General features: G+C 39.6%; 125 protein-coding genes, 9 tRNA genes, 1 other RNA gene and 2 pseudogenes (1 of these 137 running past the window's edge). 39 read left to right on the forward strand and 98 right to left on the reverse strand.

The genetic code is table 11. The features are described 5' to 3' along the window. The 4 genes from PGH07_RS09685 to PGH07_RS09695 form a co-directional block, all read right to left on the reverse strand. A partial coding sequence (locus tag PGH07_RS09685) for a beta-helix domain-containing protein (RefSeq protein WP_289414266.1) occupies positions 1-1,341 on the reverse strand: 1,341 nt, incomplete at its 3' end. 14 nt (positions 1,342-1,355) lie between these two features. After that, a complete protein-coding gene (locus tag PGH07_RS11455; protein WP_353049839.1) occupies positions 1,356-1,886 on the reverse strand; it encodes an immunoglobulin-like domain-containing protein in 531 nt (176 codons plus the stop codon). 66 nt (positions 1,887-1,952) lie between these two features. Then, the gene (locus PGH07_RS09690; RefSeq protein ID WP_289414267.1) at positions 1,953-3,224 is read right to left on the reverse strand and encodes a DUF5011 domain-containing protein; all 1,272 of its coding nucleotides are present in this window, start codon (positions 3,222-3,224) and stop codon (positions 1,953-1,955) included. Between the two features lie 206 nt (positions 3,225-3,430). Beyond that, positions 3,431-3,964, reverse strand: a complete 534-nt coding sequence (locus tag PGH07_RS09695; protein WP_289414268.1) for an ankyrin repeat domain-containing protein — start codon at positions 3,962-3,964, stop codon at positions 3,431-3,433. A gap of 95 nt (positions 3,965-4,059) precedes the next feature. Here PGH07_RS09695 and PGH07_RS09700 point away from each other — a divergent pair, with 95 nt between their 5' ends. After that, a complete protein-coding gene (locus tag PGH07_RS09700) occupies positions 4,060-4,188 on the forward strand; it encodes a hypothetical protein (protein ID WP_289414269.1) in 129 nt (42 codons plus the stop codon). Positions 4,189-4,193: 5 nt separating this feature from the next. On the opposite strand, the gene PGH07_RS09705 is transcribed toward PGH07_RS09700, so the two are convergent. From PGH07_RS09705 to PGH07_RS09715, 3 genes are all read right to left on the reverse strand, one after another. Further along, positions 4,194-4,508 (reverse strand): YbaB/EbfC family nucleoid-associated protein, encoded by a 315-nt coding sequence (locus PGH07_RS09705; protein ID WP_289414271.1) that lies wholly within the window; start codon positions 4,506-4,508, stop codon positions 4,194-4,196. Continuing rightward, complete coding sequence (panD, locus tag PGH07_RS09710) at positions 4,509-4,877, reverse strand: aspartate 1-decarboxylase (protein ID WP_289414272.1); 369 nt, start codon at positions 4,875-4,877, stop codon at positions 4,509-4,511. Between the two features lie 132 nt (positions 4,878-5,009). Further along, positions 5,010-5,387, reverse strand: a complete 378-nt coding sequence (locus PGH07_RS09715) for a (2Fe-2S) ferredoxin domain-containing protein (protein ID WP_289414273.1) — start codon at positions 5,385-5,387, stop codon at positions 5,010-5,012. Positions 5,388-5,712: 325 nt separating this feature from the next. Here PGH07_RS09715 and PGH07_RS09720 point away from each other — a divergent pair, with 325 nt between their 5' ends. From PGH07_RS09720 to PGH07_RS09745, 6 genes are all read left to right on the forward strand, one after another. Continuing rightward, positions 5,713-6,069 (forward strand): hypothetical protein, encoded by a 357-nt coding sequence (locus PGH07_RS09720; protein WP_289414274.1) that lies wholly within the window; start codon positions 5,713-5,715, stop codon positions 6,067-6,069. Next, positions 6,069-6,902, forward strand: a complete 834-nt coding sequence (locus PGH07_RS09725) for a hypothetical protein (protein WP_289414275.1) — start codon at positions 6,069-6,071, stop codon at positions 6,900-6,902. Before PGH07_RS09720 ends, PGH07_RS09725 begins: the two co-directional genes overlap by 1 nt. Then, a complete protein-coding gene (locus PGH07_RS09730; RefSeq protein WP_289414277.1) occupies positions 6,895-7,524 on the forward strand; it encodes a response regulator transcription factor in 630 nt (209 codons plus the stop codon). Before PGH07_RS09725 ends, PGH07_RS09730 begins: the two co-directional genes overlap by 8 nt. Before the next feature lie 124 nt (positions 7,525-7,648). Further along, positions 7,649-8,536 carry a sensor histidine kinase gene (locus tag PGH07_RS09735; protein ID WP_289414279.1) on the forward strand — a complete coding sequence of 296 codons (888 nt, stop codon included), beginning with the start codon at positions 7,649-7,651 and terminating at the stop codon, positions 8,534-8,536. Positions 8,537-8,668: 132 nt separating this feature from the next. Continuing rightward, positions 8,669-9,859, forward strand: a complete 1,191-nt coding sequence (locus tag PGH07_RS09740) for a DUF2202 domain-containing protein (RefSeq protein WP_289414281.1) — start codon at positions 8,669-8,671, stop codon at positions 9,857-9,859. A 172-nt stretch (positions 9,860-10,031) separates the two neighbouring features. After that, the gene (locus PGH07_RS09745) at positions 10,032-10,553 is read left to right on the forward strand and encodes a nitrous oxide reductase accessory protein NosL (RefSeq protein ID WP_289414282.1); all 522 of its coding nucleotides are present in this window, start codon (positions 10,032-10,034) and stop codon (positions 10,551-10,553) included. 3 nt (positions 10,554-10,556) lie between these two features. On the opposite strand, the gene PGH07_RS09750 is transcribed toward PGH07_RS09745, so the two are convergent. From PGH07_RS09750 to rpsJ, 32 genes are all read right to left on the reverse strand, one after another. Further along, positions 10,557-11,852, reverse strand: coding sequence for a UDP-N-acetylmuramoyl-L-alanyl-D-glutamate--2,6-diaminopimelate ligase (locus PGH07_RS09750; protein ID WP_289414283.1), 1,296 nt, complete (start codon positions 11,850-11,852; stop codon positions 10,557-10,559). After that, positions 11,852-12,430, reverse strand: coding sequence for a hypothetical protein (locus PGH07_RS09755; RefSeq protein WP_289414284.1), 579 nt, complete (start codon positions 12,428-12,430; stop codon positions 11,852-11,854). The genes PGH07_RS09750 and PGH07_RS09755 overlap by 1 nt, the downstream gene beginning before the upstream one ends. A 1-nt stretch (position 12,431) precedes the next feature. Beyond that, the gene (locus PGH07_RS09760; protein WP_289414285.1) at positions 12,432-12,710 is read right to left on the reverse strand and encodes a NifU family protein; all 279 of its coding nucleotides are present in this window, start codon (positions 12,708-12,710) and stop codon (positions 12,432-12,434) included. A gap of 183 nt (positions 12,711-12,893) precedes the next feature. Continuing rightward, positions 12,894-13,244 carry a 50S ribosomal protein L17 gene (gene rplQ / locus PGH07_RS09765; protein WP_289414287.1) on the reverse strand — a complete coding sequence of 117 codons (351 nt, stop codon included), beginning with the start codon at positions 13,242-13,244 and terminating at the stop codon, positions 12,894-12,896. Positions 13,245-13,253: 9 nt separating this feature from the next. Continuing rightward, positions 13,254-14,255 (reverse strand): DNA-directed RNA polymerase subunit alpha, encoded by a 1,002-nt coding sequence (locus PGH07_RS09770; RefSeq protein ID WP_289414288.1) that lies wholly within the window; start codon positions 14,253-14,255, stop codon positions 13,254-13,256. Positions 14,256-14,274: 19 nt separating this feature from the next. Continuing rightward, positions 14,275-14,901, reverse strand: a complete 627-nt coding sequence (gene rpsD, locus PGH07_RS09775; RefSeq protein WP_289414289.1) for a 30S ribosomal protein S4 — start codon at positions 14,899-14,901, stop codon at positions 14,275-14,277. Positions 14,902-14,912: 11 nt separating this feature from the next. Further along, positions 14,913-15,287: a 30S ribosomal protein S11 gene (gene rpsK, locus PGH07_RS09780; protein ID WP_229937037.1), complete on the reverse strand. Its 375-nt coding sequence runs from the start codon at positions 15,285-15,287 to the stop codon at positions 14,913-14,915. Between the two features lie 13 nt (positions 15,288-15,300). Continuing rightward, on the reverse strand, positions 15,301-15,663 hold the full coding sequence (gene rpsM / locus PGH07_RS09785; RefSeq protein ID WP_289414290.1) for a 30S ribosomal protein S13: 363 nt from the start codon (positions 15,661-15,663) through the stop codon (positions 15,301-15,303). Positions 15,664-15,665: 2 nt separating this feature from the next. Continuing rightward, the gene (rpmJ, locus tag PGH07_RS09790) at positions 15,666-15,779 is read right to left on the reverse strand and encodes a 50S ribosomal protein L36 (RefSeq protein WP_008244830.1); all 114 of its coding nucleotides are present in this window, start codon (positions 15,777-15,779) and stop codon (positions 15,666-15,668) included. A gap of 312 nt (positions 15,780-16,091) precedes the next feature. Beyond that, positions 16,092-16,310 (reverse strand): translation initiation factor IF-1, encoded by a 219-nt coding sequence (gene infA, locus PGH07_RS09795; RefSeq protein ID WP_229937040.1) that lies wholly within the window; start codon positions 16,308-16,310, stop codon positions 16,092-16,094. Positions 16,311-16,348: 38 nt separating this feature from the next. Beyond that, entirely contained in the window at positions 16,349-17,104 is a 756-nt protein-coding gene (gene map / locus PGH07_RS09800) for a type I methionyl aminopeptidase (protein WP_289414291.1), read from the reverse strand. Further along, positions 17,104-18,366, reverse strand: coding sequence for a preprotein translocase subunit SecY (gene secY, locus PGH07_RS09805; RefSeq protein WP_289414292.1), 1,263 nt, complete (start codon positions 18,364-18,366; stop codon positions 17,104-17,106). Before secY ends, map begins: the two co-directional genes overlap by 1 nt. 2 nt (positions 18,367-18,368) lie before the next feature. After that, positions 18,369-18,767, reverse strand: a complete 399-nt coding sequence (gene rplO, locus PGH07_RS09810; protein ID WP_289414293.1) for a 50S ribosomal protein L15 — start codon at positions 18,765-18,767, stop codon at positions 18,369-18,371. Positions 18,768-18,777: 10 nt separating this feature from the next. Further along, complete coding sequence (gene rpsE / locus PGH07_RS09815) at positions 18,778-19,224, reverse strand: 30S ribosomal protein S5 (RefSeq protein WP_229937044.1); 447 nt, start codon at positions 19,222-19,224, stop codon at positions 18,778-18,780. Positions 19,225-19,233: 9 nt separating this feature from the next. Beyond that, positions 19,234-19,590, reverse strand: a complete 357-nt coding sequence (gene rplR, locus PGH07_RS09820) for a 50S ribosomal protein L18 (RefSeq protein WP_289414294.1) — start codon at positions 19,588-19,590, stop codon at positions 19,234-19,236. A gap of 10 nt (positions 19,591-19,600) precedes the next feature. Beyond that, positions 19,601-20,137, reverse strand: a complete 537-nt coding sequence (gene rplF / locus PGH07_RS09825) for a 50S ribosomal protein L6 (protein ID WP_289414295.1) — start codon at positions 20,135-20,137, stop codon at positions 19,601-19,603. Between the two features lie 9 nt (positions 20,138-20,146). Continuing rightward, positions 20,147-20,542, reverse strand: a complete 396-nt coding sequence (rpsH, locus tag PGH07_RS09830) for a 30S ribosomal protein S8 (RefSeq protein WP_289414296.1) — start codon at positions 20,540-20,542, stop codon at positions 20,147-20,149. Between the two features lie 12 nt (positions 20,543-20,554). Next, entirely contained in the window at positions 20,555-20,740 is a 186-nt protein-coding gene (locus tag PGH07_RS09835) for a type Z 30S ribosomal protein S14 (protein ID WP_289414298.1), read from the reverse strand. Next, a complete protein-coding gene (gene rplE, locus PGH07_RS09840) occupies positions 20,740-21,285 on the reverse strand; it encodes a 50S ribosomal protein L5 (protein WP_289414299.1) in 546 nt (181 codons plus the stop codon). The genes PGH07_RS09835 and rplE overlap by 1 nt, the downstream gene beginning before the upstream one ends. A 4-nt stretch (positions 21,286-21,289) precedes the next feature. Further along, entirely contained in the window at positions 21,290-21,523 is a 234-nt protein-coding gene (gene rplX / locus PGH07_RS09845) for a 50S ribosomal protein L24 (protein WP_289414300.1), read from the reverse strand. After that, positions 21,523-21,891 carry a 50S ribosomal protein L14 gene (rplN, locus tag PGH07_RS09850; RefSeq protein ID WP_289414301.1) on the reverse strand — a complete coding sequence of 123 codons (369 nt, stop codon included), beginning with the start codon at positions 21,889-21,891 and terminating at the stop codon, positions 21,523-21,525. The genes rplX and rplN overlap by 1 nt, the downstream gene beginning before the upstream one ends. Next, positions 21,888-22,139, reverse strand: a complete 252-nt coding sequence (gene rpsQ / locus PGH07_RS09855; RefSeq protein ID WP_289414302.1) for a 30S ribosomal protein S17 — start codon at positions 22,137-22,139, stop codon at positions 21,888-21,890. The genes rplN and rpsQ overlap by 4 nt, the downstream gene beginning before the upstream one ends. 9 nt (positions 22,140-22,148) lie before the next feature. Continuing rightward, the gene (gene rpmC, locus PGH07_RS09860) at positions 22,149-22,340 is read right to left on the reverse strand and encodes a 50S ribosomal protein L29 (protein WP_289414304.1); all 192 of its coding nucleotides are present in this window, start codon (positions 22,338-22,340) and stop codon (positions 22,149-22,151) included. Next, complete coding sequence (rplP, locus tag PGH07_RS09865) at positions 22,327-22,752, reverse strand: 50S ribosomal protein L16 (RefSeq protein WP_289414306.1); 426 nt, start codon at positions 22,750-22,752, stop codon at positions 22,327-22,329. Before rplP ends, rpmC begins: the two co-directional genes overlap by 14 nt. Positions 22,753-22,754: 2 nt before the next feature. Beyond that, the gene (gene rpsC, locus PGH07_RS09870) at positions 22,755-23,453 is read right to left on the reverse strand and encodes a 30S ribosomal protein S3 (RefSeq protein WP_289414307.1); all 699 of its coding nucleotides are present in this window, start codon (positions 23,451-23,453) and stop codon (positions 22,755-22,757) included. Between the two features lies 1 nt (position 23,454). Continuing rightward, a complete protein-coding gene (gene rplV / locus PGH07_RS09875; protein ID WP_289414309.1) occupies positions 23,455-23,790 on the reverse strand; it encodes a 50S ribosomal protein L22 in 336 nt (111 codons plus the stop codon). Position 23,791: 1 nt separating this feature from the next. Continuing rightward, positions 23,792-24,070 (reverse strand): 30S ribosomal protein S19, encoded by a 279-nt coding sequence (gene rpsS, locus PGH07_RS09880; RefSeq protein ID WP_008244855.1) that lies wholly within the window; start codon positions 24,068-24,070, stop codon positions 23,792-23,794. An 11-nt stretch (positions 24,071-24,081) separates the two neighbouring features. Further along, complete coding sequence (gene rplB / locus PGH07_RS09885) at positions 24,082-24,909, reverse strand: 50S ribosomal protein L2 (RefSeq protein ID WP_289414310.1); 828 nt, start codon at positions 24,907-24,909, stop codon at positions 24,082-24,084. Between the two features lie 10 nt (positions 24,910-24,919). Further along, entirely contained in the window at positions 24,920-25,201 is a 282-nt protein-coding gene (locus PGH07_RS09890; RefSeq protein ID WP_289414312.1) for a 50S ribosomal protein L23, read from the reverse strand. A 1-nt stretch (position 25,202) separates the two neighbouring features. Beyond that, the gene (gene rplD / locus PGH07_RS09895; protein WP_289414313.1) at positions 25,203-25,793 is read right to left on the reverse strand and encodes a 50S ribosomal protein L4; all 591 of its coding nucleotides are present in this window, start codon (positions 25,791-25,793) and stop codon (positions 25,203-25,205) included. Beyond that, entirely contained in the window at positions 25,793-26,374 is a 582-nt protein-coding gene (gene rplC, locus PGH07_RS09900; protein WP_289414314.1) for a 50S ribosomal protein L3, read from the reverse strand. Before rplC ends, rplD begins: the two co-directional genes overlap by 1 nt. 12 nt (positions 26,375-26,386) lie before the next feature. Then, complete coding sequence (gene rpsJ / locus PGH07_RS09905) at positions 26,387-26,698, reverse strand: 30S ribosomal protein S10 (protein WP_229937061.1); 312 nt, start codon at positions 26,696-26,698, stop codon at positions 26,387-26,389. A gap of 194 nt (positions 26,699-26,892) precedes the next feature. On the opposite strand from rpsJ, the gene PGH07_RS09910 reads away from it, so the two are divergent. The 3 genes from PGH07_RS09910 to PGH07_RS09920 all read left to right on the forward strand — a co-directional run bounded on the left by PGH07_RS09910 (position 26,893) and on the right by PGH07_RS09920 (position 28,297). Next, positions 26,893-27,972 carry an ATP-binding protein gene (locus tag PGH07_RS09910; RefSeq protein WP_289414315.1) on the forward strand — a complete coding sequence of 360 codons (1,080 nt, stop codon included), beginning with the start codon at positions 26,893-26,895 and terminating at the stop codon, positions 27,970-27,972. A 72-nt stretch (positions 27,973-28,044) separates the two neighbouring features. Next, an RNA gene (ffs, locus tag PGH07_RS09915) (signal recognition particle sRNA small type) lies at positions 28,045-28,142 on the forward strand. A gap of 67 nt (positions 28,143-28,209) precedes the next feature. Next, a tRNA-Ser gene (locus PGH07_RS09920) sits at positions 28,210-28,297 on the forward strand. 418 nt (positions 28,298-28,715) lie between these two features. Here PGH07_RS09920 and PGH07_RS09925 read toward each other — a convergent pair. After that, the gene (locus tag PGH07_RS09925; protein ID WP_289414316.1) at positions 28,716-28,922 is read right to left on the reverse strand and encodes a hypothetical protein; all 207 of its coding nucleotides are present in this window, start codon (positions 28,920-28,922) and stop codon (positions 28,716-28,718) included. 247 nt (positions 28,923-29,169) lie between these two features. Here PGH07_RS09925 and PGH07_RS09930 point away from each other — a divergent pair, with 247 nt between their 5' ends. Next, positions 29,170-29,538, forward strand: a complete 369-nt coding sequence (locus PGH07_RS09930; protein WP_289414317.1) for a hypothetical protein — start codon at positions 29,170-29,172, stop codon at positions 29,536-29,538. Positions 29,539-29,762: 224 nt separating this feature from the next. Here PGH07_RS09930 and PGH07_RS09935 read toward each other — a convergent pair whose 3' ends face one another. The 4 genes from PGH07_RS09935 to PGH07_RS09950 all read right to left on the reverse strand — a co-directional run bounded on the left by PGH07_RS09935 (position 29,763) and on the right by PGH07_RS09950 (position 32,963). Continuing rightward, the gene (locus tag PGH07_RS09935; RefSeq protein WP_289414318.1) at positions 29,763-30,629 is read right to left on the reverse strand and encodes an SGNH/GDSL hydrolase family protein; all 867 of its coding nucleotides are present in this window, start codon (positions 30,627-30,629) and stop codon (positions 29,763-29,765) included. Positions 30,630-30,637: 8 nt separating this feature from the next. Next, the gene (locus PGH07_RS09940) at positions 30,638-32,098 is read right to left on the reverse strand and encodes an MBOAT family O-acyltransferase (RefSeq protein ID WP_289414319.1); all 1,461 of its coding nucleotides are present in this window, start codon (positions 32,096-32,098) and stop codon (positions 30,638-30,640) included. Between the two features lie 233 nt (positions 32,099-32,331). Next, positions 32,332-32,628 (reverse strand): hypothetical protein, encoded by a 297-nt coding sequence (locus tag PGH07_RS09945; protein ID WP_289414320.1) that lies wholly within the window; start codon positions 32,626-32,628, stop codon positions 32,332-32,334. A 26-nt stretch (positions 32,629-32,654) separates the two neighbouring features. Beyond that, positions 32,655-32,963 carry a hypothetical protein gene (locus PGH07_RS09950; protein WP_289414321.1) on the reverse strand — a complete coding sequence of 103 codons (309 nt, stop codon included), beginning with the start codon at positions 32,961-32,963 and terminating at the stop codon, positions 32,655-32,657. Positions 32,964-33,131: 168 nt separating this feature from the next. Between PGH07_RS09950 and PGH07_RS09955 the strand changes: the two genes are divergently transcribed. Beyond that, entirely contained in the window at positions 33,132-33,851 is a 720-nt protein-coding gene (locus PGH07_RS09955) for a hypothetical protein (RefSeq protein WP_289414322.1), read from the forward strand. Here the strand turns inward: PGH07_RS09955 and PGH07_RS09960 are convergent, their stop codons facing one another. Genes PGH07_RS09960 through PGH07_RS09975 form a run of 4 tightly spaced genes read right to left on the reverse strand, consistent with a single transcriptional unit; the run spans position 33,852 to position 40,429 of the window. Next, positions 33,852-34,127 (reverse strand): DUF503 family protein, encoded by a 276-nt coding sequence (locus PGH07_RS09960; RefSeq protein ID WP_289414324.1) that lies wholly within the window; start codon positions 34,125-34,127, stop codon positions 33,852-33,854. A 3-nt stretch (positions 34,128-34,130) separates the two neighbouring features. Then, a complete protein-coding gene (locus tag PGH07_RS09965) occupies positions 34,131-35,252 on the reverse strand; it encodes a metallophosphoesterase (RefSeq protein WP_289414325.1) in 1,122 nt (373 codons plus the stop codon). A gap of 48 nt (positions 35,253-35,300) precedes the next feature. Continuing rightward, on the reverse strand, positions 35,301-37,313 hold the full coding sequence (locus PGH07_RS09970; RefSeq protein WP_289414326.1) for a translocation/assembly module TamB domain-containing protein: 2,013 nt from the start codon (positions 37,311-37,313) through the stop codon (positions 35,301-35,303). A 23-nt stretch (positions 37,314-37,336) separates the two neighbouring features. Continuing rightward, positions 37,337-40,429, reverse strand: a complete 3,093-nt coding sequence (locus tag PGH07_RS09975) for an efflux RND transporter permease subunit (protein WP_289414327.1) — start codon at positions 40,427-40,429, stop codon at positions 37,337-37,339. A gap of 175 nt (positions 40,430-40,604) precedes the next feature. Here PGH07_RS09975 and PGH07_RS09980 point away from each other — a divergent pair, with 175 nt between their 5' ends. The 4 genes from PGH07_RS09980 to PGH07_RS09995 all read left to right on the forward strand — a co-directional run bounded on the left by PGH07_RS09980 (position 40,605) and on the right by PGH07_RS09995 (position 42,547). Continuing rightward, positions 40,605-41,075, forward strand: a complete 471-nt coding sequence (locus PGH07_RS09980; protein WP_289414328.1) for a toxin-antitoxin system YwqK family antitoxin — start codon at positions 40,605-40,607, stop codon at positions 41,073-41,075. Between the two features lie 6 nt (positions 41,076-41,081). Next, on the forward strand, positions 41,082-41,753 hold the full coding sequence (locus PGH07_RS09985) for a M48 family metallopeptidase (protein WP_289414329.1): 672 nt from the start codon (positions 41,082-41,084) through the stop codon (positions 41,751-41,753). A 10-nt stretch (positions 41,754-41,763) separates the two neighbouring features. Continuing rightward, complete coding sequence (locus PGH07_RS09990; RefSeq protein ID WP_289414330.1) at positions 41,764-42,021, forward strand: hypothetical protein; 258 nt, start codon at positions 41,764-41,766, stop codon at positions 42,019-42,021. Between the two features lie 61 nt (positions 42,022-42,082). Then, positions 42,083-42,547, forward strand: coding sequence for a globin domain-containing protein (locus tag PGH07_RS09995; RefSeq protein ID WP_289414331.1), 465 nt, complete (start codon positions 42,083-42,085; stop codon positions 42,545-42,547). Here PGH07_RS09995 and PGH07_RS10000 read toward each other — a convergent pair. From PGH07_RS10000 to PGH07_RS10020, 5 genes are all read right to left on the reverse strand, one after another. Next, positions 42,544-43,488 carry a bifunctional methionine sulfoxide reductase B/A protein gene (locus PGH07_RS10000; protein ID WP_289414332.1) on the reverse strand — a complete coding sequence of 315 codons (945 nt, stop codon included), beginning with the start codon at positions 43,486-43,488 and terminating at the stop codon, positions 42,544-42,546. The genes PGH07_RS09995 and PGH07_RS10000 overlap by 4 nt on opposite strands. 182 nt (positions 43,489-43,670) lie before the next feature. Continuing rightward, the gene (locus PGH07_RS10005) at positions 43,671-44,369 is read right to left on the reverse strand and encodes a porin family protein (RefSeq protein ID WP_289414333.1); all 699 of its coding nucleotides are present in this window, start codon (positions 44,367-44,369) and stop codon (positions 43,671-43,673) included. Positions 44,370-44,383: 14 nt separating this feature from the next. Then, entirely contained in the window at positions 44,384-47,695 is a 3,312-nt protein-coding gene (locus PGH07_RS10010; protein WP_289414335.1) for an SdrD B-like domain-containing protein, read from the reverse strand. A gap of 248 nt (positions 47,696-47,943) precedes the next feature. Next, on the reverse strand, positions 47,944-48,327 hold the full coding sequence (locus PGH07_RS10015) for a DoxX family protein (RefSeq protein WP_289414337.1): 384 nt from the start codon (positions 48,325-48,327) through the stop codon (positions 47,944-47,946). A gap of 2 nt (positions 48,328-48,329) precedes the next feature. After that, positions 48,330-48,866, reverse strand: coding sequence for an MOSC domain-containing protein (locus tag PGH07_RS10020; RefSeq protein ID WP_289414338.1), 537 nt, complete (start codon positions 48,864-48,866; stop codon positions 48,330-48,332). Between the two features lie 65 nt (positions 48,867-48,931). Between PGH07_RS10020 and PGH07_RS10025 the strand changes: the two genes are divergently transcribed. The 4 genes from PGH07_RS10025 to PGH07_RS10040 are packed head-to-tail and all read left to right on the forward strand — an operon-like array spanning position 48,932 to position 54,690. After that, a complete protein-coding gene (locus PGH07_RS10025; RefSeq protein ID WP_289414339.1) occupies positions 48,932-50,125 on the forward strand; it encodes a TolC family protein in 1,194 nt (397 codons plus the stop codon). Then, positions 50,126-51,181, forward strand: a complete 1,056-nt coding sequence (locus PGH07_RS10030; protein ID WP_289414340.1) for an efflux RND transporter periplasmic adaptor subunit — start codon at positions 50,126-50,128, stop codon at positions 51,179-51,181. A gap of 9 nt (positions 51,182-51,190) precedes the next feature. Next, positions 51,191-54,313: an efflux RND transporter permease subunit gene (locus PGH07_RS10035; RefSeq protein WP_289414341.1), complete on the forward strand. Its 3,123-nt coding sequence runs from the start codon at positions 51,191-51,193 to the stop codon at positions 54,311-54,313. Between the two features lie 2 nt (positions 54,314-54,315). Then, on the forward strand, positions 54,316-54,690 hold the full coding sequence (locus PGH07_RS10040) for a hypothetical protein (protein WP_289414342.1): 375 nt from the start codon (positions 54,316-54,318) through the stop codon (positions 54,688-54,690). A 106-nt stretch (positions 54,691-54,796) separates the two neighbouring features. Here PGH07_RS10040 and PGH07_RS10045 read toward each other — a convergent pair. The 4 genes from PGH07_RS10045 to PGH07_RS10060 all read right to left on the reverse strand — a co-directional run bounded on the left by PGH07_RS10045 (position 54,797) and on the right by PGH07_RS10060 (position 55,257). Beyond that, positions 54,797-54,884: transfer RNA gene (locus PGH07_RS10045), tRNA-Ser, on the reverse strand. A gap of 84 nt (positions 54,885-54,968) precedes the next feature. Continuing rightward, positions 54,969-55,042, reverse strand: a tRNA-Cys gene (locus tag PGH07_RS10050). A 20-nt stretch (positions 55,043-55,062) separates the two neighbouring features. Then, positions 55,063-55,150, reverse strand: a tRNA-Leu gene (locus tag PGH07_RS10055). A gap of 32 nt (positions 55,151-55,182) precedes the next feature. Beyond that, positions 55,183-55,257: transfer RNA gene (locus tag PGH07_RS10060), tRNA-Gly, on the reverse strand. Positions 55,258-55,516: 259 nt separating this feature from the next. On the opposite strand from PGH07_RS10060, the gene ilvD reads away from it, so the two are divergent. Then, on the forward strand, positions 55,517-57,205 hold the full coding sequence (ilvD, locus tag PGH07_RS10065; protein WP_289414465.1) for a dihydroxy-acid dehydratase: 1,689 nt from the start codon (positions 55,517-55,519) through the stop codon (positions 57,203-57,205). 218 nt (positions 57,206-57,423) lie between these two features. Here ilvD and PGH07_RS10070 read toward each other — a convergent pair whose 3' ends face one another. From PGH07_RS10070 to PGH07_RS10080, 3 genes are all read right to left on the reverse strand, one after another. Next, complete coding sequence (locus tag PGH07_RS10070; protein ID WP_289414343.1) at positions 57,424-58,329, reverse strand: C40 family peptidase; 906 nt, start codon at positions 58,327-58,329, stop codon at positions 57,424-57,426. A 99-nt stretch (positions 58,330-58,428) separates the two neighbouring features. Further along, positions 58,429-60,105 (reverse strand): GMC family oxidoreductase, encoded by a 1,677-nt coding sequence (locus PGH07_RS10075; protein WP_289414344.1) that lies wholly within the window; start codon positions 60,103-60,105, stop codon positions 58,429-58,431. Further along, positions 60,102-60,602, reverse strand: coding sequence for a gluconate 2-dehydrogenase subunit 3 family protein (locus PGH07_RS10080; protein WP_289414345.1), 501 nt, complete (start codon positions 60,600-60,602; stop codon positions 60,102-60,104). Before PGH07_RS10080 ends, PGH07_RS10075 begins: the two co-directional genes overlap by 4 nt. A 138-nt stretch (positions 60,603-60,740) precedes the next feature. Between PGH07_RS10080 and PGH07_RS10085 the strand changes: the two genes are divergently transcribed. From PGH07_RS10085 to PGH07_RS10105, 5 genes are all read left to right on the forward strand, one after another. After that, the gene (locus PGH07_RS10085) at positions 60,741-60,908 is read left to right on the forward strand and encodes a hypothetical protein (RefSeq protein ID WP_289414347.1); all 168 of its coding nucleotides are present in this window, start codon (positions 60,741-60,743) and stop codon (positions 60,906-60,908) included. Between the two features lie 58 nt (positions 60,909-60,966). Further along, positions 60,967-61,404: an HvfX family Cu-binding RiPP maturation protein gene (locus PGH07_RS10090; protein WP_289414348.1), complete on the forward strand. Its 438-nt coding sequence runs from the start codon at positions 60,967-60,969 to the stop codon at positions 61,402-61,404. A gap of 17 nt (positions 61,405-61,421) precedes the next feature. Further along, positions 61,422-61,634, forward strand: a complete 213-nt coding sequence (locus PGH07_RS10095; protein ID WP_289414349.1) for a hypothetical protein — start codon at positions 61,422-61,424, stop codon at positions 61,632-61,634. A gap of 132 nt (positions 61,635-61,766) precedes the next feature. Further along, positions 61,767-62,198, forward strand: a complete 432-nt coding sequence (locus tag PGH07_RS10100; RefSeq protein ID WP_289414350.1) for a hypothetical protein — start codon at positions 61,767-61,769, stop codon at positions 62,196-62,198. A gap of 9 nt (positions 62,199-62,207) precedes the next feature. After that, a complete protein-coding gene (locus tag PGH07_RS10105; RefSeq protein WP_289414351.1) occupies positions 62,208-62,948 on the forward strand; it encodes a ferredoxin-thioredoxin reductase catalytic domain-containing protein in 741 nt (246 codons plus the stop codon). A 135-nt stretch (positions 62,949-63,083) separates the two neighbouring features. On the opposite strand, the gene rplT is transcribed toward PGH07_RS10105, so the two are convergent. Further along, complete coding sequence (gene rplT, locus PGH07_RS10110) at positions 63,084-63,440, reverse strand: 50S ribosomal protein L20 (RefSeq protein WP_289414352.1); 357 nt, start codon at positions 63,438-63,440, stop codon at positions 63,084-63,086. Between the two features lie 111 nt (positions 63,441-63,551). Next, entirely contained in the window at positions 63,552-63,743 is a 192-nt protein-coding gene (gene rpmI / locus PGH07_RS10115) for a 50S ribosomal protein L35 (protein WP_289414353.1), read from the reverse strand. A 173-nt stretch (positions 63,744-63,916) separates the two neighbouring features. Between rpmI and PGH07_RS10120 the strand changes: the two genes are divergently transcribed. After that, a complete protein-coding gene (locus PGH07_RS10120; protein WP_289414354.1) occupies positions 63,917-66,847 on the forward strand; it encodes a MutS-related protein in 2,931 nt (976 codons plus the stop codon). Positions 66,848-67,329: 482 nt separating this feature from the next. Here PGH07_RS10120 and infC read toward each other — a convergent pair whose 3' ends face one another. The 3 genes from infC to PGH07_RS10135 all read right to left on the reverse strand — a co-directional run bounded on the left by infC (position 67,330) and on the right by PGH07_RS10135 (position 70,845). Next, on the reverse strand, positions 67,330-67,875 hold the full coding sequence (gene infC / locus PGH07_RS10125) for a translation initiation factor IF-3 (protein ID WP_289414355.1): 546 nt from the start codon (positions 67,873-67,875) through the stop codon (positions 67,330-67,332). Further along, the gene (thrS, locus tag PGH07_RS10130) at positions 67,872-69,686 is read right to left on the reverse strand and encodes a threonine--tRNA ligase (protein ID WP_289414356.1); all 1,815 of its coding nucleotides are present in this window, start codon (positions 69,684-69,686) and stop codon (positions 67,872-67,874) included. Before thrS ends, infC begins: the two co-directional genes overlap by 4 nt. A gap of 88 nt (positions 69,687-69,774) precedes the next feature. Continuing rightward, positions 69,775-70,845 (reverse strand): GGDEF domain-containing protein, encoded by a 1,071-nt coding sequence (locus PGH07_RS10135; protein WP_289414357.1) that lies wholly within the window; start codon positions 70,843-70,845, stop codon positions 69,775-69,777. Positions 70,846-71,032: 187 nt separating this feature from the next. Here PGH07_RS10135 and PGH07_RS10140 point away from each other — a divergent pair, with 187 nt between their 5' ends. The 3 genes from PGH07_RS10140 to PGH07_RS10150 are packed head-to-tail and all read left to right on the forward strand — an operon-like array spanning position 71,033 to position 74,899. Next, on the forward strand, positions 71,033-72,502 hold the full coding sequence (locus tag PGH07_RS10140) for an MBOAT family O-acyltransferase (RefSeq protein WP_289414358.1): 1,470 nt from the start codon (positions 71,033-71,035) through the stop codon (positions 72,500-72,502). A gap of 9 nt (positions 72,503-72,511) precedes the next feature. Beyond that, positions 72,512-73,663 carry a hypothetical protein gene (locus tag PGH07_RS10145; RefSeq protein ID WP_289414359.1) on the forward strand — a complete coding sequence of 384 codons (1,152 nt, stop codon included), beginning with the start codon at positions 72,512-72,514 and terminating at the stop codon, positions 73,661-73,663. 36 nt (positions 73,664-73,699) lie between these two features. Continuing rightward, entirely contained in the window at positions 73,700-74,899 is a 1,200-nt protein-coding gene (locus PGH07_RS10150; RefSeq protein ID WP_289414360.1) for a nucleotidyltransferase domain-containing protein, read from the forward strand. Here PGH07_RS10150 and PGH07_RS10155 read toward each other — a convergent pair. The 24 genes and pseudogenes from PGH07_RS10155 to PGH07_RS10270 all read right to left on the reverse strand — a co-directional run bounded on the left by PGH07_RS10155 (position 74,896) and on the right by PGH07_RS10270 (position 97,562). Further along, the gene (locus PGH07_RS10155; RefSeq protein WP_289414361.1) at positions 74,896-75,738 is read right to left on the reverse strand and encodes a glycosyltransferase family 2 protein; all 843 of its coding nucleotides are present in this window, start codon (positions 75,736-75,738) and stop codon (positions 74,896-74,898) included. The genes PGH07_RS10150 and PGH07_RS10155 overlap by 4 nt on opposite strands. A gap of 16 nt (positions 75,739-75,754) precedes the next feature. Next, a complete protein-coding gene (locus tag PGH07_RS10160) occupies positions 75,755-76,492 on the reverse strand; it encodes a WecB/TagA/CpsF family glycosyltransferase (protein WP_289414362.1) in 738 nt (245 codons plus the stop codon). After that, a complete protein-coding gene (locus PGH07_RS10165; protein ID WP_289414363.1) occupies positions 76,485-77,603 on the reverse strand; it encodes a glycosyltransferase family 4 protein in 1,119 nt (372 codons plus the stop codon). The genes PGH07_RS10160 and PGH07_RS10165 overlap by 8 nt, the downstream gene beginning before the upstream one ends. A gap of 2 nt (positions 77,604-77,605) precedes the next feature. Then, positions 77,606-78,652, reverse strand: coding sequence for an acyltransferase family protein (locus tag PGH07_RS10170; RefSeq protein WP_289414364.1), 1,047 nt, complete (start codon positions 78,650-78,652; stop codon positions 77,606-77,608). A gap of 14 nt (positions 78,653-78,666) precedes the next feature. Further along, positions 78,667-79,572 carry a glycosyltransferase gene (locus tag PGH07_RS10175; protein ID WP_289414365.1) on the reverse strand — a complete coding sequence of 302 codons (906 nt, stop codon included), beginning with the start codon at positions 79,570-79,572 and terminating at the stop codon, positions 78,667-78,669. Then, the gene (locus PGH07_RS10180) at positions 79,572-80,540 is read right to left on the reverse strand and encodes a glycosyltransferase family 2 protein (protein WP_289414366.1); all 969 of its coding nucleotides are present in this window, start codon (positions 80,538-80,540) and stop codon (positions 79,572-79,574) included. The genes PGH07_RS10175 and PGH07_RS10180 overlap by 1 nt, the downstream gene beginning before the upstream one ends. Before the next feature lies 1 nt (position 80,541). Then, positions 80,542-81,849, reverse strand: a complete 1,308-nt coding sequence (locus PGH07_RS10185; protein WP_289414367.1) for an O-antigen ligase family protein — start codon at positions 81,847-81,849, stop codon at positions 80,542-80,544. Continuing rightward, positions 81,850-83,001, reverse strand: coding sequence for a glycosyltransferase family 4 protein (locus PGH07_RS10190; RefSeq protein WP_289414368.1), 1,152 nt, complete (start codon positions 82,999-83,001; stop codon positions 81,850-81,852). Then, positions 82,979-84,136, reverse strand: a complete 1,158-nt coding sequence (locus tag PGH07_RS10195) for a glycosyltransferase family 4 protein (RefSeq protein ID WP_289414369.1) — start codon at positions 84,134-84,136, stop codon at positions 82,979-82,981. The genes PGH07_RS10190 and PGH07_RS10195 overlap by 23 nt, the downstream gene beginning before the upstream one ends. Next, positions 84,129-85,196, reverse strand: coding sequence for a glycosyltransferase family 4 protein (locus tag PGH07_RS10200; protein WP_289414370.1), 1,068 nt, complete (start codon positions 85,194-85,196; stop codon positions 84,129-84,131). Before PGH07_RS10200 ends, PGH07_RS10195 begins: the two co-directional genes overlap by 8 nt. Further along, positions 85,193-85,753: an acyltransferase gene (locus PGH07_RS10205; protein ID WP_289414372.1), complete on the reverse strand. Its 561-nt coding sequence runs from the start codon at positions 85,751-85,753 to the stop codon at positions 85,193-85,195. The genes PGH07_RS10200 and PGH07_RS10205 overlap by 4 nt, the downstream gene beginning before the upstream one ends. Then, the gene (locus PGH07_RS10210) at positions 85,750-87,093 is read right to left on the reverse strand and encodes a flippase (RefSeq protein ID WP_289414374.1); all 1,344 of its coding nucleotides are present in this window, start codon (positions 87,091-87,093) and stop codon (positions 85,750-85,752) included. Before PGH07_RS10210 ends, PGH07_RS10205 begins: the two co-directional genes overlap by 4 nt. Then, positions 87,090-87,941: pseudogene (locus PGH07_RS10215) on the reverse strand (NAD-dependent epimerase/dehydratase family protein); the annotation flags it as partial. The pseudogene PGH07_RS10215 and the gene PGH07_RS10210, both read right to left, overlap by 4 nt. A 35-nt stretch (positions 87,942-87,976) precedes the next feature. After that, a pseudogene (locus tag PGH07_RS10220) lies at positions 87,977-88,396 on the reverse strand (NAD-dependent epimerase/dehydratase family protein); the annotation flags it as partial. A gap of 8 nt (positions 88,397-88,404) precedes the next feature. Then, the gene (gene gmd, locus PGH07_RS10225; RefSeq protein WP_289414376.1) at positions 88,405-89,526 is read right to left on the reverse strand and encodes a GDP-mannose 4,6-dehydratase; all 1,122 of its coding nucleotides are present in this window, start codon (positions 89,524-89,526) and stop codon (positions 88,405-88,407) included. Continuing rightward, on the reverse strand, positions 89,527-90,900 hold the full coding sequence (locus tag PGH07_RS10230) for a mannose-1-phosphate guanylyltransferase/mannose-6-phosphate isomerase (RefSeq protein WP_289414377.1): 1,374 nt from the start codon (positions 90,898-90,900) through the stop codon (positions 89,527-89,529). It abuts the gene before it with no gap. A 150-nt stretch (positions 90,901-91,050) separates the two neighbouring features. Next, a tRNA-Val gene (locus PGH07_RS10235) sits at positions 91,051-91,126 on the reverse strand. A 94-nt stretch (positions 91,127-91,220) separates the two neighbouring features. Next, positions 91,221-91,970, reverse strand: coding sequence for a diaminopimelate epimerase (gene dapF, locus PGH07_RS10240; protein ID WP_289414378.1), 750 nt, complete (start codon positions 91,968-91,970; stop codon positions 91,221-91,223). Then, positions 91,957-92,565: a dephospho-CoA kinase gene (coaE, locus tag PGH07_RS10245; protein WP_289414379.1), complete on the reverse strand. Its 609-nt coding sequence runs from the start codon at positions 92,563-92,565 to the stop codon at positions 91,957-91,959. The genes dapF and coaE overlap by 14 nt, the downstream gene beginning before the upstream one ends. Positions 92,566-92,573: 8 nt before the next feature. Next, positions 92,574-94,247 (reverse strand): L,D-transpeptidase family protein, encoded by a 1,674-nt coding sequence (locus PGH07_RS10250; RefSeq protein ID WP_289414380.1) that lies wholly within the window; start codon positions 94,245-94,247, stop codon positions 92,574-92,576. A 60-nt stretch (positions 94,248-94,307) separates the two neighbouring features. After that, a complete protein-coding gene (locus PGH07_RS10255) occupies positions 94,308-94,976 on the reverse strand; it encodes a DUF3972 domain-containing protein (protein ID WP_289414381.1) in 669 nt (222 codons plus the stop codon). A gap of 118 nt (positions 94,977-95,094) precedes the next feature. Continuing rightward, a complete protein-coding gene (locus PGH07_RS10260) occupies positions 95,095-95,730 on the reverse strand; it encodes a protein-L-isoaspartate(D-aspartate) O-methyltransferase (RefSeq protein WP_289414382.1) in 636 nt (211 codons plus the stop codon). A 69-nt stretch (positions 95,731-95,799) separates the two neighbouring features. Continuing rightward, a complete protein-coding gene (locus tag PGH07_RS10265) occupies positions 95,800-96,531 on the reverse strand; it encodes a carbon-nitrogen hydrolase family protein (RefSeq protein WP_289414383.1) in 732 nt (243 codons plus the stop codon). Between the two features lie 11 nt (positions 96,532-96,542). Next, on the reverse strand, positions 96,543-97,562 hold the full coding sequence (locus tag PGH07_RS10270) for a ribonucleotide-diphosphate reductase subunit beta (RefSeq protein ID WP_289414384.1): 1,020 nt from the start codon (positions 97,560-97,562) through the stop codon (positions 96,543-96,545). Positions 97,563-97,725: 163 nt separating this feature from the next. Here PGH07_RS10270 and PGH07_RS10275 point away from each other — a divergent pair, with 163 nt between their 5' ends. Further along, positions 97,726-98,247, forward strand: a complete 522-nt coding sequence (locus tag PGH07_RS10275) for a hypothetical protein (RefSeq protein WP_289414385.1) — start codon at positions 97,726-97,728, stop codon at positions 98,245-98,247. A 640-nt stretch (positions 98,248-98,887) separates the two neighbouring features. Here PGH07_RS10275 and PGH07_RS10280 read toward each other — a convergent pair. Next, on the reverse strand, positions 98,888-101,257 hold the full coding sequence (locus tag PGH07_RS10280; RefSeq protein WP_289414386.1) for a ribonucleoside-diphosphate reductase subunit alpha: 2,370 nt from the start codon (positions 101,255-101,257) through the stop codon (positions 98,888-98,890). Between the two features lie 384 nt (positions 101,258-101,641). Then, entirely contained in the window at positions 101,642-102,973 is a 1,332-nt protein-coding gene (gene purB / locus PGH07_RS10285; RefSeq protein ID WP_289414387.1) for an adenylosuccinate lyase, read from the reverse strand. A gap of 188 nt (positions 102,974-103,161) precedes the next feature. On the opposite strand from purB, the gene PGH07_RS10290 reads away from it, so the two are divergent. Beyond that, positions 103,162-104,091 carry an RluA family pseudouridine synthase gene (locus PGH07_RS10290; RefSeq protein WP_289414388.1) on the forward strand — a complete coding sequence of 310 codons (930 nt, stop codon included), beginning with the start codon at positions 103,162-103,164 and terminating at the stop codon, positions 104,089-104,091. A 126-nt stretch (positions 104,092-104,217) separates the two neighbouring features. Here the strand turns inward: PGH07_RS10290 and rlmN are convergent, their stop codons facing one another. Genes rlmN through hisF form a run of 3 tightly spaced genes read right to left on the reverse strand, consistent with a single transcriptional unit; the run spans position 104,218 to position 106,600 of the window. Continuing rightward, positions 104,218-105,294 (reverse strand): dual-specificity RNA methyltransferase RlmN, encoded by a 1,077-nt coding sequence (rlmN, locus tag PGH07_RS10295; protein ID WP_289414389.1) that lies wholly within the window; start codon positions 105,292-105,294, stop codon positions 104,218-104,220. A gap of 2 nt (positions 105,295-105,296) precedes the next feature. Beyond that, a complete protein-coding gene (locus PGH07_RS10300) occupies positions 105,297-105,836 on the reverse strand; it encodes a phosphorylase family protein (RefSeq protein ID WP_289414390.1) in 540 nt (179 codons plus the stop codon). Beyond that, entirely contained in the window at positions 105,836-106,600 is a 765-nt protein-coding gene (gene hisF, locus PGH07_RS10305; RefSeq protein WP_289414391.1) for an imidazole glycerol phosphate synthase subunit HisF, read from the reverse strand. The genes PGH07_RS10300 and hisF overlap by 1 nt, the downstream gene beginning before the upstream one ends. A 128-nt stretch (positions 106,601-106,728) precedes the next feature. On the opposite strand from hisF, the gene rsmA reads away from it, so the two are divergent. The 7 genes from rsmA (at position 106,729) to PGH07_RS10340 (ending at position 113,925) form a co-directional block, all read left to right on the forward strand. Next, a complete protein-coding gene (rsmA, locus tag PGH07_RS10310) occupies positions 106,729-107,589 on the forward strand; it encodes a 16S rRNA (adenine(1518)-N(6)/adenine(1519)-N(6))-dimethyltransferase RsmA (RefSeq protein ID WP_289414392.1) in 861 nt (286 codons plus the stop codon). Beyond that, positions 107,522-109,603 carry a ribonuclease J gene (locus tag PGH07_RS10315; protein WP_289414393.1) on the forward strand — a complete coding sequence of 694 codons (2,082 nt, stop codon included), beginning with the start codon at positions 107,522-107,524 and terminating at the stop codon, positions 109,601-109,603. Before rsmA ends, PGH07_RS10315 begins: the two co-directional genes overlap by 68 nt. 67 nt (positions 109,604-109,670) lie before the next feature. Next, positions 109,671-110,639 carry a KpsF/GutQ family sugar-phosphate isomerase gene (locus tag PGH07_RS10320; RefSeq protein WP_289414394.1) on the forward strand — a complete coding sequence of 323 codons (969 nt, stop codon included), beginning with the start codon at positions 109,671-109,673 and terminating at the stop codon, positions 110,637-110,639. A 123-nt stretch (positions 110,640-110,762) separates the two neighbouring features. After that, on the forward strand, positions 110,763-111,662 hold the full coding sequence (locus PGH07_RS10325) for a pseudouridine synthase (RefSeq protein WP_289414395.1): 900 nt from the start codon (positions 110,763-110,765) through the stop codon (positions 111,660-111,662). Then, complete coding sequence (locus PGH07_RS10330) at positions 111,662-112,849, forward strand: replication-associated recombination protein A (protein ID WP_289414396.1); 1,188 nt, start codon at positions 111,662-111,664, stop codon at positions 112,847-112,849. The genes PGH07_RS10325 and PGH07_RS10330 overlap by 1 nt, the downstream gene beginning before the upstream one ends. Before the next feature lie 64 nt (positions 112,850-112,913). Then, positions 112,914-113,192 carry a YMGG-like glycine zipper-containing protein gene (locus tag PGH07_RS10335; protein WP_289414397.1) on the forward strand — a complete coding sequence of 93 codons (279 nt, stop codon included), beginning with the start codon at positions 112,914-112,916 and terminating at the stop codon, positions 113,190-113,192. A 22-nt stretch (positions 113,193-113,214) separates the two neighbouring features. Continuing rightward, positions 113,215-113,925: an OmpA family protein gene (locus PGH07_RS10340; RefSeq protein WP_289414398.1), complete on the forward strand. Its 711-nt coding sequence runs from the start codon at positions 113,215-113,217 to the stop codon at positions 113,923-113,925. 11 nt (positions 113,926-113,936) lie between these two features. Here PGH07_RS10340 and PGH07_RS10345 read toward each other — a convergent pair whose 3' ends face one another. The 4 genes from PGH07_RS10345 to PGH07_RS10360 all read right to left on the reverse strand — a co-directional run. After that, on the reverse strand, positions 113,937-114,350 hold the full coding sequence (locus PGH07_RS10345) for a hypothetical protein (protein ID WP_289414399.1): 414 nt from the start codon (positions 114,348-114,350) through the stop codon (positions 113,937-113,939). 744 nt (positions 114,351-115,094) lie between these two features. After that, positions 115,095-115,179 (reverse strand) — tRNA-Leu (locus tag PGH07_RS10350). 10 nt (positions 115,180-115,189) lie between these two features. Continuing rightward, positions 115,190-115,266: transfer RNA gene (locus PGH07_RS10355), tRNA-Arg, on the reverse strand. A gap of 48 nt (positions 115,267-115,314) precedes the next feature. Next, positions 115,315-115,343: transfer RNA gene (locus tag PGH07_RS10360), tRNA-Arg, on the reverse strand (it continues 48 nt past the right edge of the window).

The raw sequence follows: 115,343 nt of genomic DNA on the forward strand, positions 1-115,343 counted from the left end.
AAGGAAGTGTCCACCGATACCGTCTTTCTTGAAGTAGATGCCACCCTCTTTAGCTGAAACATTCTGTACAATGTTGAATCCGTCAAATGTCGCGTGAGTTGTTCCTGACATCTCGATCCCTGCATTACCTGATGTTGTAGAGATATTAAGATTTCTTACCGTTCCTGAGAAACCGTCATCGATATCGAAGTGGTCATCTGTACATCCTGTAGCGGTAACGTTAGTAACGTTTACTGTACCACCCCATGCTTCCACACAGTCATCGTCTGAAAGGTCAACTCTGATGTCCTCTACTACTGTACCTGAACCTACACCTACCATTGAAAGACCGTTGATCTCTTTATCTACATCCATTGTGATACCTGAGTTAAGGATCTTCACATGTCTAAGGATACCTGAATTGTCTGCAAGATCTGTATCTCCAGGAACGAATGAAGGATCTACCTCATATGGAAGAACTTGCGGGTTACCTGCATTACCGATGATTGTTAGACCACCCCATTGTCCTACTGCCGGTGCTGCACCGTCAATCGCAACTTTTGTTGAAGTGAATGTAATAGGCTCTGCTGCTGTACCGTCTGCGATGATCTTACCGCCTTTATCTACGATCATATATGATGTCTGAGCACCTGTACCGTCAAATGCTGCAAGTGTAGTTCCCGGCTCGATTGTCAATGTCGCACCACTCTCTACAACTACAAGACCGTCGATCAACCATAGTGTATCTTTTGTAAGTGTCACATTACCTGTAATACTGTTTGATAGTGTCTGTTGTGGTAATGATGCAGTGTCAACACCCAAAATCGCCGTACCGGTAGCATGGTCAAAAGTATAGTGTGTATAATCATCACCTGTAATACTGTTAGCATTATTGATTGTAGCACCGTCTTTTACTACTTGGAATGAACCAGGGTTTCCAGCAAGACCTTCATACACTTTATCACCTGTATCATAGTAAAGCATAAATGCGGCACCTTCAGGGATGATTGCTTTTTGAGTATAGTAGAAGTTTACATCATAACAGTTTCCTGCCATTGTTGATGCACCCCCATTACCAGTTGCACCGTCTTTAAGTACAGGGAAACAGAGTTCTCCATTGTTGTATGTAGGGAAACTACTGAACTGGTCATCAATTTGTGTAAGGTCAGCTGCTTGAATCTGTCCTGCTTTATGTGTATATACTTTTGCTACTGATGGCATTACCAATGCATATTGTGTTGCATCTGCACTATCATATGCTACATAAAAACTTGTATTTGTATAGTCTGTTGCATAAAGTGAACCACTTAATGCACATACCGCTGCAATTGAACTTGCTAATGACTTTGGTCTAAAAAACATTTCTATCTCCTTATTTATAAAATAACGTCTTCACATTGACCCGTGATAGGGTTAACGTTCTGACACTGTGCCGCTTCTACGATAACTGTTCTGCTTGCGCTACCTGTATTTCCTGCGTTGTCCGTTGCTGTCCATGTGATCGTATATGTACCAGCAGTTGAAGTATCTACACTTCCTGACTGTACCGGAGTAAGTGTACCGTCTACATTGTCTGTTGCTGTCGCACCGGCATCGCTATAGCTTGAACCTACTGTGATCGTTACTGTAGCACTACCGTTTAATGTTACAACCGGTGCAGTTGTATCAACAACTACATCTTCACATTGACCCGTGATAGGGTTAACGTTCTGACACTGTGCCGCTTCTACGATAACTGTTCTGCTTGCGCTACCTGTATTTCCTGCGTTGTCCGTTGCTGTCCATGTGATCGTATATGTACCAGCAGTTGAAGTATCTACACTTCCTGACTGTACCGGAGTAAGTGTACCGTCTACATTGTCTGTTGCTGTCGCACCGGCATCGCTATAGCTTGAACCTACTGTGATCGTTACTGTAGCACTACCGTTTAATGTTACAACCGGTGCAGTTGTATCAGATGCAACTACGTCTTCTCATTGACCCGTGATAGGGTTAACGTTCTGACACTGTGCCGCTTCTACGATAACTGTTCTGCTTGCGCTACCTGTATTTCCTGCGTTGTCCGTTGCTGTCCATGTAATCGTATAGGTACCAGCAGTTGAAGTATCTACACTTCCTGACTGTACCGGAGTAAGTACACCATCAACATTATCCACTGCTGTCGCACCGGCATCAATATAGCTAGAACCTACTGTGATCGTTACTGTAGCACTACCGTTTAGTGTTACAACAGGTGGTGTTGTATCTACTGTTGTATCCTCAACTACGATCACTGTTCTGCTTGCACTGCCAACATTACCTGCGTTGTCTGTCGCTGTCCATGTGATTGTATAACTACCAGGAGTTGATGTATCCACGCTTCCTGACTGTACTGGAGTAAGTACTCCATCTACATCATCTACTGCTGTCGCACCAGCATCAGTGTAACTCTCACCAACCTTGATCGTCACTGTAGCACTACCATTTAGTGTTACAACTGGTGCTGCAGTATCTGCAACAACAATAACTGTTCTACTTATAGTACCAGTGTTACCTGCCTGGTCTGTTGCTTTATATGTGATTATATATGTACCTGCTACTGCTGTATTAACAGTTCCTGTTTTTACCGGGTCCATTTTTCCATCGAACTCATCGTAAGCAGTTGCACCAGCGTCCATGTATACATCACCAACGCTAATCGTAACTTGAGCATCACCCTGAAGTGTTACTACAGGTGATGATGTATCTTGTGCAGCAAGGTGTGCTTTTGCTGTTGTTCTGTCTACCAGCGTAACATTTACATTATCAAGTAGTGCCTGTGCAAGACTTTCAAAAGTAGAAAGTGTTGGATCCAAGTCCTCAGTAATTGCATTTGCATATGATTCTACGATAGTAATTCTTTCACTGATATCACCATCATCATCCAAACTTTGTATCAACTGTGCAAGTCTTACTGCAGCAGTAGCGTCAGTTGGATAAAGCTTATATGGTGTGATAACCATATCCTCTACAAAGTCAACCGGTCCGATTGTCATCGCACCTATTTGAAAAGATACTACATCGCCATAGTTACAATTAAATTGACCATTTGCATCAGTTACACCACTCTTACCTGATGTATCACATGAGTATCTTAGGTTTTCTACAGGTGCATCGATAAATGTACCAGTAGCACTGACTGTAGTACCACCACTTCCTCCACATGCGGAAAGGAGGAAAGCTGCAGATACAGAACACAGGGATAAAGCTATCTTTGAGTATTTCATTGACATTCCTTATTAAATTTGTGCCGTATCATAGATGAAATTAATAACAGTTTGGTAACATTCATTAGTCATTTGATTACCATTTGATAACGTAGTGAAATCTAGTGTTGAAATATCGTGATAAATTGATAAGAAAAGCACATATCAAAAGATATGCATATATATTATGTAGTTATTTTGAAAATATAAAAATGAGACGAAGAGGGTTACTCCTCTTCAGGGTAGACGTTAAACTTCGCTCCATGTTCTGAGAGAAACTCAACCATCTTTTTTTGTCCTAGTTTTTTTGCATAATCTTTAGGTGCCATACCCGCTTTGTCAGAAGCATTGATATCAGCTCCGTTATCGATAAGTAGTTTCATCATATCAAGGTCAGAGAAACATGCTGCAAGCATTACAGGGGTAATACCGCTTCTTCTAGTCGTTATATTGAGGTCAAAGCCTTTATCGATACAGAACTGGATCACATCTTTGCGTTTAAACTTAATAGCCACATCAAGTGCTGAAATACCGTCGCTATCTCTTTCAAAAAGATCTGTACCGTTTTCAAGCAGTAATTCGATGAGCTCCAATGATGCATACTTTCTTATCGCATAAAAAAGCGGACTGATCTCATCATAATCCTCCAGCTCATACTCTTCACCGATAATAATAGGCTTTGTGATATCCGTACCGCCTTTTATCAATGATTTTAATTTAGCGATAGAATCATTCTCTATAGCTTGTGTTACTTCATTCATATCATCTATCCTTGTTTGTTATCATCTGGTAACTTTATTCATATATTATTGCAGAATCTCAACTAGATAAATCCAATTCATAAAAAGGAAAAGAGATGAAAATAAGTAAAACACTTAAAAAAGTAATTAAAACTGAAGGAAAAAGTTCACCAGTATCAAGAAAGATCATTGCGCTTAGATCATCTAAAGAGTTCAACTATCTTATCGATACCGTAAAGCCCTAATCAACTTACTTTGAACCAAAAGGGTTCATTCCACCCATTATCCCCATTGCTTGGGATTTCTTGTTATCTTCCACCATCTTATTGACATCGTTTATTGCCGATATCAACAATATCTGTAAAGACTCTTTATCTTCTAACAGAGAATCATCAATCGTAATATCTATGATCTCACCTGCACCATTGGCAGTCACTGTAAGCATACCACCACCTGCTTTTGCAGTGAACTCAACGTTCTTTGCCTGTTCCTGGATCTCTTTGGCCTTTTCCTGGATCTGCTCCATCATTTTGCCCATATCACCGAAGTTTAAACCCTCAAACATTTATTCAAGTCCTTCAAACTCTTGAGCGATACTGTTATCATCTTCCAAGATTACAATCTTTGGTTTAAATGTATCCGCTTCTTCTTCTGTCATTGTTGCATAAGCAATAATGATGATCTTGTCACCTTTTTGTACTTTTCTTGCTGCTGCACCGTTCAGACAGATATCTCTTTCCCCTCTTTCGCCAGGGATGATATACGTTGAGAAACGCTCTCCGTTATTATTGTTCACGATATCGACCTTCTGACCGACACGCATATTGGCCGCTTCCAAAAGATCACGGTCGATTGTAATAGAACCTACATAGTTCAGATTCGCATCAGTTACCGTTGCTCTGTGAATCTTACTGTAAAACATTGTAATGTTCATACGCTTTCCTATTTAACTATAAAAATTGTTGGAATTATACCAAAATACTTCATCGCTTTCTATTATACTGAAAATTGTGAGGAAATAATGAGGCATCGCAGACAGAGTGTCCGCGAAACAAATTTAAAAGATTTATCTAGCGACTGCTGCTGGTGAGATCGGCTCTCCCCACATCGCTTCATCGATCACATACTCAGATACTACATTGCCTCCGATGATATGCTCATCAATGATTCTTTCGATCTTCTCTTTAGTCAAACCTACATACATTGTATGTCCTGGTTCTACAAGCATTACAGGACCTTGTTGACAACGGTTTAGACAACCAGTCTGGATCGGTTGCACTGTTGCGATAATTCCCTTTTGCATCAATGTTTGAGCAAGATGCTGAAAAAGCTGTTGAGACTCAGGGTCATTTTGTTTTACACAACTTGGTTTTGGCATTCCCGGAGGTGCAGATTGCTGACATTTAAACATATAAAACGCTGGTTGTGGTATACCTGGCATCATAATTCATCCTTTAATGATTTTATTTAAGAGTATTTTACTCCTATTTACTTAATTCAAGATTAGATGTTTCCCAAAAAGTAAAATATTACATATACTTCGTTCAACTTACAGCTAGATGCATAAAAGGTTCCAATGAGAATTTTTCTCTCTATATTTTCGCTATTTTTTCATAGAATGTACAACTAAATCTGAATCAATGTCTCAAAAAACCTATACGTGTTTTCAGACTATTGTTTAGATAAAATACTTAATTGCATCCTATCTAGAAAGTGGAAGTAACACTTGATTAACAAAACTTTTATATAGTTATGCATAAGGAGCACTGATGCAATATATTTTTATTTCTTTAATCATACTTTTTTTCTCTAGCCATACACTTTTTGCAGAGGAGGCACCACAGCCATCAACGGATATCCAAAAACTGGTTTCCCAGATCAAAAAGGCCCCGCCTTCCGAAAAAAGGGCATTGATGAATCAACTTAAAATTAAACTAAGAAAGATGAATGAAAAAACCCGAAAAGAGGTGATGTCTAATCTGAAAAGTTCTTTTGCCCATAACGGCCAAAGTGTGCAAACACCTCAGGGTGCACAAAGTACTTCTCCAACGCAAGGAACACAGATGATGCAAAGTACTCCGCCAAGGCCAATGCCACAAATGCAGCAACCGGGTGGAGCTCGATAATGTTCATTAAACTGTTAAGTACTCTTTTTTTATTTTCCTCCCTTTCATTTGCCTACCAAGATAGTGACATTGATGGGGTTGAGGATAAAGATGACAAGTGTCCTAATTCTTCATTTGAAGAAGTTGTAGATGAAAAAGGGTGTGCTCCCAGCCAACATTACCTTGGAGCTTTGACACTTATAGTGGGGAGCGATATCAGTGTTGACAAACAGTCACATACAACAAGCAATTTTAACTTTTTTGCAAATTACAGGTACAACAACTGGGATATCAGCCTTTCCAATGCAAACAATGCAGCCTCTACCTCATCCAATAATATCTCTACTGATTATGGAGATATCTATCTAAGTACCGGTTATTATCTTGAAAATACAAAATTTATAGCAAAGCTAAGTTTAGGAACAAAACTTGCCACTGCCAATGAAGATACAAATACAGGATTAAAATACGGTAATGCCTATGAAGATACAGACACAGGCGAAAATGATCTCTTTACGTCGCTCTACTTAAACTATAGAATCACACAAAGACAAAATCTCTATCTAGACTATAGGTATACGATCAGTGGAGACAGTCAAGATATGAGCTATAAGGATTTTATTACCTATTCTATTGGCAGTGGATATGCACTCACTCCGAAATGGTACAGTGCATTCTCTTATGATTATTCCGGATCACCCTATCCCAATACCCAGCCTTACAAAGCAATTTCATGGTTTAACAGCTATACATTGACAAAACATTTGTTTGCTATAATAAACTACGCCCATGGGTTAAATGATATTTCTCCAAATCATACGGTATCCGTAAAACTAGGAGTACATTTTGAATAAAATACTACTTCTTGAAGATGACCCGAATCTTGCTAAATCCCTCATAAGGTTCCTTACGCATGAGAACTACTCCGTTGACTGGGCAAAAGACGGGGAAGAAGCACTTGATCTGACGTATGAAAACAAATACAGTCTTTACCTCTTAGATATCAATGTCCCGCTTATCAATGGAGTTGACCTACTCACCTCTCTAAGAGAAGCTGAAGATTTTACACCAACAATCATTATCAGTGCTTTGATAGATGTGAACTCAGTTACCAAAGGCTTTATAGCCGGAGCAGATGATTATGTTAAAAAACCTTTTGATCCCGACGAACTGCTGGTACGGATCAAAGCAAAAACTGCATCCCTCAGAGAAAAACTAAAGGTTGGTGACCTGGAAGCTGATCTTGTTACAGAAGAACTCTTTAATCATTCCCAACCTTTATATTTAGGAGATGTACAAAAAAATATTCTGCTTTCTCTGATGAAAAACCATCCAAATCCAGTTACCAAAGAGGAGTTGATGCTATTTTTGGAAAAACCAAACGATCTTGCCTTGAGAGTCAACATAACAAAACTTAAAAAAAATCTTGGAATAAATATTCAAAATATTAGAGGAGTCGGTTATAAAGTTATCTGAAAAAGAATCACTTATCAAGAGTTTCACACTCTTTTTCATTGTCATTGAGCTCTTTTTGACAGTTATTTTTTATAATTACTACAAAGTGGAAGAAGAGCACCTAAGTGAACATATTTTTTTGGAGATGAAAAATTACAGTTTCTTTTTCGAAGATAACCGTTTTGATATTGACATCGTTCCTCAGACTAAAGCACATAAGTTTTATGAACTGAATTTTGATAAAGATACACTTTACATTTTAGTACCCCTTTTAGAGGATAAAGAAAATGTTTTAAAGATCTTTTATCCATTGCGATCCTATAAAATCCTTTTACAAGAAACCAAACAAACGATATTGTGGCAGTTTTTATTTCTGACATTAATTGCATTTTTTATCTCACTGCTTTTTTCTTACTACTCAATTAACCCTCTACGCAAATCTTTAACGATCCTAGAAGAGTTCATTAAAGATATTATTCACGACCTCAATACCCCCATTACCTCTATTCTCATTAATCTTAAAATGATGGATTCCAAAGATGAAGAGGTAGAAAGTATTGCACAAAGTGCAAAAGCTATCTCCATGCTTCATAAAAATCTGGATAGCTACTTAAAAGATATGCAATTTCAAAAAAATAGATTTTCGCTCAAAGAAGTAATTGATGAACAAACCGCTTTTTTTTCATCTATCTATAACTATCTTGATTGGAAGGTTGATGTAGAAGATACTACTATCTACTCGGACAAACATGCATTCAGCAGGATTATCTATAATCTACTCAGTAATGCCTGTAAATATAATACTTCCCACGGCTTTGTGAAGATCATTGCTCAAGAACATCAACTGAGTATTTCAAACAGCAGTCACGGTATTCATAATCCATCTAAGATTTTTGACAGGTTTTATAAAGAAAGTGATCGTGGGCTTGGTATAGGACTTCATATTGTAGATAAACTCTGTAAAGAGCTTGGGATAGAAAAAAAACTTGAGGTTGACCATAACAATACAGTGACCATTCATCTGTATTTTTAACTGTAGTGACATTTAATCAAATATCCATTAATACTCTTACCTGTCAAGTAACATAGAAGTAACAAACCTGATCTATACTGCTGTATCACAAAAGTTCGAAAGAATTTTTAAAATGATGCAAAAGGAAAAGTCATGTTAAAACAATCATTCATAATCTCAACATTAGCTGCACTGGTCTTGGCAGGATGTAGCGGTACATCTTCAACTGATACAGTATCAAGCAGCGTAACTGATATTACGGTGGAGAGAGGTCCGGTAGATGGAGCAGCCGTTACGGATGCAAATGGAAAACTTGCACAGTATATGGGCCAAGCTAGATACCGATTCACCTCTGCACCTACTTATCCTATCAGTGCAGAAGGCGGATATATCGATATCAATAGAAACGGTTCAATAGAAGCAGGAGAAGTGAAGCTACAATATAAACTTGAAGCAAAACAAGGTGATGTGATCACTGTAGTAACTACCCTCGCTAGTAACACTCAAGTAAGGGTAATGCTCCAAGAAGAGTTTGGATTGAGCGATGAGGAGATCGATACAGCAACCCCGGGGACAAATAAAACAATTGCTGCTATCTCCGATGAAGCCTATGCTTACTGTTTAGAAAACAACCTCTCCACAATGAATCTCTCGGAGGAACAAGCACTTCAGATACAAGAACGTATTCATGCAAGAATTGCTATGTATACGGAGAGCAACCAAAGTGTCAGCGAATTTGAAAACGCCTTGATGAATGAGCTTAGAATAGAAAGAATCACGGAATCCGAACTACCAGGTATTCAACAAGAACTAAGAGAAGCGCAAGATACTGATATGAATACTAGCGAACATAATCAGACTCTTGAGCAGCTTCAGACAATGATTAATGATATTCCTGATGCTAATCTTACAGACCTGCAAAAAGAAGGCCTGATTTACATGGCAGAAGAAGAAAAACTGGCACGTGATGTCTATGAGTATCTTTATGCCGCATGGGGAGATGATATCTTTACAAATATCGCATCTTCTGAACAACAACATATGGAAGCAGTGCTTCTACTATTGGAAAAATATGAACTGAATGTCCCTGCTACACTTGAGTCCAGAGGAGTTTTTGAGAATAATGAACTGCAATCACTCTATGATCAGCTGATTGCAAAGGGTGTACTTTCACTTACAGATGCATTGGAAGTAGGTGTAACGATTGAAGAGGTAGATATCGCTGACTTGAACGTACGTCTAGAAACGGATCTACCTGAAGATCTTGAATTGGTTTATGAGCATTTGTTGTATGGAAGTTATAATCATCTTGAAGCTTTTAATTCCCAATTAGCTATACAATAATAGTCCAATCTTCACTTATTTGTAAAGGGATTCCTCTCTTTACAGATAATATATTTATCTTCCTACACTTTAAGACTACTCTACAATGAACATTCACATTATTTAGGTTATACTTTTTCATCTTATTCACTATTTATTATATATAAACTCGCCATGAGAACAAGGGATTTTTTTGAAAATAATATATATCATTTTGGCGCTTTTAGGCATTTTTCTTTTTAATGCCTGTACAGGAACCGTACAGCAGCAAACACCACAAAAAACATACACCCGTTTTCAAAGTGTACCCCTATCACAAGCTATTTTGCTTCAACATGGAAACAAAAAGGAGGATTGTATCATTTGCGGTATGCATCTTCCTACATTTTATAAAACCAACCATGCCGCTACAACAAAAGATCACCAAATAAGACAGTACTGTTCACTGCACTGTGTCGTTCACGACAATGAAATTAATAAAACGGATCTCTATGATGTCAAGGTTGTGGATGTCACTACATTAAAGTTTATCTCTGCACAGAGTGCTTACTATGTGGTCGGAAGTATGCGAGAGGGGACAATGAGTCATTTCAGCAAATATGCTTTTGCAAAACGAAAGAATGCCGATGCTTTTGTGAAAAAGTATGGCGGTCATGTCATGAACTTCTATGATGCCTACACTATAGCAATGCAGGATTTTATGACAGAAGAATAAGCGCTAGGCTTCTATCCCTAGCAACTCTCTGACTACTTCGCGGTCATCGAACGGGTATTTCACCCCTTTGATCTCCTGATAATCTTCATCTCCTTTACCAAGGATCAAGAGTACTTCATCACCTTCTAGTTCATCCAGTGCCATTTTAATTGCTAAACGTCTATCCGGTGTAGCTACTACATGATCTTTCCCATGTAGTCCTACTAGAATATCTTCAAGTATCTGCTCAGGGACTTCATCTCGTGGATTATCACTGGTCACATAGATCTTCTTGGCAAACTTACCTGCTACAGCACCCATACGCGGACGCTTCATTTTATCTCGGTTGCCACCTGCGCCGAATACAACTGAGATATCCCTATCTTTGATAGAATCTAGCACTTGATACATCCCGTCATCAGTATGTGCAAAATCTACGATCACTAAAGGATCACGGCTTACCACTTCCATTCGCCCCGCTACACCTGCGAAATGTTCAACCACATCACATACCTCTTGGATAGGCTTTTGGGTCAGCATCTGTACGGCCCCTATGGCTGCCATCAAGTTAAACAGGTTAAATAGACCTACCATTGGTGAGTGAAAGGTTGCTTCCTGCTGCAAATGCTTGATACCGGCTGTAATGCCGTGAAGCAATGAAAAAGCCTGTACCTTGAAAGTTGCAGGCTCATCTACACCATAACTCTGAGCATTCATAGGGTTATAGGTGATAGCATTGATATCATCTTTATTGAGCAGCTTCGGCGTCTCATCTGCAAAAAACAGACTCTTAACGCGTCGATACTCTTCTACTGTACCATGGTAATCCAGATGGTCACTTGTAACATTTGTATGTACTTTGAGGGCAAACTTTATCCCTTCGATACGTTTTTGATGGATTGCATGAGAACTGACTTCCATAATAAAGTAGTTACATCCCAGGTCAAGTACCTGTTTCATATTATGGAGAGTTTCAAAGATAGAAGGGGTGGTCATACTCTTCTCTTCAATGCGTCTATCCCCGGCAAAAAGTCCTCGCGTTCCCTGCAGAGCTGGTTGTTCACCGAGATCCAGTAAGAATGAGTAGATTGCTGCAGTTGTTGTTGTCTTCCCGTTAGTACCGGTTACACCTACTACTCTTAGTTTTTCCAGCTCCCATAAGCCAATAAGCTCTTCCACACTGATAGCTTCCGGTTTTGACTCCAATGCCTCATAGTATGGTAAGTTTTGCGCTGTTGTTAAAAACAATGTAGTATTATCTAACGCGTTGGTATCATCACTTAGGAAGGAATACCCCTTCAAATCACATGCAATTTTCACTACTTATGACCTGCGACCAATGTATAAAGCGTCAGAATATCCTGATCATTACCGAAAAGACTGCTTGATGCATCAAGATAAGAGAATGCCATCTCATCAAATCCTTCAGCTGTTAATTTTTTAACAAAATCAATAAACTCATCTTTATTGGTGATTATTACTTTGGTAGAGAACATTATGTCTTCAAATGTCTTTTTAAAGGACCCTCTCTGCTTCACCAGTTCTAAAAAATCACTATAGCGAATACCGTCACTATACTCGATTTGTTCCTGGATAGGATCAACAAGTAATTTTTTCAGGGCATCTTTAGAGCTATCCAGTGAACGGATCAGGCTGTCTATGATCTCTGCTGCATTCTCTTTTTCATCTTTGATCGCCTGGTAATAATCAAACAGTGCAAGTGCCTCTTCACTGCTATCTATACCCAGATCACTGAGATAAACGCCTACTTTTGCTTCATCCAGTGTTGGGTAATCTTTCAGTAAAAGGCCATAATCCCTTAATGCACTGCTGAACTCACCATTCAGGAATTCACCTTCAGCACGCTGCAATAATAGATTTTTATTCAATTTAGCCATGTTATGTCAATTGCTCCAATTTATCTTCATATCCGAAAGGAACGTTCACTACTATCATCTCAGGATGAATCAATGTCTTCATCTGCTTTTCTACACCAAATTTCAATGTTGTACCGCTGCTTGAACAACCGACACAAGCTCCTTGCAATTGTACATATACTTTACCGTCTTTAATCGCGATCAGTTTGATATCCCCACCATCCATCTGAATAGAAGGTCTAACTTTTTCTATCACATTCATTACTGCCGGTTCTAACTCTTCATCCGTAAAAGGGATCAATTTCTTTCCTTTACTCTATATAGTATTCATAATATTATAACAAAATGATTAACCATTGTGTTTACCTTGAGTGTTATACACTAAAAGATTGAATATGTCAATGAGTTTGTTATATTTTTTGGGAATATGTAAGAATGGTAACACTCAAGGCAATGCCTTGATATGTTGTAGTACAGTAAACGATTATACGAGTTCGATAATCGCCATAGGTGCTGCATCACCTCTTCTTGTACGAGTTTTGATAATACGTGTGTAACCACCGTTTCTCTCTTTATACTCTGGAGCAATCTCCGTTACAAGCTTGTTAGTTGCTTCTTTATCTTGAAGCATTGCAAATACTGCTCTGTGTGCATTAAAATCACCAGCAGAAGCTTTCGTGATCAATTTTTCATAGTAACTTCTAAGCTCTTTTGCTTTTGGAAGTGTCGTCTCAATACGACCTTCTCTTGTCAAAGCAATAGAAAGATTCTTAAGAAGTGCCGCTCTGTGTGCAGATGTTCTGCTTAGTTTACGGTAACCATGCTTATGTCTCATGGGAATCCTTTATTGTTTTAATTGTTCTAATTTTTTAACAAGATGTGCTCTTGTAACATCTGAAAGATCGAAATCTTCACCAAATCCATGCTCAACTAGACACTCATTGATCTCATCAAGAGACTTTTTACCAAGGTTTTTGATGTTTTTGATCTCATTTTCACTCATTAGTACAAGTTCACCAAGGTATTTGATACCCGCTCTATCAAGTGAGTTGAACGATCTTGCACTTAGCCCCAACGAATCAACTGTTTGAAGGAAAGGCTTCAGTTCACTCTCATCACTGCTCTTTTTGATCGGAGCTGTTGAGATATCTACATCAAGTACACCATTAAAGATCGATAGTTGCTTGTTCATTACTTCAAGTGCATTAGTAAATGCTTCAACTGGACCGATTTGAGCATCTGTCACGATATCAAATGTGATCTTCTCAAAACTTGGGTTATCCTCTACAAGTACAGGTTCGATTGAATAGTTTGCTTTTCTTACCGGTGTAAAGAACGCATCCAAAGCGATCGCATCGTTTGCTACTTCATCTCTAAGATCTTCACTCGGAACATATCCGATACCTTTTGAGATTACAACTGTAAAGTTAAGCTCTGCATCTTCATTAAGTGTTGCAAGCGGAAGGTCACCGTTTACTACCTCTACGAGGTCGTTATTCAAATCTTGTGCCGTTACTTCTTTGTGCCCTGCAAAAGAGTAGTTTACTTCTACTCTGTCACTCTCATCTTTAATCTTGAAACGGATATTTTTAAGATTGATAATAAAGACCGCTACATCTTCGTGCATACCTCTAATATTGTCAAACTCATGTGCAGCACCTTCAATCTTTACAGAAATAGGTGCATATCCGATAGAAGAACCAAGAATCAGTCTTCTAAGAGGGTGTGCAAGTGTTACTGCGTATCCGCTCTCAAAAGGGTAAGCAGTAATCTCTGCTCTATTTTCACTGATCTCGTTTACCTCTACCTCAGTTGGCATAAATGGTGCAACTTTAATTTTTCTCATTAGCTAGCCTTTACTCAGATTATTTAGAATATAGCTCGACGATTAAACGCTCTTCAACTGGAATTGAGATCTCTTCTCTTTCAGGTACTCTTGTGAAGATACCGAAGAGTTTCTCTTTATCTACGTCTACCCACTCAACCATACCAGTTTGGTTAGTTAGTTCGATAGCTCTAAGGATTTGAACATTGTTCTTGCTTTTTTCTCTAATTTCAATCTTTTGGCCTGCTTTAACTCTGAATGATGGAATATCTACTCTTTTACCGTCAACAAGTACATGCCCATGGTTTACAAATTGTCTAGCAGATGCTCTAGTTGTAGCAAATCCCATTCTGTAAACTACGTTATCAAGTCTTTGCTCAAGAAGTTGTACAAGAACGTTACCTGTGTTTCCTTCTTTTCTATTTGCTTCTTTATAAAGTGCTCTAAACTGCTTTTCGCTTGTTCCGTACATGAACTTAGCTTTTTGCTTTTCTTGAAGTTGAAGACCGTATTCACTGATCTTTGCTCTTCTTTGTCCATGTTGTCCTGGTGCGTATGGTCTTTTTTCAAGTGCAGACTTACCAGCAAGTCTTCTTTCACCTTTCAAACCAAGATCAACACCAAGTCTTCTCTCTAATCTTTCTACCGGACCTCTATATCTAGCCATCTCTATACCTCTTATACTCTACGTTTCTTAGGTGGTCTACACCCGTTGTGTGGTAGTGGTGTAATATCTTTAAGTGAAGTTACACGAATACCTTCTGTTGCACCAATCGCTTTAACTGCAGTATCTCTACCTGAACCAGGACCCTGAACTTTGATTCCTACTTCTTTGATGCCGTTTTCCATTGCTTTGCTCATTGCATCTGCAACTGCTTCAGTCGCAGCAAATGGAGTAGACTTTTTAGAACCTTTAAAACCTAGTGCTCCTGCTGAACTCCAAGAGATCACGTTACCCATCTCATCAGTTACTGTAATTACTGTATTGTTAAATGTAGCTGCTACGTATACTACACCTTTAGCAATATTCTTTTTTGCTTTTTTCTTAGCCATACTACACTACTCCTTACGCTGAACCGACAGTTTTACGCTTACCTTTTCTCGTACGCGCATTTGTCTTAGTTTTTTGACCACGCACCGGTAGTCCTCTTCTGTGTCTTAAACCTCTGTAGTTACCTAGGTCCATCAATGCTTTGATATCTAGAGTTACTTTTTTTCTAAGATCCCCTTCTACCATCAAGTTATCTTGAATGTAGTTACGGATAGTTGCTGCTTCAGCATCTGTTAGTTCATGAACTCTTTTGTTATAATCGATCTCAGTTGCATCAAGGATTTGTCTTGAAGTTGTAAGACCAATACCGTAAATGTAAGTAAGTGCATACTCCATTCTTTTTTTAAGTGGTAAATCAACACCTGCAATACGTGCCATGTTTATCCTTGTCTCTGTTTATGTTTTGGATTTTTACAAATCACGCGTACAATACCTTTGCGCTTAATAACTTTACAGTCATCGCACATTTTCTTAACCGATGGTCTAACCTTCATTTGGTTACTCCTGTTTCTATATAAGTACGTGTTGAGAACTCCAGGCTTGAAGTTCTCTTGCGTTATCGTTTTTTTGCACCTAGAGTGCTTATGTACACCCTTTATTTTGCGTGGATTATTGAAGTGTCATAATCCAATTCTTGAGTAATCGGTGCAAATTAATCAAAAATTCTTCACGCAGTTACCTATTGCCTAATAGTAATAGGGAGGAGGATTATATCCAAATTAATATTAATTTTTTCTTATATTTTTTAGGGAAGAGAAATAAGAAATGTATTTCACTGCGTAGTGTTAAACACTGCGCAGTAACTACTATTTGTATCTAAATGTGATACGGCCTTTATCAAGACTGTATGGTGTAAGTTCAACTTTTACTTTATCACCAGGAAGAATTTTGATATAGTGCATTCTCATTTTTCCTGCAATATGACAAAGGATTACGTGTCCATTGTCAAGCTCTACCTTGAAAGTTGCATTTGGTAGCGCTTCTACTACTTTACCGTCAATCTCAATTACATCATCTTTAGCCATTGTATTCCTTTACAATCTATTCAGCTTTCTATTGAAACTTACGCCTCGGTAAGTATCACCGCTTTACCATCAACAATTGCTACCTGGTGTTCATAATGACTTGTACGAAGACCGTCATCACTCACTACTGACCAATCATCATCTAAAATAACAGGTGTACCTGACTTGTGACATATCATTGGCTCCAAACAGAACACCATACCATTTTTGATCTTTGGTCCCTGATTGGTTTTCCCTTCAAGGTAGTTAGGGATATTCGGTTCTGCATGAGGCTTTGTGCCGATACCGTGACCACAATAGTCCCTAAGTGGGACATATCCGCGCTCAGTGATAAAGTCTTCAAGGATCTTTGACAATTCTTTGAAACGCATTCCCTCTTTGATACTATCAATTGCATGGTAGAGTGCATCTTTTGAACAAGCGATAAGTGCTTCATCTTCTGCACTCACTTTGCCGATTGGCATAGTGATCGCTGCATCACCGTAATAACCGTCTACTTGTGTACCAATGTCCAATCCAAGGATATCACCTTCTTTAATGACCGTATCATCAGGAATACCATGAATACATACTTCATTCACTGAAGTACATACTGATCCCTTAAATCCATAAAGACCTTTAAAAGAAGGTATTGCTCCATGTTCACGGATAAACTTTTCGCCCATCTCATCGATCTGCTTAAGTGTCATACCAGGTTTGATATTTTCTTGAAGATATTGAAGTGTTTTTCCAACGATCTCGCCAGCTTTTCTAAGCTTGGCGATCTCATCAGCTTTTCTAAGTGCAATAGCCATTATAGACCTACGTTACCCAATGTATCATATTGGTTCATCGTTCTTTGCGCTTCGATCTTTCTCATCGTATCAAGTGCAACTTGTACGATAATCAGTACAGCAACTCCACCGAAGTAGAAGCTAGCACCCATACCTGATACAATAGCAAAAGGTATAGTTGAAACGATTGCCAAATATACAGATCCAGAACCGGTCAATCTACTTGCAACTTCATTTAAGAACTCTTTAGTGTGTTCACCAGGTCTTACACCTGGAATAAATCCACCTTGTCTTTTGAGGTTATCTGCAATATCTTTTGCATTAAATGCAATCGATGCATAGAAGAATGCAAAGAACATAACCAGCAAGAATGTTGCAATATTAAAGATCAAACCACCCGGTGCCAATGCATCAGCAAACGATGTGGCAATTTCAGAAGTACTTGACTGCAACATTGTAAGAGGGAACATCAATACCGCAGATGCAAAGATCGGTGGGATCACCCCTGAAAGGTTCACTTTTACAGGAATATAGTTCATCACTCTTTTTGCTTGGTTTTGCATAATTGTTTTTCTTGAGTATGAGATAGGAATTCTTCTCTCACCAAGTTCAACATAGATGATTGCAAGCACTGTAATAATCATGATTGCGAGGATAGCAAGTACCATCAAGAAATTCATCTCACCTGCATTTACTGCTCTTACCGTATTGGAAATACCTGATGGAAGTCCAGAAACAATACCTGCAAAGATAATCAATGAAATACCGTTACCGATACCCTTTTGTGTGATCTGCTCACCAAACCACATCAATAGCATTGTTCCAGCCAACATTGAGAATGTCGTTAGTACTGTAAACATTACTGGATCGATCATAATTGCACTTTGTCCTGCACGGCCAGTCATACTTTGAAGACCCATTGATACACCCACTGCTTGAACAACAGTAATAAAAATAGTGAAATAACGAATGATCTGCATATACTTTTGCATACCGTCACGTTCTTTTTTCATTTGTCCAAGTGCTGGGAAAGTTGCTGCAAGAAGTTCCATTACAATTGAGGCAGTAATGTAAGGCATGATACCTAGAGAGATAATACTTAAACGTTCAACCGCACCACCGGAGAACATACTTAACATTCCAATCCCGTTGTTGGCATTGGCGTCAAAGAATTCTTTGATTACGCCAAGGTCAACCCCAGGGGTTGGAACATAGGCTAAAACTCTGTACGCAAAAAGAAATCCTAATGTAATCAGGATTTTTTGAGTTAAAGCGTTACCCATGATTATTTTCCGCTTGTTGTTACAGCGTCATCTTTGATCTTAGCTGCGAGATCTTTCGCACCTGTACCGATCAGCTTTACTTTAGTTACTGACTTAGGAAGTCTGCATACTGACTTGATGCTCTCAAGTGTAATCTCTTCTAGTTCTGCAACTTTTGTATTCTTCACTACGTTGATCACATGTGGTTTCACAACTCTTGAAGTAAATCCGATCTTAGGAAGTCTTCTCGCTAGTGGCTGTTGTCCACCCTCGAAGTTTCTCTTCTCATTGTAACCAGATCTTGCTTTTTGACCTTTGTTACCTTTACCTGCTGTTTTACCTGTACCAGAACCCTGACCACGTCCGATTCTCTTTCTGTTACGTGTAGAACCTGGTGCCGGTTGTAAATTATGTAGACCCATACTTTACCCCTTACGCTTTGATTCTAGTAAGTGCTTCTACAGTCGCTCTTACCAAGTTATTAGGGTTGTTAGACCCGATCGATTTAGTCAAGATATCTTTATACCCTGCAAGTTCAAGTACCGGTCTAGCAGCACCACCGGCAATTACACCTGTACCTTCGCTAGCTGGTTTAAGCAAGATTTTACTTGCGTTGAACTTGTGCTCGATATCGTGAGCAATCGTTGTTCCCTTGATGTTTACTTTTACAAGGTTCTTGTGTGCATCGTCAACAGCTTTTTTGATCGCATCAGGAACTTCTTTTGCTTTACCAAATCCGTATCCTACTGTACCATTTTTGTCACCGATTACTACAAGAGCGGTAAATCTAAATCTTCTACCACCCTTAACAACCTTAACAACACGTCCGATGTTAACGATTACTTCTTCAAATTCTTTTTCTACAGTTTCTTGTTGCATCGCTTATCCTTAAAACTTAATTCCGGCTTCTCTGAGTGCATCAGCAAATGACGCAACAACACCGTGGTAAAGGTAACCATTTCTATCAAAAACAACAGAATCGATGTTTTTTGCTGCAAGTGCTTTAGCCATTTCTACCGCTACTTGCTTTACATCTTCCTGATTTGCTTTAAGTCCCATTTTTTTACCATCAGCAGCTGCCAATGTTGCACCAGCATTGTCATCAATTGCTTGAGCATAAAAGTGCTTATTTGACTTAAAGACTGTAAGTCTTGGAAGCTCTGCTGTTCCGAAGATCTTACCTCTTACTCTTGCTTTTCTTTGAGCACGTAGTCTATTTTTTCTTTTTTGAATACTTTTTAACATCTACCGCTCCTTACTTCTTAGCCGACTTACCAGCTTTTCTGATGATAGTCTCATCAGAATACTTCACACCTTTACCTTTATATGGTTCTGGTGGTCTGAACTCTCTAATCTCAGCTGCTACTTGACCAACTGCTTGCTTGTCTGTACCTTTAACTGTAATTACGTTCTTCTCTACAGTGATTTCAAGACCTGCTGGGATCTCATAATCAATCGGGTGAGAGTATCCAAGTTGAAGGTTAAGTACATTACCTGCAACAGAAGCTCTATAACCAACACCGTTGATCTCTAATGACTTAGTATAACCTTGGTCAAGACCAACAACGATGTTGTTAAAGAGTGATCTGTAAGTACCCCAGTAAGCTGAAGATTGTTTATCTTCTCCAACTCTTTCGAACACTACATCAGCACCGTCAATGTTTACATTAACTCTTCCGTAAGTCTCAAGTCTTTTTTCAAGATTGCCTTTTTTCGCTACGACACAAGTACCGTCAAGCGCTACATTAATACCGCTTGGAACAGTTACTGGTTTTTTTCCTACTCTTGACATCTCTACTCCTTACCAAATACTACAGATTACTTCGCCACCGATACCACGCTTGAACGCTTCATCGTTTGCAAGTACACCTTGGCTTGTTGATACAACCAAAGTTCCGTAACCGTTTTTAAATGTTTTGATCTCATCTTTACCTTTGTGGATACGACGTCCAGGTTTAGAGATCTTTTTAATTTCGTTGATAACGCTTTTTTCTTTGTCATCATATTTCAATACAACATCAATAGTTTTTTTGTTACCATCTTCTTTTACTGTATAGCTCTCAAGGTATCCTTTTTCAACCAAAATAGCTACAGTTGCTTCAACCATCTTCGAGTGAAGAAGAGTTGTTACGTCTAGTCTTCTTTGTGCGGCGTTTCTGATACGAGTCAGAGAATCTGCCATTATATCTGTCATCATTTCTACTACTCCTTACCAGCTTGCTTTACGTAAACCAGGGATCAATCCCTCGTTACCCATTTTTCTTAAACACACACGACAAAGACCGAAATCTTTATATACTGAGTGTGGTCTACCACAAATGTTACATCTTGTATATGCCTGAGTTGAGAACTTTGCTTTTCTCTGTTGTTTTGCAATCATAGATTTCTTAGCCATTAGTTTCTCCCTTTAGCGAAAGGCATACCAAGCTTTTCTAAAAGCATGAATGCTTCTTTGTCATCTTCAGTAGTAGTTACGATTGTAATGTTCATACCGTGTGTCTTGATGATATTATCAAACACAACTTCTGGGAACATCAACTGCTCAGTAAGACCGAAGTTATAGTTACCTCTACCATCAAAACCTTTTCTAGGTGTTCCTCTAAAGTCTTTTACTCTTGGAAGTGCAATTGAAACCAACTTATCAAAGAAGTTGTACATATTTTCACCTCTAAGAGTTACTCTGATACCAGATGGTGAACCCTCTCTTGCTTTAAAACCAGCAACTGATTTTTTAGCATTTACGATTACCGCTTTTTGACCAGCGATTAGTGAAATCGTCTCTCTCATGTTTTCGATTAGTTTAGAGTCTTTACCCTCTTCACCAGCACCAACAGAGATTACGATCTTCTCAAGCTTCGGAGTCTGCATCGCATTTTTGATCCCACACTCTTCGCGAAGTGCAGGTACGATGTCATTGTACTTTTGCTTCATTCTACTCATTAGATTATGCCTCTACTTTTTTTACGTTTGAGATATGAATTGGAGTCTCTTTTGACACGAATCCACCCTCTTTGTTCTCTTCACTAGGCTTTACAGCTTTCTTAGCCATTTTACAACCAGCAACGATTACTGCTTCTTTCTTTGGCATAACACGAAGAACTTCTCCTGTTTTACCTTTGTCATCACCAGCGATAACCATTACCTGGTCACCTTTTTTGATTTTTAATTTAGTTGCCATTACCATACCTCCGGTGCTAGTGATACGATCTTCATAAATCCTGCATATCTTGTCTCTCTTGCTACAGGTCCAAAGATACGAGTACCGATCGGGTTGCTTTTATCATCAATGATAACTGCTGCATTGTCGTCGAATCTGATAAGTGATCCGTTTTCTCTGTGGATCTCTTTGTGTGTTCTAACTACAACAGCCTTAACAACTTTACCTTTTTTAACTTTACCTGTTGGAAGTGCTTTCTTTACAGAAGCTACGATTACATCACCTACAGATGCATATCTTCTTTTAGATCCACCAAGTACCTTAATACACATAATTTCTTTTGCGCCAGAGTTATCTGCTACATTCAATCTTGTAAAACTTTGGATCATACTACTTCCCTTCTCTTAACAATTTCAAGAAGTCTGAACGACTTTGTTTTAGATAGTGGTCTACACTCTATTGCAGTTACAGTATCTCCAACATTGATCTCGTTTCTCTCGTCATGAATAAGATATTTTTTAAATCTTTTTACTGTCTTGTGATATCTTGGGTGAAGAACTTTTCTCTCTACAAGTAGAGTGGCAGTCTTATCTCCAGCCTTCTTGATCACAGTACCTGTTATTTGTCTTTTTGGCATATCAGATCCTTACTTCGCTCTAGCAGCAGTCAATGCTGTCTGGATTCTTGCGATATCTTTCTTCGCTACTCTCAACTCACTTGTATTAGTAAGTTGCATTGTTCTTTGTTTTGCTTTAAGAGTAAAAACCTCAAGCTTTTTCTCTTTTAGCATTTCCAAAAGCTCTGCTTCGCTTTTTTCTTTCAAATCAATATAGTTCATTTGTATCCTTTAAAGCGACAATTTTACACTTAAATGGCAACTTGTGAATTGCAAGTGTCAATGCTTCTCTTGCAAGAGTCTCTTCTACACCAGCCATTTCAAAGATGATTCTACCAGGTCTGATGTTCATTACCCACTCTTCTACTGGACCTTTACCTTTACCCATTCTCACTTCTAGTGGTCTTTTTGTTAAAGGTTTATCAGGGAAAACTCTAATCCAAGTTTTACCACTTCTCTTAATATGTCTAGTCATCGTAATACGAGCAGCTTCGATTTGTCTAGAGTTAACTCTACCAGCTTCTACTGCTTTGATTGCGATATCACCAAACTCAATTTTGTTACCTCTGAAAGATTTACCGCGGTTGCGGCCTTTCATCTGCTTTCTCCATTTGGTTCTTTTAGGCATCAACATGATTATTCACCTCTTTTTCTAGATGGTCTTTTACCACCTTTTTTCTCTTCTGCTGGCTCAGCTTGGATACCTTTTTGAAGTACTTCACCTTTGAAGATCCAAACTTTGATACCGATGATTCCGTATGTAGTATGTGCTTCAGCAAAACCGTAATCGATTTTCGCTCTCAAAGTATGAAGAGGCACTCTACCTTCTAGGTACCACTCAGTTCTTGCCATTTCAGCACCACCAAGTCTACCAGATACAGAGATCTTAATCCCTTTTGCACCTGATTTAAGTGCACCTTGGATTACTTTTTTCATTGCACGTCTAAATGCAACACGTCTTTCAAGTTGAGTCGCTACGTTTTCAGCAGCAAGTTGTGCTGAAGCTTGTGGACGCTTCTCTTCTTTAATGTTAAGTGCAACATCTTTATTAAGCATGTTAGTTAGAGTAGCTTTTAGCTTCTCGATATCTGCACCTTTTTTACCGATAATGATACCTGGGCGTGCAGTAATGATGTTTACTCTTAGTTTCTTAGCTGTTCTTTCGATAATGATGTTAGAAACACCAGCATAGAAAAGCTCTTTTTTAAGGAATTTTCTGATCTTGTGATCTTCAGCGATGAAATCAGATGCTCTTCCTTTTGCCGGGAACCATCTTGACTCCCAGTTTCTGTTGATTCCAAGTCTAAGACCTATAGGATTAACTTTTTGACCCATCTTATGCTTCCTTTCCGTTAGTTGCTGGACCAACTTCTACAAGAATGTGTGATGTTGGCTTGATGATTCTTGTTGCAGTACCTCTAGCTCTAGGTCTCCATCTTTTCATCACAGCTGCTTTGTCTACTCTACAAGAAGTGATCACTACTTCTTCTGGCTCGAAATCACCATTTGCAACCGCTGAAGCAATTACTTTAGAAATGATTCCAGCTGCCTTGTTAGGCATAAAGTCTAGTGCTGCAAGAGCCAACTCAGCGTTCATCCCTTGAACTTCTCTAGCGATAAGTCTTGCTTTTGTAGGTGAAACTCTTACGAATTTTAATAGTGCTTTACTCATCTTAACCTACCTTCTTCTGTACAGAACCTTTGTGGCCCTTGAATGTTCTAGTTGGTGCGAATTCACCAAGTTTATAACCTACATGGTTTTCAGTAACGAATACCGGTACGAATTGTCTACCGTTATGTACGTTGATTGTCAAACCGATAAACTCAGGGAAGATTACTGATCTTCTTGACCAAGTTTTGATTGGTTTGTTTGAACCTTCTTCTTTTGCTTTAAGCACTTTTTTCATTAGGTGACCATCGATAAATGGACCTTTTTTTGTAGATCTTGCCATCTCTTAGCCCCTTACTTCTTTCTCTTACTAATGATAAGTTTATCACTAGCTTTTTTCTTACGAGTCTTATAACCCTTCGTTGGCATACCCCATGGAGATACCGGGTGACGACCAGAGTTTGTTTTACCTTCACCACCACCGTGCGGGTGATCTACTGGGTTCATTGCAGAACCTCTAGTTTGCGGTCTGATACCTCTGTGTCTATTTCTACCAGCTTTACCAACAACTTCGTTAGCGATCTCTTCGTTACCGATTGTACCAACTGTTGCCATACACTCACCAAGTACATATCTCATCTCGCCAGAAGGAAGTCTTAGAGAAACATACTTACCATCTCTACCCATGATTTGCGCATATGCACCAGCACTTCTTGCCATTGCACCACCTTGACCTGGGTTAAGCTCGATGTTGTGTACCAATGTACCCACAGGGATAGATTTAAGCTTCATTGCATTACCAGTCTTGATGTCAAGTCCAGCTTCTGCTGCCATTACTTTATCACCTACCATCAAACCTTTTGGTTGGAGGATATATCTTCTGTCACCGTCTACATATTTAACAAGACAGATTCTACAGTTTCTGTACGGATCGTACTCAACAGTTGCTACTGTACCTTCTACACCGAATTTATTTCTTTTGAAATCGATGATTCTATAAAGTTTTTTCGCACCAGCTTCTTTATGTCTAGAAGTGATTCTACCGTATGAGTTTCTACCTGCACTTGCTGGAAGTTTCTTAAGTAGACTTCTTACACTTGCTTTAGCAGTAATATCACTACTGTCAAGGTTTGTCATCCATCTTCTAGCCGGAGTTATTGGTCTATATGATTTCATTGCCATCTTCTACTCCTTATACCGCTAGGCTTTCAATTTTTGCATCTTCAGGAAGCTTCACATAAAACTTTTTAAGGTCAGCTCTTTTTCCTTCAACACCTCTGAATCTTTTCACTTTTCCGTTTACTCTCATTGAGTTAACTCTAAGTGGGTTGATCCCGAAGAACTCTTTAAATACTTCTTTAAGACCGTTTTTAGTCATTCTAGGACTAGTTTGTACTACGATGACACCGTCTTCTTGAAGACCCAAAGTCTTCTCTGTATACATGATTGCTTTAATATCTGTAATATCTGCCATCTTAAGCCTCTTTTGTCAATTTATCAAATACAGCTTTTTCGATTACCATTGAGTGGTATGCTGCAGCAAGGTAAGCATTAAGCTCGTTTGCTTCAATTAGGTAAGCATTTTGAAGATTTCTGAATGCCAAGAAAGTCTTGTCATCGATCATCTCTTTTACTACCAATACATCTCTTTGTCCAAAACCATTTACGAATGCTACTGCATCTTTAGTTTTAGCAGATTCGATGTTTACTGAGTCAACTACAAAAAGTTTCTCATTCGCAGCCATTTCAGCGATTGCATGCATCAAAGCAAGTTTCTTTTGCTTTTTGTTCACTTTTTGGTCATAGTTTCTGTTAGTATTTGGACCAAATACTACACCACCACCTCTGTAGTGAGGAGCTCTGATAGAACCTTGTCTTGCTCTACCGCCACCTTTTTGAGCAAATGGCTTCTTTCCACCACCGCTTACTTCTGATCTGTTTTTAACAGAAGCAGTGTTAGCTCTAAGGCCAGAAGCATATGCTTTACAGTAAAGGTAAAGGTTGTGCGGGTGCACTTCCAAAAACGCCTGTGGTAAATCACTTGTTTTAATTACTGTCGTACTCATTATTTCACAATCCTTACCAATCCACGTGAACCGTTAGCTCCTGGGATTGAACCTTTTAATACTAGAATCCCGTTCTCTGCATCATATGAGATTACTTCGTTCTTTACTGTTACTTTAGTGTTTCCGTACTGACCTGGCATCTTTTGTCCTGGTTGAACACGACCTGGCCATTCACACATACCGATTGAACCAACTCTTCTACCGAATCTGTGTCCGTGTGATGCTGGTCCACCACTAAATCCGTGACGCTTAACAGCACCTTGGAAACCACGTCCCTTAGTATTTAGTGACGTTTTTACTACTGCTGCTTCAGTAAGTGCAGCTGTGTTAAGGTCACCAGCTTCTGTACCTTCTGCTACAGAGATAGTCATGAATTTGTTAAACTCTTTACTCACACCATACTTAGCCTGCTGACCTTCGATGCTTTTGTTAAACTTTTTGCTAGAGTTATACGCTACAAGTGCTTTTCCGTCTTCTCTTACTTCACATACTTTTGTATCAACAACTTTAAGAAGTGTTACAGGAACACTTGGTACATCAACAGTTCTGCTCATACCAATTTTTTCAATAATAAATTCCATGCTTTGCTCCTCTTACTTGTCCATTGATCTGATTTCAACTTCGATTTCAGGTGCAAGATCCAATTTCATTAGTGAATCTACAGTCTCTGAAGTCGCTGAAACGATATCAATCATTCTTCCGTGAATTCTGATCTCAAATTGCTCACGTGAATCTTTGTTTACGTGTGGTGATTTAAGAACAGTATAACGCTTAAGTTTAGTTGGCATTGGGATCGGCCCTCTAATCTCAGCACCTGTACGTTTAACTGCATCAACGATAGCAGCAACAGATCTATCTAGTACTCTGTGATCATAAGCTTTAAGCTTCAATCTGATTTTTTCCATTTTTTTACCTTATAAAGAACTCGTTAGCCAAGCGATTGCCGGGTGCCTAAACACAGGACATTTTGTCCCCTAACATATATTAGGAACGCGAATTATATCCAAATTTTTTGAGAGCCTCAATACTTTTTAGTCAAAAATTGGTACAATTTGAAAAATTATTTCCTTTTTAAAAGGAAAGAAAGGGGCAATATCCCATGGAACTTCTAGAATATTTTCACTCACAGCACTATAGCAATGACAGATATATCCCGAGAAAATTACAACTTCCCGATAATGTCGATATCAATCTATTTGGTGTACGTGGTGCCGGTAAGACATCCATTGTACTATCCCATATAGAGGAGATCGATGAAGAAGTACGTCTTTATATAGATATGGAAGACCCAAATCTTATCTTTGGTAAACTCAATGCTGTAACGCTGCAGCAATATATAGATGATAATGACATTACATTGCTGGTCCTTGACCAGTATGAACAAGGCTATCTGGAACATTTTCCTGAGGTAGACCGTCTTATCGTTATCTCGCGTATTCCATTAAATGATCCAAGGCTTACTGCACTGGAGCTCTTTCCTCTGGATTATGAAGAGTTCTTGGCATTTGAAAGCTCCATTTCCGCCACCAATGCCTTTAACCACTTTCTGAAATCAGGTACACTCCCTGCCCTGGCAAGATCCTACCGCGCTACTTTACACCCCATGAAACGTTTCTGGCAGAGTCGCTTTACATCCAATGAACAAAAACTTCTGCTGATACTTGCACAACACCATACCAAACATCTCACGACTCACCAGATCTATACCTTTGCCAAAGAACGTTTCAAGGTCTCCAAAGACTGGCTATACAAAACGATCAAAACCTTCACGGATGAGAAGCTGGTCCTCTTTATCAATGACCGCTATCAAAAAGGGGGAAAGAAAATGATCCTTTTTGATTTTGCTTTTGCCAAGTACCTCACTACCGGCCAGCCTTTCATCACACAGTTTGATACAATGATCGCTCTGGCTTTAATGAAGCACGGTATAGCATTTGATACATTGGGGATACATGGTTATATCACTAAAGATGGCGAGCTCATCATTCCTGCACCTTTTGAAAGCGAAGAGAGTCTCTGGGCAAAATCCCAAACCAAGTTCTCTATATATAAACAGTACAAGGTCAAAAAGATCACCATCGTCACCGTTGCCAACACTTACGAATACGATATCGAAAAGCTTCACTTCGAAGCCCTACCGTTCTATGAGTGGACGGTACTTTATAATGAGGAAGAGTAAAATGTGTGAAGTTCCTTCAAGCTTGACGCCATTGACATATTAAGTAACCTTTGGGTAATATTCCATTGCCTCTTTTCAGACCTGTGCAACGGTATTGGGAGACAGAGGGTCAGGATGGGAACATAGCAGCCCACCTTCCTTTACTGTGTGCCGCAGGTATCTGGGGAGAGGTTCTTAACCTCAACACTTCTTGTGAAATCATAAACATTTTATAATCTTCAAGAAGCTTTCATATGTAGACAGGTGGCCGAGCGGTTGAAGGCGCACGCCTGGAACGCGTGTATAGTTAACGCTATCGAGGGTTCGAATCCCTTCCTGTCTGCCAGATAACTACTATAAAACCTAACAAACAACGTATTTTAGGCATTTGATAGACTTTTTAAGGTTTGATAATTCTATGCTTTGGCAACCTATTGGTAACCATCTTTCAAAAATACTCCTATTAATCTATTACCCATTTACTGTTCACTTAACTGTTCACTTACCTCATCAAACCCCGATTAAATAGGCATTTGGTCGTTTACTTTGGTGTTCACTTTTCACCTCTTTTTTTAATTGTAGCACAAATACAAATAATTTTATATCTAGAGATATTTATCAAGGGCTCTTCTATTCATATTCAAGGCTTTAGCAATTGAAGTTTTATTTACTTTGCCATTTGGCTTTATATAGTCATCAGTTTTAAGCAACTCTTCTATCCTTGCTTTAGTGTTTTGTACTTGAGTTGACTTTCTCCGTCTATCTCATATACTATGGGCTTTTTGGAGTTGACTTTTAGTTAGCTTCTCTTTGAAGTTCTCTTTGTTTTCCATGATATATAGATAAACACCCAACGCTTTTTTATGTACCTCTTTATATATCAGCTTATTTGGTAAATATTCGTTCATTAACAGAGCAGTAGCTATAATAGCTTCTTGTAAATAGCCGTTCATGCCGTAGCTTTTTACCATGCAATACTAAATGCCTGTATAGCTCTTTTTTACTGTGGGAAAAAATATCTTAGTATAGAAATTTTAAAACAATGACCTCAAATATTTAGAAGCCCTAGTAGAATTTTAATATTTTATCGTCAATTAAAGTGTTACCTATATCTTAATTTCTTTGCAAAAAAATATAAAGTTCTTTAATGAACTTCAGTTATTAGATAAAATCTATAATGTTCCTGTATACTATTTGTTATTGTTAAGAGGGGGAAAGATGTTTATTGCGATATTTGACTTACTAAAGCTATCTGCTATTATATTTATTGGTGTCATAGTTCTTCTAGCTCTTGGTATTAATTTAGGAAATCCAATACGTGCTTTAGTTAGAGGGGTAGGTGCTTTTTTTCGTAGTTCTTTTGGTTTTTTAGTTGGATGGTTAAGAGGTTCAAGTCATTGGACAGTAGTCCTAATGAAAATAGTCATTATTCCTATAATACCATTAATATTTGTATACATTTTATTACGAGAAGTATGGGAAGAGGTAGGTTATCAATATGAAGAGGGAGGAGCCCTAAAGAAAATAGTTATTATTCTTATATTACCATCATTATTAATTGGATTAAATTTTTTATGGGATGCATGAAAATAAGAAATATTTACTTTGAAAATATATGCTGTACCGATATTTGAGTTTTAACTTTTAAAATGTGGTACTTAACAAATGCTCGTTTTATGGGGGGGGTTAATGTGATTATTTGTGAAAGTTTAAAAAAAGATAGGAAATTAATAATTTAAAATCCCTTCCTGTCTGCCATGAACCTCTTATATACACAATATATCTCTGGTTAACTTACTTTGATAAAGTTTTTAATTCTTTTCTAATATATACTTTTTAAATGATTGTGAGAAGATTTTGGCACCCTCACTATTAAGATGATCCTGATCCTTAAATAAAAACTCTTTATTTGAATCAAAATTCAAATCTTTATAATCAATATATTTTGCACCCAATGATCTAAAGACTTCAATATATTTATTCCACCGGTCATAAGTAACATGATCAAATAATCTTTTCTCATATTCTGTTACAACTGGAGTACGAACTAAATAAACATTGATTTTCTTATTAACTAAATATGTAATTAAGTTTTGATAGTTTTTTGAATACTCACTTTTTTCGAAATCTTGAATCGGTATATGTACTTTTACTCTATTATTTAAAGCCTTTACCCTCTTTTCTAAACTTTTATTAGTCCATAACTTTTCTTCTTTATTCGTATTGGGTTTAAATATTGATTTAAAGTGGTTTATAACAACTTCTCGAATAAAAGGAATATTAAATAATGGTTGATATATCGGTGTAAATTTTTCTGAAATATTTTTAAAAGTAGGACTGTAACTTAATATTCTATACTCTGAAAAGTCATGTGGTTCCAAGACGAGTATCACTGTTTTTAGTTTATTTTTTTTATCTACACTGTACACGGCATCTATAATCATTGGTATAGAAGCACCGCCAACAGACAAATTTTGACAACTTTTTATTTCATTTCTAAATGCATGTTCAGTATGTGAATCCCCCATTATAAGGCAATGTACTTCTGAATTTCTTGCCTTTATTACATCATCAACTAAATTTACTTCTTTTTGAGTGAAATATATAAAACTTTCAAACCCAATAAAAAAAAGAATTGGCAAAAATATTACTATTCTAATAAACTGTTTATTTTGCATCAATAACCTTAAAAATTAAAATATAAAAACTCTGATATTTTATTAAAAGATAAAATGCTGTATATAAAGAAAATTGCCGTCATAAATGCAATTTTATAATTTGGTTTAAAACTATCTTTCATTTCCATACTGTTTTTAAAATACAAGACCGTAAATGTACCTAATATTAAAAAGTTTAACGTTTCACTACTTCCATTAATGTTAGCCAACTCTTTCCCAAACTCTACACCATATTGATGTAAAAAAGATAAATATTTTTCATGTTTTTCAGATAAGGTAATACCATTAAATCCAAACATCCCTTTTAATACTTTAATAGCATCATCCCACTCTTTCGCCCTAAAAAATACCCAAGCTATATTTATGAAGTTAAAAGTTATGACCCAAGCTATAATAGTATTTAACTTAAATCCTAATTGCTTCCATATACGATGAATCACTAAGGCCATTCCATGTAAAATCCCCCAAAATACAAAGGTCCAACCGGCTCCGTGCCAAATTCCTCCTATTAAAAACGTTGCCATAAGGTTGCTGTAGGTTCTCAAACTCCCTTTTCTATTACCGCCTAAAGGAATATAAATATAGTCTTTTAGAAATCTACTCAGTGTAATATGCCACCTTCTCCAAAAGTCTTGGATGCTAATTGCTTTGTATGGGCTATTAAAGTTTATTGGTAATTTTATGTTAAAAAGAAGTGCCGCTCCGATTGCCATATCTGTGTAACCACTAAAATCAAAATAAAGCTGAAATGTATAAGATAATGATGTTGCCCATGCCTCAATTAATGTCAATACTTCTGCTTTATCAAATCCATTTGTGGCCCATACTGCGAAAGTATCTGCAATAACCACTTTCTTGAAAAGACCAATAGAAAATATGAATAATCCCATTGCAATGTTTCTATAATTTTTAACTTTATTTATAGTCTTGGCAAATTGTGGCATCATCTCTGCATGGTGTACGATCGGACCAGCAATCAGTTGAGGGAAAAAAGTTACGAAGTTTGCGTAGTTCAGAAAATCATACTCTCTTGTTTCACCTCTATAACTGTCCACAAGGTAGGCAATTTGCTGGAAAGTAAAGAAAGAGATAGCTAAGGGTAATGCCAAATGAAATAAAGGGATATGGCCATTTGTTGCAAGATTTATATTCTCAATAAAGAAATCTGTATATTTAAAATATCCAAGTAAAGCAACATTAGCGACAACACCAATAGCAAGAAGTGTTTTTTTACTGACCTTGGTATGTTCTTGGTCTTTTGAAAGAGAAACTCCAACTACATAATTAAAAAGCATTGAAAACAATATGATTGGAAGATAAGCTATATTCCACCAACTATAGAAGAAAAGGGAGGCAAGGACTAAAAATGCTTTACTTGCTTCTGTCAATCGTTTACTGTTAAGATAAAAATATATGAAGAAAGTTATTGGTAAAAAGGCGAAGATAAATTCATAACTGTTAAATAGCACTCATTTCCCTTAAACTTTTAGTCGAATGAAATACGACAAATTTATGAATTTTTCTTTGAAACTATAACTTAATCTATCTTATATTGTTATATATTTAAAATATTTGAAAGATACCATGTATAAAATGAATACTATAGGTTCGGTATGCAGAGGACTCCAAGTGATAGATAATTGGATACCCCTGATATACTGACTATAACAATATAATAAATGTCAACCAAATCACACAGAACTCAAAGAAGGGACGTATTACAATCCTTTAATTCTTCTTTTATTTTAAACAGTTCTTCTTTTGCTTCTTCTATCAACAGTATAAGATTAAGTTGGGCATCAGATCCTTTTTCGGCTTGCTCGACCAGCTCTTCTGCTTCTTTAATACTCTTGGTAATTCTTATTTTTTGCTGTTCTGTTTCTCGACACTTGTCTGCATTATTTATATTGCTAGAATCAATTTGTTCTTTTTTCTTTGTATCACAACCGATTAATAAAAATAACGACAATACAAAAAATAACATCAAAAGTTTTTTCATAATATCTTACATCTTCTTTCTATGAACTATATCTTTGGCAAAGGTTTGGGTTTTGGTTTTACAGGTGGTAGCGGCAAAGGCTTAACCATTGGTTTACATACGTTGTATCCTTTATTCCAGCCTTTTCTATAGCTGTAATAATGATCATATAGGTAGTGGTTCTTTTTCATCCCCGCATGCCGTTTCGTCCAGCAGCCATCATTATAACCTTGCTGATAATAGTTTACCATGGGTTTGGGTTTTGGCGGTGGTGGAGGTGGTCCGGGCACACACCCCGTAAGATTCAAAGAGACGAATAAAACCGTACCAAATGCCAAGAATGAAGTTAATCTCATCTTTGCCTCCTTTTGGATATATACTGATTATATTCATTAAGTCTTTAATTGAAAATTAATTGAATATTTGGAGATAATCTGTATATACTGTGATAACTACTACTTTAACACAGGATAAACTCTAAATAGACTTTTGGTTATAATCAGAAAAAGGGAGGAGTAAATACAATGAAACATTTTAAATTGTGGGCAGTTCTGTTGATCACTATTGCTTCGATCACTACACTAAGTGCAGAGACAAAACGCTATGAGATAAAGTCCGGAGTTATCGAGTATACGATCACTCATAGCGGTAATGTAATGGGGATGAATATCAACGGCAAAGGCATAGCAAAAACAGTCTTTAAAGAGTGGGGAAATATAGAATTACACTCTGAAGAAGTTGAATCAAACACAATGGGAATGAAAAAGCGGGAACAGCAGTTGACCAAAGTCGATAACGGAAAGTTCTTCGTCGTTGATTTCGAGGAAAGAGTGATCTACGAATATACTCCCGAAACCCTGAAAAACTCAGAATATCAGAACTTTGCCAAAACAGGAAATGAGATGCTTGAGTCTATGAATGGTAAAAAGATCGGTGAAGAGAACTTCATGGGGTATCCTTGTGAAGTATGGCAGATGATGCAGGTTAAACTCTGGCTTTATAAAGGGATCATGCTCAAAAGCGAAGCAGATATGATGGGGATCAAGCATACGACCACTGCAACAAAGATCAATCTTGATGTATCAATCTCCAAAGATGATCTAAAACTACCGAATTTTCCTATCAAGAGTGCTTCCGGCCTTATGATGTATAATGGAGATGAAAACGAAAATGAGGTACCTCAGCTTACACCTGAACAGATAGAGCAGATGCAGGAGATGATGAAGAACTTCTCAACAAAGTAGCTACATCTCCTCATACTCAAGTTCATAAAAGTATTCAGAGAAGTTACGATTCAGCATGGACTCGATATCTTCTCTATACTGTGCTGCACTTCGCGCATTATGCGAGAGAAATACAAAAGCGATATCTGCCTCTTTGACATACTCACTACTGATATCAAGCAATGACACATTAAACTTTTTTAGTTTTTCTTTAAGACTATTCAGTACAGATCTACGCCCTTTGAGAGAATGCACTTCAGGTAATTCCATATGGAGATGACAGTTACAGAGTATCATGATCTATCCTTTGATAAGTTTGAGGCATGTGATCTCACTGCTGGCTCCCAGTCGCATTGGAGGGCCCCAAAATCCAGTACCTTTATTGACATAGACCTGTGTTTTATCACTATGCCTATGCAAACCGCTCACATAAGGCTGCTGAAGTCTTACCAATGCCTTAAACGGGTAAAGCTGTCCGCCATGCGTATGACCACTCAGCATCAAATCCACTTTCCCATCTGCCTCTTCAACAAAACGTGGCTGGTGGGCCAATAATATGGTCGGGGAATCCTGTTCAATCCCCTGAAGAGCAAAGTGGATATCAGGCTTATACTGCTCGATCCGATATCCGAAAACATCATAGACGCCTGCCAGGTTGAACCCCTCTCCCTTTTCACCGATATAAATGTTTTCATTCTCCAGTACCCTGATCCCAATACTTTTTACATATGCTATGATCTCTTCAATACCATGAAAGTATTCATGATTACCCACGATAAAGTAGGTACCATAGGTTGATTTCAATCCTCTTAAAGCTTCTAACGCTTTTTGAGCCTGAGACAACTTCACATCAACCAGGTCTCCTGTAATGACAACCAAATCAGGTTCAAGAGCATTGACACGGTTGACAACATTTTGCATAAATTTTTTGTTGATCAATCCCCCTACATGGGTGTCGCTAATCTGTGCGATCGTGTAAGGTCTTGCCAGATTTTTGATCTTGACAGGCACCTCTTCAAGCTTTACGATACGTGCCTGATAAGTTGCATCGGCACTCACACCAAACGCCACCCCCAATGCACCGATATCCAGACTCTTCTTCAAAAAATCCCTGCGCTGAGGCTGCATCGGTATACCCAGCATCCCCACTCTGAAGATATCATAGAAAACTGCCGTACAAAAAAGTAAAAAGAGTATCCCGATCGGTAAAGAGAGCAAGAAATAAAGCCAATTTGGAGTATCGCTGAAGTAACGCGCCAGCATATAGCCAATGATACCTGCATAGTTGAGCAGCAAAAAAAAGCGCAAGTAATGCTTGATCTGATCACTTAAATGCAGATGATTGATCAAGCGTCTGCTTATATAGATACTGATAAGGGCAAAAAAGCCCAAAAATATTGCGACAAAAGGAAGTATATTCATAGTACGATTATATCCAAGAGTATACTGCTGTGCAATACACTCTTTGGATTACTTCAAAAAGCCTTTTAAGAGACCTTTTACGTTATCGCCTCCTCCGTCTTTTAACTTCTTATCCAGGAGATTATCTACTTTTCCATCAATCTTGGATTTGAGGAGTGCAGAAGTATCCAGTGCTACTTTTGGCCGATTCAGTGTCCCTGTGATCTTTCCTTTTAATGCTTTGTCCTTGTATCTCATATCTACAGAGGCATTGATCTGCTCACTTCTTTTGTCCAAAGTACCGTCAACTATCTTGAGATGACTAATAGGATTTTGTGCAATAAAATCAAAGTTAAACCTTGTCGGGGATATTGTCGATACAAAAGTAGCTTGGTTGTAACGCTCTTGTGTCAAATCTATTTGCAGCAACTGTTTCAGCAGAATTGTAAGCTGATTTGGCAGGATACGTGCACTGTCAAGCTTTGCATCTACCCTACCTCTTTGTGTGGCAAAGTTATAGTCTACTTGTGCTTCGCTCAGTGCTTCAAGCACTTGCGGATAACCAAGCATATACATCACCTTGGATACAGTAGCACCATGAACGTCTGCTTTGATCTGCTCGTTGACAAGCTTGTATGAAACACTACCGTCAAACTCTTTACCCTCGCCGGTAATAACAAGATCTTTTTGTTTACTTATTTCCCCCCTAAAGTCCATATCCCCTCTATATTCTTTCTCCGTCAAGGGCTGAAGCTTTCTTAGGTCGGGGATGTAAAAATGATACGATGAGTGTAATGCCCCCGGAGCGATATCATATACCATATCCGGCATACTGAGGTTGGCCATTGTGGTATCAAGCTTTGTTTGGGCATAAACTTTATGGTCTTTGATCTTCCCATTTGCAGATATATCATAGTTGAACTGCTTTCCTAGGTTTACATCCAATTCCTTTTTGACGACAGAACTCTCTGCACCTCCACTACTTTTAAGATCAAATTTTCCGGAAAGATCGCGCAGCTGGGAAAGATATACATTAGCAGAGAGTTTTCCGCTAGCATACCCGGGTGATCCAATCATTTTCAAGAAATTCGAAGCCTCTACATCTTTCAGTGTAGCATTCAGAGCACCATTCTCATAATAAAACCTGCTTTCCCCGCCTAGAGAATGTGTCATACCTGTAGCACTGACTTTCTCTCCATTGAGTAAGACATTACCAGCCAGTTTAAGTTTTCCTTCTATTGGTGCTTGTACCACATTTTTAAGTTGGGTCATATCAGGGATATCCAATAAATAGTCGCTCTCTAGTTTCTTCGCTTGTAGATGATAACGGGTCTCACTCAATGTAAGCGTTGCCAATGATGTAAGGATTTCTCCCTTTGCCAGGAGTGTATCCCCTTGTGCATTAGCAGTGATGTTGGCTTGCAGTGAGGTATCTGAAGGCAGTGCAATATTGTACTGCTGCTTAATTGCCTTTGCATCGATCCAGCCATCTTTGATCTCTAGATGAGCTTCTCCCTGAGGATGACTCGGATCAAGAGTAGGCATATTCACATTTACGCTCATATGTCCCTTGGCATAAGGTCTTTCACCTGCAAGTACAAGTATCTCGGCAATACTTGCCTCTTTGAGATACAACTTTATGTTCCGTGGCTGATTCTCATGAAAATTCAGATCATAGTGAATATCGGAAGCAAAAGCTTCACCGCTTCCAGTGATATGCATATCCTCCATACGGCCTGTAGCTTTTCCCTGTATGTGCAGTGGTTTATCGATCGTAAACTCTTGGCTTTGTATCTTTTGCGCATCCAAAGTATATGCGACATCAAAACTTTGATCAAACAGGTCGATAGGCCCCTCGGCCACGACATCAACCGAGTCATTCACTTTTGCAACTGCTGTCACAAATCCCGGTTTCAGTGACAGCTTCACAATCTCAACTTTGGCACCCTCTACATTATCCTTCAACTGAGCATTGATATAAGGCAGGAAAAGGGCATTCCCGCTTGGGGTAAAGGCCACAAAGAACACACTGCCCAGCAAGGCAGCAATCAGTAGTATAAAAATGACAATTTTGTTCATCATTACACCCCCTCTTTTTTTCTATATTACTCTCTTGTTGGTTTGATCTTGTTGACAACAGCATAAAGAGCCGGAAGGTAGACAAGGTTTAGTACCGTACCCCATAGAAGTCCAAATCCAAGTGATATTGCTATAGGCTGTAAGATCACCGCCTGCCCTGTTGCATAGAAGATCAGTGTAAAGAGCCCCAAAAACGTCGTAATAGAAGTGATCAAAATCGGTCTGAGCCTTAACTTGGCCCTCTCGTAGAAAGTCTCAGCGTTATGTGTACCGTGAAGGAAGTCCAGCATAATGATCCCGTCATTGATAACAACTCCGGCAAGTCCCAGCATACCTATCACTGATGGCATCGAAAGATTGATATCCAAAATTAGATGCCCTAACAGTGCGCCCAACAATGAGAATGGGATCACCGACATTACCATCAGAGCATAACGGATACGAGGAAAAATAAAGAGCAAAGCAATCAAGATCAAAAAGAGTGCGATTAGTACAGCCTTTTTCATATCATCCTTCAACTGCTGGTTCTTCTCACTTTCACCTTGGAGCGTGACTTTGATCCCCTGTTTTCTGAGCTCATCAAGCAGAGGTTCGATCTCTTTGAGTACCTCTACAGGTGTAGTCTCTTTTTTATTCACATTGGCAAAGATAGACTTAACAATGTTTCCATTGTACTTTTCAATTTTTTCATAGGCTCTGATCTTTTCAATCTCTGCAATCTGTGTCAGTTTAACAAACGACCCGTCCGGGGTAGGGATCATGAAGTTCAGTAAAGTATCCTCAGAGTCTTTACCCAGAGCACGTGTTCGTATCTCCATTACCCCTGATTCTCCAAAGGTCATCGCTTTACGGCTGTCCAAAAAATAACCTGCTAAGGTCTTGGCCACCATACTCTCACTCAGTCCCAGTTGCTCACCATAGTCATTGATACGCAGCTTGTACTCTTTTTTACCCAATTGGGCATTGTCTGTAACATCCTTAACATGCGGTATCGTCTCAAGTTTTGTTTCGATCTTTGTTATCGCTTCAGCGATCTTTTGACTCTCTTTGCTGCTCAAATTGATCTTGATATCACTTTTAATAAGTCCCGGTTTCTGCTCTTTGACCCCTAGCTCTTCAAGCCCATATTTTTCCTTTAGAGGCTCGATCTCTTGTTTTAACATCTGTGCTATCTCATAAGTATGATATTTTCTGATACGTTCAGGATCATTAAAATTAAATTCAAAAGTTAAAATAGGATTCACTAATGCATCTATAAAGTTCTGAGGTTCCATATCATAAAGCTCCATGGTAATATAAAGCAGATTATCTCCCTGCTCACTTTCCCCTGAGAGCGCTACCCTGCTTCCTGCGACTGTGGATGTTGCCTTGAGGGCATATTCGTCTTTATGCTCGATCACAAACTTTTCAATCTCCTCAGCGATCTTCTGTGTCTCCTCGATAGGTGTATCGATGTTGGCTTTCCCTGAAATATACAGATAATTCCCGTCAAAACTCGGGAAGAACTGGAAGTTGAGCATCTTGACAGTAAAGATGGTCAAAATAGGGATCAACACGACAAAAGTGAACAGGAAGGTATACTTGTAATGGATCACTTTATGCAGAAGCGACTCATACATGTCCTGAAATTTGGTCCAATCGATCATATTTTTTTGTTTTATCAGTATCTCTTCAGAATGCAGCGGCAAAAACAAAAAGCTCTCTATCAGAGAACCTATCAATATCATGATCACTGCTATAGGGATCAATATGATAAAGTTCTTGATCTCACCTGTCATCATGAAAAGAGGCAAAAATGCCGCAATCGTTGTCAATGTTGCCAAAGAGACCGGCAGAAGCATCTCTTTTACACCTCGTAAAACAGCTTCTCTTTTCTCTACTCCCTGATTGATATATCGCTGGATATTTTCACCGACTACAATCGCATCATCCACAACAATACCAATTACTATCAGCCCGCCAAGCAAAGAGACAATGTTGATCGAATAGCCCATAAAGTAGATAAAGATCAATCCCACGGCAAAAGAGATCGGAATACCCATTGCCACTACCGTAGCGATACGGACATTGATCAGCAGCGCCATTGAAGCAAATACTAGGATCAACCCAAACAGAAGATTAGAGATAACGACATTCAACCTGTCTTTGACCGGTTTTGACGTATCCTGGTAGAAATCAAAATAGACCTTCGGATACTCCTTGGAGAGTGTATTTTCAGCAAACTCCCGGAGTGTCTGAGAGAGCTCGATCGCATTTCCCTCTGCACCCTTTGAGATCATCAGTGTCATATTGCGGCGGCCGTTAAAGGTAGAGAGCGTTTGATCCTGAGGATAAGTGATCTCTATGTTCGCGATATCTCCCAGTCTTACTTGATGTTCTCCCACTTTTATCAGTGCAGATTCCCACTCTTCCTTTCCGTCTTTACCATGTACCGTGGAAAGGAAGATATAATTCCCGCTCTCTTTGATATCCCCTATCGGATAGATATAAGAGAGATTTGAAACTGCAGAGATCACCGCTGATGGATCAAGCCCGTAAGCACGCACCTGATCTTTTTGCAGCTGAATAGATACTTCTTGGTCAGCATCTCCATAGATATTTACTTCACTGATGTACGGTAATCTTGCGATTTTTGACTTAATCTCTTTTGCTCGCTCGATCAGCTCACCCTTGCTGAGTTTCTCACTAGAAAGGGATAAGCTAATTAGAGGTCTGTTGTGATTGAGTATCTGTGCAGTGGGTTCCACCATATCAGAAGGCAGGTACTGTCTGCTTCTAGCAATGGCATCTTTGGCTTTGTCCAACGCATCACTTTTATCTGCACCGTTTTCCAGGTTGATGGTGATAGAGAAAGTTCCCGGAAGGATCAGCGTCTCTATGCTCTCTACACCTGTGATGTCACCTAACTCATCTTCGATATCCCGTACCGCCATCTTGTCAAGATTTTCTGCACTTGCCCCGCTGTACGCTCCGGCGATAGAGATCTTATCCAATGTAATCTCTGGAAAAAGTTCTTTTGGAATATTTTGATAGGCATTGATCCCAAGAAAAAGAAGAAAAAAGAGTAATACATAATTTAGCCTTTTATTATGTAAAAAATACTCTATAATCCTCATCATCTACGATCCTTTTGCTCTAAAAATTGGTGCATTATACCCGTCCAGCCGTCTTCTTGTCAACAATAGATATGATAGCGGCACAGGATTTTTAAAATCAAAGTAAACCCAAAGTAAACCCAATATGATTTATAATATACTAATGCCAGATATAAATCATACAAACAAGGTGATTCACATGAACAAATTATCGTTTTTATTCTTATTTTTACTTGTCTTTCTTTTCAATGGTTGTAATAGTACAACATCAGGCACCTTGAGCCCCCAAAAACGTGTAGTTGACGTGAAAAAAGATTACTATACCGGTGGTATGTTGCGCTCTGAGTTTTTTATGTATGACAAGACAGGGATGAACGGTTTACGTAAAATGTATGGATATAAAGGCTCACTCCTCTCAAAAGTAGAGATCCAAAACGGTGTTCCGAATGGGAACGAGACACTCTATGATGATGAAGGGCGTGTTCGTTTAGTAAAGCCCTATGTAAATGGAAGGATCGACGGTGTTGCAACAGTTTACTATGATAACGGCACACCTAAAATGACCATTACCTATGTAAAAGGTGTCAAACATGGACCTGCCGCAAAGTATAACCCTGATGGTTCTGTTTTTGAAAAGAAGATGTTTCAGCACGGAAAGGCTATAAACTAAACCTATATGCTTTCTCTTCTGCCTCACTATACCCATATTGTCAATCCCAGGTTAAAACATGTCTACCTCAAGTTTGATGAGAAGGGTAATCTCATCATTAAATCACCTAAGATATCACAACGTCGGATTGAACAGATACTGCTGAAGAAGTCTGCATGGATCAATCGTGCACGAGAGAAGATAGCATCTCAAAAAGCAAAATGTGTAGACTTTTCAGAAAACAGTGAACTCTACTACTTTGGAACACCCTACCCCCTTCATCTTATAGCACATAAGAAACAAAGGACTACACTGCTCTTTGAAAAAGAATGTTTCACACTGATGTATCATAATTATGACGAAGCATTGTTTGAACAGCATGTCAATCGATTCTATAAAGTACAAGCACAAAAGGTGATCCCTCCGCTTGTTGAAAAATGGGCACAAAGAATGCAGCTTTCACCAACAAAGATCACATTTAGAAAAACAAAGCGTCAATGGGGAAGCTGTTCGGCTAGAAATGCTTTATCCTTTAATACCATGATGATGAAACTGCCTCAAAATGTGATAGAATACATCATCGTTCACGAACTGGCGCATATCTCACATAAACACCACCAAAAGCCATTTTGGGATCTGGTAGCCAAACACCTGCCAGAGTATAAAATGCATATCGCCACACTCAAAACCTATAGATAAAGGATCAGGAATGGATACCCTCTATGTCGTACTTTTTATGCTTATTATTCTTATGGGGTCAGTAATAGGCTATATCTACTATCTCAAAGAAAAGAAAGCACAGCTTGATGCTATCAAAAGAGGGTTTTGTCCATCCTGCAGACAAAATACGATTGAGATCACAGATCAACGTTCAAGCGGATGCTGCGGACCTAAGATGATCACGTTTGAGTGTAATAGTTGCGGCTATACCAACACATTCTCCATCGAACAGGGATGCGGGATCTAGCAGTTGACATCTCATTATTATCCTGATATAACGTTGCAATCATAAAGCATAAAGGTAAGTAATGCAATTTAGTACCAGATCATTGAGTTTTTCAATTCAGCCCTATCAACCAGGCATCAGACCACCTGTCACCAAACCTAACCCTGAGTTTCTTCAGGATATAGGAGAAGAAGGAATGCGGGCACTTCTTCAGAGGTTCTATACAAAACTTCACCAAAGTCCCATCAAAGAGATATTCCCTCCGACACTTAAAGAGATGCAAGAGGCAGGCGATACTTCTGCAGATTTTTTCATACAGATCTGTGGAGGACCTGCTTATTTCAATCAAAAGCGCGGTGCACCACATATGGTCAATCGTCATGCCCCATTTACCATCACTCCCGAGACGCGTTTACATTGGCTGGAACTTTTTAAAGAAGCCCTTCAGCCGATCATTGAAGAAAAGCAAAGCAGTGATGCCAACATCCAAAGCTTTTGGGACTACCTCAACATCTTTTCACTTTGGATGGTCAACACACAGGCTTAGTCAAAACGCTTAACGCGTCTATGACAATAAGGGGTTGTCCCTTTATGCTTGTAGTAGTCCTGATGGTACTCTTCGGCCTTATAAAACGGTGCGGCATTAAGTACCTTGGTAGCTATCTTATACCCTTTCTTCTCAAGTACTCCTATCAATTTATTGACAACTTTACGTTCTTTGTCATTATTGACAAAAACAGCAGAGTAGTATTGACTACCGATATCCGGTCCCTGTCCATCCACCTGGGTTGGATCATGTATCTCAAAAAAGGTTTTAGCCAAAGTTTCATACGAGACCTGTGCCGGATCATAGATCACTTCAACTGTCTCAATGTGCCCTGTATCACCGCGTACTACATCGTAATATCCTGGATTTTTGACATTTCCGCCCATGAATCCAGAGCGTACCTCGATCACTCCTTTAACCTGCTCCATATAGTACTCTACGCCCCAAAAGCATCCTCCCGCAAAGTAGGCTTTTGCCTTCTCTTGCACGTCACTTTTCTTTTTGTCAAAGGTTAGGGATATAGAGTTGACACAATGGCGGGTATTTTTGTCGGTATAACCTTCTCCTTTGAATACATGTCCCAAATGTGACCCGCAAGTTGCACAGACGATCTCCGTACGCATCCCGTCTTTATCGGCTACTTCTTTGATCGCTCCGGGTATGGCATTATCAAAACTCGGCCAGCCGCAGTGGGATTCAAACTTGTCTGAAGAGCGGAACAAAGGGGCATTACATACTTTACAACGATAGATACCATCCTCTTTGGTATAGACATACTCTCCTGTATATGCTCTTTCTGTTCCCTTATTGATCAACACATACTTTTCAAACTCACTAAGCCTCTCTACATTGCTCTTCCATGGTTTCATTGAGACGGGCATTTCCGTAGCTATACTCACTGTAACGAGCGCTGAAAGTAAGAAGAATATCATTATTCTCATAGCATTCCTTTTTTTGCAAATAATAACTGTACATCGTGCAGTCTCAATGTACTCATACCATATTATCATTGTCTGATCACAACCAGAATGATATTGCATATATGTTAATAGAGTTGAATCTTTATGAGAAATATGAAGAGAAAAGAAGTACTGGGGAGCCCTAAAAGCTCTCCAGTAAAATATTAAAAGTCGTAAGTAACCCCAAAACTGACAATATTGGATCTGTATTTTACCGGCCCTTGGTCATGGAGAAGGTTCTGATAATCAACCCATAATCCCCATTCAACTTCCTGATCACCATGTCCGTCAAAAGGTCTGTCAAACTCCGGTACCCCGTTTACACTATTTTTATAATGTTCATAATCATCCTCTTTGGAGGAGAGATCATACTCCAAACCGATACCGGCACTGAATCCATTATGTGAAAAGGTTTCGTGTATCCCATCACAGTTTGTATCAACTTCGGTATGTCCATAACCTAAAAGACCGTACAGGTTGAATCTCTCACTTAACGGTATTTGCGGTTTCAGGTAGAGTCCATAATGTTCTGTATTAAAGAAAGCATCCAGAACACTGGCATTGAGATAACGTGCTTCAATCCCAAAGTATTGATTGAAATCATACCCTAATCTTACGATACCACCCCAGTTATCATCTTCTGTTCTGACTATATCTCTTATATTTCCTTGAAGGTCATAACAGTAACAGTCTCGGGTGACATTTGCCCAAACCAGACCAACCCCGATGTACCAAGGGTTAATATCAGCTTCTTTTATCTCAGCCACAGGCGAAACTGCAGGAGCAACCATTTTTCCTCCTGCATAGACTGAACTGATAGACAAAAGAGTAGTGAGTGTCGCTGCTTTAATGATCGTTTTCATTATTCCTTCCTCCCTTATCTTCTATTTCTCTCTAGTTGCTCTTCTTTGCGAACAAAGAAAAGACCTATCATCAATGTCATCAACATCATGAGGGTAGCCGAGATAGTCCCCATTGCCGAGCTATTATCCGACGACGCCATATCATGACAGCTACAATAAATACCCGCATCGATCGTCAAGTTATCTTCACCGGACATAGTAATCACACCTGTCAACCCGGTACTGTCCGCATCTGAATCGATGGAAGGATCTACACCGCTATGTATCGGAGAGAAGACATAATTTGATGGCATCCCTGAGAATCTCACTCTATACTCACCTGGAACTACAGTAAACTGGTAGCTGCCATCGGGGCCTGTAAACTTGATACCGTCATCATAGATATCTGTAACCGGTAAACCATTAGCATCAAGGAGTTCTACAGTCATCCCTTCTACCGGATCTTCACCAAGGTCCTGGATACCGTTATTGTTGTCATCAAACCATACATAATCACCCAACACTGCATTGGTAGGAGCAATGTTGTCAATATCAAATGCTGCAGTCTCTCCTGCAGTCACATTAAAGTCATAACAACGATCGATGTGACCGTCATGAGAAACCAATACTAAATCCGCAGTGATGTTAACATCATTGAGGAACCAATCAGCATTCCATCCCTCTTTTACGTTCACCTCACAGAGTGTGTAGGTTTTACCTGGTTGCAGCCTAGCCCCAGAGAAGTCAAGACCTGACGTTGTATTATGTTCAATAATACCCTCTTCACCTTCAAGCGTAAATGTCCAAACTTCTGTGGTAGCGTTACCGTCTTCTGTTTTAAGTACACTGATTCTTCCACGCTCACGGTTTGTAAAGGTACACTCTATAGTTTCACCCGGATCAAGATCGATATTCGCCGTACGGTTCAGTAGACTGGTTGTCGTACCATTATCTTCCTCACCATCTCCCAGGCTCTCTGTACATATAAGTCCTGTGAGATCATAAGATGGGGACTGACCTGTAAGCTTAGCATCCGCTTCAGTAACCGTATATTGTCCTGCTCGGAGATTTAGATAAGTTTTTGTCGTCTCCGCATCACCCAATACAAGTGGATCAGAACTGTTGATATCTTGTGTAAAGTTAAAGTCAACAGCAGTAGAACCTGCAACAAACTCTTTATTGATAATCACCGTACCGTACATTGCGTTTGCAAATACACATTCGTAGGTTGAAACATTCATATCAATAGTATAGTTGAAGTCACATCCTGATCCTACTCTTCCAATTTGATACCAACCTGGTTTTAATGTCTCTTGGACCCTGTATCTTCCACTCTCAAGATTGTTCGGCTCCACCAGTGTCGCCATACCTGTTCCTACACCTGTCAGGTTACTTTCAACAGGATCCCAAGTCATGTTAATATCATTCCACTTGTAGAGAGTCATAATCCAGCTGCTATTTTGATCAACACCATTTATTGATCCAGGATCAGTCACTTTGTACGCCCTTACACCTGGACGTCCAGCTTTCTCATTGACAAATTCTACTGTTCCACTACAATGTGGAGTCAGCCCATCAATTGTCAAATCAACCTGTCTCACTGAGCTTCCAACCACGGCATAGCCGACTTTTGTATGTTCAGCTACACCATATAGAGCCGGTGTAAGCCCGGAGAAAGTGATAGATTGACTTGGATTGGACTCATTGACCTCTAGCGTAAATGTTTCATTGAAGTCAATTCCGTTAACCACAGTAAAGTTAAAGTCTAACGTCTGTCCAGCAGGTATCTCTGCTATATCCATCGTTTTGATAATGGTCAAATTCACCTCTGCATCAGCGATGAGAGAGATACTATAGGTTCCACTGTTTGTTGCAGTACCGCCACCTGTTCTCAATGAAGCGATATCACTTAATGTTCCTGTAGTCTTAGTAGCATACGGTGCATAGATCGTTTTATGGAACGTCACGCTTCCATTACTCTCTGCAAGATCAGATGTCCAGTTAACCTCTCCATTGGTTATGGTATCTGCAATGTAATTGTCAAAACTACCACTCGCCGGTGTTGCTACAGAATAGTTCAGATCATTTCCTGTAAGCCATTCACGATCTTTGATCGTAGCATTCTCATCCCCACCCTGTGAGGTACCTTGAACAAAGGCAGTTGCAGTAGCTGTTAGGGTAGGAGGTGTGAAACCTGGATAGCTGATATTGACATCATTTTCCTGGTACGTTGCCACTGCCACATCATTGTAAACCAGATAATCAGCCGGGACAGTGAAGGTATGTGTACAGATAGGCTGCGTTCCGCTATGCGCCGGGAGTGTTACCGTTGGACAAGTGAGTTGTCCTACCTGGTTACTCTGGTCTAGACCGCCAAAGAGGGTATCGACGACTGAAATGTCTATAGCACGATTTGCCGCATTATCAGCCTGTATTACAGTGGTTATATTGACATTTCCAGCTGGCGTTATCTCGCCTTTGGTCCATGTGACTGTGATATTCACATCTTTTTGTAAAGGTAGAGTGCTATCACAGGTATTGTTAAATGTGACCGTATTAGAAGAAGAAGACTTTGAAACCGTCCATGTTCTACTTCCTCCTCGTGTCGCCTGCATAGTCTTGCTAAATGAGGTAGCGATAACATCCGGTAATGGAAGCGTTTGGTCACCCACATTCACACTTGAAGCGACACTGATCAAACGGCTTTGGAGCGAAGATCCGCTATATCGGCTTGAACCGATCGCCAGTCTCATATTGTAGATCGCCACACAGGTCAGATCGGTAGGATAACCGGTTACATCAACGACACGAAAGATCTCTTGTTCAGTAACCGGTGTAATCTCGATCGTTTGCGTTGCTATCCCTCCAATAGAATAACACTCAGAAACTACAATATCTGGGTCTTTTCCGTCTGAGACTGCTATCGCTCTAGTTGCATTTACATCCAGTGTCAGTTCAGTGATGTAGTCCCAACCAACAATATTAGGATCATTTGTATCCTTATAGTCACCACCTACTTTAAATGTAAAACTTTGCGGACTTCCTGTGGTATTGGAGAAAATAATATGATGAGGAACAAGGTCCAGTTCAGACCAGTATTTCATATTTCCTTGAGTATAAGCAGCATCGTCACAAAAATACATATTGATTGGATTATTATATACATCCGGTACGACCTCTAACCGATAGTTATTAGTATCTGATGACCTACATCCCTGCAGATCAAGGCTTAGATTCCCCGCTTGCGTAGTAACTGTTGCAGTACTTATAAAGATAATGCTGCATAAAGCTTTCCCTAGACTTTTCCGTTTATGACTAAACCATGAATCAACTTTGGTCAACCCCATTTTCTACTCCTTATTGCTTCAATCAAAGTTAACTTATTTCAAGCACCACTTAACAACATATATCTTAATAAAAAACAGATGTTTGCTTAATCTCCTTCATTCAGTAACCTGACGGTTTTCAAAAACTTATGGTTTACCGTCCTCTTATATTTAAGTTTGGCTACTTGGGTCTAGTATATCATAAATTTAAAGATTTTTATAAGGTATCTATTATTTAGTATAATACTTATTTATAAAAAAACTATATTTTAATCTCTCACCACTGCGTACTTGCCTGAACCCAGCAATACAATGGCACAAGCACTCAATAGATAGAACATCTGCAATTCCACTGCCCACGCTCCATGTGCCCCAAGCTTAAGCAGATTCCCCATTTGTGTAAGATAGAGCACCACAAGCATGTTCATTCCGATAATAGCTGCCCAAACTCTGCTCTTCCAGCCAATGATCAAAAAGATCGGAGCAAGAATCTCCCCTACATATACACCATAAGCCAACATCTCCGGGATTCCCTGGCTTTTCAGTATTCCTTTGATAAATGCTATACCGTGCAGTGCTTTGTCAATACCGTGAAAAAGCAGCAACCCGCCGACCATCACTCTTAATATCAATTTTGCAATATTATCACCCATTTTTACTCCTCTAAAATAACTTCATCACCACATTGTATCATACCGCTCTTCACAATTACGGCACGATATCCACCGATATACTTCAAACCCTTCATGACGTCTGCGTCTAGAAGTTTGGAGAGATAACGACACGGCGGACAGGTACGTACGATACGAAACTCGGCATCCCCTATCCTGAAGATCTTATCTCCTATCTTAACTGCATCAAATCCTTTGATCACCAGATTTCTGCGCAGGTCAACAAAATCCAAAGCAGTACCCAACCTTTTGTTGCATTCAGCCAAACTTTCATAAGGCAGGATGCTCACCTCTCTGACAGACTGGTCTAGCTGAGGCTTGTTGAATGTACCTCTTGCATAGAAATATCGGTCGCCTTCTAATCCCTTGCCTTTAACTGCCTGCACAGAATCAACATAGTGTAGTGGTTCTTTGGCCTGCTTACCTATGATAATGGCATGAAGTGTCATTGTTGTTTGCATAAAAATATTGTAATGAAGTTTCCCTTGGAAAGATAATTTTTTAACCTTTTTTGCATTCATTATGCACACATTTTACACACACTTAAGATAGACTTAAAACAAATTTAGAACGAGGATTTGAATCTATGCGTATTTTTCTCTCTGTATTACTTATGCTTTATGTACTTGAAGCACAGAGCATTGACAACCTTGTTGAGCAAGCTTTGAAAAAGCACCCTTCTCTTCAAAGCATACACTATCGGCTCTCATCTATGGATGAACGTATTGCCAAGACCCAACTATGGGAAAACCCGGACCTTTCATTTTTTGTCAATGATATCCAGTTTGAAGAGCCTTTTAATCGTTCACTTGAACCAATGCAGTTCCAGGCAGTGAATATCAAACAGAAGTTTCCCTGGTTTGGCAAACTTGCGGCACGCAAAACCTATGCACAGGAACAAAAAAATGTCGTTCTTGATTCCTATGAGGCGGCACGAATAGAGCTTGCTAAGCAGGTGAAAATGACAGCTTATACGGTGAAAGAACTCGAAGCCCGTATGGCCGTGCTTCGCAGCTATCAGCATCTGGCAAAAGAAAATATCGAGATCTATACTGCTACCATCTCTACTGAACCCAAGAGTCATACAGCAAGTATTTCTGCAGAACTTTCACTCTTCAAGATCAATATACAACTAGAACGCTACACTGCACTGCTTCAATCACAAAAAGAGAAACTTGGCTACCTGACACAGCAAGACATCAAGACCGTATCCGGGAAACAGGGTATTGAACGTCCATTATCCCTGGATCATTATCTTGCCAGATACGAACACAATCCAACCTATCGCATGAAGCTGTCACAAAATAGAGCTGCATTTGCCAACAGTTCGTTGGTGGACTTGGAAGCTACCCCTGATCCTTATGTACAAATGGGCTACTTTAACCGTAATAGTTATCCCGATTACGGCTCCGTTACGATAGGGGTCTCTTTACCGATCTATGGTAAAGAAACACTCAATTCCCAGATCGCCAAAAAAGAAGCGCTTTCTGCAAAAAGTGACGTGATGGACTATAAAGCCTTTCTCCAAAGCGAGATACGATCCAACTATGCCAGATTGAATGAGGCATACCGTATTTACCGTATTATCCAAGAAAAAAGTTTACCGCAGCTCTCCCATATGCTTGAACTTCAGGCTTCTGCGATAAAAGAAGGTGCTGATCTTTTCACTTATACACAAACTCTCGAACAACAACTTGCTTTAGAAGAAGAGAGCCTCTCTATCAAGGCTGAATATCTTCGTACCAAAGCCACACTCCATGCACTTATAGGAGAGATATAAATGTACCGCTCTTTGATCATACTCATCATGTTCACACTCACATTTTCAATGCAAGCTGAAGAGCTGAAACAAACACCAGAGAAAACCAGCGAAAAACCTCGCGAACAGATACAACCTACGGTCAGTCAACTTTTCAACGTAACTACTGTCAAAGTCAAAAAAGGGTCTATTGCCCCTAAAAAGACCTATTACGGCTATGTAGTTGCCGATGATGCATTGATGACAGATATCGTAGCTTGGTATTCAGGATTTGTTGAAATGTTGTATACCAATCAAAGGTATCAACGGGTCAACAAGGGAGAAGCCCTTGCAAAAGTATACGCACCTGAGGTTTACAAAGCAAAGCAGGACTATCTCAACTCTTTAAGGTTCGGGGATAAACATCCATCTCCCGAGATGATAAAAAGTGCGAGAGACAAACTGGAACTTCTGGGAGTCGATCCTAAAGAGATAGTATCGATCGAACAAACCAGAAGAGTAGATACAATGACAACCATATATGCTCCCGTGAGCGGATGGATCGTAGAGAAACACATCAATAACGGTTCTGCATTCAAAACCATGAACACGCTCTTCACCATTGTCGACCTGGAACATGTCTGGGTTGAGATGAAACTGTACCAGGATGATCTAGAGAACCTTAAAGAGCTGAACCACTTCACTATAAAGATCAAGGGGATCAACAACACCTTTCAAGCCAAGAAGTCTCTGCTCTATCCTATGATAAACCCTAAAGAAAGCACTGCCACCTTGCGTTTAACACTTCAAAATCCCAATGATATTTTAATGCCGGGAATGTATGCGACCATCAGTGCAGCGGCATCACAAAGTACACAGCTTCTCATTCCCCGCACTGCAGCAATAAGAAAAAACGGCAGTTGGTATGCATTTTTGGCCACAGAGTTTAAAGGGGAGTATGAGCCTGTCAAGATCGAGCTTAAACCGCTTGATGACCAATACTTTATTGTGACACAAGGTTTAGATGAGGGAGAGAGTATTGTAAATAATGCGCTATTTATGATGGATTCAGATGCCCAGATCAATAGTTTATATTAGGACGAAGTAATGATTGAGAAATTGATAGCAGCCAGTGTCAAGAACCGTTTTTTGATTCTCATGGCGGTACTTTTTATGATCATAGGATCCGTCTGGTCTATGAAGCATACACCTCTGGATGCCCTCCCGGACCTTTCACCACCGCAGGTGATCGTGAAGGTAAATTGGAAAGGACAAAGCCCGGAAATCATCGAGGATCAAGGAACTTATCCTTTGGTTTCACAATTCCTTGCTATTTCAGATATCAAGACAGTACGCGGATTCTCTACTTATGAGAATGCTCTGATCTATATAATTTTTAAAGAAGGAACTGACCTCTATTGGGCCCGTTCCAGAGTACTTGAACAGCTTGCCTCAGTGCAGAGCAAACTGCCCGACACTATGGAAGTTTCACTGGGACCGGACGCATCGGGGGTTGGATGGGCCTTTGAGTATGCACTGACCTCCAAAACCAAAACACTTGAAGAGTTACGTACGCTGCAGGACTACTATTATAAATACGGGCTGATGGGTGTTGATGGCGTAAGTGAAGTTGCGTCAATCGGCGGCTTTGTCCCAACGTACCAGGTAACGGTCAACAATGATGCACTGGCTCAGTATAGTCTCTCCATCAAAGATATCGCACGTACCCTAAAAGAGAATAACAACGATACAGGCGGCCGAATCGTGATACACAACGGTTATGAATGGATGGTACAGGCAAAGGGATATCTCAAAGATCTTGAAGAGATACGTAACCTTGTTATCACTACAAAAGGGGGAGTGCCTCTTACATTGGGGGATGTTGGACGTGTTGAGAAAGTGCCGATGGCAAGACGCGGGTTGGCAGATCTCAATGGTGAAGGAGAGGTCGTTGGAGGGATCGTCATGGTACGCTACGGTGAGGATGTTTACAGTGCCCTGGAACGCATCAAACAAAAGATGCAAGAGCTTAAAGTTGAGGGGGTGAATGTCGTCACGACTTATGACCGGTCCGAGCTGATCGGCAAAGCAGTGGATACGTTAAAAAGTACGCTGATTGAAGAGAGTATCATCGTAGTAGTGATCATCGGGCTGTTTTTAATGCATCTTCGCTCTTCTCTCATCACTCTGATCATCCTGCCTCTCACCATCGGTATGACCTTTTTACTGATGAAACTCTTTGGGATAGGATCGAACATTATGAGTCTTGGAGGGATCGCCATTGCTATCGGTGCAATGGTAGATGCTTCGATAGTCATGATTGAAAATGCCCATAAAGCGATACTCAAACGTCAAGAAGAACTGGGAAGCAAGCTTAGCCACCAGGAACGTATCGCTACGATCGTGAAGGCTGCACAGGTAGTAGGTAGACCGATCTTCTTTGCACTGGCACTGGTCGTAGTATCATTTTTACCTATCTTTGCACTCTCAGGTCAGGAGGGACTGCTTTTTACTCCGCTGGCCTATACTAAGACCTTCGCGATGACTGCGGGGGCATTGTTGTCAGTGACACTTGTTCCTGTGCTGATGATCTATATGGTCAGGGGAAAGATTATACCCGAATCCAAAAATCCTCTGAACCGTTTTTTTATCTGGCTCTATACCCCGATATTGACCTATGGACTCAAGTTCAAATACATCATCATTGCAGTTGCAACTCTATTGATATTCTTTACATTCTTGCTTTATCAAAAGCTGAATTGGGAGTTTATGCCGATGCTTGATGAACAGAGTGTGATGTATATGCCTGTCACACCTTACGGTATCTCTGTGGATCAAAGCAAAGCGCTGACACAAAAAACAGACCGGATACTCAAAAGCTTTCCGGAGGTTGAAACTGTTTTTGGTAAAGGGGGAAGAGCTGATACGGCAACCGACCCGGCACCGTTAGGAATGATAGAGACCATCATCACTTTCAAACCGAAAAATGAATGGAGAGAGGGGATGACAACCGAAAAATTGATAGCACAGATGGATGCAGCACTTCAGGTTCCGGGTCTTATCAATTCATGGACCTATCCTATCAGGGGACGTATCGATATGCTGCTTTCGGGTATCCGTACACCACTGGGGATCAAACTTTACGGTAAGGATGACAAAGGGCTTCAAGAGATTTCCAAGCAGATCGAAACAACGCTTCGTTCGCTTAACAGTACACAGTCAGTGATCGCTGACCAAGCAAGTGCAGGATATTTCATTGATATTAAGATCAATACCGAAGCACTTAAACGCTATGACATTGACAAATCATTGATCCTGGAATATGTCTCTACTGCGATCGGAGGAAAACAGATCACTACCATGTATAAAGATCTGGAACGTTATCCTGTTGCACTACGGTTTGAAGAGGATGAAAGACGTAACCTTGATGAGATACGAAATATTCAGATCAAAACACCATTGGGATTTGTACCGTTGAGGACCTTTGTCGATGTAGGATACCGTGAAAGCGCATCAGTCATCAAAAGTGAGATGGCAACACCCGTTACCTTCATCTCTATCACGCCAAAGATCGGTATGAGTGCTGTTACTTATAAAGAAGAAGCGATCAAAGCACTGGAAAAGATAAAATTGCCAGATGGATACTATATCCAATGGGCAGGGCAGTCTGAATACCTTGAGTCTGCCATGCAAAAAATCATATGGATCGTTCCCCTTGTATTGCTGCTGATCTTAGTTCTAATCTATTTTGCATTGCGTGCGCTGATACCATCCCTGATCGTATTTTTTACATTACCGTTTGCTCTTCTTGGCGGACTTATCTATATCGATATGTTGCAGTTTAATATGAGTATAGCAGTGATCGTAGGTTTCCTTGCTCTTTTGGGTGTAGCAGCAGAAACAGCCATCGTAATGATCGTTTATCTTAAAGAGAGTGTTGAACAGATGCGTTTAAAAGTGGGAGACCGCTTTGACCTGAAGTATTTGAATGATGCCATCTATGAAGGTGCGGTACAAAGGGTCAGACCAAAACTGATGACCGTATTTGCGATACTGGCAGGTCTGCTCCCTATCATGTATACACATGGTGTCGGCTCCGAAGTAATGCAGCGTATCGCAGCACCGATGATAGGAGGAATGATCAGTTCTGCCCTACTCAGTCTTCTACTGATACCGATCTTTTATGAGATATACGAGAAGATACAACTAAAGAAAACAAAAAAGGAATGATGATGAACCAAAGAACTGTATCGGTTCTAACACTGTTTGTATGTATCCTTCTATCAGGATGCAGCGATAAAGATAAGACAAAATCACTTAGCGAAAATGCTATGCAATGCGGACCGGGGAAATGTTCAGCAAGTATGATAGACGGTTCTACAGTACTGGTCAAAAAGAAAACGAATATTTTAGATCAATTAAAAGAAGATGACCCACGGAGAGCATGTGTAGTAGATGCAGAAACCACTAAAGAAGTTTATAATTGTGTGAGAGATGAAGCAACCGCAAGATTAAGTCTAGAAATGACGACAGCAGAGAAAGCTGTATCCAAAAATGAAACTTCTGAAATGAAATGTGCACCGGGAAAATGTAGTGCAGGGAAATAGATATAGGTTCATGATAATAAGATGTAAGAAAAATAAAAAATGATAACTTCTAAATTTGTTTTGAGTTTCAATTTATTGGTATTTATAAAGGATTAGTAAGTTTAAGTGGCCGGGAGAGGGGGATTCGAACCCCCGGAGGTGTTACCCTCACCGGTTTTCAAGACCGGCACATTCGACCACTCTGACATCTCCCGACTGTGTTAAGAAGAACAGAATTTTACCCCAAAAAGATAAAATTTAGTTTAATAAAGTTTTTTTCATCTAATTTTGATGAAAAATGGAGGCGCCACCCAGATTCGAACTGGGGATAGAAGCTTTGCAGGCTCCGGCCTTACCACTTGGCGATGGCGCCATTTTTCTTAAATGTTTTAGTGGTGCCCGGGGCCGGACTCGAACCGGCACGGTCGCAATGACCGGGGGATTTTAAGTCCCCTGTGTCTACCGATTTCACCACCCGGGCCTAATCGAACACCAATTTACATTCAATATTTATGGAGCGGGCGAACGGATTCGAACCGTCGACCCTAACCTTGGCAAGGTTATGCTCTACCCCTGAGCTACGCCCGCACTCCAAACAAATTTTCGAGATTATCCCAAAAATGGAGTGAGATTATAGCCTAAAACTTTTTTAATGTAAATAAAAAGTGGACAATTTTTTTAAAAAAATAATCTTTACCATGAGTTTTTGCATTTTTTGAGATGCAAAGTGCTATAATCGCCTAAAATAAAATCAATTCCTTACACTAATGGTTCTAAGCCATACGGCGGAGCTCTAGTAGAAGGAAGGCTTGGCAAGACATACTTGTCAATAAGGAGAATATCAATGATGAGAAGTGACGAAATAAAACTTGGATTCAGCAGAGCACCACACAGAAGCTTGCTTCGTGCAACAGGTGTAAAAGAAGAAGACTTCGATAAACCGTTCATCGGGGTTGCCAACTCATTTATCGAAATCATTCCGGGACACTTTTTCCTCAACAAAGTAGCTGAAGTGATCAAAGAAGAGATCCGTGCGAACGGATGTGTACCATTTGAATTTAACACCATCGGCGTAGATGATGGTATAGCAATGGGGCATGATGGTATGCTCTACTCTCTTCCAAGCCGTGAAATCATCGCTAACTCGGTTGAAACGGTGATGAATGCACACAAACTAGATGCAATGATCGCCATCCCTAACTGTGATAAGATCGTACCGGGGATGATCATGGGCGCACTTCGTGTGAATGTTCCAACTGTATTTGTTTCAGGTGGACCGATGCAAAAAGGTCATACCAAAGATGGTAAACCTATCGACCTTGCTTCTGCTTTTGAAGCTGTAGGTAAACACGAGACCGGAGAGATCTCAGACGAGGAACTTTACGATATCGAGTGTAATGCCTGCCCAAGCGGAGGAAGCTGTTCAGGGATGTTTACGGCAAACTCTATGAATACACTTATGGAAGCAATGGGTATTGCTCTACCGGGTAACGGTACGATCCTTGCACTCACACCTGAAAGAACAGAGCTTTACAAAAAAGCTGCTCGCCGTATCTGTCAGATCGCTAAGATGGAACAAGCAGAGCGTGAAAAGTTTAAGATCAGAAATATCTTGAATGAAAATGCCGTACGCAATGCATTTGCTGTAGATATGGCTATGGGAGGAAGTTCAAACACTGTACTTCATATGCTGGCAATCGCAAAAGAAGCAGAAGTAGACTTCAACCTTGAAGATATCAACACGATCTCTAAAAGAGTTTCACATATCGCCAAGATCTCTCCGTCACTCTCAACAGTACACATGGAAGATATTAATAAGGCCGGTGGTGTAAATGCGGTAATGCACGAGATGAAAAAGCGTGGAGATGACATTCTGGCTGACAACCTTTGTATCGGAGGAGAGACACTTTATGAGAAGATCCAGGATGCTAAGATCCTAGATACCAACATCATCCACACGATCGATAATCCTTACTCAGCGGTTGGTGGTCTTGCCATCCTGTATGGTAACCTTGCAGAGCAAGGTGCCGTGATCAAAACTGCAGGGATTACAGGAGATAGAGTATTCACCGGGACAGCAGTATGTTTCAACTCTCAGGATGAAGCGATCAAAGGGATCATCAACGGTAAGGTAAAAGCCGGAAATGTTGTCGTTATCCGTTATGAAGGACCAAAAGGCGGACCAGGTATGCAAGAGATGCTCAGCCCTACCAGCCTTATCATGGGTATGGGACTCGGTGACAAAGTTGCACTGATCACTGACGGTAGATTCTCTGGAGCAACCAGAGGGGCAAGTATCGGTCACGTGAGCCCTGAAGCGGCTGAAGGCGGGCTGATTGGTCTGCTTGAAGACGGTGATGAGATCTTCATTGATGTAGACAACTATATCCTTGAGGCAAAACTCACTTTTGAAGAGATCGCAGAGAGAAGAGATAGGTTTAAACCGATCGTTAAACCGCTTACCAGCAAATGGCTCAAGCAATATAGAGCACTCGTTACCAATGCAAGTTCAGGTGCTGTTTTAGAAGCTGAGTAAATTTACATTTTGACTTTAATGTCAGGGGTATATTCCCTTGACATTTACATCATCCCTCATACTTTCCCCCCCTCTAATACCTAAGCAGAACAAACAAACACCAAGGACAAAGGTCCTAAGAATTACAAGATGTAAACTTTTTACATGAAATAAGTAAGATGATTAAAAAGAGTAGAAGTTAAAAGACAGAAGCCACACAAAGGGCTTCCAGGGAAAGATTATTCGGGTCTTCTTGCACCCATATAGCGTTGAGAATAAAATGTTTTATCAAGACTTGTGATCACTACTTTTTTCTTTGCTGAAGACGCATGGATAAACTTGTTGTCTCCTACATAGATACCTACATGGTTAACATATCCTTTACGTCCTCTGGAAGTATCAAAAAAGATAAGATCACCTTTTTGCAGATCTGCTCTTTTGATAAATTTACCATACTTAGATTGCATAATAGAGGTTCTTGGGATATCAACCCCATTCTTTTTATAACAGTACTTTGTAAACCCTGAACAATCAAAGGTCCCTTTGTTTCCAGTAGCTCCCCATACATATCGGTTACCCAATTTAGTTTTAGCAACCTTTACAACATCGTCATTTGCGTCCTCTCCAAAGAAAATGTCTCCCAAATTAAAGACATCTTTTTTAGAGGGTTCTTGTTTCATATAGGTTGACTTCGGCAAACTTGCGAGCGTCTGTGCTAGTTTTCTTTCGCTTTTTGGAGTCGGAGTTGTATTCGTTGCAACTTTTACTGATTGTAGTGCAGGTACTTTAAGCGTCTGACCCGCTTTCAGTGTATTATCTTTAAGACCATTGAGTGATTTAAGTGTTGTCACATCCGTCTGATGATTTTTAGCGATAGTGTAGAGGGCATCACCGCTTTTAACTTTATATGTCGCTGTCGCTACAGCTTTTTGCGTACCCGGAACTTTTAATACTTTTCCGATCTTAAGTGTGTCACCCTTGTTAAGGCCATTGAGTTTACAGAGTTCTGTGACCGTAGTATGATTCGCTTTTGCGATAGAGTATAGATTTTCACCTTTTTTTATCTTATGCGTTTCAGCCGATGCATAAGTTGTAGCCAGGGAAGCCACTGCAAGTGAGATTAAAAATGTATGCAGTCTTTTCAAGTGTATTCCTTTCGCGTAAAATATGGTTTTTCCCCTTCCCTATATTTTTAAATATACAGTATGATACCAAGCTAGAGTTAATAAAAAATAAACCCAACTTTATATTTTACTTAAATGTTCTACGATATGATCTGCAACCCTGAATGCATTGGCATAGATCGTCCAGGTATAAGCAACAGAACCTCCTGTTGGCATAAAACTGGCATCTGCGACATAAAGATTGGGGATGTCATGGGACTGACAGTACTTGTTTAGCACAGAGGTTTTGGGATCATCACCGAAACGGCAGCCCCCGGCTATCAGGTTCTGCGGCGGCGTGGCAGTGATAGAACTGTAAATGTTTTTTGCCCCCATCTCTTTAAGTACATCTTCACATTTCTTGGCAATGTAGTTACCCACTTTAAGATCATGCGGGTGGTTTGCAACACGTAGTTTTCCTACAGGCATTCCATATTTGTCTTTGTAATTATCATCTACACTTACAAAACAGTCGTCATTGGGCAGCCAGTCATTAAATATCTCAAAACGGATACTCTTGCTCTCGGTAAAGCGTTTCTCGACTCTCTCTCCCAATGCTTTCCCCCATATCAACTTACCCTCTTCTTCATTGTTCTTACGGGCTCGGGAGATGATATTTTGATGTTCGAACATAAATTCAACTGAGCCACCCTTAAAAGTCCCGTCCCACCAATGATCTATATAGTACCAATCCAGGATCGATCGGTTAACAAAGAACCCTCTTTGCATCAAAGCTTCAAAACTTATCTCTTTAAGACTCTCCTTATGCAGTTCCCCCTGCCCTGACCCCCCAGCAGAGAAGATCAGGTTTTTCCCAAGCTCGCCGGAACTGTTGGACAAACCATGGGGGTGATGTTTGTTTTTTGAGTTAAAGAGTAACCTCGCGCTCTCATGAGCTTGTGCAGCCATGACAAAAATATCTGCTGAGATCTTGCTCTCTTTTCCTGTTAACGTGTCGATGATGACAGCTGAAGTCACCTTCTCTTCATTGCTCTCAAGGTACTTGACATAGGTATTACTCATCAATGTCAGCTTGCCTGTAGCCAGGGCAGGAAAAAGCAGTGCCTCCCTGGAGCTTCCCTTCGCTCCCGAACTACACCCATAACTTCCACAGAAATTGGAGTAGTAACATGCACTACGATGTCCCGAATCTTTAGAGAGCACAGCACGGGGAGTCACCAACGGCGTGATACCAAGCGTATGACAACTTTTGTCAAAGAGCTTTACAACCTCGTTCTCTTTGGTAGGAGGCTGAGGGAAGTCAGGAGTACTCCTCCATGGCTCAAATGGATGCTTCTTATACACTCCCGAAACTCCAACCACCTCTTCAGCCATCGTATAGTAAGGTTCCAGGTCATCATAAGAAATTGGCCAGTCTACTACATTGGCTCCCTCTATGGGACCATATTTACTTTTCAACCTGAAGTCATCAGGATGCATACGGTGAAACATACCACTCATCAGATTGGATGAACCTCCAACGATATTACCGTTCCAAAAACTCCATCCTGATTCATAGGTCGGCGTAGCCATCCATTTGCCGTCTATCTTCTCTTCTATCACATGATACTCATCAAACAAACTAGGCGTGACAATATCCCTGCGACAATAAGCCAGTTCATCTTTACTAAACTCTTCACGCCCTATCAAACGCCCTTTTTCAAGCATAGCCACCTTATAGCCTGCTTTACACAGCGTATATGCTACGGCCCCGCCACTGGCTCCTGATCCCACGATCACCACATCAAAACTGCTCATCCGTAGATATACCTTTGCTTTGGTCGAGGCAATCCTCCAAAGCTCTCTACCGCTTTCCATCCTTCTTGCACGATATTAGAACCGTATATTGGATCAGAGAAGATCGCTTCCATTGTCAAGGTCATGATACGTGCAAGCCAATTACTGCCATAACTTGTTTCCTCATAGCTTCGCAACACTCTCTCCTTTTCTGCACTGTCCATCGTCAAGAACTTACCTTCTGTACGTCTTTCCAGCTCTTGGGCACCTTCTATCACAAAGCGTCTGATATCCCTGTCATAGCTACTATGCGTAATTGTCTCCAGAAGAAAGGTGATCGTATTCATCGCTTTGGCTGAAGGAAGTTTGCTTTCTCGGGGGAACATATGCTGCTGTACTGCTGCGATAATAGGTTCTACTGCTTTCAACTCTTTAGACTCTATACTCACTCCTTGTGCTTGTATAGAGGTAGACAGCCCAACGACAGCACTGGTTACCAAAAAATCTCTTCGCGTCATTTTTTCTCTTTTATTGTAAAGTATTGATATTATCTTAAAGCACTTCTGTGTACTTCCGGTGGAGCTATAGCTCTACACATAAAGTACACAACTATCATATTATACTTTGAATGTCTAAAATCATAAAAAGGAGACGAAATGTTGAAAAATATGGTATTAACATTCTTAATAGGATTTGGAATATTGACACTTAGTGGGTGCACTGATAGTAAAGATGCGGATAACGCAAAAGGAAAATGCGAGAGCGCAAAAATAGTTAAAACAAAATGTGATGCAGGAAAATGTGATAATGCTACAAAGAAATAGTTAAACCTAAATCTAGGTGTAAGAACTCAATCGCCGATACGGATGGAAGGAGAGTATTATGATCACACATATCTATCCCAGAGCAAGGGAGATATTAAGTAGAGGGCAGGATTTCGCTCTTCTTTTTGCCAGGCTGACCGTAGCATATGGTTTTTATGGTCCTGCAATGAGAAAGTGGGCGGATATCGACGCTATCGCCATTTGGTTTGGAACATTAGGGATTCCCTTTCCTACACTCAATGCCTATATGGCTGCAAGTACCGAACTGTCAGGAGTTGTTCTGCTTACACTGGGACTTTTTACAAGACTGATCTCTCTGCCTTTAATTGTAGTAATGATCGTTGCTATCGTGACCGTACATCTGCCGCATGGCTTTGCTTCTGGAGATAACGGATTTGAGATTCCACTTTATTATATGTTATTTTTGGCTATTTTTGCTTCGTTCGGAGCTGGAAAGTTCAGTCTTGACTATCTCATTTTCGGTAAAGACAAATAACAGAAAGGTGTAAAATCATGAAATATCTCGTGATATCGTTCACTGTTTTGGTGCTTACTTTATCTGTGACACTAGCTACGGGGAATAATGAAGAGGAAAAATGCAAGAGCGGGGAATCGGCATATGACAAAAAAATATCGTGTAAGTGCGATGTTGATGAAAACAATAAGAGCAAAAATATACCTAACAAAGTCTCTCCTAAATGCGGTCAGGGGAAATGTGGAGAATAGCTTATACTTTTCCTCTTTCTCTTCGAACCTTATTTCCTCCTATTCGCTATCTTAAATTAAAATAGTACAATAATAAATTATTACTTGAAGGAGTCGACCATAAGAACGCTATTTCTATCTATCATTTTGATCTTGGCATTTAATGGATGCGAGTCTCAGAGCGAACGAGATTCCCGGATTGCAAAAGAGGCAAAAGCAGAACTGCTTGCAGAGCTCAAAGCAAAAGAGGAAGCCGAGAAAAAAGCACAGAAAATGTATGATGCCAACTCTACCCTGCTTCGTATGGGTATCTCTAAAAAAGATGGTGTAATCACAATCGATACCAACAAGACCAAAAACTTTTTTGATCATATGGGCAAACAGCTCACACACGAAGTAAAACGGTTCAAGAAAGAGTTTAATGAAGGAAAAGGTGCCGGAATCGAGGCCAATGAAACCGATATCCATATAGACTTGCATAAAACCGAGAACTTTCTAGAAAGATGGGGCGAACAGATGCAGGAGTTTGCCAATGATCTGGATGCCTTCTCGAAGGAATTGGATAACAATCAAACGACACCATAAAGGATATCTATGCAACAGATCGATATGAATTCCGATGAGTTTCAAGCAGAACTTGAGAAGACCTGGCAATTTGTCGAGAAGGTCAATAAGCAGTTTGGTTTCGTACAAAACCCCAATGAAGAGGTGAATGAGGGGGTAGCTATGGGGCTCGCTCGAAACAAACTTATCTACGGTAAACGTTTCTGCCCCTGTTTTATGGTGATAGGGCAGACCAAAGAGGAACAAAAAGCAGCGGACAACCGTATCTGTCCATGTAAACCTGCCCTTGAAAAAGAGATTCCTGAAGATGGACTCTGTCACTGCGGTATCTTCTGTACCCCAGAGTATGCTGCCTCACAACAGCTCAAAGATGCCGCCGAAGAGGTAGCACACACCCATTCACAGGGACTTACAATGGGACAAGCTGTAGCACTTTTGAAAGAAGAGCAGCTTGATAGCGATGAACTTGAAGCACTGCTTGAGGCCAGGGCTTTGAAGATGGTTAATTTCACATTGATGGATGTACGCGAGTATATGGAGTATCAAATGGAACATATCGTAGGAACCGATACCCTTGTACCCACATCACAGTTCTATGCAAAGATCGAAGAACACCATGACAAGAAACAAAAACCGGTCATCGTCTACTGTCACTCAGGCAGTAGAAGCTTTCAAGTCCAGCATGCCATGAAATCACTGGGGTTTGAACACGTCTGCAACCTTCGTTCTGGCATCATTGGCTATCATGGGGCAACACAAAGAGGTGAATAGTACTTTTGTACATGACAAGCTTCCAGTCTGATACACTACATGGGATGCATATTATTATTATCAAAAGACTAATGAAAAAAATATTGGGAAATGTTTAAAAAAGGGCGAGAGGCAAAAGCCTCTCAAAAGATAGATTTATTTTGCAAGTGCTGCTTTTGAAGCTTCAGCTACTTTTGTGAAAGCTTCTGGTGCGTTCATTGCCATATCAGCAAGAATTTTTCTGTCAAGCTCGATGTTTGCAACTTTAAGACCGTGCATGAATCTTGAGTAGTTCATGTCGTTAAGTCTAGCTGCTGCATTGATACGAACGATCCAGAGTCTTCTAAAGTCTCTTTTTTTCTGTCTTCTATCTCTGTAAGCATATACTAATGATCTTTCAAGCTGCTCTTTAGCTTTTCTAAAGTGCTTTCTTCTACCACTGTAGAATCCTCTAGCTTGTTTTAGTAGTTTTTTATGACGTCTGTGTCTTACAAAACCGTTTTTTACTCTCATTGTTTTTCCTTTACCTGAAACTTGTACCCTTCAAGGGTTTTAGTAGGTGTCAAACTTTTTATTGTTTGAACTTGCCTCTATTAAGAGGGAATACTACTTATTGGATCAACCTTAGTTGATCATCGCTTTGATTTTTTTAGCATCCGCTGGATCAACATGCTTAGGGCTTCTCATTGATCTGTGGTGTTTACCATCTACCTTAGTAAGGATGTGGCTTCTAAAAGCAGTTCCTCTTTTGATTTTACCGCTTTTTCTCACCTTGAAACGCTTTACAGCGCCTTTTACGCTCTTCATTTTAGGCATATGCTTACTCCCTTTTGAATTTTTTACTTTGATAGGAAGATTCCTATCGGCATAAAATGGGAGGGCATTATACCCAAATTTTCTGAAGTATTTCTAAAGCACATAATACTTAGAGCTTCTAACCTCACTTATGATACAATCAATTCCAACAAAAAAAGGCAGGTTGTAAGCACGTGGATCAAGTTACAGAGATACTCTCCAATAAGAAAAAACTCCTCACTGAAGTCTATTTTGATCTGCAGCTCTACTTTGAAGAAAAGTACGGTAAAGACGCACTGGTACTGATGGAAATCGGTACCTTCTTTGAAGTCTATGAAGTCAACAATGATACACTGAAAATAGGGAAAGCAAAAGAGATCGCCGAACTGCTGAATATCCAGCTCACAAGAAAAAGCAAAGCGATCCTGGAAAACTCAGTGAACAATCCCCTGCTTGCAGGAGTTCCTGCCGTTTCTCTCGATCGTTACCTCTCACGGCTCATTGCTACCAAAAAGTACACCATCATTGTCGTCAAACAAAAAGGCGAGATGCCTAATGTCAAGCGTTATGTCTCCAACATCATCTCCCCGGGTACAAACTTCGAGTATCTCAGCGAGCCTACCGAAAACAATATCGTCTCTTTGCTGATCGATGAAAATGCCGGGATCTTCTCGGTAGGATATGCAGCGATCGATGTGAGTACAGGAAAGACCATTGCCAATGAGATACACTCCACCCGCGATGACAAGACTTATGCACTTGACGAAGCTTTTAACCTGCTTCAGACCTATACGACCTCTGAGGTGATCGTCACCCTTGAAAGCAAAGAGATAGACAAAGAGTGGCTGATCCACTACCTGGAACTTGGTTCTTTGCATCATACTGTCAATACAAAACGCTTCAAAGTCTCTTATCAAAATGAACTCTTTAGCAGGGTTTTTGAGATCAATTCTTTTTTAAGTGCTATCGAATACCTTGATCTGGAACGTCATCCCTACACCACAGAGGCACTGGCTATATTGATTGATTTCATTATCGAGCATGATGAGAGCATTATTGAAAAGATGAACAAACCACAGTTCCTTGGATCCAACCGCTATATGTATATCGGTAACAATGCCATGGAACAGCTCTCAGTTATCTCACGTGATCCCAGTGATGTCACCCTGCTGGATCTAATCGACAAAACCTCTACGGCATTTGGGAAACGTCTTCTTAAAGAACGCCTGCTTAATCCCATTTGCGATAAAGCACTCCTTGAAGAGCGTTACGATCTGACCGAACAGCTTCTACCTAGTATCGACCGTTTTGAAACACACCTCAAACAGATCTATGATCTTGAGCGTATCACACGACGTATCAAACTACGTAAACTCCACCCTGTAGAGTTGACCTATATTTCCATGTCCTTGGAATCCATTTTAAAATTGATCGAAGATGCGCAGTCAAGCGGGCTGGAGATCGATGAAAAGCTCTATGATGAAGTCCGGGAAATGTCCACAGTACTTGAAGAGACCTTTGAACTAGATGTCTGTGCAAGGTTCAGGATCGAACAGATCAATGACAATATCTTTAAAAACGGTGTCTACCCTGCCATTGACACCATTGTAAAGAGCCAACAAAAAGAACTTGACAAGATGGACCAGGTAGCAGTGCATGTTGAGTCACTTTTTGAAAAAGACAAGCTTTTCAACGGGACGACTAAATACACTACTGTCAATTATCTGGACAGCGAAGGATATTTCCTCAATCTTACCAAAAACCGTTTTATGATGATCGAAAAGGCGCTCAAAGAGTCATTTGTCACCATTGACAATGAGCATCACTTCTTCAAAGATTTCTCCTATAGACACCTCAAAAATGCCGTGAAAATGCAAGCGCCGCTTTTTGAGGATATCACCCGTAACTTTGAGACCGCTCAGGTACAACTGGTCTCCTTGGTCAAACAGCGTTATGTTGAGAGTTTGGACCTTTTGGAAAACCGCTTTTCACTCCTGCTTGAAAAACTCATTGCGTTTATTGCGAACATTGATGTGGCAATCTCCAATGCCAAATGTGCAAAAAGCATGAACCTTACACGTCCGATCATCGAGGAAGGTAACTTCTATGAAGCGATCGGCCTGCGTCACCCTATCATTGAAGCCAATGACGAACGTGGGATCTATGTGCCAAATGACCTCTTTTTGGGTGCCAACAATAGTACGGGACATAACCACATCACACTAAATGCAAGTAACGGCGAGGATGTACTGGGGATCTTGCTCTATGGGATCAACTCCTCAGGAAAGTCTTCACTGATGAAGAGTGTTGGACTGAGTGTCATTCTAGCACAGGCAGGATTCTATGTCCCTGCAGTGGAACTTCGTTTTGGATTGTATGACAAGCTCTTTACACGTATCGTTTCAAAAGACAACCTCTATAAGGGGCTGTCAACTTTTAGTGTTGAGATGATGGAACTCAAGAATATCTTTAATAGAGCCAATGCACGTTCACTGATCCTGGGGGATGAGATCTCTCAAGGGACCGAAACAGAGTCGGCACTTGCCATCGTTTCTGCAGCCATTCTCAAGCTTATCTCTTTAGGATCAACCTTTATCTTCGCCAGCCACCTTCATCAACTTGGCCAAATACAGAATCTTCAGGGACTCAAGCACCTTATTTTCCTGCATCTGGGTATCCAGTATGATGATGAAAGCGACAGACTGATCTACAACCGAGTACTGCAGCTTGGCATGGGAGACAGCCTCTATGGACTGGAATTTGCAAAATCTCTTCATATGGATAGTGAGTTTCTCAAAACCGCCCAGGAGATCAGAGAGAACCTTAACCATTCACAAAGTGATATCAAACGCTTAAGCCGTCAAAAAAGAAGCAAATACAACAAAGAGCTCTATCTTGGAAAATGTGCTTTGTGTGATGCAGCCGTAGATGATGTTCACCACATTACAGAACAAAAAGAGGCTAATGAGAGCGGTCATATCGACCACTTCCACAAGAACCATAAGTACAACCTCATTCCTTTGTGTAAAAAACACCATACAATGGTCCATGAAGGCAAGATCATGATCTCAGGGTTTGTGATGACAAGCGAGGGGCTGAAACTGCATTACGAGATTAAAGAATAGTGATGTTCAGCCTGTAGTGTCATTCTAATAGATATGAACCTTATTGTAACTCTTCTTAAAAAAGTTTAAAATTATTTATACATTATTTAACACATATAACACAGCATAAAGTATAATCCATTTCCTAAACTAACTAAAGGAAAAATACAATGGAAATCATGGTAGCTGTATACAGTACTGTTCTAGTGATTGGCTCGGGGATGTTTGTATTCTTTAATACAGGTAGTCGTAAGCACTAAGATCAACCAGGTATGATACAACAAGTATCATACTTCTTCCCGCACATCTTCCTAAACATTCTATTCAACCGTTATTTACAATACACTCTTTGATACCAATGACACTTCAGTATACATCCCAAAAGACTTAACAATAATTTACGTATTTTTAAAAAATATTTATAAATTGCCGATACCCTAAAAGAAGTTTCCGGGTATCTGAAATCGGCACTGGCGAAAGTATTATAAAAAGAATAAAAGTGTTTACTTCTTTGGAGTAATGTACATATTAATGTAGCGACCTTCCTGGTGCGCATCTTTTTCAAGTATTCCGATATCTTCTAACATCGGCCATACACGTTGCAGTACTTCGATACCCCACTCAGGATGCGCCATTTCACGCCCTTTAAGGAAAACTCTTAGTTTCACATGTTTTCCTTTCTCTAGGAACTCTCTGGCATGCTTCACTTTAAAGTTGATATCGTTTTCAGCGATCTTACAAGAGAACTTCACCTCTTTAATTTCGATCTTCTTCTGATTTTTACGGGCTTCTTTTTTCTTTTTCTCAAGCTCGTATTTATGTTTGCCAAAATCCATGACTTTTGCGACAGGGGGTTTTGCATCTGGTGACATCAATACGAGGTCAAGTCCCTTCGCTTCAGCGATTTGGAGTGCTTCTTCTTTTGTGATGATGCCAAACTGCTCTCCGTCATCACCTACTACTCTCAATTCACTTGCTCTGATAGCGTCATTCATGATGACTTCATCACCCTTTTTTCTTCCCCTAGTTCTGTCGTTTTGTCTACTCAAATTTTACCTTTTTGTAATTCTTGTGTTAATTCTACCATAAATTCGTCTTGCGTAAGATTATACTGTTCTCTGCTTCTTCTGTTACGGATTGCCACAGATTTGTTGGCTACTTCTTCGTCTCCGATGATCGCAACATACGGTACTCTCTGCTTCTCGGCTGTACGGATACGTTTGTTTAGTGAATCGTTCTTATCATATACCTCTGCATCGATTCCTTCAAGCATCAATGTTTTCTTCAACTCATTTGCATAATCAACATGGTTCTCTGCGATCGGAACGAAGATCACCTGTGTCGGAGCGATGAAGAATGGAAACTCTCCTGCAAAGTGCTCAGTCAAGATCGCAATGAAACGCTCAAATGATCCAAGGATCGCTCTGTGAAGCATTACAGGCTGTTTACGTGTATTGTCCTCAGCCACATACTCTACTTCAAATCTCTGTGGAAGGTTAAAGTCAACCTGAATCGTACCACACTGCCATTTACGTCCGAGTGCATCCGTGATCTTCACGTCGATCTTCGGACCATAGAACGCACCGCCACCCTCATCGATCGTATATGGAAGGTTGTTCTCTTCAAGTGCATCTTTAAGCCCTTGTGTCGCAAGCTCCCATACAGCATCCTCACCGATCGCTTTTTCAGGTTTTGTTGCAACTTCCATGGTATAGTTGAATCCAAAGAGCTGCATAACACTGTCAACAAACTCAACTACCTCGATCACCTCTGATGCGATCTGCTCAGGCGTACAGAAGATGTGCGCATCATCCTGAGTGAACTCTCTTACACGAAGCAGTCCGTGAAGTACACCTGATTTCTCATGTCTGTGTACTACTCCGTACTCATAGAAACGAAGCGGAAGGTCACGGTAGCTCTTTTGTGTCTGTTTGAATATCTGGATATGTCCGATACAGTTCATCGGTTTGATCCCATACTCTTGCTCATCGATCTCAGTGAGGTACATATTTTCACCATAACATGCATAGTGTCCTGATGTTCTCCACATATCTGATTTCAAGATCTCAGGTCCACGTACAGGCTGATACCCTCTTACACGGTGTGCTTTATGAAGGATCTCTTCAAGTTTTACACGAAGTTTCGCCCCTTTTGGCATCCAGAACGGCAGACCTGCACCCGCTTCTTCATTGAACATAAAAAGTTCCATCTCGGTACCGATCTTACGGTGGTCACGCTTCTTTGCCTCTTCCAGCATATCAAGGTGCGCTTTAAGAGACTCTTTGTCCGCAAAAGCGATCCCGTAGATACGTGTAAGCATCTCCGCTTTCTCATCACCGCCCAGGTAAGCACCTGCTACACGTGTAAGCTTGAAGTTGTTCAGAAATCTCAATGCAGGTACGTGAGGTCCGCGGCAAAGATCTTCGAACTCTCCTTGCTTGTAGATAGAAAGCGTATTATCTTCGATCCTTCTCATTACGGCTTGCTTGAGATCATCGTTCGCGAACTTCTTGATCGCTTCATCTTTACTGATCTCGTACTTTTCGATCTTATACTTTTTCTTGATAAGATCTTTCATTTTCTTCTCGATCGTTTTAAGATCCTCTTCGCCGATCTTCTGATCTACTCTGAAGTCATAGTAGAATCCTTCATCCACTACCGGTCCGACAAAGAACTGTGAATTAGGATAGAGTTCAGTGATCGCCTGTGCCATCAAGTGTGCTGTAGAGTGGCGGATGATCTCCAGTGCTTTCTCGCTGTTGTCATACTCGATAGGTGTTAATCCCGCTGTCTCTTCTGCACTCTGTGTATCGATGATGTTGTTGTCGTTATCCAAATATCCGATAATATTTTCGCTCAAAATATACCCTTAAATATAGTATGAAATACGTAATATACGTTAAAATGGGCTAATTATAGCCAAAAATATCTCAAAGCCTCTGAAGCTTTTAGTTCGAGATACTTTTTTGTTCCTCTGTAAGATCTTCATAGAACATATGATACACATTTGGACTCTTCTTAGCGATATACATCGCTTCATCGGCAAACTTGCTTAGCATCATCTCTGAACGGTTATCATCAGGGAAGGTACTGATACCGATACTCAGTTCGATCGGTACCGTGATCCCCTCAAACTCAAATTTCCCGATCACCGCTTGCTCCAGTTTCTCTACGAATTTAGCCAAGAAGACCTTTTTCCTGCGCGTGATGATTACAAATTCATCCCCTCCAAGCCTTGCGAGGAAATCCTGCTCACCCAGATAGTTCGTCAATCTTCTAACCACCTCTTTGAGTACCTCATCACCGATGTGGTGACCATGTGTATCATTGATCACTTTGAACTTATTGAGATCGATGAACATAAGCGCAAAGAACTCCCTACTCTTGATCGCACTTCTTATCTCCTCTTTATAGACCTTTCTGTTAGCCACACCGGTCAGTTCATCATGTCTTGCATCCTGTGCGGTGGTACTTAATACCTCTGTAAGCTCCTCATTCTTTGCATGCATTTGAACGATATACTTGAGATAAAAGAGCGGGACCAGGAACGTCGTCATCGCAAATGCGATAAGGATATCATAGTGATCTTTCCAATATGTAGAATATAGCAACAGTGTAACCCATGAAAGCGCGGCACCGATAATGCTTGTATAGAAGTACACGATCCCGAAACTGGAACCGGATAACATCACCAGCCAGACATAAAACGGCAGAAAGTAGATCCCATACTGTTCAAACATCATTACCAGCATTGTCAATACTGCCACATCCAGCAATACCACTACACTCTTACGTATCGCGATAGCACGCTGTGGATAGCGCACCAAAAATGCATAATGCAGTAACGAAAATAAAAATAGACCGCCAAGCATTATGCTGATCATAAACATCTCTTTGACAACATCACTTCCTATCTGTCCAAAAAGAAGGAAACTCAAAAAGGTCAATACCCCTATCACCGCCAGTCTTGTTCCGGCATACTTCTTCTCTACCTGATAATAGATATTTTTTGTGATCACTGCCACTCCTGATATCGAAATAATTTATAATTTGTGTTCCATTATACCATAACTCAATTACTTAGCCATTTCTTGGGCAGCTTCAGTAGTCCGGGCAATGAGGACTATTCACATGATGGTTAACTACATCAGAAGGAATAAAAAAAATTATTATAAAATGATATTTTTAATTATAAGGGTTATCTACTTGCTTTTCAACAGTTATGAATTTATTTTTGCCTTTTTACCTTTCACTTTTTTTGTCTATTTTTATCTCAACAAAAAAAGGCTAACCGAGGCAGCAAAAGGGTTTGTGGTAGCTGCCTCTCTTTTCTTTTATAGCTGGTGGAACATTGTCTACCTACCTCTTATCCTGGGCTCAATACTTTTTAACTACATTATCGGTAAGTCTCTTTCCAAAAAGAATGAACTGCATCGCGTCAGTAAGAAGTCTCTTCTTACTGTTGGCATTATCGCCAATGTCTCTCTGCTTGGTTATTACAAATATTCTGATTTTTTCATTTCAAATATCAACCGAGTAGCGGATTCGGAAATCTCTTTACTGCATCTCACTTTGCCATTGGCAATCTCATTTTTCACCTTCCAGCAAATAGCCTACCTGGTAGACAGCTATAGAGGTCAATGTCATGAATATGATTTTATAAACTATGCCGCATTCGTTACCTTTTTCCCACAGCTGATTGCAGGTCCGATCGTCCACCACAAGGAGATGATGCCACAATTCGCCAGATCCCGAAACAAAGTTATTAACTATGAAAACATCGCCAAAGGACTCTTTATCTTTTCCATAGGCCTTTTTAAAAAGGTCATTATCGCAGATACCTTCGCCACATGGGCTACAGCCGGTTTTGACAAGGTAGCATCATTGAACTTCTTTGAAGCGTGGGCTACGAGTTATTTCTACACTTTCCAGCTTTACTTTGACTTCAGCGGCTATACCGACATGGCCATTGGAGCGGCACTGCTCTTCAATATAAAACTGCCGTTGAACTTCAACTCTCCATATAAAGCCACATCACTGATCGATTTTTGGCATCGATGGCACATGACATTAACGAGATTTGTCAATGCTTATATTTTCAATCCCATTGTCCGTTCGTATAAAACGTACACTTATTCAAAAGGAATGCTGGCTATCTTTATAAGTATGGTAATTATCGGTTTTTGGCATGGTGCAAGCTGGATGTTTGTATTTTTCGGTAGCTTGCACGGTGTAGGACTTGTGATAAACCATATCTGGAAAAAACTAGTAAAGATACAACTACCTAAACTAGTTGGCTGGTTTCTGACATTTAACTTTTTCAACATTTCAGTTATTTTTTTCAGAGCAAAAGAGTGGGATGATGCTATGAAGGTTTTAGGCGGTATGTTAGGTCTACATGGAATAGTTTTTCCTTATATGCTGGCTAGTCCTCTCTCATTTCTAAGCGACTATGGCGTCGAATTCGGAAACTGGGTACCTTCAATTAATGGAAACAAGTGGATTTTAGTCTGGCTTGCTGGCTGTTTTATAATCATTCTTGCCTTCAAAAACTCCAATGAGAAACTTGATACTTTTGTACTTAACTACAAAACTGCGATATTTACCGGAATATGTTTTATTTCAAGCCTTCTGTATTTCGACACGATTTCCGACTTCTTATATTTTAATTTTTAGGAATATTGAATGAAAGCAAAAAAATGGGTATTAGTTTTTTTCCTATTTTCTTTTTCTATTTTGTTGCTGATCGGCGGCATTAATTATATTGTTGATCCGTACAGTACCCGCAATACAGACTTGGTAAACACCAAAAAGGTACAAGCATATCAAAATGAACGCTTAATCAAAATTATCAAGGTTGGTCAGATTAAGCCTAGAAGCATCATACTTGGTACATCAAGAGCTGAATTCGGTTATGACCCGGGACATGACTACTTTGTAAAACCTTCCTATAATATGGCTATCGGAGGAGGAAGCATGTATGAAATCGAACATAACCTTGTTTGGGCCATAGAGCAAGGAAGGCTTGAACAGGTTTTACTCGTCATAGATTATGCAATGTTGACAGCCATGAAACAAAAATTAGTGCCTGAATTTGATCAATTATTTACGTTCCAATATATATACGGCTACTTATTTAGTTACAGTACATTGAAAAGAAGTATAGAGATTTTACTCGGAATAGATATTGATTCATCTATGTATTGCGAAGATGGTCAGATGGATGATAGGTTCAATCAAAAACTGTTGACAGAGAGAGGTGGCCATCTTGCTGTTATGAACAAAGATGAGTCGATTTACTACCAACATACTTCCAAAAACTACACTTACATAGATACAGGGAAAAATTCGTTTTCAGACTTTGAAAAATTCATCAATCTGTGTTACGAAAATAACATAAAGCTCGATATCGTTTTCGGACCATCACATATTCGACAGTGGGAAGCATTGGATTATTATGTAGGGTACGACCGATGGCTGCAATGGAAAAAAGATATTGTCCGGTCTGTCAACACAATTTCAAAACGTTACCATCAACCTCCGTATAGAGTCATCGACTTTTCTGTTTATCATCCATTGACTGCCGAAGAAGTTCCGTCAGACCCAACGAAAAATATGAAGTACCATTGGGAGGGTAGCCACTACAAGAAGGCACTCGGACTTATAGTACTGGACAGGCTCACTGGCACAAGTCCTTACAAAGATTTCGGAGTCGCACTAACAATAAATAATATCGATCAGCACCTAAGAGAACAAGCAATAAAAAGATTGCAATATATAGACACTGAAGTATATAGAAGAAATCTAAAACGAATTATAGAAAGTAATAAAAAATAAAAAAGAAACTTTAACAGTATTGGCTAAAATATTACTATGCAAAAGAGTACCCTGTCCACAGACCTTCTCAATGACGAGCTTCGTTTTCTTATCGCTTGCTGCCAAAGCGAGCTTAACGATGATGATATCACGTCCATATTGAGCACCTATCCTACACTCGATCCGCAGAACCTCATCACACTTGCTTATAGCCAAGGTATCCTACCACTTGTCTACAAAACTTTGAAAAAACTCTTCGAAGAGGATCTATTTCACGATGAAGAGACACTATCCCTATTCAAACAGCACTATATGTCTATCGCACAGAAAAATATGCTGATGAGTGCCGAACTGCTCCGTATCATGAAGCTGCTTGAAGATAGTGGTATTGAAGCGCTTGCATTCAAGGGACCAACTCTTGCGCAGCAAGCATATGGGGATATCACAATGCGACGGTTTGGAGATCTGGATATTCTAGTGGGTGAAAATGAAGTATTCTCCACAGGGAAGATCTTGTCAGCACATGGATATATGCCCGTATCCCCCATAAAAATACTTCAAAATAAAACCTGCCTAAAGGTAATGAATGATCTTGCATTTTATGATAGATCAAAAGGTGTTTTTATCGAAATGCACTGGAGGCTATTTAGAGAAAAGATCGGACAGCATCTAGATTTTAGTCAAATCAGCGGAACAAACTGTACAGTCACAATCAACGGTCATTCCATCCCTACACTTTCTCCGGAAATGCAGCTAGTCTACCTCTCTTTACACGGTTCAAAACATGCCTGGGAAAGATTGGAATGGATCTGTGATATCGATAGACTTCTTCGCGTACAGACCAACATCGATTGGGACAAGAGCTTTAACATTGCCAAAGAGATGGATACATATACAACACTTTATCTTGGTCTCAACCTATGTTATGAACTGCTAGGTACTCCACTGCCGAAGACCATCATGCCTATAATCCACACTGAACGTATCTTGGAACTGACAGAAGAAACATACAACCTTCTTAATAACCTGCCAGAGCTTGAGGGCTATGCAAAGTACCGCGCTATTCACCGTTACCAAAATACCCTGCTCGATACCTTGGGAAAAAAGATCAGACATTTCCTCTCAACCAATTTTACCATTTCACAAAATGACTGCCAGGAGTTTCCTCTTCCCTCATCACTGACCTTCCTCTATGTTTTCATCAAGCCCTTCAGAGTTGCTTTAAAACTCTTCAAATCGGTCCGTGGCCCTTCTTAGCCGTTAAAGTAATACTTATCCTTAAGAAGCAACCTGTCCTCATGGACATCCAAACGTTTGCTCATATACTCCCGGTCGAACGGCGTTCTGGCATGTAACACTTTGAAGTCGGGATCAAAAACTGTCAGCAATACCCCTTTTGCACGGGTAAAAAAATCAGCATGATCTAACCGCTTTATCTGCAGATCCCATCCGACCTTTCGTATACTATCTGTTCTGGCAATGTAAAAGTTCGCCACTTTGTCATATGCCGTCATACCACCGATCTGTGTACCCGGTGCCCTAAGTGGAATAGCATTAGTTGGATGGATAGCAGCTTTGGTATAGTCGATCTTACGATAAAAAGGGAGATAGATCACTTCACCTCCAATGATATCAACCTCGGGTAGCTTCTGCAACTTCTCAAGTACCGGTATAACACGGGTATGGCGATAAAAGACAAAGTCATCATCCAGCAGCATCATGTAAGGAGTTTGGATGTGCTTTAGCGCTTCCTGGCGTCCGGCAGAGACTCCACTGTCATAAGGCATAATAATTGTCTCAACTCCCTCAAGTTTGGTTGGTTTGAAACTATCATCGACTACGATGACCTTCATCTCCGGATAAAAATGACGCAGACTTTTGATGAGCCTGTGCAAGATCTCCGGACGCTCAAAGGTCTTGATGACAGCCGTTAAGTCTTCATTGAGAAATGCCTGATCTTCCTTCGCCGTGAATAGTCCATCCAACAAACGCTCACACATGAATGCTATCAAAGTCAGTCCACTATGTATCGGTTTGGCGATAGGCCGTAACACCCCATGAACACTCATACGATGTATAAACTGCTTAATGCCCATTTTGTTCCTTTATATGCTATTTACCCATTATACCAAGCTTGTACAACAGCATATCCCATAAAAAAAGCGGGGTTGAGACAAAGTTCCTTTTCCATAGTCGCTTCGGCTCTTTTAGCAACCTTGGTAACCACTCCAGGTGCATATCGATCCAGAATTGAGACGGCCTGTTGACCGTCCCCGCATAGAAGTCAAATACAGCACCGATTGAAGAAGCGATCTTGTAATTCAACTTCTTTTTATGTGCATGCAGCCACTTCTCCTGTTTTGGTGCCGTCATCCCGATAAAGAGTACATCCGGGTTGAAGGCATTCACCTTTGAAATGATCGTCTCATTATCCTCTTGTGAGAACTCAGGTTTAAAAGGCGGAGAGTAGCTTCCTACCCTGACATTTGGATACTCTTTTGCAACCCTTTCATGAATCGCATCAACTGTTTTCTGAGATGCCCCCATATAAAAGACACTTCCCCCTACTTTTTCCAGCTCTTCAATCAGATGCATATGCAGATCATAACCCGCGATCTTCTTGATCTGCTTCTTGTTCACTTGACTGGCAGCTAGAACTATACCGCTGCCATCAGGCAGCAGCAGATCCGAATCTCGCAATGCTTCTTCAAATAGTGAATCTGACTTTGCCGTCACATAGGAGTGTGGGTTGATTGTATTGACAACCATTTTTTTATCAGTGTCAACTTTGATTGTCTCCAATGTATCGACAAACACATCATATCCCATGATCTTCATATTTTTAAGCATTCTCTTCCTTCTTCAAAATCTGTACAAGATTTGATTCAAACTGCTTCAATGTGAATTGATCTTCAAAGCGTTTTCGGCAATACCTTGCACTTTCTTCATTCATTAACTTTGTTTTAGCCAGTTGCAATGTTTTGTACAACTCTGTGCTCTCTTGAAGGAGGATCCCACACTTTTCATCCAGTATGTAAGGGATGGATCCTTCTGGAGTAGCAATCACAGGTACACCATAAGCCAATGCTTCTAACAGTGTCAGTGGGAATGCATCGTTTTTACTAGGATATACCAGCAAATGAGCCTTTTTGAAAAGTGCTGCTTTTTGCCCACCGCTGACAAAACCATGATAAGTCACACTTTCTTCTAGCCCATGTTCATGGACAAAAGCTTCAAAATCGACTTCATCATCACTGCTCCGCCAGCTCCCGGCAAAGTGATAATGAATATTTTCGCCTTTGGTCTGTCTGGCAAGTTCAAGAACCTCATCATATCCCTTATCCTTCATCATATGTGCCAAGTATAGCACTTCCATTGGTTCTACTTGTGCATACTTTTCGGATATATATACTGAGAAGTCTTCATTACCTAAAGGGTCTTCTATACCATTTGGCAAAAAATATACAGATTGATAAGTCTGTACCTTACGTACATCTTTTTCCAGCAGCGGACTGAGTAATATCAGGTTGACTCCTTTGAGAAAAAAACGAGTTAACTGCAGATTACGTGGTGAAACTGATACAAACGTATCGATACCCTTGGTATGGTAGTGGTAGTAAACCTCGCATCTTCTAAAAAGCCTATACATTTTCCATAATAGTGAAATAATAAGATCACGGTAAAACGCCACACTTCTGATGGAAGCAGTAAAATATATCTTTTCAGGACGAAAAACGATCAGGGCCCAAAATATTCTGAAAAACAGCACAGCAACGAGCCAAAATTTCTTCGGATTTATCTTACCGATATCTCCAATGCTCTCCGAAGATCGGATAGGAATAAATCGACACTCGAAATTTTCTTTAAGTGCTTCACTTTCAAAAATGAAATCTCCAACTTTTGCTGCACCGTGAGAAGGAGGTGAGAGATGGAGGATACAAAGTAATTTTGGTTTTTGCATTATCAACCTCGAAAAATCGTACTTAAAGTTTTTTTTATCTTTTCCGATAAATTCATCTTTGTCAATATGTATGTCAAAAATTGATTTTGCATATAGACAATACAAACCGTTGAAATAAAAATCAACGCAAACTTTAATACATATCCTAAATCAATACCATAAAGATTATAAAGCTTTAAAATATACCAGTGCCATAAATAGATCCAAAAAGTCGAAGAGCCAATAAAAGCAATAAAAGTATTTTTACTCAATTTATCGAATAGATGAGTAAATTTCGCAAAATAGAATAAAGCTATTGAAACCATTAATGCATAGGAAAGATAATATCCTTCCGGGGGATATTTAAAGTTTTGGGTAGGATAAACAGTATGGTCTCGTAACCAATAAAAAACTACATAAAAAAGAAATACAACCGCTATAACAAAAAAATGTTTTTTTATAGTCTCTCTGCTAAATGTATTTATTCGTATACCATAAAGATACAATAAACCGTAAGCGATTGTATACATAAACAAAACATTAAATATGGTCAAAACATTCCCATATAAATACATTTGAGCACTTACAATAATTAAAACATAGAACAAAAATGTAAATGCGATAAAAAGATAAAAAATTCTATTACTATATAGTTTTGAATTCAGCCAATAAAGTACTGGAGCCAGTAAAGCCATTGAAAAGAATATTCGTATAATCCAAACTCCAATATCCTCATGTCTCAATAAAGAAAAAGAAAAAATAATCTCTTTGATGTTTAATTGTTCAATATTATAAAAAGACATATAGTACAAACTTAAGAATATCCAAGTAGGAACCACTAGTCTATAAAATCTTTTTTTCACATATCTAATATATGATCCATAATGAAGTGTAGAAAACTCAGCATAGGCAATACCAGAAAGTATCACTAAAAAGGGAACGTCAAAATTTCTTATCTGAAATAAAGCAGGAGGAACTCCCATATGAGCAATAACAATACATACTATCCCTATAAACCTTAATAGGTCATATATTGAATTTCTTTGCACTTTACTTTCATTATTAATCATATTTATGAAACCTTTTATCCTAAAAAAGAATGTATTTTATTAGAAATTTTTTTTATAAACTTGTTCATATAGCTAAACTGATACTTAAAACTATCTGCTATTTGTTTATCAAGTATTATTTTATTTATAAACTTAAAATCACAGCTATCCGTTTGATCTAAAGGAGAACTGTAAATGTTTATACCCTTACAATGTGTCGCATCGAGCCCAAAACCTATATTTTGTACCTTGGATATTTTCGGATAGATACAAAACTTATTAGCTTTGAACATGGCATAAGCCCAGCGAATTGCCCATGAATTGTTCTTTTTTTGCTTATAGTGTTTTAGCATTCTTGACAGATCTGCTCCACCAAGATTAAAGTCTTTTATAGCTTTTTTATCGTGAATAAAAGATTCATAATCACGTATATCCCAGTCAATACCTTTCCATCTATCATTCCACGTAGCCCATCCCCAAGAGGAAGGGCGTACGGAAGCATAGGTATCGTTATCATACTTCTTCAAACTTTTCAATGGCATGGTATATCCAGAAATAGAAAAAACCTTTTCTTCATCTTGATAAAATTCAAGTGCACTGTTCATATAACACAGGAAATTCTTACTGGTAATGAGATCGTCTTCTAAAACAATCACTTTCCCATGTCTTTCAAGGATCTCATTAACACCTTCTATCACAGAGCGTGCAAGACCAAAATTTTCATCACGTTCAATCACCTGTAGATGGTTAAAGCCTTCTATTGTTTTTAAATAGCTTCGAACCTTTAGTACTTTCTGTTCATCAGTTTTATCTTTAGCCGCATCAGAATAAATGTATAGTTCACTTTCACTGGCAAGCTTATTGTTTTTTAATGCTTCAATAGTTTGCTTAAGCTCGTCAAGACGATTGTAAGTAAATAACACTATCGGTGCGTATTTCATTATAAATTACCGCCGTTTCCATTTGATAGATACTTTCTACGATATATATTCACCCAAGAAACAAAGGCTTCCAGTCCTTTACTCATCCAGTTTGGAGAAAAGACAAGTAATGCATATACAAAATACTTCAAATCCTTGTGTGCAAACTCGGACATTTTGTAAAATTCTTTTCTTGCCTCTTTTTGCATTCCCAAACGAAGAAAAATTGCCACTCTAATCTTATGCCAATAAGCTATATACTCTTTAAGCCCACTGATTCTATTTGTATTGCCACTTAAAAGTAATGCTCTCAAGCCTTCACCAACTTTGTCATGAGTATCTGGAATTCTGGGCATAGCATCTGGACTTGCTTCCTCTCTACTAAAAACTGCTTTGGGTTCTAATGAGTAAGCAATATCGAAATGAGCAGCAAGCTTGGCCCAAGTCAATAGGTCTTCTCCTGCCCGTATGCTTAAAGGAAAACCATCTATTGCTTCTATTGCATTTTTCTTTACGGCAAAAGATATTGAACATATTATAGGGTCTGATTTCGCAGCTATTTGAAAGTAATCATTCAAGACACCTTCTCGAAAATCTTCGGGCAAACCATTGATAATAGGCGTCTGCATTGTGCCATTATTTAACAGTATCCTGTAATTGACAGCAAAGACAGAACAATTTTCATATTTTTCATATAATCTCCACATTGTTGCCAGAAAATCTTTCTCCCAATAATCATCAGCATCCAAAAAAGAGATCAAAGTATATTGTGCTTCCGAAATTCCTTTGTTTCTTGCTGCAGAAACACCCGCATTTTTTTGAGATATCAAATGGATACGTGGATCATCAAAATTTTTTACTGCTTCCATACTTCTATCCGTAGAACCATCATCCACAATAATAATTTCAAAATCTTGAAATGTCTGATCAAAAACAGACTGTATTGCACGAGCAACATAGTGTTCTTTATTATAAAGTGGTATAACCACACTAAACACCTTGGATCCTTTGCTGTCGTTTTTCTATGCGCCGATAAGCTAAAAAGATTCCTGCAAATATAAAAGGATATGAATGTGATGCAAAAGAATAGTTTACGATATTATCAAACGCCATAGCAGGAAGAACTGCTGCATATGCCAGAAATGCCAAAATAGCACTGGCGTTTAAGGCTGAAGCAGGTTTTTTATGTACATACCTGATGGTATAAAAATACATCATTAAAGGGAAGAACAAATAAAGGATAAGTCCAACATTTCCACTATCACACATCATTTGTACATAATCACTATGAGGAACATGTAAACCACCAAAGACGAAATTTTCATACATATAATGCTGTACACTCCCCAATCCAGAGCCTAGCCACTCATGCTCATCATGAAAACGATGCATAAGATCTTCCCACATATAAGTCCTTAAGTTTGTATTTAAATTGTTTTCTTCAAATGCACCAGTAATGTCATCTATCGTCTGCACTTTTTCTGGATCAAAGAACATTTTCTCTTTGAGTTGCGGGACAAAAAGAATCATTGTAATTCCAATAGCTACAGCCCCGATAAGATAAGGAAAAGAAGCTATTTTATAACGTAAATAACTTGCAACCATCAACATAACACCTATAGACAATATCCCCGTTCTCACTCCTTGTAAAAGTGAGGATATGATAAACCATCCAATAAGAAAAAGATATTTCTTTTCACCCGTCCTCCACCACATCACAAATGATACTGCCGCCATGACAGCAAGATAATCAGCTAATGTTGAAATAGGCCAAAAAAGGTTTCCAATGTAAAAATACCAGAAGCCTATAATATGTGTCATAAAACCGCCAAGGAAAACCGAAGTAATAAATGCAGCTGCCAGCATCCAGCGCATAGCCACAAAAATAAAATCTTTTGAATGTACAAAAGTTGCTGCAAACAATAAGACGATAAAAGGATATAGGTACTTCAGGTAGACGCGTATACCATAGAGAAGATCTGGAGACCAGACCATCGTAATACCCAACCATATCAAAAATATGATGTAAATTATCGTCAAACTATTAAAATGTGGTGATTTACGGTAAATAACAAATGCAAACATCATGAATGAAAGCCATATCATAAGTCTAAGCGAGGAAAAAGATCCGACCATTACCATACCAGTAACAAGTGTAAGCAGCAAGAACTTTTCACGACCAGTAAGTAAAACTCTTTCTGTTTTAGAAAGCTTGACATATGAAGGTTTAGAGATCAGGAGTAAAAAAGCATATCCCGTCAAAAAAACAAAAACTAGTAGGTTGATCGCAGCAAACATCTAAACTTTCATCCCCTTCCCTACCATTTCATATAAGTCCAATATTTTTTGTTTGAAAATTATACAGGAAAAATATTTTTCAACCCTTTGTCGGCCTTCCATTGCAACTTTTTCATAGAGTATTAAGTCACTAAGTAAAGTTATTAAGGAATGGGCTAGTTCAGAAGGTTTCCCCTGTTGAAAAAGCATTCCAGCATCATCTCCTAAAACTTCTCGCAAGCCATCTACATCACTGGCAACAACTGGTATACCATATCCCATAGCCTCGATTGCCGTAAGTCCAAAACCTTCAAATCTAGAAGGAATGACTACAACATCCATCTGTCTATAATACTTTTCCAAATTCTCTTTTGGCTGTAGTCCTGCCCACTCTATAGCATGCTTAATGCCTAACTTTTGAGCCTGCTGCTCCAATTTGTCTCTCTCTGCACCATCACCTACGATCAGTAGCTTTACGGTAGGATAAGACTTGAGTATAAGAGGCAATGCATCTAGTATAATATCAACTCCCTTTTCCCGACTAAGTCTGGAAACAATGCCAATCAAAGGGGCATCCATTTTCTCTCGTATCTTATTTGCTTTCTCAGGTATTTCAACACAATTATAGATAGTAAAGTGTTTTCTACCTTCTTTCATCAGCCTAGCAGAAAACAACTCGGGTTTTTTGTGAAAAAAAGATTCTTCAGAGGACTTAGAAACACAGATGAAAGCATCGGTTAAATACTTTGCAATGAACTGAGGTATCCACTTTCTTTTATAGATATGTCCAGGTACGTGTGCTGTAGTAACCACATGTTTTACTCCAAACAACTTGAAAAACAAAATTGCCAATGAACCTGGAGCCATATACTGAACATGGATAATACCAGGTCTAAATTTTTTCAGCGCTTTTCTAAAACCGCCAAAAAGCGATAATCCTGTTGCAATCAAACCTTTGGGACGGATACCACTTGGCGTCATCAGTTCAACCGTTACTCCGGCTTCTTGCATATAAATAACCATGCGCTCGTCATATTCAAAATAACACAATACGGTTACCTCATATCCTCCCTCTTTTAAAGACTTGATAAGACTTAGTGTTTGATATTCAGTACCTCCTAAAAGAAGACAAGGTATAGCTATGAGGATTTTATTTGATTTTTGATAGTTCATAGTAATATTCACTTATATGTTCAACATATATTTTAGGGTCTAAAAGCTTGCTAAATTTTTTATATGCATTATTGATAATTTCTAAAGTTTTTTCTTTATTATTTAAAATAAATCTTGCTTTTTCCAATACTTCATCTAAACTTTTAGGACTTGCGACAAAGCCATTTTTCATATCTTCAAATAACTCTAAGGCTGCACCCTCTGAGGGGACAATTGTAGGTGTATAAAATTTCAAAGCTTCAAAAGGAACTCTTCCAAAAGCTTCGCCTGGTAAAGTTAAGGAAAATATAAATTCACTATGTTTATATACTGAGTTAACAAAGTCTATTTGTTTTTCTGTAAATATTACATTATCTTTTAAGTCCAGTGCATTTACTATTTTTTTTAACCGTATAAGTTCACTATCTAGTCCACCACCAGCAATTAGCAAAATATAATTATCAAATTCTTGATTTAATTGATGAAAAGCTTTGATTGCCATTTCATGATTTTTGATTTGTTGCAGCATTCCAACAGATGAAATAAGTTTTTTATCTATATTTATATTTAGTTTTTCATATAATTCATTTTTTGTTAATAAATTTTCATTAAGAGTGAAATCAACTGAATCATATATAGCATTTATATGTTTATGTTTATATTTTTCTTGTACTCTTTTTTTTACATATTTTGAAACAGTTAAAATACAATCATATTGCTTTTGAGTATTTTCATTCGGTAATCTTTTTTTCTCTTCGCTTCTTATATGCAATATAGATTTAATCTTAAATTTTTTTAACCAAAACCCCCACCAAAAAGATTTTGGTTCGCATAAATTGACATGAACAATATCTATGTTATTTTTTTTACTCCAAAATGCTAATTGAAAACCTGTGATTATTCTTTTTATAAGATCTGTACCTCGTATAGGTTTTTTCCATCTATCACTTCCCATCCACCATTTAGTAGAATTATTTAAATATTTTAGTTCACATATTCGTTCATATCTTTTATGATGTTCTTGAGGATAAGGAAAAATTATAACAGCGACAAATCTATCATTGTCTAAGTGTGTAATTAGATCTTTTAAACTGTTTTCTGCACCACTAAATATTTTACTTTGATCTAGATATGCAATTTTTATTTTTTTATTCACTTAGTAACCTTTTGATTTCTTTATCATAAGAATCACTCATTGCATCCAATGAAAGGTACTTTTGCGCATGATTTTTAGCTTGAAGTGATAATTTATCATATAAACTCTTATCTTCCATAAGTAATAGTACCTTTTGGACAAAACCATTTACATCATTCTTTGTGATTAAAAAGCCTGTTTTATTGTTTATTACTGTAGCATCAGTAATCCCTTCTAAAAGAGTTACTATAGGTACACATCCTTCCATCATAGCTTCAGCTATGACCAAACCAAAAGCTTCAATTCGTGTAGGGAAAAGTAAAATATGACTTTCAGACATCTTTTTCCTTACCTTTTCATATGGTATTACACCATGAAAGATTACATCTTTATCTAAGCCCAATTTTTTAAATTTTAATTTAAGTTCATCTATTAATTTACCATCACCCACTATATTTAATCTTACATTTTCTTTTTTGTCTTTTACTTTTTTTAGTATATCAGGTAGTAAATCTACTCCTTTATGCTCATAGATTGCACCTACAAATAGTAGCTCAAATGTTTCATCTGGCTTATTAGAAGTATTATTTGTAGATGAAGTGATGCCATGAGATATAGTTTTGGTATTTTTATTTTTATTTTCATCATACTTTACATATTTTAAAAATCCATCTTTTATACCGGGGGTTGGAGAAATCCATAAGTCAATATATTTACTATTGATATTTGAAATTCTATAAAAATCATCAACATCATTATGGATAATATCTATTACTTTTATGTTAGGTAAAAAAGGTAAAAGAAAGTGAATTACTGCATTGTAATTTATGATGATAACATCAGGTTTTATTTTGTAAATATATTTTAGTACAGAAAAATATTTTTTAATTTTTCCTAAATTTCCTACATAGTAATTCTCATAAACTTTTTTGTCAAATAGTTTGAAATTATCTCTATCAGAATGAGTTATAAGTCCATAAACTTCATAGTTTTTTTCTTTTAGCCCATCTACTAAAGATAGTGTAAAATTACCTAATCCACCCCAAGGTATAAGACTATTAACTACTAGGATTTTTTTCATTTAATTTCTTTAATAACTAAAGTGGATTTATTGTACACAATAGAATTTGAGGGAATATCTTTAGTCACAATAGTATTAGCACCAATAACAACATTATCTCCTATGGATACTCCCTGCCCAATAAAAACTTGTCCAGCTATCCAAACATTATCTCCAATGGTAATTTTAGCTCCTTGATAACCTTGATCTTTAAAAGGCAAATCAGGATCTTTAAAAACGTGATTGTGATCTATGATTGTTGTATTTTCTCCTATCATACAATTATCCCCAATCTCAATGCCATACCTTGCTATAATGGACGAGTTTTTATTCATAAAGAAATTATCTCCAATATTAACTATCGCACCATTGTGGGCCTCTACATCTGTTCCTTTTCGCAAGTACGTCTTTTGCCCAAAACATATTTTTGATTCTCCCTCTATTGTGATTTGTGCAGTATGTTCTAAAGATAAACGATAGCCTTTTATAGATAATTTCCCTTTATTTTTCTTCAAAAGTAATAACTGTTTTAAATAAAAAGCCAACACCCAAGGTTTTAGTAAATTTAATATTTTCATTTTTTATCTGATCCAGTCAAAGTATTAAAATGTGATTTCAAGTGATGAAATGAATAGATAGCCTCAGTAAAAACCTTAAATAGTGGTCGTGTACGGCTATTACATAATAAACATAAATATACAGCTATAAAATACGACAACAAGGTTGCTCCTGCCGCTCCTTCTATCCCATAACTTGTAATAAAAAAGTAGTTCATAATAATATTGAGTATTGCACCGAAACTGGTGTAAAGCATAGATAGTTTTTGTTGATTTTCAGCTACATACCAATTGTTATTTACCATATTCGCAAATACAAATACGGCTGTCCAAATATGTATCATCAGAACTGTACCTGCTTCACTATAAGCATTCCCAAATAAAAGGACAATCAACCAATCACTTAAAAAACTCATTGGTATAGCTATAATAATTGCCAACCATATCATTATTGTATACATGATACTAAGTCGATTTAAAAAAAGGCTATGCTCAACTTTTCTTGCATTTAATAATGCCGGGAACAATGAGCTGGCAACTACAGCAGGCACAAAATACCAAGCTGTACTTAATCTGACAGCAGCAGCATACTGGCCAACTGCATCCGCACCTAACATTTCATGAATCATAACTTGATCCAGTTTCAAATATACAGTAATCATAACTGATGAGATAATCAGTGGCCATCCATTTCTAATGAAATTTTTTACAAGGTTCTTATCAATCTTCCAAGTGAATACAGACAGTTTTTGTTTGATATAAACATAAAATAATCCAAACATTAGGATGAATGCATCAAAAACGACTAGAACTATAAAACATACAAGAGGTTTGCCCATAAGAATAAAATATATTTTTAATAGTGATGACAGTATCAGTCCAACAATATTAACTTTCACAATATATTTAGCTAGTATACGTGATTCAAAATAAAAGCTAATTACTTCAGATGAAGCAAAAAAGCCTGCAAAGGCTACAATAAATAGATATAAATTAACTTCGTTACTATTTGACATAAACAATGTTATGATAGAGAGTAACACAAGAACAAGTAAAGTGCCTATTATCTTTAATAAAAATGCTGAGCCCAAAATACGATCACGTTTGCTAGGGTGATTTACTAATTCACGGATAACAATTCCATTGAGACCAAATGAACCAAATACAGCAACAATACCAACTAGACTAATAACATAATTCAGTGTACCAAAATCAGTAGGGCCCAAATATCTTGCAACCCAAATGCCTATAAACAAACCTAGAAACAGTCTAATGACTTTTTCAACAAGTAGCCATGATGTATTTTTAAAATATCTTTGAAATCCAGAATGGGATGTAAGATTTTTTATTTTTGTGATCATAGTTGTGCATACCAACTATACATTCTCTCAATCCCCTCACTAAGTTCAACTTTGTGCCTCCAACCAAGAGCATGGAGTTTGCTAGGGTCTGTAAGCTTTTTCATCGTACCATCAGGTTTATCACTGTTGAAATAAAGTTCACCTTCAAACCCAACGATCTTTTTGATAGTCTCAGCAAGCTCTTTGATAGAGATATCCTCTCCTGTACCAATGTTGATATGGGTATTGCGAATCTCTGGATTTTTGACTTCGTTATACCCCTCTTTCGTTTTAACTACGGGGGTATCGGCATTTAGTGCCAGAGGTGTACAAGAGGTATTTGATCCTTCAGCTACGGTATAGGTGTCTTTGAAGTCACGGTTTTCCATGAGGAATACACAGGCATCAGCCATATCTTCTGACCAGAGGAACTCTCTCATAGGTTTACCCGTTCCCCATATCTCGACTTTGTTTTCATCTACACCGAATTTAGCAAGATAGGCTTTTGCTTCTTCGATCGTTTCCATACCTAGATCTTGGATCACCTCATCATACTTTTGTTCATTGAGAAGTTTTGCCAAATGAATCTTTCGTATCAATGCCGGTAGGACATGTGACTTCTCCAGATCAAAGTTATCATTGGGGCCATACAAGTTAGTAGGCATTACAGAGATGAAGTTCGTACCGTACTGAAGGTTGTAACTCTCACACATCTTGATACCTGCGATCTTAGCTATCGCATAGGGCTCGTTAGTATACTCCAGTTCACTAGTAAGCAGATACTCTTCTTTCATAGGTTGCGGACAGTTTTTTGGGTAGATACAAGTACTGCCTAAGAACATCAACTTTTTCACACCATGCAAATAGCTTTGGTGGANNNACACATCTTGATACCTGCGATCTTAGCTATCGCATAGGGCTCGTTAGTATACTCCAGTTCACTAGTAAGCAGATACTCTTCTTTCATAGGTTGCGGACAGTTTTTTGGGTAGATACAAGTACTGCCTAAGAACATCAACTTTTTCACACCATGCAAATAGCTTTGGTGGATCACATTGTTCTGGATCTGCAGGTTTTCATAGATAAAATCAGCACGATATGTGTTGTTCGCTACGATACCACCTACTTTGGCTGCAGCGAGGAAAACATACTCCGGTTTCTCTGCAGCAAAAAACGCTTCTACCGCTTTTTGGTCTGTCAGATCTAACTCGACATGGGTTCTTGTGATGAGTTGGGAATATCCCTTCTCTTCAAGATTTTTCACAATTGCAGAACCGACCAATCCCCGATGCCCTGCTACATAGATCTTGCTATTTTGTTCCACGTTTTGTCCTACTCAAAGTAGTTCATGATGGTATAGCCGCCATCTTTGAGATACTGATCTTTGGTCATGAGTTTTAGATCACTCTTCATCATGTCATCAACAAGCTCTTTAAGATCGTATTCTCTGCTCCAGCCAAGCTTTTGCTCTGCTTTTGTCGGATCTCCCAGAAGAAGGTCTACTTCTGTAGGTCTGAAATATCTAGGGTCTACAGCTACTACTTCTGTACCTGCTTCAACCTGATAGTCCGGGTTTGAACAAGACTTGACGATACCGACCTCATCAACCCCTTCACCTTTGAACTCAAGCTCAATCCCCACATACCCAAATGCCATTCTTACAAAATCTCTTACCGTAGTGGTTTTACCCGTAGCGATCACCCAGTCTTCTGGTTCATCAGCCTGAAGGATCATCCACATCATCTTCACATAATCCTTGGCATGTCCCCAGTCACGTTTGGCATCCAGGTTACCCAGATAGAGTTTGTCCTGTAAGCCCAGTGCGATCTTGGAAGCTGCTCTTGTGATCTTACGTGTGACGAAAGTCTCACCACGCACCGGAGACTCGTGGTTGAAAAGTATCCCGTTACATGCGAACATACCGTACGCCTCGCGGTAGTTAACAGTGATCCAGTAGGCATACATCTTAGCTACGGCGTAAGGTGAACGCGGATAGAACGGTGTGGTTTCACTCTGTGGCGTCTCTTGAACCTTACCGTAAAGCTCTGAAGTGGAAGCCTGATAGATCTTGGTCTTTTTCTCAAGTCCAAGGAGCCTAACTGCTTCTAGGATCCTTAGAGTTCCTGTACCATCGGCATTGGCTACATACTCCGGTGTTTCAAAAGATACATGCACGTGGCTCATCGCAGCAAGGTTGTAGATCTCATCAGGTTGCACTTCTTTGATGATACGAGTAAGGTTCAAAGAGTCTGTCATATCTCCATAATGAAGGATAAAGTTTCTGTTTTCTACATGTGGATCTTGATAGATATGGTCGATACGGTCCGTGTTGAACAGGGATGCTCGTCTTTTGATCCCGTGAACAATATACCCTTTTTTAAGTAGGAACTCTGCCAAATATGAACCGTCTTGCCCCGTGACACCTGTGATCAGGGCTACTTTTTTCTCTGTCATTTACTTCTCCACTCTTTTAAAATCATCTTCAAATCTGACGATATCATCTTCCCCGGTATACTCGCCTACCTGCGCTTCGATGATCACCAAAGGAAGTTTTCCCTTGTTTTCCAGCCTGTGGATATCTCCGGCTTTGATATAGGTCGATTCATTTGGATTGACGATATACTCTTCATCATTTACAGTCACCGTCGCACTTCCGCTGAGCACGATCCAGTGCTCGTTACGATGGTAGTGCTTTTGCAGTGAGAGACGTTTGCCCGGCTTGACCTCGATACGCTTGATCTTATACCCGTCATTCTCTTCGAGAACCGTGTAGGTCCCCCATGGTCTGTGCCCGGTAAGATGGATATGGTGCAGCTCTGTGTTCTTTCTGATCTCAGCCACCACCTCTTTGACCTTTTGGGAAGATCCTTTCTTGGAGATCAGCAGGGCATCACCCGTATCTACGATGATCGTATCTTCGATGTCTACCGTAGCGATCTTTCTCTCATTTCCATAGATAAGATTGTTCTTACTCCCTATAGAAACATGGTTGGGGTTAAGCGTATTGCCGTTTTGGTCTTTGTCAAGCTCTTCATAAAGGGCATCGAAACTCCCCAGATCAGACCATCCAATATCAGCAGGAACGACTTTCACCCTGTCGCTCTTTTCCATGACCGCATAGTCGATACTCTCTTCTAGGATAGAAAGCATATCATCATGTTTGATGCGGATCATCTCTTCTTTGGCTGCATTTTCGAAGGCTGTTTGCGAGGCTTCATGTATCGAGGACGCGTATTTTTTCAGTTCTTCAAGGAATATCCCTGCTTTAAAACAGAACATTCCCGAGTTCCAGTAGTAATTCCCGGCATCCAGGTACATTTGCGCAGTCTGGCTATCGGGTTTTTCATGAAAGGCTTTGACATCCAATCCCTCTGCTTCGATATAGCCAAAGCCTGTCTCTGCATACTTTGGGGTGATACCAAAGGTGACCAGATGGTCTTCAAAGGCTAATCGCTGAGCTTGTTCTATGACTTTGCTATAGGCCTCACGATCTTTGATCAGGTGATCTGAGGGAGTAACAAGTACGATCTCTTCGGGATCCAGGGCCATACATGCCAAAGCAATCGCCGGGGCAGTGTTGCGCCCTACCGGCTCCAAGAGATACTCAGTATCGGTGTGGGGAAGTTCTTCGAGTTGATCGAGAGCCAAAAAGTACTGCTCTGCATTGGAGACGATGAACTGTGACTCACATAGTTTGGCATTGCGTTCAACTGTTAGTTGGAAAAGTGATCTATTATCAAAGAGTTTGACAAACTGCTTGGGCATCAGTGTACGACTTACCGGCCAGAGCCTGGTTCCACTTCCCCCGCATAGTATGATATTTGTCACTGCATTTCCCCCTCTTTATAGCACTGTCCAGATACAATTTTTATCAGATCAGGACATCTTTTCTTATAGGTGAAATTATAACGAATTAATATTAGAAGCGTACTTTAGCTAATGATAAAAAAAAGGATAAGGTTTTAGAAATAAAAAGAATGGTGATCACGATAGGACTTGAACCTACGACCACTACCATGTCAAGGTAGTGCTCTACCAACTGAGCTACGCGATCACATTTGAAAAGAGTCGAATTATACCGAGGAAATACTTAAAAAAATATCTTTGCCCGGGAAACCCCAAGGCATTGAAAGAAGGTAGCTGTCGTTCTAGATATCAAAGACCTCAGCCTCAAAGGTTTTAGTCACCTTTCCGCCAAAACGGTAGACACCGTTTTCATAACTTATATAGAGCTCATCCCCGCTTTTAGGCTGGACTCTTACCTGCCCTTCAAGCATGCCCTCTTTGTGATGACGGATATAACATGCTACCATCCCTGTACCACACGCAAGGGTCTCATCTTCTACCCCGCGCTCGTAGGTACGCACATAAAGCGTTTCATTTTCATACTTGCAGATATTCACATTGGCATTGTAATTATGACGTAAGCGTCTTGCCTGCTCGATATCAAAGTGTTCGATATTCTCTCTGATTACTACCAAATGTGGAACGCCTGAGTCTATCAGCCACCAGGTCTCACCGTCTTCTTGTATATTGGTATTGATGATCTTTGGAGCAACCATATCACTGACCACATAAACTCCATTGATCGTTGCACGGATCACTCCAGCCCCGGTCAAAAACTCTGAGACACCGTTCTTGGAGATCCCTTTTTCATGAGCAAAGTGTGCCACACAGCGTGAAGCATTGCCACACATATCAGCAACACTTCCGTCCGCATTGTAAAACTCCCACTCAAAATCATACTGATGATGAGGCAATACCACTACCATCCCGTCAGCCCCAACACCGTTTTGTCTGTGACAGAGTTTTCTAGCCAGTTCGCTTCTATCGGCTTTTTCCTGGGCGATAAATATGACAAAGTCATTTCCATTACCCGAATACTTAGTTACTTTCATCTCTCCAGTCCTCACTATTTATCTTCTCGATCACGCGCTCACACTCTGCTTTTAGGTGTTCAAGGTCACCGGTATTGTCGATCACGTAGGTAGCTCTGTCCCTTTTTTCATCGATCGGCAGTTGTGCTTCGATCCGCTGGAGCGCATTTTGCGTATTATACCCATCTCTTTGCATAAGCCGCTTGAGTTGCTGCTCTTTTGTAGTGTATACCACTAAAGAACGCTTGATAGGATAACGGCCCGTCTCGAAAAAGAGCGGAATATCGACAAGATAAGGCATCTTCAGTTCATCCAGTTTTGATGATGCTGCTTCGATCTCCTCATAGATCAGAGGATGCAACAGTGCCTCTAGCTGCTTTCGCTTCTCTTTATCCGCAAACACTACAGCTCCAAGGGCTTTCCTGTCAACCTTCCCCTCTTTAACAAAACCGCTTCCGAACATCCCTACGATTTGAGGGTGCTGTGCATCAAGTACCTCATGTGCGATATCATCTGCATCAATGATCTTAAATCCATATTCGGCAAATATCTTTGCTACCGTACTTTTGCCGGTAGCGATCCCTCCGGTCAGAACAATTGCGTACTCAAATGCCATGACTCTCCTTACCACTCTCTCAATGTTGACAGCTGCATCCGGTCATAGAGATATATATCCGGCCTGTACTGAAGGGTGCCATTATAATCAACAAATGCTGTCAGATAAACCACATCCACGGGTACCTGTACCTGCAGCTGTATATGTTCGTTGCGGTTGCCTTCCAGCTTTTTCAGTGCCTTAACATAGTCAATGTTAGCATTGAGTTCTGAGAAGAACCTTAACATCTCAAGGGGCTGTTCCAGCCTGATACATCCGTGACTGAAAGCCCGTGAAGTTCTACTAAAGAGTGGCTTTGTAGGAGTATCGTGCATATAGACTGAAAAACGGTTAGGAAAGAGGAACTTTACCTTGCCCAGTGCATTGTCATCGCCCGGTGGCTGGACAAAGCGAAACGGCAGGTTTTTTGTATAACGGTAGTTCGCCCAATTTACATCACCTGCGCTTATCCTTCGTGCATCCCTTCCCCATCCTGTGTATATGTTTATCCTCTCTTTGCGCAATGCATTGGGATTTCTAAGCAGTTTGGGGATCATCTCTTTTTGGATGATACTTTTAGGCACATTCCAATTTGGGTTAAGCACGACAGTTTCAACGGTATCTGAAAATACCGGTGTAGGGTTTCTGCGTTTACCCGTAATCACCTTCATCTGAAGGTTCAGTACACCGCTATCCTCAATAAAAAGCCTGAATGCCGGGATATTGATGATGATATGGCGGGCAGTGCAGCGGGGGATCAGCCACTTGATACGGTCAAGGTTGAGCCGTATCGTATCGATACGTTCCTGTAGAGGGATATTAAGAAACTGCACCGTCTGCTTGCCTATCACCCCGTCACTCTCCAGACCGTGTCGCTGCTGAAATGCAATGACTGAAGCTTCCATGCAAGCATCATAAAGCGTAGACTCCACTTCACACCTTTTATAGTCTCCAAGAGCCTTTAGACGCTCTCTTATCAGTGGGACAGTCTCATTACTTTTACCCAGCTTGATCACACTGCTATAAGGGATAGGCTTCCACTCACCGCCCTTAGCCTGAAGTTCAAGATATTCTATCAGTTTCTGTTTGAGTTCTCTGAAGTGATAGCTCTTTGGTTCTGCACCTGCAAAAGCCTCATTCAGACTTCCTTCCAGTATCGCTTCCTGCAAGAGTGTGACAGGGTCAGTCTGGGGCTTGTAAGGGACCCATCCCGCAGTAATACTCTCGGCTTTAAGATTATAAAGCTGTGCATCAAAGGCACCCCAGTTGATACTTCCATAAAGCGAATATTCTGCATAGCGGTTATAAAGCCGTGAGATCCTAAATTCAAGATCGACCTTTTCTTTCAAGGTGGCATGACCGCTATAAAGTACTTTGGCATCCTTTTCCAAGATCAGGCTATCCTCTTTAAGCATACTTGTGGGATCAAGTGTCCGGTCACTAGCGATCTTCTCAAAAAGAGCTGTGGCCAGGGAGGTGATAGAATCTTCTGTCGTCCAGACAGGAACAAAATAAAGCTGGGTATAAATATCCTGTAAAAAGCGCTCACTTTGTCCGGACTCGAATGTCCCCATCATCACCTCTGAAGCAGACTCCTGATAAGAGACTGAAGATGCTGCAGCAAACGAAGGAAAGAGAGAAAAAAGTAATAGTAAAACTACATAGCGTGTATCAGATAGACGGTTGGATTGAATAGTTTTCATCTTCACCCCTTGCATTTTTATGAGGTTAACACATCACACCATAAGAAAAAATTAAAATCGTCAGCTCAAGATATCCTCATACGCTTTTGTCGCATCGATCTTCAGTTTACCGTCGATTTTACTTAGACGTTCATCCCCGTTTTTATAGGCTTTTTTGAGTTTTTTGAGGATTTTTTCTTTTTGTTTCTCTTTGATAACATTTTGCTGCCTTAAAAAGCGTTTGGTCCCGATCCACTCCTGCAGTGTTTCCGCTTGCTCCGGGTGCTTGACATCAGCCTCGAGGATTTCCTCCTCTGAAGAAGCTATCTGTACTTCTTTCAGCTGCTCGATACGATGCACATACAAAGAACGCATCTCAGAAAATGCTGATTTGAGTAAGTCTATCTCCCCCTTCAGTGTGGTAGAGATCTGTTTGTTGCTCTCTTTTAGATCCTCTACGGTCTCTTTGAGTACGGCAATGGTCTCATCTTTGGCTGCCAAAAGCTTCTGATACTCCTGGGGAATTGCTTTGCTTTTTGAGGAAGAAGGATTTTCGGGTTTACTTTGGGTACTTTGTAAAGGTGAGATTTGCGGAGCCGCCTGTGCAGCAGTTTTGGTGTCAACTACGATGTAAAGCTTTCCCTCTACCTCTTTGGCTGTCAATAACCCTTTTTTGATCTTTGCATAAACCGCTTGCCTGGAGATACCAAGCTCCTTAGCATACTCTGCAGGCTTCATCAACGTTTCCATCCACTCTCCTCTTTACAGTTTTGTAAATCATAGCATAAGGTTTATAAAAGGGATGGAAAAGCAAAACAAAAAGAGAAAGAGGCGCAGATACAAGGCTCTATGATGGGCCTCAGTCCTGCTACTTTTGTGTACCGTCTAAAATAGGTACAAAGAGTGACTGCTCTATCGTCTCAGAAGTGATACGTCCGTTCTTTTTGTAGTAACGGGTAATGATATGGTAGTTTTCTGCCTGTTCTACAGGTGCAAGGAGGATACCCCCTTCAGCCAACTGTTCAAAAAGTATTTCGGGGATCTCTTTGGCTGTAGCAGAAAAGAGAATACGCTCAAAAGGAGCATACTGCTTCCATCCTCTCTGTCCGTCATCAAAACGGGTAAAGATGTTATGCATCTCCAAAGCAGAGAAACGCTTTTTAGCCTCTTTGAGGAGCTCATCAATGCGCTCTATCGTAAAGACTCTTCGGCAGATTTTGCTCAAGATCGCAGCCTGATAACCTGATCCGCAACCGATCTCAAGTACAGAATCGACACCCTTAAGCTCCAGATGCTGTGTCATCTTGGCAACGGTAAGGGGTGAAGATATCCATTGCGAGGCCACCATTGGCAATGCATCAAGCGTGTATGCCAAGTGCTTAAAACCATTTGGTACAAATGCTTCTCTGTCTACAGATAAGAATGCCGCTTTCACATGAGGCTCTAGGGGGAATTGTTTTTCTATCTCATCTACAAGTTTGTGCAGATTTCTCTCTTTTGTCATTGTTCGATACCCGTGGGGATTATATTATTTAGATGAAATTTTATCAAAAATCGTATTAAAGGAGTGAAGTTACTGCATATTGATATAGCGTCTCATCTTTTTAATTTCCTGAAAATCTATCATTCCGGTAACAGAGAGAGAAGTATCTTCTTGTATCACCTCGCCGTTAGGAGAGATGATACTGGAGGATTTTGCCATATCTCCATCGCTGCTGTTGCTGACAATCACATAACACTGGTTCATCACGGCCAAAGCACGGGATAATACCTCAAGGTGTGCTTTACGCGGCAGACCCCAACGTGCGGGGATGATAATCACATCCACCCCTTCCACTCTTTTCCATAACTCTTTGAACCGAAGTTCAAAGCATATCAACAAAGCATATTTCACCCCATCTATCTCAAAAGGCTTTATAGCACGGGAAGGACCGGCTTTGAAATACTTCTGCTCCTCCCCGAGAGTGAAAAGTTTAACTTTGTTTTGTCTGTAGATTACTTTATGCTTGTGGATCACGACGGCCTGATTGACAAACTGATCTTTCTCTTTTAGGACCAGTGTCAATACCATTATCTGGTTATCGATGATCTTTTTGAGGCTTTTGAGTGCCAGGATAGAAAATTTTGCTACCGTATCCATATGGGCATAGTCAAATCCTGTGAGACATACCTCAGGGGCTACGATCAGATCTTTATCCTTGTGATACTCCACAAGAGTGATCAGTGCATCGAGATTTTCATGATAACGCTGGTGAGTCGGAAGCTGTAGAGTAACAACTTCCATCTTCTGCTTCCCCATACTCATTCAACTTTTTCCTAGAAATCGTCAAAGTCCAGACTTCCTTTAGAGTAGTTCGTCACATTACCTTCAAAGAAATTGGTTTTTTGATCGTTGAATTTGGAGAAGTTATCAACCCATTTGATCGGATGTTCAACATTGTAAAGCTTCTCAAGTCCGACAGCATGCAGTCTCTGGTCTGCAAGATACTGAATATACTGCTCAATGATCGCATCAGTAAGTCCGAGGATCTGTCCTTGCGTGATATAAGCACCCCACTGAGATTCAAGCTTCACTGCTGAACGGAACATATCATACACTTCGTCAATCAGATCACGGGTGAAAAGGTCCGGTCTTTCTTTTTTGATAGAGTTGATCATGTTTTGGAAGATCAGCAGGTGAGTTACTTCATCCCTCTGGATAAAACGGATCATCTGTGCAGATCCGAGCATCTTATCCGAACGTGCCAAAGTATAGATGTAGGCAAATCCGCTGTAGAAATAGATACCCTCCAAAATTTGGTTGGCAAACATCGCTTTAACGATATTGCGGTCACTTGGATTATCCGTAAGATCCTGATACACTTTTGCGATCGCATCATTTTTAGACTTAAGCATCATATCTCTACGCCATAGCTCATAGATCTCATCGGAATTGGTCGAAATACTGTCTACCATTACCGCATAACTTTGTGCATGCAGCGCCTCTTCAAAAGCCTGTCTAACAAGGATCAGGTTAATCTCAGGAGATGTCATATATGGGTTGATGTTATCCATAATATTATTGGTCTGTAACGAGTCCATAAAGATCAATTGCGCCAATACCTTATCATAGGCCATTTTCTCATCAGACGTGAGATTTTTATAGTCATTCACATCCCTTGTCATATCGACCTCTTTAGGGAACCATGTATTATTCAGCATCATCTCCCAAAGGTTGTATGCCCATTGGTATTTAATGTTATTAAGTTCGAAGATACCGGTAGGATCTCCTCCGAATATCTTACGCTCTTTTGTCTTCTCTTTTGACTCAGGATTGTATATCTTCTTACGCAACATCGTCACTACCTTTGATAACTATATTTTTAAAATATTATACACTTTTAACCTCAATTTTTCTCATACCGGCAAGTGTGTAAAAATCTTACCTATTTCACCATTCTTTTACCTTTCCTCTTCTCATTTTAAGCCGATTTTATCTCAAATGGTATAGACTTGTTCTATGAAGCAAATAGAACTAGACAAACTACAAAAACTGCTACAGATCATCGGGCCCTACCCTTCCACTTCGGTAGTGCATTTCAGTGATAATAACCTGGAGCTTTCACAGTGTATTTATGACTATTGTCATGCCAAATCCTATCACTATCAGATCAATGCTACAGATAAAGCATTTTGTGATCAATTACAGCAGAAATTTGATGGTAAAGAGGGGATAAGAATTATCGATTTCTCTTTGAGACGACCCAAGTATCTGATACAGGGAAAACACTATGAGTTCCTTTTTGTAACATTGGATCTCCCTGTTGATCAAAGAGACGATTTCCTGCATAAAGCCCATGAAATACTCAGAAATTCCGGAAATATTCTCCTCTTTGTACCTCACGGAGGTGATGAAGAACGATATAGCTGGGAGAGACTGCTGGAAAAAAACTACTATGTTGCTACCAATACCATCGATGATCTGTTTGAACATTATGATGTAATCATCTCTAAAAAAATGCATGGGTGGGGAGATAAATGAGACAGCTTTCCAATTCACATCTAATTTAAGGAGGATGCATAAAGGGAATATGCAGTGTTGGTATGAAAACTGTCTCGAAGGAAGGTTTAAGTGCCCGATTGGGAGAAGATACCGGGGTCCCTCAACCCTTCTTATTTATATTTTAATCTATTTTTGTGTAACAATCGTGTAGTCAAATTATATTTTTACTTTTTTATTTCTCACATCCGCGATCAAATGCAAAATCGTTCGATGGTTCTCATAGTTGATCGAATTGAAAAAAACAAGACTTCCAAAATACGCAATCAAAGACAACATAAAAAATGGTGATTAAAATAGATTATTTTAATCACCAAAATACAGTTGAAATAAGCCACTTTTTTTATTTTTTAATACCAGAGGTTAAAAAACTAGTTAAAACTGCTTATTTTAGCTTCTAAGTATATTTATGTGGATTTTTAGGGTTTTATAGATTTTTAACAAAATTCAAATTTGTTTTGGCAGGTATTTTTTAAATTTACAGGGAGATTAGTTTTCTGGATTAACAGTTTATACTTTTTTCTTTTGGGTTCATTTTCTTTTCTTTATTCGTACGTAAGAAAAGGAATGAAAACCCTCAAGAAATATTTTTATACAAAACTACAGTGTTGACTTACAACTCTTATTGACAACCTACACATTCCATAGATCTGTCTTCTACATCATTAGAAGACTCAGGTGACTGGCTTCTTAGATAGTACGTTGACTTCAGACCAAACTTCCATGCATCCATATAGATATCGTTAAGATATTTACCACTTGCTTTATCAAGCGTAATAAAGATGTTAAGCGACTGCCCCTGATCGATCCACTTCTGACGTATCGCTGCTGCTCTGATAAGTATTCTTTGATCCAGATCATAGGCAGGCGTATAGTAGCCCCATGTCTCAGGAGAAAGATTTGGCACAACAACAGGGATAAGCCCTGAAAGGTTCTCTTCAAACCACTTACGTTTATACACCGGTTCGATCGCTTGTGTTGTTCCTGTCAAGATCGAGATAGAACTTGTCGGAGCTACTGCCATAAGGTAACCGTTTCTCATACCGTCAGTTTTTACTTTCTCTCTAAGCCCTGCCCAGTCAAAGCTATATCCAAAGAGTCCACCCCTGTCTACCAGTTTACATGCTTCTTCGTTCGCTTTGTCAATCGTGAGTATACCTTTTGACCAATCCGAACCTTCATACAGTGGATACTTTCCTTTCTCCAAAGCAAGATCCGATGATGCACGGATCGCATAATAAGAAACTGCTTCCATCACTTCATCGATCTTCTCAAAGTGATCATGACTTCCCCAGTGAATGCCCGCTTCTGCAAGCATCTGTGCTTCACCCATTACACCAAGGCCGACTGCTCTTGTTTTCGAGTTGGTCTTTTTCACTTTTGCCAACGGATAGAAGTTGAGATCGATGACGTTATCAAGCATACGCATAGCTGTTGGAACAACCCTAGCCATATCTTCAGGAGTATTGACACGCCCAAGGTTGATTGAAGCAAGGTTACATACTGCTGTCTCCCCGTCACTCTTCTCTTTATCTGTGATCCATACCTGTTTACCATTCAGACTGTCAAGTGCCGTCACTTTCTTCGCAGGTTTGGTCATACCACTGTCAACAGTTAACATTTCGTTCTCTTCATAGGTTTCCACCGAACCGTCTTCAAATGTCAACTTGATCTTATAATGGTTTGGTGAGGTGTTCTGGAAGATCTCTGTACAAAGGTTAGAACTTCTGATTACACCTGCATGCTTGTTCGGGTTGGCTTTGTTTGCTGCATCTTTAAATGTCAAGAACGGGCTTCCTGATTCAAAGTAACTTCTGAGGATATGTTTCCAAAGCCCTTTTGCAGAGATTACTTCTCTGGTGATCTTATCATCAGAATTTTCCAACTCTATATAACGTGCTTCAAACTCCTCTCCGTAAAGCTCTGTCAGCTCCGGAACCTCAAACGGGTCAAAAAGCGTCCATTGAGAATCCTCGTCCACACGCTTCATGAAAAGATCGTTCAACCAAAGTGCAGGGAACAGATCATGTGCTCTACGGCGCTCTTCCCCTGAGTTCTTTTTGAGATCGAGGAAGTCTTTCACATCCACATGCCACGGTTCTATGTATACTGCGATCGCACCTTTACGTGTACCAAGTTGGTCAACTGCGATCGCTACATCGTTAGCGATCTTCAAGAACGGTACGATACCACCGGCTGCATGTTTGTGACCATCGATATAAGATCCCATACCACGCACAAGCGACCAGTCCCAACCGATACCGCCACCGAATTTTGACAATAGTGCCATCTCTTTGTATCCATCAAAGATACCCTCAATATTATCCGGTGTAGACCCGATATAACATGAACTGAGTTGGTGTCTTGGTGTACGGGCATTTGACAGTGTAGGCGTTGCAGCCATAACTTCAAACTTACTCAAAATATCATAGAACTTCTTTGCCCAAGTCTGGCAATCGAATTCATTTTGAGCCAGGAACATTGCCACGGCCATAAAAAGCTGCTGCGGAAGTTCTATAGGGTTCCCTTCTCTATCCTTGATCAGATATCTGTCATAGAGTGTTCTGATCCCAAGATAATTAAACTGAAGGTCACGTTCAGGCTTAATATAATCATTAAGGTCATTAAGGTCATACTTCTCTTTCAATCCCAGTACGATACGGCCCTCTTTCTCTCCGCGTTCAAAATATTCACGAAGATGGTTATAACCGGTAAATCCTGTTGCTGTATGATAGATGTCATAGAGGAACAGTCTGGCAGCCACAAAGGTCCAGTTGGGTCTGTCTATGTCAATCTTGTCAACTGCTGTTTTTATCAGTGTCTTCTGGATCTCTTTTGTATGGATCATGTCACGAAACTGTAACTTAGCATCAACTTCCAGTTCGCTTTGGCTTACACCATCCAACCCTTCGATCGCTGCAGATGTATACTTCTGGATCTTCGTCACGTCCAATGTTTCTACTCTTCCGTTTCGCTTTACAACTCTGACCATTTTGACTCCTGAAATATTTAACTTTTTTTACTGTACTATAGTAATACAGAGTAATTTACAATACTTTGTTTCTTATTTTTCTTCCCTAAAAAGTCTGTATTATGCAGTAATAATAAATTCGATTTTACTCAATTTGTGCTTGTATAACTATGAAAATATGTATCATTTTTAGGCATTTTTTTTATAAGATTTCATGATACTTTTTCAATCCCCGTTAAGTAGGTAGCTAGGGAAGATTTCAAGAAAAAAGTATCCAATAAAAAGAAGATTTTAAGTTACACTTTGAACTGTTTTTGGGATTTGAAATCTATAGTTTTTTATTATATATTTTAACGCCGTACCTAAGTACAGCGAAAAAATCTATGCTAGATGTGTATTATTAGACTATTTGTTGAATACTCTATTGAAGATCGCATCAACATTTTTCGTATAGTAATCGTAGTTGAAACACTCTCTGATCTGCTCTTCACTTAGTTTACTTCTAAGTTCTTCATCAGCCAAGAGGTGACCAAGATAAAGTGACTCACCCTGTTCATTTGTTGTCGGTTTACCTTGCTGGATCTCTTCCCATACTTTCATCGCATTTCTCTGAACGATCCTATAAGCATCTTCTCTACTCACACCTGCTTTTGGAAGTTCAAGCAGTACTCTTTGTGAGAATACAAGTCCACCTGTAAGGTTCAGGTTCTTCATCATATTCTCTGGCATTACCGTTAGATTTGCAATGACACTGTTCATACGGTGAAGCATAAAATCAGATGTGATGAACGAATCAGGTAGCCAGAATCTCTCAGTAGAAGAGTGAGAGATATCTCTTTCATGCCAAAGTGCTACGTTCTCCATCGCAGGGATACAGTATGCTCTGATCATTCTTGCAAGACCTGTAATGTTCTCAGTCAGGATTGGGTTTCTTTTGTGTGGCATTGCAGAAGACCCTTTCTGTCCTTTTGCAAAATACTCTTCAGCTTCATAAACTTCAGTTCTTTGCAGATGTCTTACTTGTACAGCAAACTTTTCAACAGAAGACGCCATGAGTGCCAAAGCCGTAGCAAGTCTAGCGTATCTATCTCTATGAATTACTTGGTTTGAACAAGGCTCAGGTTTTAATCCAAGTTCAGCCATTGCATACTCTTCAAGTTCAAGCGGTGCATGTGCAAAGTTACCCATCGCACCTGAGATTTGTCCTACAGAGATCACTTCCATCGTCTCTTCAAGGTTTTTAAGGTGTCTTGCCATCTCATCATACCAGACAGCTAACGTCAAACCAAATGTAATAGGTTCACCATGAATACCGTGGCTTCTTCCTACCATCAATGTAAATTTGTGTTCCTCGGCTCTCTTTTTGATAGACTCCATTAACATTTTGACATCTTCAATAATGATTTTTAAAGAATCTCTCATCTGAAGTGCAACACCGGTGTCAACTGCATCTGAACTTGTCATACCATAGTGAAACCATCTAGACTCTTCACCTAGTGATTCAGCTACACTTGTATTGAATGCAATTAAGTCGTGTTTTGTAACCGCTTCGATTTCTTCTATTCTTTCGACTGAAAAAGTAGCATTGTTTACTATCTTTTCACAATCTTCATCAGGAATAAGTCCAAGTTTATTCCAAGCTTTTACAGCTGCTTTCTCTACTTCAAGCCATGCTGCATATCTTGCGTGTTGCGTCCACTTTTCAACCATCTCCGGTCTTGCATATCTTTCTACCATAACTCTATCCTGTTATAGGGCACCTTATAAGCCCTGTAGTTTTTATGATAGAATTCTATCAAAATTGCCGTTAAAACTGCGACTAGTCGTATGAGCACACTGCTGAAGTGGACTCAGTGTCAAACGTAGTTTATGAAGCTTTGCTCCAGAAACGTCATAATCAACAGATAACGAGGTAAACCTATCTTATGCCATTCGTAAAAGAAACTTTCTATATCAGTGAACCGACTAAAGCCTTTGTCTATGTGATGCGTACACTGGGCTATACGCAGGGTGAAGCACAAAGACATATTTCCAAAGGACGTATCCTGATCAATGGGGAGTCGATGTTCCGCCCGGGAAACATTATCCAAGGAGAAATAGAGATGGTCTTTTTCCGCCCTAAATCACAGGGTGAAAAACCGCTCTTTCACAATAAAGACTTTATGGTGTTTGAAAAACCTTCAGGTGTTTTAGTTCACCCCAACACCATGGCAACCCCCTACTCTATGCTTGATGAAATAAGAGGACATGCCGGGGATGATGCCAATGCTGCTCACCGTATCGATATGGAAACGTCAGGTCTGCTTCTGGCAAGTAAACATAAAGAATCCGAGGCTTATTTGAAAACTTCTTTTGAAACCAAAAAGATCAAAAAGTCCTACCTGGCTTGGGTGGATGGAAAACTGACAGAACCTTTCAGTGTCACTGCACCGATCTTGGTAAATGGAAATTACGATGTGACCAAGCATAAAGTCTTTGTCGATGAAGAACACGGCAAACCTTCTCATACGGACTTTATACCACTCAAGTATGATGAAAAACTGGATGCCACACTTGTAGCCTGTTATCCGCATACAGGTAGAACCCATCAGATACGTATACATTTGTTTCACGTGAAACATCCAATATTGGGCGACCCAATCTACGGTGCTACATTTGAGGCTACAAGCAACTACCTGGACCTTACCCAAACCTTTGAAGAACGTATGGTAGAACACGGTGCATCAAGATTGCTTTTGCATGCACAAAGCCTCACATTTGAGTATGGTTCAAAATTTCATATAGAAAGTAAAACAGATTTTGAGTCGATGAAAGAGTGTATTCATCCCAAAGAAAAAAGAAAGTTCAATCCGTAGGGTATTTAACCTACCCTACTTGTCTTTATCCCTACGTGCTTCGTAGACAAACCAACCCACACCTATCACTGCAACCAAAACAATCAAACCCAATTGCGCAACGTCCAAAAGACCCATTTTATCTCCTTACTGTTTATTTTCCAACTCTTGCTCTCTGAGCTGTCCACAAGCAGCAGAGATATCAAGTCCCTTTGACTCTCTAATCGTACACAAAAGTCCACGTTTAACCAGATACTCCTGGAAAGCTATCATGTCTTTTTCATCCGGTCTTTTAAACTCCGTACCGCCGTACGGGTTAAAATAGATCAAGTTCACTTTCGCCTTGATACCCTCAAGCAGACTCAAAAGCTTCTTTGCCGACTCGATGTCATCATTGACATTCTTGATCACAAGATACTCAAACATCACCCTCTTTCTTGCATTGACAGGAAAGTTTTTTACTGCATCAATAATAGACTTGATATTGTAAGCTTTATTGATCGGCATCAACTGTTGACGCAACACATCGTCAACTGCGTGTAAAGAGATTGCCAGATTAATGCCAAGGTCCATTTTACCTAGCTTTTCAATCTTGGAACTGAGACCTGAAGTTGAGATCGTTTGTCTATTCGGTGAGATCGCCATACCGTCAGGATCAGCAAATATCTTGACAGCTTTGGCAACAGCAGGAAGGTTGTCAAGCGGCTCTCCCATTCCCATATATACAAGATTGACACGGCGGTTGGCATCAATTTCATTATCTTTCTTGATCATTCTTACCTGTTCAACGATCTCTCCCGGGGTCAGATCACGTACAAATCCACCCTTTGCCGTCAGACAGAAAGCACATCCTACCTTACACCCTACCTGGGATGAGATACAGACAGTATAACGTTCATGATGTTTTAATGATCCATCCTCATGATACTCCTTCTCTCTCATCAAAAGAAGTACTGCTTCTATCGTATGACCATCATGTAGTTCAAAAAGATATTTTCGGCTGCCATCTTTAGAGTTTTGGACCATCACTGTTTTCAGAGGAGTAAGCGTATACTCATTTTCCAACTGCTCTTTCATCTCTTTAGGCAGATTTTTCATCTGTTCAAAAGAATCTACATACTTATGATAGATCCAAGAGTATATCTGTTTGACACGGAATGCAGGTTTGATAAATTCTGCCAACTCCTCTTTAGTATAGTCCTGAATGATCTTTTTTTCTTGCATTGTTATATTCTCAATTCTTTATTCTTCTTATTCATGTAAGCTGCTAATTTCAGCATTGCTTCTTTATGGTTCTTTTTAAAATCTTCATGTGCATTCTCATCACAGAAATTAGTCACAATGAAAACTCCGCCTGCAGGAATACCGAATGTTTGTGCGACTTTCAAAACAGCATAAAATTCCATATTTTCAAGATGAATATTTTTTTCTAGATACTGTTTTGCATACCTGCTATTTGCTGTAATATAATTAGAGCAGTTTACAAGTGTTTCACGTGAAACATCCTCTGCAGAAGAAACTACATTATCAATGGGGGTATAAGAGTTACCATCCAAAAAACTGTTTTCTATATTACACGCTGTCTTGGATTCTATGATTTCAAAGATCTCTTTTTCACCATAACTTCCTGCGCTTCCAACAAACAAAAGAAACTCCGGCTTTTTTTCCATGCATAGCTTTGTCAGGTTAATAGAGACATCTGTCATACCTATTCCTACCGGAGTGGCAAAGTTAAAGGTCTCTATTTTTCCGGCACAAACAATCACTAAAGTCTCACTGGAATATTGTGTGATTTAAGATAATGTTTAAGATCCATAATATCAATCTCTCTAAAGTGGAAGATCGAAGCAGCAAGAGCAGCATCAGCATGCCCGATCGTAAAAGCCTCTTCAATATGCTTCATCGTTCCAGCCCCGCCGGAAGCGATAACAGGAATATTCACTGCATCAGATATCCTTGCATTAAGATTATTATCAAATCCTGCTTTAGTGCCATCTGCATCCATTGAGGTGACAAGTAACTCACCTGCGCCTCTGTTATAAGCCTCTTTAGCCCACTCCAATGCATCAATACCCGTATCATTACGTCCGCCATGTGTGAACACATGCCATTTATCCTGACCCACTTGCTTCGCATCGATAGCGACCACGATACACTGTGAACCAAAACGTTTGGCACCCTCTTCGATAAACACAGGGCGTTTGATCGCTGCTGAGTTAACACTTACTTTATCACATCCTACATTCAAAAGGTTATAGATATCCTGAAGTTCCCGGATCCCTCCTCCCACAGTGAGCGGGATAAAAACTTCCTGAGCAACTTTCTTCACTACATCTACGATCGTATCTCTTCCTTCATGGCTCGCACCGATATCCAAAAAAGTGATCTCATCTGCACCTTCCTGGTTGTAACGTCTTGCTACTTCGACAGGGTCACCTGCATCACGAAGGCCTACAAAATTCACACCCTTCACTACACGACCGCCATCTACATCTAAACAGGGAATAATACGTTTTGCAAAATAATCCATCATATCGTCCTTTATTATGGTAGAATTATACAAAAATTATCTCAAAGTGGGAATTCCTTTCTCACCTTTTATTCAGATGAAAAAAAGTTCTCAAAGATTTATAGGGAAATATAAAGGTTGATTATAGTATGATTCATGAAGATTTAGCAAGTTTTGCAGATAAGAAATTTGGACAGAACTTTCTAAAGAACAATACTTACATTCACAAGATCATCCAATCGATGCCCGACGACGGCTTGAAAGTCGCAGAGATCGGGCCTGGATTAGGTGATTTAACCAAAGAACTTGTAAAAGTTCGTAATGTCACAGCATTTGAGGTTGATAAAAGATTATGCGAGCATCTAAGTAATGAATTTAAAGAGGCTACTCACGACGGCCACTTTGAACTTCGCTGCGGTGATGTGCTTGAGCGTTGGGAGTCGGGGAAGCTTCTGGATGAACCTTATCATCTTGTAGCAAACCTGCCTTACTATATTGCCACCAATATCATATTAAAAGCACTGAAAGATGAACATTGCCAATCCATTTTGGTTATGGTTCAAAAAGAAGTAGCGGATAAGTTTGCTGCAAAAGCCGGAGATAAAGCATTTTCTGCACTCTCCGTCTTAGCGGACAGTGTGGGGAAAGCAAGTGTATGTTTTGAGGTTGAGCCCGAAGCATTCGTTCCTCCGCCGAAAGTAACTTCAGCAGTACTTTTAATAGAAAAGAACGAAACCAAAGATGATGAAAGGTTTGAAGCATTTTTACGGGTTGCCTTCGCACAGCCCCGTAAAAAGCTCTCCAAAAATCTTATGGCCCGTTTTCCCAAAGAATTGGTAGCAGAAACTTTTAGTCAACAGGAATTAGACTCCAATCTACGACCTCATGAAGTTGAGACATCTATTTATCATCACTTATATAATGCAATGAAGGATAATTTAGATGAACGAGAACCAAAACAACGAAGGTCAAAAGCAAGGTCAGCCAACACAGAGAAACAGAAGACCTAACCCGCACAGACAGAACAAGCCATACAAGCCTCATCCAAACAGAAAAGAGGCACCAAAAGAGGTAGATGGCAACCAAGTCGATAAGTCTTCGGAGAAAAACCAAAATAGAAAGCCTCAACAGAGGAATAATCCGAACAGAAGACCAGGGTCAAATAGACCACAACAAGACAATGCTCCTAAACAAGAAGAGCAACAGCCAAACAGACCTGCTAAAAACCGTCCAAATAGTGCAAGAAACAAAAACAAAAGAAAAAACCCTACTACGGTAAGTACAGAGATGCGTGCATCCATTGATGAAAACATGAGACTACAACGCCAAAGAATGCAACCATGGAAAAAGATGGATCTTGGTAACAAAAGTAAAGTAAGATTTACACCGCTTGGAGGCCTTGGCGAGATCGGTGGGAACATGGCTGTACTTGAGACAGAAACATCTGCTATCATTATCGATGTAGGGATGAGCTTCCCGGATGAGAGTATGCACGGTGTAGATATTTTGATACCTGATTTCAGCTATCTGCATACTATTAAAGATAAGATCAAAGGGATTGTGATCACACATGGTCATGAAGACCACATCGGTGCAGTACCGTATCTATTCAAAGAGTTGAAGTTCCCTATCTATGGTACCCCTCTTGCACTGGCGATGATCGAAAATAAATTCAATGAGCACGGACTAAAAGCAGATACGAGCTACTTCCGTTTCATCACAAAAAGAAAACAGTATGAGATTGGTGATATCAAAGTCGAATGGATGCATGTCACACACTCTATCATTGATGCTTGTTCACTAGCGATCGAAACACCGGCAGGGATCTTGGTACACACGGCCGACTTCAAGATCGACCATACACCGGTAGATGGATTTACAACAGACCTACAACGTTTTGCCTATTATGGACAAAAAGGAGTACTTTGTCTCTTCTCAGACTCTACCAACTCTCATAGCCCTGGATTTACAAAGAGTGAAACTATTGTAGGGAAAACCTTTGATACCCTCTTTGATATAGCTAAAGGAAGGGTGATTATGTCTACCTTCTCATCGAATGTACACCGTATCTATCAGGCGATGCAGCGTGGTGTAGAGTATGGAAGAAAGATCTGTGTAATCGGAAGGTCTATGGAACGTAACGTAGAGACTAACAGAGCACTTGGATATGTAGATATCGATGAGAAACATTTCATCGAAGTACACGAAGTAGCCAAATATCCTGATGATGAAGTTCTTATAGTAACTACAGGGTCCCAGGGAGAGACCATGGCAGCACTGAATCGTATGGCAACAGATGAACACCGTCATATCAAGCTCAAACCGAATGACACTGTCATTATCTCAGCTTCCGCGATCCCGGGTAATGAAGCTTCTGTATCAAGTTTAATGAACAAACTGATGAAAGCAGGATGTACTGTACGCTATAAAGAGTTTGGTGATATCCATGTTTCCGGTCACGCATCTCAAGAAGAACAGAAATTAATGCTGAGACTGGTTCAGCCTAAGTTCTTCTTGCCGGTTCACGGAGAGTACAACCATATCGCTAGACATGCAAAAACTGCAGTAGAATGTGGTGTAGATGAAAGGAATATCCTTCTCATGAGTGATGGGGATCAGATAGAGATCACACCAAAATACCTCAAAAAGGTAAAAACGGTAAAAAGCGGTAAAACATATATAGATAACCAAAACAACATGCAGATCGAAGATGATGTCGTACTGGATAGACAAAAACTGGCTGAAGACGGTATTATCAATGTTGCAGCGCAGATCTCCCAAGAAGACCAGAAAGTCGTTGGGAAACCGGTTATTACTACTCATGGATTGGTACCGGATAAAGAGGACAAGAAGTTCCAAAGAGAGATCGAACAGCTTATCGAAACAGTGCTTCTTAACCTAAAACCGGAATCACTCAAAAACCATAAAGATGTGGAAAACAACATTAGAAATGTGATCAGAAAACATGTTATCCGCACGAAAAAACGTTATCCGCTTATCATCCCAACAATCTTCATCGTATAAAACAAGACCTCTTTGAGAGGTCTAAATATGCTATAATCATTTACAAAAAATCTTCAAAAGTAGTAGAATGGATCTTATCAAAATTGCACAAGAGACTTTTCAAATCGAAGCAGATGCACTCAAAAAGGCTTCTGAGCGTTTGGATCAGCACTTTTTAGACGCAATAGAACTTATTTATAACACTAAAGGGAAACTTATTATCACCGGTGTAGGTAAATCCGGTTTAGTAGGTGCAAAGATGGCTGCCACATTTGCCAGTACAGGGACTTCCAGCTTCTTTCTTCATCCTACAGAAGCACTACATGGCGATCTTGGAATGATAAGTCAAGGAGACTCTCTACTTGCTATCAGTAACAGTGGAGAGAGCGAAGAACTTACCAAAATACTTCCACATATCAAACGTTTTGAGATTCCCCTGATCGGACTTACGGGAAATCCTGACTCATCTTTAGGGCGTTACAGCGATGTATTTTTGGATATATCAGTAGAAAAAGAGGCTTGTCCGTTAGGTGTAGCACCTACCACCTCTACTACCCTTACTATGGCAATCGGTGATGCCCTTGCTGTAGCATTAATGAATAAAAGAGGTTTTAAACATGAAGATTTTGCCTCTTTTCACCCTGGCGGAAGTCTAGGTAAAAAACTTTTTGTCAAGATAAAAGATTTGATGCGCACAGAAAACCTACCGGTCATTAGTGAGAATACAACACTCAAAGAGGCTGTTGTGGTAATGAGCGAAGGGAAAATGGGAACAGTGCTTATCGTTGATCAAAACGGTGTATTTAAAGCTCTTTTGAGTGATGGTGACCTAAGACGTGCACTCATGAAAAAAGACTTTGATTTGAACTACCCGGCTATCACCTATGCGACATTACATCCAACGAGCTATCAGGATACAGAACTGCTTGCAAGCGATGCACTAGAAATCATCGAGACTAGACGTATTCAACTGCTTCCTATTACAGACAAGACAAATAAAATCATCGGTGTACTTCACATCCATGATCTTGTCAATGCAGGTATTAAAAGTAACTAAACAAATACGACTAGTCGTATGCGCAACCCAAGGATACTTCCTTCGGGTGCCAACGGCTGAAGATGATACAGCTTCAGCAGAGTATACAGAGCTTTGCTCGGTATACGTCATAAGGAAAAAACTATGAGACTAAATAAATATATTTCACACAATACAAAATACTCAAGAAGAGATGCTGATAAACTGATCGAAGCAGGTGAAGTGACTTTAGATAAGAAGGTAATCAAAGACTTTGCCTATGAGGTCAAAGAAAATGACAAAATCTACATCAAAGGTAAACTGGTCAAAAAACGCCAGACAGGTGAAGTCACTATGGTCGTCTATAACAAACCAAAAGGAGTATTGGTCACTAAACAAGATGATAGAGGCCGAACTACTATCTATCATAAACTTCCAGGAAAATACAGACACTTTATCCCTGTAGGAAGGCTGGACTATGCCTCTGAGGGACTTTTACTGCTCACTGACTCTCCTGAAGTAGCACAAGCCCTGATGGAGAGTCCTTTAGACCGTACCTATAATATCAAGATAGACAAACCTGTCACTGAAGAGATGATGCGGGCAATGCAGGAGGGATTGATCTTGGAGGATGCACGTGCCGGTGCACATGAAAAGAGCAAGATCACTTCAATGGAGTTTGCCCCGTTTGCCTACTATGAGATCCGTAGCGAAGGAAAGAACTATACCAAACTACGTGTCACGATAAATGAGGGTAAAAACCGTGAGCTAAGACGTTTCTTTGGGCACTTTGATGCAAAAATATTGGATCTTAAACGTGTGGGATATGGAGGAGTAGAACTTAATAATCTTCCAGAGAATAAAACACGCTTCTTTTCACGTAAAGAGTACAATGAACTCCATGAGTTTATGAAACGTAAAAAGAAAAATACGCTTATTGCTGAAAAAAATGAAGAGAATACAAAGCAACAACGGAATAAAAGCGGCAAAAAAGGTAAAGACGAAGGTGATTCCCTATCCGAGTTTAAAAAAGAGATCAAAGAGGCATTTAAACGCTATAAATAATGTTAAAACTTGCACTAAACTATCGTCCCAAAACCTTAGATGAGATCATCGGTCAAGAGAATCTACTCGGCAAAGATGCGATACTTCGAAAAATGGTCGAAAAAGATGCGCTCTCTCACATTTTTCTCTATGGACCTCCAGGATGCGGTAAAACTACTTTAGCCAGAGTCATTGCTTCTACCCTTGATAAGCCCTTTTACGAGCTTAATGCCACGACCATGAAGATCGAGGAGCTTCGGACCATCTTTAAGAACTATACGAATGCTTTGCAGAAACCTCTGATATTTATTGACGAGGTACATAGGCTAAGTAAGAACCAACAAGAGGTGCTTCTCCCTTTTATGGAGTCACAGGCTGCACTGATTATCGGGGCTTCTACTGAAAACCCCTATTATTCACTTACTGCAGCAATGCGTTCACGTTCACATCTATTTGAACTGAGCTCTATTGATGCATCCTCAATGAAAACCTACCTTCGAAAAGTGGTTCAAAAGGAGAACATCTCTATTGATGAAGATGCATTAGAGTACGCTGTTTTCTCATCAAGCGGAGACTTAAGGGCTGCACTCAACCTTATAGAAAGTGCACATATCGCCGGAGAGATCAGCCTTAATATACTCAAACAGATCCGTCCGCATGCTATGCAAGGGGGAAGCAGCGAGAGCGAAAGCCATTATGAACTGACATCGGCAATGATCAAAAGCATCAGAGGCTCAGATATCGATGCAGCACTCTACTATCTAGCACGACTCATTGAGGGAGGAGAACCCGCTGAGTTTATCGCCAGACGCCTGGCGATACTTGCTTCAGAGGATATCGGCAATGCCAATCCCAATGCACTCAATCTTGCGAGCTCTACACTATCAATCGTTAAACATATCGGTTATCCCGAAGCACGTATCTCACTGGGGCAACTCGTGATCTATCTTGCATCATCACCCAAATCAAATAGTGCCTATGAAGCGATCAACCTTGCACAAAAAGCAGTGAAAGAGGGAGATATCGATCCTATTCCCAATCACATTAAAACCCATGCAAAAACCTATCTCTATCCCCATAATTATGGAGGATGGGTGAAACAACAATATCTTTTACGCCCAAAATCATTCTACCACACTCAACAAATAGGATTTGAAAAGACCCTCTATGAATGGCATCAAAAAATAATAACACCCTCTTCAAAATAACACAATTACAACACACTCTTGTGCTATAATTGCCCTAAAATTATACTTTCCTAAAGGATCTGGAATGAAGAAAAAATTAGCACAAACTGCTGTTCTGTCCATTACAGCAGTTTGGATACTGAATGGATGTACAGGTACAGAAGCTGCGCCTAGCAATGCGACACAAACCGGAGCAGCTACAGGTGCTGTTGCAGGTGCAGTTGTAGGATACAATGCTTCAAGACACAATAGAGGTACTAATGCAGTTGTAGGTGCCGCTGCAGGTGCCCTTCTAGGTGGTGCTATAGGTAATGCTGTAGACAATCAAAATCCTCAGCCTGTAAATGATGGCGGATGGCAATAAAAACATATCAAAGGAAAAAAACATGAAACTTACTAAACCATTACTCGCTTCTTCACTAGCAGCATTTTTACTGACTGGATGTTATCAAGAGCCTGGACTAGTACAAGACAACAGTTATGACCGTACAAAAACAGGTGCCCTTGCCGGTGCACTAACCGGAGCTGTGATAGGATATAACACTACAGGTCATAACAAAGGCAAAAGAGCAGCAATCGGAGCAACTTTAGGGGCACTTGCAGGAGGAGCTATAGGATATAGTTTGGACCAGCAGGCTAATGAAGTGGCACGTGCACTAGGTACGGGTGTTGAGAATGACCCGCTGGCACAACTTGATCCAAACAGAGATATCATCGTATCTAAAACATCTACCTATGTTCATATCACGTTTAGGGATAAAATGATGTTTGCTACAGATTCAGATAAATTGCAGCCTAATGCAAGATATAAAGTAGAAAAAGTTGCAAGACTTTTAGAAGGTTATCCTCAGACCGTTGTAGGAGTAGCAGGATTCACAGATGACCGTGGTAGTTATGAATATAATCAGCGTCTCTCAGATAGACGTGCAAGAAGCGTAGCCAATGTACTAGCTGTCAACGGTTATCCGAAAGTTAAAGGATGTTCTTACGATAAAGCACTTGTACCTAATGACAATGCTGTCAACAGAGCGCTTAACAGACGTGTAGAAGTCTATCTATATGCAGACAGAAACAATATGAGCAACCCTTGCTATTAAGTAGGTTTCCCCTACTTAAGGGTCTCTAGTTCCTTTTTCGCCTTCTCGGCATCTATTTCACCCGAAAAGAATCTTTTTTCTATCGTATCGATATGCTTGATGAGTTTTGTTCTAAGCGTATCACCCCTTACTCTATCTTTTGCAAAAAGTTTCATCGTGTCAAAATCAGGAAAATACTCTATCAAATCTTTTTTCAGTTTAGACGCATTCCATGCAGCTACCTGAACATCCTCAGGTACACCTTCTACATCCAAAATGGTCTGTCCTATACTGTCTTTTTTGATATATTGATCAATACTATGCTTTTTATGAAAGGTGGTACTTTGGAGGTTTTCATCTTCTTTCTGAAGTTCTGTAACAAAATTTGAGACAAAATACATAAACACAAGACCCACAGCAATGAATATCAATAAGTTTTTATCCATAATCCTATCCTTTGCTTTATAATAGGCAGTATTTTTATTTCTATTATACAGAAATTTAAGAAAAATAAAAAGATTTGTTTTATCTCTTTTTATTTAAATGATCAATATTTCTTAAATATATGTAATTAAAAGGTTTAAAGGTTAATTTTCGAGGTTAACAATTATTTTGAGTTCGGTTTTAGGCTCAATGAAAAGGAAAGGAGATTACCTAAAACGTCAAACTCTTACAAATATTAACAAATGAGTATAAATAAAATATAAATTTTTTTATTTGCTCTGTATTAAATTTTACATTTCACATCAGTAGCACTTAAAGTACAATAGCCATCCAAGGTTTTTACAAGAATCTAGTAAGAAATCAACTGTAAGAGGTATAAAGAAGAAATAAGAGTTTGGATTTAGGCTATAAAAGGGGGAAAGGGAAAAAGGGAAAGCCCAAAAGATCAAACTCTTAAAAAAATAATAACAAATAAGTATAAATAAAATATAAATTTTTTTATTTGCTCTGTTTATTTTATCAACGGTAGGACAAGAGGGATGATAGAATCATTTAAATACATCAAAACACAAACAATTTCAAAGCTCATCCAATAATGTCTTTATCTATCATCTTCACTCACAACACAACAGGTTTAATACAAAACATAGGGATTGGTACTGTTGGATGTCAAAGTATAAAATTTCGAAACATTGTAAGTTTGTAGAAGTAAATTGTACTGGTTAATTAAAGGGGTATTAAAAAGATGGTGCGGATGAAAGGACTCGAACCTTCACACCGTGAGGCACCAGATCCTAAGTCTGGCGTGTCTACCAATTTCACCACATCCGCATAAAAAAAGTGGTACGTCCGTCAGGATTCGAACCTGAGACCGCTCGCTTAGAAGGCGAGTGCTCTATCCAGCTGAGCTACGAACGCACATAATAATAAAATCATCTACAATAGAGTCACTGTCATCGTCCAATGTGGTACGCCAGAGAGGACTCGAACCCCTA

This window comes from Sulfurovum zhangzhouensis (genome assembly GCF_030347965.1).
In the GTDB taxonomy this organism is placed as follows: Bacteria; Campylobacterota; Campylobacteria; order Campylobacterales; family Sulfurovaceae; genus Sulfurovum; species Sulfurovum zhangzhouensis.

Bases quoted from the DNA above. Each gene is read 5' to 3' on its own strand.
- PGH07_RS09690 (WP_289414267.1), bottom strand. From the start codon at position 3,224: ATGAAATACTCAAAGATAGCTTTATCCCTGTGTTCTGTATCTGCAGCT.
- PGH07_RS09695 (WP_289414268.1), bottom strand. From the start codon at position 3,964: ATGAATGAAGTAACACAAGCTATAGAGAATGATTCTATCGCTAAATTA.
- PGH07_RS09700 (WP_289414269.1), top strand. From the start codon at position 4,060: ATGAAAATAAGTAAAACACTTAAAAAAGTAATTAAAACTGAAGGAAAA.
- PGH07_RS09705 (WP_289414271.1), bottom strand. From the start codon at position 4,508: ATGTTTGAGGGTTTAAACTTCGGTGATATGGGCAAAATGATGGAGCAG.
- panD (WP_289414272.1), bottom strand. From the start codon at position 4,877: ATGAACATTACAATGTTTTACAGTAAGATTCACAGAGCAACGGTAACT.
- PGH07_RS09715 (WP_289414273.1), bottom strand. From the start codon at position 5,387: ATGATGCCAGGTATACCACAACCAGCGTTTTATATGTTTAAATGTCAG.
- PGH07_RS09720 (WP_289414274.1), top strand. From the start codon at position 5,713: ATGCAATATATTTTTATTTCTTTAATCATACTTTTTTTCTCTAGCCAT.
- PGH07_RS09725 (WP_289414275.1), top strand. From the start codon at position 6,069: ATGTTCATTAAACTGTTAAGTACTCTTTTTTTATTTTCCTCCCTTTCA.
- PGH07_RS09735 (WP_289414279.1), top strand. From the start codon at position 7,649: ATGAAAAATTACAGTTTCTTTTTCGAAGATAACCGTTTTGATATTGAC.
- PGH07_RS09740 (WP_289414281.1), top strand. From the start codon at position 8,669: ATGTTAAAACAATCATTCATAATCTCAACATTAGCTGCACTGGTCTTG.
- PGH07_RS09755 (WP_289414284.1), bottom strand. From the start codon at position 12,430: ATGGCTAAATTGAATAAAAATCTATTATTGCAGCGTGCTGAAGGTGAA.
- rplQ (WP_289414287.1), bottom strand. From the start codon at position 13,244: ATGAGACATAAGCATGGTTACCGTAAACTAAGCAGAACATCTGCACAC.
- PGH07_RS09770 (WP_289414288.1), bottom strand. From the start codon at position 14,255: ATGAGAAAAATTAAAGTTGCACCATTTATGCCAACTGAGGTAGAGGTA.
- rpsD (WP_289414289.1), bottom strand. From the start codon at position 14,901: ATGGCTAGATATAGAGGTCCGGTAGAAAGATTAGAGAGAAGACTTGGT.
- rpsK (WP_229937037.1), bottom strand. From the start codon at position 15,287: ATGGCTAAGAAAAAAGCAAAAAAGAATATTGCTAAAGGTGTAGTATAC.
- rpsM (WP_289414290.1), bottom strand. From the start codon at position 15,663: ATGGCACGTATTGCAGGTGTTGATTTACCACTTAAAAAAAGAATGGAG.
- rpmJ (WP_008244830.1), bottom strand. From the start codon at position 15,779: ATGAAGGTTAGACCATCGGTTAAGAAAATGTGCGATGACTGTAAAGTT.
- infA (WP_229937040.1), bottom strand. From the start codon at position 16,310: ATGGCTAAAGATGATGTAATTGAGATTGACGGTAAAGTAGTAGAAGCG.
- map (WP_289414291.1), bottom strand. From the start codon at position 17,104: ATGGCTATTGCACTTAGAAAAGCTGATGAGATCGCCAAGCTTAGAAAA.
- secY (WP_289414292.1), bottom strand. From the start codon at position 18,366: ATGGGTAACGCTTTAACTCAAAAAATCCTGATTACATTAGGATTTCTT.
- rplO (WP_289414293.1), bottom strand. From the start codon at position 18,767: ATGGGTCTACATAATTTACAACCGGCACCAGGTTCTACACGTAACAGA.
- rpsE (WP_229937044.1), bottom strand. From the start codon at position 19,224: ATGCAACAAGAAACTGTAGAAAAAGAATTTGAAGAAGTAATCGTTAAC.
- rplR (WP_289414294.1), bottom strand. From the start codon at position 19,590: ATGTTAAAAAGTATTCAAAAAAGAAAAAATAGACTACGTGCTCAAAGA.
- rplF (WP_289414295.1), bottom strand. From the start codon at position 20,137: ATGTCAAGAGTAGGAAAAAAACCAGTAACTGTTCCAAGCGGTATTAAT.
- rpsH (WP_289414296.1), bottom strand. From the start codon at position 20,542: ATGATGACAGATATAATGGCAGATTCTCTGACTCGTATCAGAAACGCC.
- PGH07_RS09835 (WP_289414298.1), bottom strand. From the start codon at position 20,740: ATGGCTAAGAAATCTATGATTGCAAAACAACAGAGAAAAGCAAAGTTC.
- rplE (WP_289414299.1), bottom strand. From the start codon at position 21,285: ATGAGTAGAATGAAGCAAAAGTACAATGACATCGTACCTGCACTTCGC.
- rplX (WP_289414300.1), bottom strand. From the start codon at position 21,523: ATGGCAACTAAATTAAAAATCAAAAAAGGTGACCAGGTAATGGTTATC.
- rplN (WP_289414301.1), bottom strand. From the start codon at position 21,891: ATGATCCAAAGTTTTACAAGATTGAATGTAGCAGATAACTCTGGCGCA.
- rpsQ (WP_289414302.1), bottom strand. From the start codon at position 22,139: ATGCCAAAAAGACAAATAACAGGTACTGTGATCAAGAAGGCTGGAGAT.
- rpmC (WP_289414304.1), bottom strand. From the start codon at position 22,340: ATGAACTATATTGATTTGAAAGAAAAAAGCGAAGCAGAGCTTTTGGAA.
- rplP (WP_289414306.1), bottom strand. From the start codon at position 22,752: ATGTTGATGCCTAAAAGAACCAAATGGAGAAAGCAGATGAAAGGCCGC.
- rpsC (WP_289414307.1), bottom strand. From the start codon at position 23,453: ATGGGTCAAAAAGTTAATCCTATAGGTCTTAGACTTGGAATCAACAGA.
- rplV (WP_289414309.1), bottom strand. From the start codon at position 23,790: ATGAGTAAAGCACTATTAAAATTCGTAAGAGTTTCACCTACAAAAGCA.
- rpsS (WP_008244855.1), bottom strand. From the start codon at position 24,070: ATGGCAAGATCTACAAAAAAAGGTCCATTTATCGATGGTCACCTAATG.
- rplB (WP_289414310.1), bottom strand. From the start codon at position 24,909: ATGGCAATGAAATCATATAGACCAATAACTCCGGCTAGAAGATGGATG.
- PGH07_RS09890 (WP_289414312.1), bottom strand. From the start codon at position 25,201: ATGGCAGATATTACAGATATTAAAGCAATCATGTATACAGAGAAGACT.
- rplD (WP_289414313.1), bottom strand. From the start codon at position 25,793: ATGAGTACGACAGTAATTAAAACAAGTGATTTACCACAGGCGTTTTTG.
- rplC (WP_289414314.1), bottom strand. From the start codon at position 26,374: ATGGAATTTATTATTGAAAAAATTGGTATGAGCAGAACTGTTGATGTA.
- rpsJ (WP_229937061.1), bottom strand. From the start codon at position 26,698: ATGGAAAAAATCAGATTGAAGCTTAAAGCTTATGATCACAGAGTACTA.
- PGH07_RS09910 (WP_289414315.1), top strand. From the start codon at position 26,893: ATGGAACTTCTAGAATATTTTCACTCACAGCACTATAGCAATGACAGA.
- PGH07_RS09925 (WP_289414316.1), bottom strand. From the start codon at position 28,922: ATGGTAAAAAGCTACGGCATGAACGGCTATTTACAAGAAGCTATTATA.
- PGH07_RS09930 (WP_289414317.1), top strand. From the start codon at position 29,170: ATGTTTATTGCGATATTTGACTTACTAAAGCTATCTGCTATTATATTT.
- PGH07_RS09935 (WP_289414318.1), bottom strand. From the start codon at position 30,629: ATGCAAAATAAACAGTTTATTAGAATAGTAATATTTTTGCCAATTCTT.
- PGH07_RS09945 (WP_289414320.1), bottom strand. From the start codon at position 32,628: ATGAAAAAACTTTTGATGTTATTTTTTGTATTGTCGTTATTTTTATTA.
- PGH07_RS09950 (WP_289414321.1), bottom strand. From the start codon at position 32,963: ATGAGATTAACTTCATTCTTGGCATTTGGTACGGTTTTATTCGTCTCT.
- PGH07_RS09955 (WP_289414322.1), top strand. From the start codon at position 33,132: ATGAAACATTTTAAATTGTGGGCAGTTCTGTTGATCACTATTGCTTCG.
- PGH07_RS09960 (WP_289414324.1), bottom strand. From the start codon at position 34,127: ATGATACTCTGTAACTGTCATCTCCATATGGAATTACCTGAAGTGCAT.
- PGH07_RS09965 (WP_289414325.1), bottom strand. From the start codon at position 35,252: ATGAATATACTTCCTTTTGTCGCAATATTTTTGGGCTTTTTTGCCCTT.
- PGH07_RS09970 (WP_289414326.1), bottom strand. From the start codon at position 37,313: ATGATGAACAAAATTGTCATTTTTATACTACTGATTGCTGCCTTGCTG.
- PGH07_RS09975 (WP_289414327.1), bottom strand. From the start codon at position 40,429: ATGATGAGGATTATAGAGTATTTTTTACATAATAAAAGGCTAAATTAT.
- PGH07_RS09980 (WP_289414328.1), top strand. From the start codon at position 40,605: ATGAACAAATTATCGTTTTTATTCTTATTTTTACTTGTCTTTCTTTTC.
- PGH07_RS09985 (WP_289414329.1), top strand. From the start codon at position 41,082: ATGCTTTCTCTTCTGCCTCACTATACCCATATTGTCAATCCCAGGTTA.
- PGH07_RS09990 (WP_289414330.1), top strand. From the start codon at position 41,764: ATGGATACCCTCTATGTCGTACTTTTTATGCTTATTATTCTTATGGGG.
- PGH07_RS09995 (WP_289414331.1), top strand. From the start codon at position 42,083: ATGCAATTTAGTACCAGATCATTGAGTTTTTCAATTCAGCCCTATCAA.
- PGH07_RS10000 (WP_289414332.1), bottom strand. From the start codon at position 43,488: ATGAGAATAATGATATTCTTCTTACTTTCAGCGCTCGTTACAGTGAGT.
- PGH07_RS10005 (WP_289414333.1), bottom strand. From the start codon at position 44,369: ATGAAAACGATCATTAAAGCAGCGACACTCACTACTCTTTTGTCTATC.
- PGH07_RS10010 (WP_289414335.1), bottom strand. From the start codon at position 47,695: ATGGGGTTGACCAAAGTTGATTCATGGTTTAGTCATAAACGGAAAAGT.
- PGH07_RS10015 (WP_289414337.1), bottom strand. From the start codon at position 48,327: ATGGGTGATAATATTGCAAAATTGATATTAAGAGTGATGGTCGGCGGG.
- PGH07_RS10020 (WP_289414338.1), bottom strand. From the start codon at position 48,866: ATGAATGCAAAAAAGGTTAAAAAATTATCTTTCCAAGGGAAACTTCAT.
- PGH07_RS10025 (WP_289414339.1), top strand. From the start codon at position 48,932: ATGCGTATTTTTCTCTCTGTATTACTTATGCTTTATGTACTTGAAGCA.
- PGH07_RS10030 (WP_289414340.1), top strand. From the start codon at position 50,126: ATGTACCGCTCTTTGATCATACTCATCATGTTCACACTCACATTTTCA.
- PGH07_RS10035 (WP_289414341.1), top strand. From the start codon at position 51,191: ATGATTGAGAAATTGATAGCAGCCAGTGTCAAGAACCGTTTTTTGATT.
- PGH07_RS10040 (WP_289414342.1), top strand. From the start codon at position 54,316: ATGAACCAAAGAACTGTATCGGTTCTAACACTGTTTGTATGTATCCTT.
- ilvD (WP_289414465.1), top strand. From the start codon at position 55,517: ATGAGAAGTGACGAAATAAAACTTGGATTCAGCAGAGCACCACACAGA.
- PGH07_RS10075 (WP_289414344.1), bottom strand. From the start codon at position 60,105: ATGAGCAGTTTTGATGTGGTGATCGTGGGATCAGGAGCCAGTGGCGGG.
- PGH07_RS10080 (WP_289414345.1), bottom strand. From the start codon at position 60,602: ATGACGCGAAGAGATTTTTTGGTAACCAGTGCTGTCGTTGGGCTGTCT.
- PGH07_RS10085 (WP_289414347.1), top strand. From the start codon at position 60,741: ATGTTGAAAAATATGGTATTAACATTCTTAATAGGATTTGGAATATTG.
- PGH07_RS10090 (WP_289414348.1), top strand. From the start codon at position 60,967: ATGATCACACATATCTATCCCAGAGCAAGGGAGATATTAAGTAGAGGG.
- PGH07_RS10095 (WP_289414349.1), top strand. From the start codon at position 61,422: ATGAAATATCTCGTGATATCGTTCACTGTTTTGGTGCTTACTTTATCT.
- PGH07_RS10105 (WP_289414351.1), top strand. From the start codon at position 62,208: ATGCAACAGATCGATATGAATTCCGATGAGTTTCAAGCAGAACTTGAG.
- rplT (WP_289414352.1), bottom strand. From the start codon at position 63,440: ATGAGAGTAAAAAACGGTTTTGTAAGACACAGACGTCATAAAAAACTA.
- rpmI (WP_289414353.1), bottom strand. From the start codon at position 63,743: ATGCCTAAAATGAAGAGCGTAAAAGGCGCTGTAAAGCGTTTCAAGGTG.
- PGH07_RS10145 (WP_289414359.1), top strand. From the start codon at position 72,512: ATGAAAGCAAAAAAATGGGTATTAGTTTTTTTCCTATTTTCTTTTTCT.
- PGH07_RS10150 (WP_289414360.1), top strand. From the start codon at position 73,700: ATGCAAAAGAGTACCCTGTCCACAGACCTTCTCAATGACGAGCTTCGT.
- PGH07_RS10155 (WP_289414361.1), bottom strand. From the start codon at position 75,738: ATGGGCATTAAGCAGTTTATACATCGTATGAGTGTTCATGGGGTGTTA.
- PGH07_RS10160 (WP_289414362.1), bottom strand. From the start codon at position 76,492: ATGCTTAAAAATATGAAGATCATGGGATATGATGTGTTTGTCGATACA.
- PGH07_RS10165 (WP_289414363.1), bottom strand. From the start codon at position 77,603: ATGCAAAAACCAAAATTACTTTGTATCCTCCATCTCTCACCTCCTTCT.
- PGH07_RS10170 (WP_289414364.1), bottom strand. From the start codon at position 78,652: ATGATTAATAATGAAAGTAAAGTGCAAAGAAATTCAATATATGACCTA.
- PGH07_RS10175 (WP_289414365.1), bottom strand. From the start codon at position 79,572: ATGAAATACGCACCGATAGTGTTATTTACTTACAATCGTCTTGACGAG.
- PGH07_RS10185 (WP_289414367.1), bottom strand. From the start codon at position 81,849: ATGTTTGCTGCGATCAACCTACTAGTTTTTGTTTTTTTGACGGGATAT.
- PGH07_RS10190 (WP_289414368.1), bottom strand. From the start codon at position 83,001: ATGAACTATCAAAAATCAAATAAAATCCTCATAGCTATACCTTGTCTT.
- PGH07_RS10200 (WP_289414370.1), bottom strand. From the start codon at position 85,196: ATGAAAAAAATCCTAGTAGTTAATAGTCTTATACCTTGGGGTGGATTA.
- PGH07_RS10205 (WP_289414372.1), bottom strand. From the start codon at position 85,753: ATGAAAATATTAAATTTACTAAAACCTTGGGTGTTGGCTTTTTATTTA.
- PGH07_RS10210 (WP_289414374.1), bottom strand. From the start codon at position 87,093: ATGATCACAAAAATAAAAAATCTTACATCCCATTCTGGATTTCAAAGA.
- gmd (WP_289414376.1), bottom strand. From the start codon at position 89,526: ATGACAGAGAAAAAAGTAGCCCTGATCACAGGTGTCACGGGGCAAGAC.
- dapF (WP_289414378.1), bottom strand. From the start codon at position 91,970: ATGAAAGTAACTAAGTATTCGGGTAATGGAAATGACTTTGTCATATTT.
- coaE (WP_289414379.1), bottom strand. From the start codon at position 92,565: ATGGCATTTGAGTACGCAATTGTTCTGACCGGAGGGATCGCTACCGGC.
- PGH07_RS10250 (WP_289414380.1), bottom strand. From the start codon at position 94,247: ATGAAAACTATTCAATCCAACCGTCTATCTGATACACGCTATGTAGTT.
- PGH07_RS10255 (WP_289414381.1), bottom strand. From the start codon at position 94,976: ATGGAAACGTTGATGAAGCCTGCAGAGTATGCTAAGGAGCTTGGTATC.
- PGH07_RS10260 (WP_289414382.1), bottom strand. From the start codon at position 95,730: ATGACAAAAGAGAGAAATCTGCACAAACTTGTAGATGAGATAGAAAAA.
- PGH07_RS10265 (WP_289414383.1), bottom strand. From the start codon at position 96,531: ATGAGTATGGGGAAGCAGAAGATGGAAGTTGTTACTCTACAGCTTCCG.
- PGH07_RS10270 (WP_289414384.1), bottom strand. From the start codon at position 97,562: ATGTTGCGTAAGAAGATATACAATCCTGAGTCAAAAGAGAAGACAAAA.
- PGH07_RS10275 (WP_289414385.1), top strand. From the start codon at position 97,726: ATGAAGCAAATAGAACTAGACAAACTACAAAAACTGCTACAGATCATC.
- PGH07_RS10280 (WP_289414386.1), bottom strand. From the start codon at position 101,257: ATGGTCAGAGTTGTAAAGCGAAACGGAAGAGTAGAAACATTGGACGTG.
- purB (WP_289414387.1), bottom strand. From the start codon at position 102,973: ATGGTAGAAAGATATGCAAGACCGGAGATGGTTGAAAAGTGGACGCAA.
- PGH07_RS10290 (WP_289414388.1), top strand. From the start codon at position 103,162: ATGCCATTCGTAAAAGAAACTTTCTATATCAGTGAACCGACTAAAGCC.
- rlmN (WP_289414389.1), bottom strand. From the start codon at position 105,294: ATGCAAGAAAAAAAGATCATTCAGGACTATACTAAAGAGGAGTTGGCA.
- hisF (WP_289414391.1), bottom strand. From the start codon at position 106,600: ATGGATTATTTTGCAAAACGTATTATTCCCTGTTTAGATGTAGATGGC.
- rsmA (WP_289414392.1), top strand. From the start codon at position 106,729: ATGATTCATGAAGATTTAGCAAGTTTTGCAGATAAGAAATTTGGACAG.
- PGH07_RS10315 (WP_289414393.1), top strand. From the start codon at position 107,522: ATGAACGAGAACCAAAACAACGAAGGTCAAAAGCAAGGTCAGCCAACA.
- PGH07_RS10320 (WP_289414394.1), top strand. From the start codon at position 109,671: ATGGATCTTATCAAAATTGCACAAGAGACTTTTCAAATCGAAGCAGAT.
- PGH07_RS10325 (WP_289414395.1), top strand. From the start codon at position 110,763: ATGAGACTAAATAAATATATTTCACACAATACAAAATACTCAAGAAGA.
- PGH07_RS10330 (WP_289414396.1), top strand. From the start codon at position 111,662: ATGTTAAAACTTGCACTAAACTATCGTCCCAAAACCTTAGATGAGATC.
- PGH07_RS10335 (WP_289414397.1), top strand. From the start codon at position 112,914: ATGAAGAAAAAATTAGCACAAACTGCTGTTCTGTCCATTACAGCAGTT.
- PGH07_RS10340 (WP_289414398.1), top strand. From the start codon at position 113,215: ATGAAACTTACTAAACCATTACTCGCTTCTTCACTAGCAGCATTTTTA.
- PGH07_RS10345 (WP_289414399.1), bottom strand. From the start codon at position 114,350: ATGGATAAAAACTTATTGATATTCATTGCTGTGGGTCTTGTGTTTATG.